This window comes from Rhodococcus huquni (assembly GCF_055231055.1).
In genome coordinates, this window is the sequence record NZ_JBUYWE010000001.1 from 458,767 (window position 1) to 574,109 (window position 115,343).

The 115,343-nt window shown below is 64.3% G+C and carries 96 protein-coding genes and 1 pseudogene (2 of these 97 only partly in view); 50 read left to right on the forward strand and 47 right to left on the reverse strand.

The window, feature by feature from the left end:
* The 3 genes in view from ACZI8R_RS02195 to ACZI8R_RS02205 are tightly spaced (each overlapping or abutting the next) and all read left to right on the forward strand, a layout consistent with a single transcriptional unit that may run on beyond the window.
* Positions 1-1,192 carry the 3' portion of a cysteine desulfurase gene (locus ACZI8R_RS02195; RefSeq protein WP_463377907.1) on the forward strand. Its footprint begins 98 nt before the window's first position, so only the last 1,192 of its 1,290 coding nucleotides appear in the window; the start codon falls outside the window, past its left edge; the stop codon is at positions 1,190-1,192.
* A complete protein-coding gene (gene sufU / locus ACZI8R_RS02200; protein ID WP_463377908.1) occupies positions 1,192-1,662 on the forward strand; it encodes a Fe-S cluster assembly sulfur transfer protein SufU in 471 nt (156 codons plus the stop codon). Before ACZI8R_RS02195 ends, sufU begins: the two co-directional genes overlap by 1 nt.
* Complete coding sequence (locus ACZI8R_RS02205; RefSeq protein WP_463377909.1) at positions 1,659-2,060, forward strand: metal-sulfur cluster assembly factor; 402 nt, start codon at positions 1,659-1,661, stop codon at positions 2,058-2,060. Before sufU ends, ACZI8R_RS02205 begins: the two co-directional genes overlap by 4 nt.
* Here ACZI8R_RS02205 and ku read toward each other — a convergent pair.
* Positions 2,057-2,941: a non-homologous end joining protein Ku gene (gene ku, locus ACZI8R_RS02210; protein WP_463377910.1), complete on the reverse strand. Its 885-nt coding sequence runs from the start codon at positions 2,939-2,941 to the stop codon at positions 2,057-2,059. The two genes, ACZI8R_RS02205 and ku, sit on opposite strands and share 4 nt — an antisense overlap.
* A 39-nt stretch (positions 2,942-2,980) precedes the next feature.
* Positions 2,981-4,105 carry a lycopene cyclase family protein gene (locus ACZI8R_RS02215; RefSeq protein ID WP_463377911.1) on the reverse strand — a complete coding sequence of 375 codons (1,125 nt, stop codon included), beginning with the start codon at positions 4,103-4,105 and terminating at the stop codon, positions 2,981-2,983.
* Positions 4,106-4,418: 313 nt separating this feature from the next.
* Between ACZI8R_RS02215 and ACZI8R_RS02220 the strand changes: the two genes are divergently transcribed.
* Together ACZI8R_RS02220 and ACZI8R_RS02225 are read left to right on the forward strand one after the other, a co-directional pair.
* A complete protein-coding gene (locus ACZI8R_RS02220; protein ID WP_463377912.1) occupies positions 4,419-6,050 on the forward strand; it encodes an ABC-F family ATP-binding cassette domain-containing protein in 1,632 nt (543 codons plus the stop codon).
* Between the two features lie 94 nt (positions 6,051-6,144).
* Positions 6,145-6,357 carry a helix-turn-helix domain-containing protein gene (locus tag ACZI8R_RS02225; RefSeq protein WP_463377913.1) on the forward strand — a complete coding sequence of 71 codons (213 nt, stop codon included), beginning with the start codon at positions 6,145-6,147 and terminating at the stop codon, positions 6,355-6,357.
* 4 nt (positions 6,358-6,361) lie between these two features.
* On the opposite strand, the gene ACZI8R_RS02230 is transcribed toward ACZI8R_RS02225, so the two are convergent.
* Positions 6,362-6,928 carry a TetR/AcrR family transcriptional regulator gene (locus tag ACZI8R_RS02230; RefSeq protein ID WP_463377914.1) on the reverse strand — a complete coding sequence of 189 codons (567 nt, stop codon included), beginning with the start codon at positions 6,926-6,928 and terminating at the stop codon, positions 6,362-6,364.
* An 88-nt stretch (positions 6,929-7,016) separates the two neighbouring features.
* Positions 7,017-9,821 (reverse strand): aconitate hydratase AcnA, encoded by a 2,805-nt coding sequence (acnA, locus tag ACZI8R_RS02235; protein ID WP_463377915.1) that lies wholly within the window; start codon positions 9,819-9,821, stop codon positions 7,017-7,019.
* 305 nt (positions 9,822-10,126) lie between these two features.
* Between acnA and ACZI8R_RS02240 the strand changes: the two genes are divergently transcribed.
* From ACZI8R_RS02240 to ACZI8R_RS02275, 8 genes are all read left to right on the forward strand, one after another.
* Positions 10,127-10,810 (forward strand): Rv1476 family membrane protein, encoded by a 684-nt coding sequence (locus tag ACZI8R_RS02240; protein WP_463377916.1) that lies wholly within the window; start codon positions 10,127-10,129, stop codon positions 10,808-10,810.
* A gap of 340 nt (positions 10,811-11,150) precedes the next feature.
* Complete coding sequence (locus ACZI8R_RS02245) at positions 11,151-12,683, forward strand: NlpC/P60 family protein (RefSeq protein ID WP_463377917.1); 1,533 nt, start codon at positions 11,151-11,153, stop codon at positions 12,681-12,683.
* Positions 12,684-12,864: 181 nt separating this feature from the next.
* A complete protein-coding gene (locus tag ACZI8R_RS02250) occupies positions 12,865-14,097 on the forward strand; it encodes an AAA family ATPase (protein WP_463377918.1) in 1,233 nt (410 codons plus the stop codon).
* Entirely contained in the window at positions 14,094-15,068 is a 975-nt protein-coding gene (locus tag ACZI8R_RS02255) for a DUF58 domain-containing protein (RefSeq protein ID WP_463377919.1), read from the forward strand. Before ACZI8R_RS02250 ends, ACZI8R_RS02255 begins: the two co-directional genes overlap by 4 nt.
* Entirely contained in the window at positions 15,065-16,045 is a 981-nt protein-coding gene (locus ACZI8R_RS02260; RefSeq protein ID WP_463377920.1) for a VWA domain-containing protein, read from the forward strand. Before ACZI8R_RS02255 ends, ACZI8R_RS02260 begins: the two co-directional genes overlap by 4 nt.
* A 79-nt stretch (positions 16,046-16,124) precedes the next feature.
* The gene (gene fabG1 / locus ACZI8R_RS02265) at positions 16,125-16,874 is read left to right on the forward strand and encodes a 3-oxoacyl-ACP reductase FabG1 (RefSeq protein ID WP_463377921.1); all 750 of its coding nucleotides are present in this window, start codon (positions 16,125-16,127) and stop codon (positions 16,872-16,874) included.
* Between the two features lie 59 nt (positions 16,875-16,933).
* Complete coding sequence (gene inhA, locus ACZI8R_RS02270; protein ID WP_463377922.1) at positions 16,934-17,731, forward strand: NADH-dependent enoyl-ACP reductase InhA; 798 nt, start codon at positions 16,934-16,936, stop codon at positions 17,729-17,731.
* 46 nt (positions 17,732-17,777) lie between these two features.
* A complete protein-coding gene (locus ACZI8R_RS02275) occupies positions 17,778-18,857 on the forward strand; it encodes a ferrochelatase (RefSeq protein WP_463377923.1) in 1,080 nt (359 codons plus the stop codon).
* Here the strand turns inward: ACZI8R_RS02275 and ACZI8R_RS02280 are convergent.
* On the reverse strand, positions 18,823-19,629 hold the full coding sequence (locus tag ACZI8R_RS02280; protein ID WP_463377924.1) for a hypothetical protein: 807 nt from the start codon (positions 19,627-19,629) through the stop codon (positions 18,823-18,825). The two genes, ACZI8R_RS02275 and ACZI8R_RS02280, sit on opposite strands and share 35 nt — an antisense overlap.
* Before the next feature lie 67 nt (positions 19,630-19,696).
* Between ACZI8R_RS02280 and ACZI8R_RS02285 the strand changes: the two genes are divergently transcribed.
* From ACZI8R_RS02285 to ACZI8R_RS02295, 3 genes are read left to right on the forward strand one after another with little or no spacing between them, the layout of a single operon-like run.
* The gene (locus tag ACZI8R_RS02285; RefSeq protein WP_463377925.1) at positions 19,697-20,536 is read left to right on the forward strand and encodes a DUF3097 domain-containing protein; all 840 of its coding nucleotides are present in this window, start codon (positions 19,697-19,699) and stop codon (positions 20,534-20,536) included.
* A gap of 8 nt (positions 20,537-20,544) precedes the next feature.
* Positions 20,545-20,976 (forward strand): NfeD family protein, encoded by a 432-nt coding sequence (locus ACZI8R_RS02290; protein WP_463377926.1) that lies wholly within the window; start codon positions 20,545-20,547, stop codon positions 20,974-20,976.
* Positions 20,977-22,236, forward strand: a complete 1,260-nt coding sequence (locus ACZI8R_RS02295; RefSeq protein WP_463377927.1) for an SPFH domain-containing protein — start codon at positions 20,977-20,979, stop codon at positions 22,234-22,236. It abuts the gene before it with no gap.
* Between the two features lie 36 nt (positions 22,237-22,272).
* Here ACZI8R_RS02295 and ACZI8R_RS02300 read toward each other — a convergent pair whose 3' ends face one another.
* From ACZI8R_RS02300 to ACZI8R_RS02310, 3 genes are all read right to left on the reverse strand, one after another.
* Positions 22,273-22,800, reverse strand: a complete 528-nt coding sequence (locus ACZI8R_RS02300; RefSeq protein ID WP_463377928.1) for a hypothetical protein — start codon at positions 22,798-22,800, stop codon at positions 22,273-22,275.
* Complete coding sequence (locus ACZI8R_RS02305) at positions 22,797-23,408, reverse strand: hypothetical protein (protein ID WP_463377929.1); 612 nt, start codon at positions 23,406-23,408, stop codon at positions 22,797-22,799. Before ACZI8R_RS02305 ends, ACZI8R_RS02300 begins: the two co-directional genes overlap by 4 nt.
* A 66-nt stretch (positions 23,409-23,474) precedes the next feature.
* Positions 23,475-24,167, reverse strand: a complete 693-nt coding sequence (locus ACZI8R_RS02310; protein WP_463377930.1) for a TVP38/TMEM64 family protein — start codon at positions 24,165-24,167, stop codon at positions 23,475-23,477.
* Positions 24,168-24,403: 236 nt separating this feature from the next.
* Here ACZI8R_RS02310 and mutA point away from each other — a divergent pair, with 236 nt between their 5' ends.
* Genes mutA through ACZI8R_RS02330 form a run of 4 tightly spaced genes read left to right on the forward strand, consistent with a single transcriptional unit; the run spans position 24,404 to position 30,547 of the window.
* Positions 24,404-26,293: a methylmalonyl-CoA mutase small subunit gene (gene mutA, locus ACZI8R_RS02315; RefSeq protein ID WP_463378201.1), complete on the forward strand. Its 1,890-nt coding sequence runs from the start codon at positions 24,404-24,406 to the stop codon at positions 26,291-26,293.
* Positions 26,290-28,554 (forward strand): methylmalonyl-CoA mutase, encoded by a 2,265-nt coding sequence (gene scpA, locus ACZI8R_RS02320; RefSeq protein WP_463377931.1) that lies wholly within the window; start codon positions 26,290-26,292, stop codon positions 28,552-28,554. The genes mutA and scpA overlap by 4 nt, the downstream gene beginning before the upstream one ends.
* 2 nt (positions 28,555-28,556) lie before the next feature.
* Positions 28,557-29,552 carry a methylmalonyl Co-A mutase-associated GTPase MeaB gene (gene meaB, locus ACZI8R_RS02325; RefSeq protein ID WP_463377932.1) on the forward strand — a complete coding sequence of 332 codons (996 nt, stop codon included), beginning with the start codon at positions 28,557-28,559 and terminating at the stop codon, positions 29,550-29,552.
* A gap of 53 nt (positions 29,553-29,605) precedes the next feature.
* Positions 29,606-30,547 carry a sterol desaturase family protein gene (locus tag ACZI8R_RS02330; protein WP_463377933.1) on the forward strand — a complete coding sequence of 314 codons (942 nt, stop codon included), beginning with the start codon at positions 29,606-29,608 and terminating at the stop codon, positions 30,545-30,547.
* Here the strand turns inward: ACZI8R_RS02330 and ACZI8R_RS02335 are convergent.
* Both ACZI8R_RS02335 and ACZI8R_RS02340 read right to left on the reverse strand, forming a co-directional pair.
* Complete coding sequence (locus ACZI8R_RS02335; protein ID WP_463377934.1) at positions 30,526-31,557, reverse strand: nucleoside hydrolase; 1,032 nt, start codon at positions 31,555-31,557, stop codon at positions 30,526-30,528. The two genes, ACZI8R_RS02330 and ACZI8R_RS02335, sit on opposite strands and share 22 nt — an antisense overlap.
* On the reverse strand, positions 31,554-32,021 hold the full coding sequence (locus ACZI8R_RS02340) for an OsmC family protein (protein WP_463377935.1): 468 nt from the start codon (positions 32,019-32,021) through the stop codon (positions 31,554-31,556). The genes ACZI8R_RS02335 and ACZI8R_RS02340 overlap by 4 nt, the downstream gene beginning before the upstream one ends.
* A 48-nt stretch (positions 32,022-32,069) precedes the next feature.
* On the opposite strand from ACZI8R_RS02340, the gene ACZI8R_RS02345 reads away from it, so the two are divergent.
* Positions 32,070-32,801 carry a hypothetical protein gene (locus tag ACZI8R_RS02345; protein ID WP_463377936.1) on the forward strand — a complete coding sequence of 244 codons (732 nt, stop codon included), beginning with the start codon at positions 32,070-32,072 and terminating at the stop codon, positions 32,799-32,801.
* Between the two features lie 28 nt (positions 32,802-32,829).
* On the opposite strand, the gene ACZI8R_RS02350 is transcribed toward ACZI8R_RS02345, so the two are convergent.
* The 10 genes from ACZI8R_RS02350 to ACZI8R_RS02395 all read right to left on the reverse strand — a co-directional run bounded on the left by ACZI8R_RS02350 (position 32,830) and on the right by ACZI8R_RS02395 (position 45,424).
* Positions 32,830-33,714 (reverse strand): 3-methyladenine DNA glycosylase, encoded by an 885-nt coding sequence (locus tag ACZI8R_RS02350; protein ID WP_463377937.1) that lies wholly within the window; start codon positions 33,712-33,714, stop codon positions 32,830-32,832.
* Positions 33,714-34,808: a hemolysin family protein gene (locus tag ACZI8R_RS02355; protein WP_463377938.1), complete on the reverse strand. Its 1,095-nt coding sequence runs from the start codon at positions 34,806-34,808 to the stop codon at positions 33,714-33,716. The genes ACZI8R_RS02350 and ACZI8R_RS02355 overlap by 1 nt, the downstream gene beginning before the upstream one ends.
* Positions 34,801-36,159 carry a hemolysin family protein gene (locus tag ACZI8R_RS02360; protein WP_463377939.1) on the reverse strand — a complete coding sequence of 453 codons (1,359 nt, stop codon included), beginning with the start codon at positions 36,157-36,159 and terminating at the stop codon, positions 34,801-34,803. The genes ACZI8R_RS02355 and ACZI8R_RS02360 overlap by 8 nt, the downstream gene beginning before the upstream one ends.
* A gap of 362 nt (positions 36,160-36,521) precedes the next feature.
* Positions 36,522-37,958, reverse strand: a complete 1,437-nt coding sequence (locus tag ACZI8R_RS02365; protein WP_463377940.1) for a GuaB1 family IMP dehydrogenase-related protein — start codon at positions 37,956-37,958, stop codon at positions 36,522-36,524.
* A 3-nt stretch (positions 37,959-37,961) separates the two neighbouring features.
* Positions 37,962-38,840 (reverse strand): DMT family transporter, encoded by an 879-nt coding sequence (locus ACZI8R_RS02370; RefSeq protein ID WP_463377941.1) that lies wholly within the window; start codon positions 38,838-38,840, stop codon positions 37,962-37,964.
* Positions 38,841-38,891: 51 nt separating this feature from the next.
* A complete protein-coding gene (locus ACZI8R_RS02375) occupies positions 38,892-40,229 on the reverse strand; it encodes a DEAD/DEAH box helicase (RefSeq protein WP_463377942.1) in 1,338 nt (445 codons plus the stop codon).
* Between the two features lie 76 nt (positions 40,230-40,305).
* Positions 40,306-41,757, reverse strand: coding sequence for an NADP-dependent phosphogluconate dehydrogenase (gndA, locus tag ACZI8R_RS02380; protein ID WP_463377943.1), 1,452 nt, complete (start codon positions 41,755-41,757; stop codon positions 40,306-40,308).
* A gap of 145 nt (positions 41,758-41,902) precedes the next feature.
* A complete protein-coding gene (locus ACZI8R_RS02385; protein WP_463377944.1) occupies positions 41,903-43,759 on the reverse strand; it encodes a DEAD/DEAH box helicase in 1,857 nt (618 codons plus the stop codon).
* Positions 43,760-44,027: 268 nt separating this feature from the next.
* On the reverse strand, positions 44,028-44,984 hold the full coding sequence (locus tag ACZI8R_RS02390) for a M56 family metallopeptidase (RefSeq protein WP_463377945.1): 957 nt from the start codon (positions 44,982-44,984) through the stop codon (positions 44,028-44,030).
* Positions 44,985-45,010: 26 nt separating this feature from the next.
* Positions 45,011-45,424, reverse strand: a complete 414-nt coding sequence (locus ACZI8R_RS02395) for a BlaI/MecI/CopY family transcriptional regulator (RefSeq protein ID WP_463377946.1) — start codon at positions 45,422-45,424, stop codon at positions 45,011-45,013.
* A 144-nt stretch (positions 45,425-45,568) separates the two neighbouring features.
* On the opposite strand from ACZI8R_RS02395, the gene ACZI8R_RS02400 reads away from it, so the two are divergent.
* The gene (locus ACZI8R_RS02400) at positions 45,569-48,145 is read left to right on the forward strand and encodes a rhomboid family intramembrane serine protease (RefSeq protein WP_463377947.1); all 2,577 of its coding nucleotides are present in this window, start codon (positions 45,569-45,571) and stop codon (positions 48,143-48,145) included.
* Here the strand turns inward: ACZI8R_RS02400 and ACZI8R_RS02405 are convergent.
* Genes ACZI8R_RS02405 through ACZI8R_RS02415 form a run of 3 tightly spaced genes read right to left on the reverse strand, consistent with a single transcriptional unit; the run spans position 48,116 to position 51,566 of the window.
* A complete protein-coding gene (locus ACZI8R_RS02405) occupies positions 48,116-48,994 on the reverse strand; it encodes an ABC transporter ATP-binding protein (protein ID WP_463377948.1) in 879 nt (292 codons plus the stop codon). The two genes, ACZI8R_RS02400 and ACZI8R_RS02405, sit on opposite strands and share 30 nt — an antisense overlap.
* Complete coding sequence (locus ACZI8R_RS02410) at positions 48,991-50,109, reverse strand: FecCD family ABC transporter permease (RefSeq protein ID WP_463377949.1); 1,119 nt, start codon at positions 50,107-50,109, stop codon at positions 48,991-48,993. The genes ACZI8R_RS02405 and ACZI8R_RS02410 overlap by 4 nt, the downstream gene beginning before the upstream one ends.
* Positions 50,106-51,566, reverse strand: coding sequence for a FecCD family ABC transporter permease (locus ACZI8R_RS02415; protein ID WP_463378202.1), 1,461 nt, complete (start codon positions 51,564-51,566; stop codon positions 50,106-50,108). Before ACZI8R_RS02415 ends, ACZI8R_RS02410 begins: the two co-directional genes overlap by 4 nt.
* Positions 51,567-51,762: 196 nt before the next feature.
* Here ACZI8R_RS02415 and ACZI8R_RS02420 point away from each other — a divergent pair, with 196 nt between their 5' ends.
* Both ACZI8R_RS02420 and ACZI8R_RS02425 read left to right on the forward strand, forming a co-directional pair.
* Positions 51,763-52,500, forward strand: coding sequence for a hypothetical protein (locus tag ACZI8R_RS02420; RefSeq protein ID WP_463377950.1), 738 nt, complete (start codon positions 51,763-51,765; stop codon positions 52,498-52,500).
* A 237-nt stretch (positions 52,501-52,737) separates the two neighbouring features.
* The gene (locus ACZI8R_RS02425) at positions 52,738-53,211 is read left to right on the forward strand and encodes a PaaI family thioesterase (protein ID WP_463377951.1); all 474 of its coding nucleotides are present in this window, start codon (positions 52,738-52,740) and stop codon (positions 53,209-53,211) included.
* A gap of 43 nt (positions 53,212-53,254) precedes the next feature.
* On the opposite strand, the gene ACZI8R_RS02430 is transcribed toward ACZI8R_RS02425, so the two are convergent.
* Positions 53,255-54,649: an FAD-binding oxidoreductase gene (locus ACZI8R_RS02430; protein WP_463377952.1), complete on the reverse strand. Its 1,395-nt coding sequence runs from the start codon at positions 54,647-54,649 to the stop codon at positions 53,255-53,257.
* 62 nt (positions 54,650-54,711) lie between these two features.
* Here ACZI8R_RS02430 and ACZI8R_RS02435 point away from each other — a divergent pair, with 62 nt between their 5' ends.
* Positions 54,712-55,689, forward strand: coding sequence for a helix-turn-helix transcriptional regulator (locus ACZI8R_RS02435; RefSeq protein ID WP_463377953.1), 978 nt, complete (start codon positions 54,712-54,714; stop codon positions 55,687-55,689).
* A gap of 150 nt (positions 55,690-55,839) precedes the next feature.
* Here the strand turns inward: ACZI8R_RS02435 and ACZI8R_RS02440 are convergent, their stop codons facing one another.
* Positions 55,840-57,234 carry an NAD(P)/FAD-dependent oxidoreductase gene (locus ACZI8R_RS02440; protein WP_463377954.1) on the reverse strand — a complete coding sequence of 465 codons (1,395 nt, stop codon included), beginning with the start codon at positions 57,232-57,234 and terminating at the stop codon, positions 55,840-55,842.
* A gap of 72 nt (positions 57,235-57,306) precedes the next feature.
* Complete coding sequence (locus tag ACZI8R_RS02445) at positions 57,307-57,474, reverse strand: adenylate cyclase (protein WP_463377955.1); 168 nt, start codon at positions 57,472-57,474, stop codon at positions 57,307-57,309.
* 223 nt (positions 57,475-57,697) lie between these two features.
* Here ACZI8R_RS02445 and ACZI8R_RS02450 point away from each other — a divergent pair, with 223 nt between their 5' ends.
* From ACZI8R_RS02450 to ACZI8R_RS02465, 4 genes are all read left to right on the forward strand, one after another.
* Positions 57,698-58,144 carry a L,D-transpeptidase gene (locus ACZI8R_RS02450; protein WP_463377956.1) on the forward strand — a complete coding sequence of 149 codons (447 nt, stop codon included), beginning with the start codon at positions 57,698-57,700 and terminating at the stop codon, positions 58,142-58,144.
* Between the two features lie 46 nt (positions 58,145-58,190).
* On the forward strand, positions 58,191-58,835 hold the full coding sequence (locus ACZI8R_RS02455; protein WP_463377957.1) for a CPBP family intramembrane glutamic endopeptidase: 645 nt from the start codon (positions 58,191-58,193) through the stop codon (positions 58,833-58,835).
* 72 nt (positions 58,836-58,907) lie between these two features.
* Positions 58,908-59,378 (forward strand): nuclear transport factor 2 family protein, encoded by a 471-nt coding sequence (locus ACZI8R_RS02460; RefSeq protein WP_463377958.1) that lies wholly within the window; start codon positions 58,908-58,910, stop codon positions 59,376-59,378.
* Entirely contained in the window at positions 59,375-60,142 is a 768-nt protein-coding gene (locus ACZI8R_RS02465) for an SDR family NAD(P)-dependent oxidoreductase (protein WP_463377959.1), read from the forward strand. Before ACZI8R_RS02460 ends, ACZI8R_RS02465 begins: the two co-directional genes overlap by 4 nt.
* Positions 60,143-60,152: 10 nt before the next feature.
* On the opposite strand, the gene ACZI8R_RS02470 is transcribed toward ACZI8R_RS02465, so the two are convergent.
* Positions 60,153-61,601, reverse strand: a complete 1,449-nt coding sequence (locus ACZI8R_RS02470) for an amidase (protein WP_463377960.1) — start codon at positions 61,599-61,601, stop codon at positions 60,153-60,155.
* Positions 61,602-61,748: 147 nt separating this feature from the next.
* Positions 61,749-62,633 (reverse strand): aldo/keto reductase family oxidoreductase, encoded by an 885-nt coding sequence (locus tag ACZI8R_RS02475; RefSeq protein ID WP_463377961.1) that lies wholly within the window; start codon positions 62,631-62,633, stop codon positions 61,749-61,751.
* A 93-nt stretch (positions 62,634-62,726) separates the two neighbouring features.
* Between ACZI8R_RS02475 and ACZI8R_RS02480 the strand changes: the two genes are divergently transcribed.
* Positions 62,727-63,590, forward strand: a complete 864-nt coding sequence (locus tag ACZI8R_RS02480; protein ID WP_463377962.1) for a LysR family transcriptional regulator — start codon at positions 62,727-62,729, stop codon at positions 63,588-63,590.
* 259 nt (positions 63,591-63,849) lie between these two features.
* Positions 63,850-65,166, forward strand: a complete 1,317-nt coding sequence (locus tag ACZI8R_RS02485; protein WP_463377963.1) for an MFS transporter — start codon at positions 63,850-63,852, stop codon at positions 65,164-65,166.
* Here ACZI8R_RS02485 and ACZI8R_RS02490 read toward each other — a convergent pair.
* Positions 65,160-65,495, reverse strand: coding sequence for an ArsR/SmtB family transcription factor (locus ACZI8R_RS02490; RefSeq protein WP_463377964.1), 336 nt, complete (start codon positions 65,493-65,495; stop codon positions 65,160-65,162). The two genes, ACZI8R_RS02485 and ACZI8R_RS02490, sit on opposite strands and share 7 nt — an antisense overlap.
* A gap of 52 nt (positions 65,496-65,547) precedes the next feature.
* On the opposite strand from ACZI8R_RS02490, the gene ACZI8R_RS02495 reads away from it, so the two are divergent.
* Positions 65,548-66,273, forward strand: a complete 726-nt coding sequence (locus tag ACZI8R_RS02495; RefSeq protein WP_463377965.1) for a pyridoxamine 5'-phosphate oxidase family protein — start codon at positions 65,548-65,550, stop codon at positions 66,271-66,273.
* A 21-nt stretch (positions 66,274-66,294) separates the two neighbouring features.
* On the forward strand, positions 66,295-66,543 hold the full coding sequence (locus ACZI8R_RS02500) for a GNAT family N-acetyltransferase (protein WP_463377966.1): 249 nt from the start codon (positions 66,295-66,297) through the stop codon (positions 66,541-66,543).
* 420 nt (positions 66,544-66,963) lie between these two features.
* On the opposite strand, the pseudogene ACZI8R_RS02505 reads toward ACZI8R_RS02500, so the two are convergent.
* Positions 66,964-67,906: pseudogene (locus ACZI8R_RS02505) on the reverse strand (GlxA family transcriptional regulator).
* A gap of 107 nt (positions 67,907-68,013) precedes the next feature.
* Between ACZI8R_RS02505 and ACZI8R_RS02510 the strand changes: the two are divergent.
* The 5 genes from ACZI8R_RS02510 to ACZI8R_RS02530 all read left to right on the forward strand — a co-directional run bounded on the left by ACZI8R_RS02510 (position 68,014) and on the right by ACZI8R_RS02530 (position 72,744).
* Positions 68,014-68,325, forward strand: coding sequence for a putative quinol monooxygenase (locus tag ACZI8R_RS02510; protein WP_003941073.1), 312 nt, complete (start codon positions 68,014-68,016; stop codon positions 68,323-68,325).
* Positions 68,326-68,445: 120 nt separating this feature from the next.
* Complete coding sequence (locus tag ACZI8R_RS02515; protein ID WP_135537774.1) at positions 68,446-68,856, forward strand: GlcG/HbpS family heme-binding protein; 411 nt, start codon at positions 68,446-68,448, stop codon at positions 68,854-68,856.
* Between the two features lie 605 nt (positions 68,857-69,461).
* Positions 69,462-70,787 (forward strand): ISL3-like element ISPfr2 family transposase, encoded by a 1,326-nt coding sequence (locus ACZI8R_RS02520; protein WP_463377967.1) that lies wholly within the window; start codon positions 69,462-69,464, stop codon positions 70,785-70,787.
* A 25-nt stretch (positions 70,788-70,812) separates the two neighbouring features.
* Positions 70,813-71,211 carry a PPOX class F420-dependent oxidoreductase gene (locus ACZI8R_RS02525; protein ID WP_463378203.1) on the forward strand — a complete coding sequence of 133 codons (399 nt, stop codon included), beginning with the start codon at positions 70,813-70,815 and terminating at the stop codon, positions 71,209-71,211.
* A gap of 105 nt (positions 71,212-71,316) precedes the next feature.
* A complete protein-coding gene (locus ACZI8R_RS02530; protein WP_463377968.1) occupies positions 71,317-72,744 on the forward strand; it encodes an alkaline phosphatase PhoX in 1,428 nt (475 codons plus the stop codon).
* Positions 72,745-72,747: 3 nt separating this feature from the next.
* On the opposite strand, the gene ACZI8R_RS02535 is transcribed toward ACZI8R_RS02530, so the two are convergent.
* Complete coding sequence (locus ACZI8R_RS02535) at positions 72,748-73,302, reverse strand: TetR/AcrR family transcriptional regulator (RefSeq protein ID WP_463377969.1); 555 nt, start codon at positions 73,300-73,302, stop codon at positions 72,748-72,750.
* Between the two features lie 105 nt (positions 73,303-73,407).
* Here ACZI8R_RS02535 and ACZI8R_RS02540 point away from each other — a divergent pair, with 105 nt between their 5' ends.
* Genes ACZI8R_RS02540 through ACZI8R_RS02550 form a run of 3 tightly spaced genes read left to right on the forward strand, consistent with a single transcriptional unit; the run spans position 73,408 to position 75,158 of the window.
* On the forward strand, positions 73,408-74,262 hold the full coding sequence (locus ACZI8R_RS02540; protein ID WP_463377970.1) for an SAM-dependent methyltransferase: 855 nt from the start codon (positions 73,408-73,410) through the stop codon (positions 74,260-74,262).
* Between the two features lie 54 nt (positions 74,263-74,316).
* Positions 74,317-74,655, forward strand: coding sequence for an ArsR/SmtB family transcription factor (locus ACZI8R_RS02545; protein WP_463377971.1), 339 nt, complete (start codon positions 74,317-74,319; stop codon positions 74,653-74,655).
* The gene (locus tag ACZI8R_RS02550) at positions 74,652-75,158 is read left to right on the forward strand and encodes an SRPBCC domain-containing protein (protein WP_463377972.1); all 507 of its coding nucleotides are present in this window, start codon (positions 74,652-74,654) and stop codon (positions 75,156-75,158) included. The genes ACZI8R_RS02545 and ACZI8R_RS02550 overlap by 4 nt, the downstream gene beginning before the upstream one ends.
* Here the strand turns inward: ACZI8R_RS02550 and helR are convergent.
* Positions 75,145-77,319 carry an RNA polymerase recycling motor ATPase HelR gene (helR, locus tag ACZI8R_RS02555; protein WP_463377973.1) on the reverse strand — a complete coding sequence of 725 codons (2,175 nt, stop codon included), beginning with the start codon at positions 77,317-77,319 and terminating at the stop codon, positions 75,145-75,147. The two genes, ACZI8R_RS02550 and helR, sit on opposite strands and share 14 nt — an antisense overlap.
* Positions 77,320-77,460: 141 nt before the next feature.
* Between helR and ACZI8R_RS02560 the strand changes: the two genes are divergently transcribed.
* On the forward strand, positions 77,461-77,664 hold the full coding sequence (locus ACZI8R_RS02560) for a zinc-ribbon domain-containing protein (RefSeq protein WP_463377974.1): 204 nt from the start codon (positions 77,461-77,463) through the stop codon (positions 77,662-77,664).
* Positions 77,665-77,744: 80 nt separating this feature from the next.
* Here ACZI8R_RS02560 and ACZI8R_RS02565 read toward each other — a convergent pair whose 3' ends face one another.
* The 5 genes from ACZI8R_RS02565 to ACZI8R_RS02585 all read right to left on the reverse strand — a co-directional run bounded on the left by ACZI8R_RS02565 (position 77,745) and on the right by ACZI8R_RS02585 (position 80,834).
* Positions 77,745-78,842 (reverse strand): lipid II:glycine glycyltransferase FemX, encoded by a 1,098-nt coding sequence (locus ACZI8R_RS02565; protein WP_463377975.1) that lies wholly within the window; start codon positions 78,840-78,842, stop codon positions 77,745-77,747.
* Between the two features lie 351 nt (positions 78,843-79,193).
* On the reverse strand, positions 79,194-79,403 hold the full coding sequence (locus tag ACZI8R_RS02570; RefSeq protein ID WP_463377976.1) for a hypothetical protein: 210 nt from the start codon (positions 79,401-79,403) through the stop codon (positions 79,194-79,196).
* 41 nt (positions 79,404-79,444) lie between these two features.
* The gene (locus ACZI8R_RS02575; RefSeq protein WP_463377977.1) at positions 79,445-79,987 is read right to left on the reverse strand and encodes a hypothetical protein; all 543 of its coding nucleotides are present in this window, start codon (positions 79,985-79,987) and stop codon (positions 79,445-79,447) included.
* A 65-nt stretch (positions 79,988-80,052) separates the two neighbouring features.
* Positions 80,053-80,196 carry a hypothetical protein gene (locus ACZI8R_RS02580; RefSeq protein WP_463377978.1) on the reverse strand — a complete coding sequence of 48 codons (144 nt, stop codon included), beginning with the start codon at positions 80,194-80,196 and terminating at the stop codon, positions 80,053-80,055.
* A gap of 107 nt (positions 80,197-80,303) precedes the next feature.
* Positions 80,304-80,834 carry a TetR/AcrR family transcriptional regulator gene (locus ACZI8R_RS02585; RefSeq protein WP_463377979.1) on the reverse strand — a complete coding sequence of 177 codons (531 nt, stop codon included), beginning with the start codon at positions 80,832-80,834 and terminating at the stop codon, positions 80,304-80,306.
* A gap of 152 nt (positions 80,835-80,986) precedes the next feature.
* Between ACZI8R_RS02585 and ACZI8R_RS02590 the strand changes: the two genes are divergently transcribed.
* Positions 80,987-81,442 (forward strand): SRPBCC family protein, encoded by a 456-nt coding sequence (locus tag ACZI8R_RS02590; protein WP_463377980.1) that lies wholly within the window; start codon positions 80,987-80,989, stop codon positions 81,440-81,442.
* 39 nt (positions 81,443-81,481) lie between these two features.
* Here the strand turns inward: ACZI8R_RS02590 and ACZI8R_RS02595 are convergent, their stop codons facing one another.
* Positions 81,482-82,483, reverse strand: a complete 1,002-nt coding sequence (locus ACZI8R_RS02595) for a GlxA family transcriptional regulator (RefSeq protein WP_463377981.1) — start codon at positions 82,481-82,483, stop codon at positions 81,482-81,484.
* 109 nt (positions 82,484-82,592) lie between these two features.
* Here ACZI8R_RS02595 and ACZI8R_RS02600 point away from each other — a divergent pair, with 109 nt between their 5' ends.
* Positions 82,593-83,231, forward strand: a complete 639-nt coding sequence (locus ACZI8R_RS02600; protein WP_463377982.1) for an HD domain-containing protein — start codon at positions 82,593-82,595, stop codon at positions 83,229-83,231.
* 526 nt (positions 83,232-83,757) lie between these two features.
* On the opposite strand, the gene ACZI8R_RS02605 is transcribed toward ACZI8R_RS02600, so the two are convergent.
* Positions 83,758-85,266 carry a long-chain-fatty-acid--CoA ligase gene (locus ACZI8R_RS02605; protein ID WP_463377983.1) on the reverse strand — a complete coding sequence of 503 codons (1,509 nt, stop codon included), beginning with the start codon at positions 85,264-85,266 and terminating at the stop codon, positions 83,758-83,760.
* Positions 85,267-85,803: 537 nt separating this feature from the next.
* Between ACZI8R_RS02605 and ACZI8R_RS02610 the strand changes: the two genes are divergently transcribed.
* Positions 85,804-86,481 carry a TetR/AcrR family transcriptional regulator gene (locus ACZI8R_RS02610; protein WP_463377984.1) on the forward strand — a complete coding sequence of 226 codons (678 nt, stop codon included), beginning with the start codon at positions 85,804-85,806 and terminating at the stop codon, positions 86,479-86,481.
* A 136-nt stretch (positions 86,482-86,617) separates the two neighbouring features.
* Here ACZI8R_RS02610 and ACZI8R_RS02615 read toward each other — a convergent pair whose 3' ends face one another.
* The 3 genes from ACZI8R_RS02615 to ACZI8R_RS02625 all read right to left on the reverse strand — a co-directional run bounded on the left by ACZI8R_RS02615 (position 86,618) and on the right by ACZI8R_RS02625 (position 90,218).
* On the reverse strand, positions 86,618-87,487 hold the full coding sequence (locus ACZI8R_RS02615) for a mycofactocin-coupled SDR family oxidoreductase (protein ID WP_463377985.1): 870 nt from the start codon (positions 87,485-87,487) through the stop codon (positions 86,618-86,620).
* Between the two features lie 559 nt (positions 87,488-88,046).
* The gene (locus ACZI8R_RS02620) at positions 88,047-89,552 is read right to left on the reverse strand and encodes a CoA-acylating methylmalonate-semialdehyde dehydrogenase (RefSeq protein ID WP_463378204.1); all 1,506 of its coding nucleotides are present in this window, start codon (positions 89,550-89,552) and stop codon (positions 88,047-88,049) included.
* A gap of 54 nt (positions 89,553-89,606) precedes the next feature.
* Positions 89,607-90,218, reverse strand: coding sequence for a cupin domain-containing protein (locus ACZI8R_RS02625; RefSeq protein ID WP_463377986.1), 612 nt, complete (start codon positions 90,216-90,218; stop codon positions 89,607-89,609).
* Between the two features lie 441 nt (positions 90,219-90,659).
* Between ACZI8R_RS02625 and ACZI8R_RS02630 the strand changes: the two genes are divergently transcribed.
* Entirely contained in the window at positions 90,660-91,439 is a 780-nt protein-coding gene (locus ACZI8R_RS02630) for an alpha/beta hydrolase (RefSeq protein WP_463377987.1), read from the forward strand.
* A gap of 106 nt (positions 91,440-91,545) precedes the next feature.
* On the opposite strand, the gene ACZI8R_RS02635 is transcribed toward ACZI8R_RS02630, so the two are convergent.
* Positions 91,546-92,007, reverse strand: coding sequence for a DUF3237 domain-containing protein (locus tag ACZI8R_RS02635; protein ID WP_463377988.1), 462 nt, complete (start codon positions 92,005-92,007; stop codon positions 91,546-91,548).
* Complete coding sequence (locus tag ACZI8R_RS02640) at positions 92,004-92,486, reverse strand: nuclear transport factor 2 family protein (RefSeq protein WP_463377989.1); 483 nt, start codon at positions 92,484-92,486, stop codon at positions 92,004-92,006. Before ACZI8R_RS02640 ends, ACZI8R_RS02635 begins: the two co-directional genes overlap by 4 nt.
* Before the next feature lie 260 nt (positions 92,487-92,746).
* Here ACZI8R_RS02640 and ACZI8R_RS02645 point away from each other — a divergent pair, with 260 nt between their 5' ends.
* The 4 genes from ACZI8R_RS02645 to ACZI8R_RS02660 all read left to right on the forward strand — a co-directional run bounded on the left by ACZI8R_RS02645 (position 92,747) and on the right by ACZI8R_RS02660 (position 97,512).
* Positions 92,747-93,781, forward strand: coding sequence for an NADP-dependent oxidoreductase (locus tag ACZI8R_RS02645; RefSeq protein WP_463377990.1), 1,035 nt, complete (start codon positions 92,747-92,749; stop codon positions 93,779-93,781).
* Positions 93,782-93,973: 192 nt separating this feature from the next.
* Positions 93,974-94,633, forward strand: a complete 660-nt coding sequence (locus ACZI8R_RS02650; RefSeq protein ID WP_463377991.1) for an endonuclease — start codon at positions 93,974-93,976, stop codon at positions 94,631-94,633.
* A gap of 72 nt (positions 94,634-94,705) precedes the next feature.
* Positions 94,706-96,139, forward strand: a complete 1,434-nt coding sequence (locus ACZI8R_RS02655; RefSeq protein WP_463377992.1) for an NAD-dependent succinate-semialdehyde dehydrogenase — start codon at positions 94,706-94,708, stop codon at positions 96,137-96,139.
* A gap of 164 nt (positions 96,140-96,303) precedes the next feature.
* Complete coding sequence (locus ACZI8R_RS02660) at positions 96,304-97,512, forward strand: TerC family protein (protein WP_463377993.1); 1,209 nt, start codon at positions 96,304-96,306, stop codon at positions 97,510-97,512.
* On the opposite strand, the gene ACZI8R_RS02665 is transcribed toward ACZI8R_RS02660, so the two are convergent.
* From ACZI8R_RS02665 to ACZI8R_RS02675, 3 genes are all read right to left on the reverse strand, one after another.
* Positions 97,500-98,123, reverse strand: a complete 624-nt coding sequence (locus ACZI8R_RS02665) for an SDR family oxidoreductase (protein ID WP_463377994.1) — start codon at positions 98,121-98,123, stop codon at positions 97,500-97,502. The two genes, ACZI8R_RS02660 and ACZI8R_RS02665, sit on opposite strands and share 13 nt — an antisense overlap.
* A gap of 84 nt (positions 98,124-98,207) precedes the next feature.
* A complete protein-coding gene (locus tag ACZI8R_RS02670) occupies positions 98,208-99,428 on the reverse strand; it encodes a lipase family protein (RefSeq protein WP_463377995.1) in 1,221 nt (406 codons plus the stop codon).
* 138 nt (positions 99,429-99,566) lie between these two features.
* Positions 99,567-115,343 carry the 3' portion of a non-ribosomal peptide synthase/polyketide synthase gene (locus ACZI8R_RS02675; RefSeq protein WP_463377996.1) on the reverse strand. The gene runs 10,881 nt beyond the window's last position, so 15,777 of the gene's 26,658 nt are visible here — the last part of the coding sequence; the start codon falls outside the window, past its right edge; its stop codon occupies positions 99,567-99,569.

Genomic DNA, 115,343 nt, shown 5'->3' on the forward strand with positions numbered 1-115,343 from the left:
CGATTCGGGAGCGACTTCGCAGCGCCCGAATCAGGTGCTCGATGCGGAACGCGAGTTTCTGACCACGTGTAATGCGGCGGTTCACCGAGGTGCGCATCAGCTGGCAGAAGAAGCGACGGACGCCTACGAGGGCGCCCGCGAACTGATCGCCGGGTTCGTCGGTGTGGACAGCGACGAGATCGTGTTCACCAAGAACGCGACCGAAGCGCTCAATGTGGTCACCTACGTACTCGGTGACGACCGATTCGACCGGAAAGTCGGACCGGGCGACGAAATCGTGATCACCGAACTGGAGCATCACGCCAACCTCGTGCCGTGGCAGGAACTCGCCCGTCGAACGGGGGCAACCCTGCGGTGGTACGGCGTCACCGACGACGGTCGTATCGATCTCGAGCAGTTGCATGGCGGCGAGTCGCAGGCTCCCGCCGGAGGCGAGCTCTCCGATGCGGTCAAGGTCGTCGCGTTCACGCACCAGTCGAACGTGACAGGTGCCGTGGCTCCGGTGGAGGAGTTGGTTCGCCGCGCGAAGGCCGTCGGTGCTCTGGTGGTCCTCGACGCGTGCCAGTCCGTACCGCACATGTCGGTGGACTTCCACGATCTCGGTGTCGACTACGCGGCCTTCTCCGGGCACAAGATGCTCGGGCCGTCGGGCGTCGGAGTGTTGTACGGCCGGCGTGAGCTGCTGAATGCGATGCCACCGTTCATCACCGGCGGCTCGATGATCGAGACGGTCACGATGGAGGCCACGACGTTCGCGGCGCCGCCGCAACGGTTCGAGGCCGGTGTACCCATGACGTCACAGGTGGTGGGTCTCGGCGCAGCTGTGACCTACCTGAACGACATCGGGATGGACGCTGTCGCCGCGCACGAGCACGCGCTCACGGCGGCCGCTCTGGAGGCACTCTCGTCGATTCCTGGGCTCCGCATCGTCGGACCGACTTCGCCGGAGGACAGAGGCGGCGCGGTGTCGTTCGTCGTCGACGGGATACACGCCCACGATCTCGGTCAGATTCTCGATGACGAGGGTGTGGCCGTCCGTGTCGGACACCACTGCGCCTGGCCGCTGCACAAGCGCTTCGGGGTGGCAGCGACCGCGCGGGCGTCGTTTGCCCTGTACAACACCCTCGACGAGGTGGACGCGCTCGCTGCGGCGATCCGTCGTGCCCGTGACTTCTTCGGGGTGGCCGACTGATGCGTATGGAACAGATGTACCAGGAAGTGATCCTGGACCACTACAAGCATCCGCACGCACGTGGCCTGCGCGAGCCTTACGGGGCCGAAGTTCATCACGTCAATCCGACGTGTGGCGACGAGGTGACGCTCCGTGTCCACATCGCCGACGACGGAACAGTGGGTGACGTCTCGTACGACGGGCAGGGCTGCTCGATCAGCCAGGCCGCCACCTCCGTGCTCACCGATCAGGTGATCGGGATGCCGGTGGACGAGGCTCTCGAGACGGTGGCCGCTTTCAACGAGATGGTGAGCAGCCGCGGCAAGGTGGAGGGCGACGAGGATGTCCTCGGCGACGGGATCGCCTTCGTCGGAGTATCGAAGTACCCGGCCCGCGTGAAATGCGCGTTGCTGGGATGGATGGCATTCAAGGATGCGGTTGTTCGAATAATGGAAGACGAACCCGCACGAATCGGAGGACACGCATCATGAGCGAGACTCAGGCTTCGGAAGCCGAGACGACCACCGAGTCGACGGCCACGTACGACGCGGCCCGTTCGACCGGCACTGTTCCGCCTGCGGAGCGACTGGACGACCTCGAAGAGGCGATGCGCGACGTCGTCGACCCCGAACTCGGCATCAACGTGGTCGATCTGGGACTGGTCTACGGAATCACCGAGGACGACAACACCGTCACCGTCGACATGACCCTGACGTCCGCGGCATGCCCACTCACGGATGTCATCGAGGATCAGGCACGTGGCGCCTTGGTCCGGAGCGGAATCTGCGAAGAACTGAAGATCAACTGGGTCTGGCTGCCGCCGTGGGGCCCGGACAAGATCACCGACGACGGCCGCGAGCAGCTTCGCGCCCTCGGATTCACCGTCTAGCCGGTCTTTCGCGTGGAGCTACGCCCGGTCGCAGCCTTCTTTGCCGACTTGGCGGGCTTCGCGTCGCCCGACTTCGACGACTTTCCTCCCTTGGCGGACTTTCCGGCAGCTTCCACGCTGCGTTGGAGAGCCGCAACGAGATCGACGACCTCGGCGTCCTCTCCGGACGTTTCGGCGGCTTCGACCGGCACGACCTTCTTGCCGCCGGAACTGATCATCTCGTCGAGTAGCTCACGCAGTTGCACCTGATATTCGTCGGTGAACGCGGTCGGATCGAAGTCCTCGGCCATGCTTTCGACGAGAGTGTCGGCCATGGCCAGTTCCTTGGGTTTCGGCTTCTCCGCGCCCTCCAGCGATGGGAACTCGGCCGCGCGTACCTCGTCCGGCCACAGCAGGGTTTGGATCACGAGTACGCCGTCGCGTGATCGCATTGCGGCGAGCCTCGTCCGTTGACGCAACGTGAAATGAACGAGTGCGGTCCGGTCGCTTTCGGCCAAGGTGGTGGACAGCAGCACGTACGCCTTCGGCGAAGTCGAGTCCGGCTCGAGGTAGTAACTCTTCTCGAAGAGAATCGGGTCGATCTGGTCGGTAGGAACGAACTGGAGCACGGGGATTTCGTGTTTTTCAGCGGCCGGAAGTTTGTTGAAATCGTCGTCGTCGAGAATCACGCGGACCCCGTCGTCAGAGTCGTAGGCCTTGTCGATGTCGGCGAACTGGATGACATTTCCGCATTCGGAGCACACGCGGTTGTATTTGATCCGACCGCCGTCCTTGGCGTGGACCTGGTGGAAGCGAATGTCGTGGTCTTCGGTGGCCGAATAGACCTTGACAGGCACATTGACCAATCCGAACGCTATCGAGCCTTTCCATATCGAACGCATGGGTTCCATCATGATCGCAATCGCGCACTTGCGCGAGGTTCATCGCCGAAATACTGCCCGCATGATCAGGTAGCGCAGTCCGCCGGGACACCGCCGAAACACGCTTCCCATGGCGAGGAGAATTCTCCTCGTATCCGTTCGAGACGACAGATATGCGCGTTGTAGTTCGGCTGGACTGGTGAAGAACGCCTCGAAGAAGTCACGTGTCGTGGAGGCATCGAGGTCGAGTAGGACCCGCAGGCCCGCCTGACGCAACGCAGCGACAACGCGAGCGGACGGCGACCACAACGTCGAGGGCGATGCGGTGGCGTCCGCGAGGGCAGCAGACACCTGATCCGCATGAGCGAGGGCAGCAGCGACGCTGTATCCCGTTCCCGGGTGGATCAGGCCACCGCGGGCGCCGTAGGCGAGGCCGGAGCGCCGGCGCCGCGGAGCTTCCACGACGAAGTTCACTACCTCGGTCTCCGGGCTGTCGGAGAGCGAGACGCCTCTCGACACGAGACGCGTGGTCAGCCGTCGCCGAAGCTCTTGGACGGGCAGGGGAGGGGAGCCGACGAGGCAGGTCTCCTCGAGAAGCATTCGACCGGAGGCCGTCGGGACTGCGTAGAGGAACGAGGGAGGCTCGTCGGCCGACGCGCCGTTGTCGGCTTTCCAATCCATGAACCAGGCCGATTGCCCTTCGAGGGCGGGGGCCGCATCACCGCGATCCAGGAAGATGCCGTAGGCACTCTGCCGTGCGAGGTCGCGGCTGTTTCCGGTACCTCGAACGTCGACGACATACCGTGCAGACAGCACCGAGCCATCTTCGAGAGTTACCGAGGTCCCTTCCACGGACACTGCTCTACCTGCGACGACACGTGCTTTGCTGGTGTCGAGTATTGATTGCAGTACAACAGTATCGAATACGCAATAGGTGCGTTCGAGTGTGTGGACACGGTTGGCACGCACGGTGGGGTAGGGGATACGGGAAGCGATCACCGACGCATCGAGCCACTGCGGAATCTCGTCTTCCCATGCGGCGTATGTCGGCGCCCACGCCCGATCAGGGGAGGGGTCGACTGCCACAACGTTCAGTCCTCGGGCAAGGCAACGATGTGCGAGGGCGCGCCCGGCCGGCCCGAGACCGACGATCACGACGTCGGGGAGGTGTGGGTCGTCAACCATCCACAGGACGGTAGTCGCGAGCTTCCTCCGGGCGCAGAAACGCTACTGTTCTTACCTCGGGACGTGACGGAATACCTGGATACCCGGAATAGCGTCGCGTCGCGAAGGTTCCGTTCCCTCCGCTCACCCGACTGTCGACGTTACGAACCACCCGCATCACCACCCGAAAATCATCGAAGTGGGGGTCTCGCGGTTAGCGGAGTCACTCTGTACGTGGTCGGGGAGAGCGCCGATGGGCGGTAAACTCGGTGGTTCTTGTCCTCGACAGGGGGCATTCTGACATCGACCGGTCGACCGACCACGAGGAGTTCTGTTGATTACCGCCACCGACCTGGAAGTTCGTGCAGGTGTGCGGACCTTGCTCACTGCGCCTGGGCCTGCCCTGCGCATTCAGCCAGGGGACCGAATCGGTCTGGTCGGCAGAAACGGTGCGGGAAAGACGACCACGCTGCGCATCCTGGCCGGCGAAGGTGAGCCGTACGCGGGTGCTGTCGTCCGTACCGGTGATCTGGGTTATCTCCCGCAGGACCCGAAAGAGGGCGACCTCGATGTCCTCGCGAAGGACCGAGTTCTGTCCGCGCGTGGGCTCGATGCACTCCTGCGCGACATGGAGAAGCAGCAGATCCTGATGTCCGAGGTCGTCGACGACGATGCACGCGACAAGGCCGTGAAGAAGTACGGCCAGCTCGAAGACCGGTTCTCCGCACTGGGCGGGTACGTTGCCGAGTCCGAGGCCGCCCGAATCTGCAACAGCCTCGGGCTGGCCGATCGCATCCTCGACCAGCAATTGCACACACTTTCCGGCGGTCAGCGTCGCCGTGTGGAGCTCGCTCGAATTCTGTTCGCTGCCTCGGACGGCAGCGGCGGGCGTTCGGACACGACATTGCTCCTCGACGAGCCCACCAACCACCTCGACGCCGACTCGATCACGTGGTTGCGTGGCTTCCTGCAGAGTCACGAGGGTGGCCTGGTGGTCATCAGTCACGACGTCGACCTCCTGAACGACGTCGTCAATCGCGTGTGGTTCCTCGACGCCGTGCGCGGCGAGGCCGACGTCTACAACATGGGCTGGAAGAAGTACCTGGACGCACGCGCAACGGACGAGCAGCGGCGTCGCCGTGAACGCGCCAACGCCGAGAAGAAGGCCGGCGTGCTGCGGGTTCAGGCGGCAAAGATGGGCGCAAAGGCCACGAAGGCCGTCGCTGCCAAGAACATGGCCAAACGTGCCGACAAATTGATGGAAGATCTCGATGCCGAACGGGTGTCGGACAAGGTCGCCCACATCCGGTTCCCGGAACCAGCCGCATGCGGCAAGACCCCGTTGATGGCGAAGAACCTGACGAAGGTCTACGGGTCTCTCGAGATCTTCACCGGCGTCGATCTCGCGATCGATCGCGGGTCGCGTGTGGTCGTGCTGGGACTCAACGGCGCCGGCAAGACCACCTTGCTTCGCCTGCTGGGCGGAACCGAAGAGCCGGACGCGGGCGGGCTGGAACCCGGCCACGGCCTGAAGATCGGTTACTTCGCGCAGGAACACGACACGTTGGACGACAACGCTTCCGTGTGGGAGAACATCCGGCACGCGGCTCCGGACACGGGGGAGCAGGAGCTTCGGTCGCTCCTCGGTGCCTTCATGTTCACCGGCCCGCAGCTCGAACAGCCCGCCGGGACCCTGTCCGGTGGCGAGAAGACTCGACTGGCGCTCGCGGGCCTCGTCTCGTCGGCAGCAAACGTCCTTCTGCTCGACGAGCCCACCAACAACCTTGATCCCATCTCGCGCGAGCAGGTGCTCGACGCACTGCGCAGCTATAAAGGTGCCGTCGTGCTCGTGACTCACGACCCGGGTGCGGCCGAGGCACTCGATCCAGAGCGGGTGATTCTGTTGCCGGACGGAACCGAAGATCATTGGTCGCAGGAGTACCTCGATCTCATCACGCTCGCCTGAGTTCCAGGGCCGGCCGACTGCTTCGCGTCCGTTGATCGGATACACACGCGCGCTCTAGGGTGGAACTACCGTCGCTCGTCGACTGGAGGATCCCATGTCCGACATCGGTGTGTTCGCAAAAAGTGCCCGCGTCACCGGAACATCGCGAATCGACCTTCGGGAGAAGCTGCGCGCAAGGTACGACAAAGGTGCCAGCATCCGGTCCCTGGCAGCGGAGATGGGGCGCTCGTACGGATTCGTCCGCAACGTCCTTGCAGAGGCCGGCGTCGAGTTGCGTGGTCGAGGCGGCGCACACCGATCGGCGTGATCGGTCAGCGGCTGCGCCGGACGGACTCCTCTACGAGGTCGAGCACGGACTGCAGATTGTCACCGGCATGCCCGGACGCGATCCGCGCCACGAGTCCGTCCATGACGAGATCGAGGTAGCCGATCAGCACCTCGGTGGGAACGTCGTCGCGCAGCCGTCCCGCCGACTTCTGACGGGTGAGTCGGGCTGCGGTGGCCTCGGTCAGTTCGGCCGAACGCAACGACCAACTCTTCCGGAACTCCGGGTCCGTACGAAGCCGTCGCGCAATCTCCAACCGGGTACCCAGCCAGTCGAAGTCTTCCGGCTTCGCCAGCATGTCCCGCATCACCTGCACGAGACCTTCTTCTGCAACGACGTCGGCCATCCGCGTCGCATCCTCGTGTGCAAGGGCGAGGAACAGTCCGTCCTTGTCCTTGAAATGGTGGAAGATCGCACCACGCGACATTCCGGTCACCTCTTCGAGACGACGCACCGTAGCGCCGTCGTAACCGAATTCGGCGAAACACCGGCGCGCGCCGGCCAAGATGTGGCTGCGCCGTGCTGCGAGCTGGTCTTCACTGACCTTGGGCACTTCTTCCCGTCCTCGTCTCGCGTTCCGAAAGCACGCGGCGGACTCAGCCCTCGAGCTGAGTCCGCCGCGTGTCGGTTCGGCTGGTGAACTAGCCCTTGATCATGTTGCGAAGCACGAACTGCAGGATGCCACCGTTGCGGTAGTAATCCGCCTCACCGGGGGTATCGATGCGGACCACGGCGTCGAACTCGACCTTGGTGCCGTCGGTCTTGGTTGCTGTCACAGCCATCGTCTTCGGCGTCACGCCTTCGTTCAGCTTCTCGACGCCGACGATGTCGAACGTCTCGGTGCCGTCGAGCTTGAGCGACGTCGCGCTCTCGCCCTCGGGGAACTGAAGGGGGACAACGCCCATGCCGATGAGGTTGGAGCGGTGAATACGCTCGAACGACTCGGTGATGACGGCCTTGACACCCAGGAGCGAAGTGCCCTTGGCTGCCCAGTCACGCGAAGAACCGGAGCCGTACTCCTTGCCGCCCAGCACGACCAGCGGGATGCCGGCCTTCTGGTAGTTCTGCGACGCGTCGTAGATGAAGGACTGCGGTCCACCCTCCTGGGTGAAGTCGCGGGTGTAACCACCCGAGACGTCGTCGAGGAGCTGGTTCCGGAGGCGGATGTTCGCGAACGTTCCGCGAATCATGACCTCGTGGTTACCGCGACGTGAGCCCAAGGAGTTGAAGTCCTTGCGCTCGACACCGTTGGCCTCGAGGTACTGCGCAGCGGGAGTACCCGCCTTGATCGGGCCTGCCGGGCTGATGTGGTCGGTGGTGACCGAGTCGCCGAGCAGAGCGAGGACGCGAGCGCCCTTGATGTCCTCGACCGGAGCCGGCTCCTTGGTCATGCCGTCGAAGTACGGTGGCTTCCGCACGTAGGTGGACTTCTCGTCCCAAGCGAACGTGTCGCCCTCGGGGGTGGAGAGGTTCTGCCAACGGCTGTCACCGGCGAAGATGGTGGCGTAGGACTTGCGGAACATGTCCTGGCTGATCGAGGACTGGATGGTCTCCTCGATCTCCTTCGCGGACGGCCAGATGTCCTTCAGGAACACCTCGTTGCCGTCGGCGTCCTTGCCGAGGGAATCGTGTTCGAAGTCGAAGTCCATGGTGCCGGCGATGCCGTATGCGATGACCAGCGGCGGCGAAGCCAGGTAGTTCATCTTCACGTCGGGGGAGATGCGACCCTCGAAGTTACGGTTACCGGACAGGACTGCAGTGGCGGTCAGGTCGTTGTCGTTGATCGCCTTCGAGATCTCTTCCGGCAGCGGTCCGGTGTTACCGATGCACGTGGTGCAGCCGTAACCACCGAGGTAGTAGCCGAGCTTCTCGAGGTAGGGCCACAGGCCGGCCTTCTCGTAGTAGTCGGTGACGACCTGCGAGCCGGGTGCCATGTTGGTCTTGACCCACGGCTTGGTGGACAGACCCTTCTCGACTGCGTTGCGAGCCAGGAGAGCCGCACCGAGCATGACGGACGGGTTCGAGGTGTTGGTGCAGGAGGTGATACCCGCGACGACCACGGCACCGTGATCCAGAACGAACTCGCCGTGGGTGTCCGAGAGGACCTTGACCGGCTTGGAGGGGCGTCCCTCGGAGCCGTTGGCCGCCGACTGCACGTTCACTGCGCCGTCGTCGGCGAAGGAGAGGGTGGCCGGATCGCTCGCCGGGAAGGACTCCTCGACAGCCTCGTCGAGCTGGGTGTGCTCGGCCGGGTGGTTCTCCTCCACGTAGTTGTGGATGTCCTTGCGGAATGCCGTCTTGGCATCGGAGAGCAGAATGCGGTCCTGCGGACGCTTCGGGCCGGCGATGGAGGGGACGACCGTGTTGAGATCGAGCTCGATGTACTCCGAGTACACGGGCTCGTTCTCGGGGTTGTGCCACATGCCCTGTTCCTTGGCGTACGCCTCGACGAGCGCGAGCTGCTCGTCGCTGCGGCCGGTGAGGCGCAGGTAGTTGATGGTCTCTTCGTCGATCGGGAAGATCGCGGCGGTGGAACCGAACTCGGGGCTCATGTTGCCGAGGGTGGCGCGGTTCGCGAGCGGAACCTGCGCGACGCCCTTGCCGTAGAACTCGACGAACTTGCCGACGACGCCGTGCTGGCGAAGCATCTCGGTGGCAGTCAGAACGACGTCCGTAGCCGTGACGCCGGGCTGGATCTCACCCGACAGCTTGAAGCCGACGACGCGGGGGATCAGCATCGACACGGGCTGGCCGAGCATGGCCGCCTCTGCCTCGATACCGCCGACGCCCCAACCGAGCACGCCGAGGCCGTTGACCATCGTGGTGTGCGAGTCGGTGCCGACGCAGGTGTCGGGGTACGCCTGACCGTTACGGGTCATGACGGTGGGAGCCAGGTACTCGATGTTCACCTGGTGGACGATGCCCATTCCCGGGGGGACGACCTTGAAGTCGTCGAATGCGCCCTGGCCCCAGCGCAGGAACTGGTAACGCTCGCCGTTGCGCTGGTACTCGAGGTCGACGTTGCGCTCGAGGGCGTCTTCGCTGCCGAACACGTCGAGGATGACGGAGTGGTCGATGACCATGTCGGCAGGGGACAGCGGGTTCACCTTGTCGGCGTCGCCGCCGAGGGTCGTGACCGCTTCACGCATGGTGGCGAGGTCGACGATGCACGGAACGCCGGTGAAGTCCTGCATGATCACGCGCGCCGGCGTGAACTGGATCTCGACGTTGGGTTGTGCCGAGGGATCCCATCCGGAAATGGCGCGGATGTGGTCGGCGGTGATGTTCGCACCGTCTTCGGTGCGGAGAAGGTTCTCGGCGAGGACCTTCAATGCGTAGGGCAATTTTTCGGTGCCGGGCACGGCCGAGAGGCGGAAGATCTCGTAAGAGTTCTCTCCGACCTCGAGGGTTCCCTTGGCGCCGAACGAATCAATACTGGTGCTCACGTCAGCTCCACTCGTGTATGAGGGGTGGCCGCCGACGGGGCTGTGTCGACGGCTGAACGAGACGGTGCGGGAGTCGTGTCGCCGCGGTGTCTCAGTACAAGTCTAACAGTACGCTTGTCCTGTGAGGATTCGGGCAGCGCGTACACACTCAATCTTCACGGAGACGTCGCCCCGCCGCAACGAAACGAGCAACGACACGAGAAGCAGGCGGACGACCCGTGACCTCGTACGGCAACCCTGCCTCACGTAGTGTTCACGGAAGTCTTCACGCGAGACCGACGTTCCTACAGCAATCCGGATGAGAGATGTCTGACCCAATTGCCACTGTGACTCTTACCAGTGCTGTGAACCATGCGCACGACGCATCGCCGTTGTTCGCGCTTCCTGTCGATTCGGTGGTCCGACCGATGGCTGCGGACGTTCCACCCAAGGTGGAGCTGTCGGAGATTCTCGAGGACGTGGCGGACGATTCCGTATCCGCGCCCGACAAGCTGGTCGGCGACCTTGTCGATGTCGTGCACCGGGCAAAGGAACACGACATCGACCTGCGCATCGTGGTTTTGGACAAGGATCCGGGTCGGGATTCTCAATTGCGCGATCTCGCAACCGAAGTGGGCACCGAGGACGGCGGCACGGTTTTGGTCCTGAGTCCGAGCTGGGTCGGCACGTTCAGTGATTCGATCAGCCGTGTTCAACTCGAGGGCGGGCAGGACCGCACGTATACCGACAGTTCGGTCGACGCAGCGAACAACTTCCTCGACGAGATCGTGGAGCCCGGTCCGCCCTGGGCACTCATGACACTCGTCGTGATCTTCGTTGTCGTTGTGGCAGGGGCACTTACGTTGCTTGCGAAGATTCGTAGTGCTCGCACTTCTTCGGCCGTTTCGAAAACGACGGATACGGGTGCAACGAATTCGAGCACTCCCGATTCGGGCGGGACCACGCAATCGGGCAACTCCGACAGTTCCGTACGGGACGTCGACGGGTAACCGCAGAAAACTCGAGTGAAAGTTCGGCCACCGATGCGAATCGGTGGCCGAACTTCTTTGTGTGCGCAGTTGTGCCCGGCCAGTTGGGAATTCACTTCGGATTCACTTTCGGCGAATTACCAGTGTGTTATTTGTGGCCAAAGTTTCCAAAGCGTCCGGAAGTGTCGTACGGTGCATCTGGCGCTTTTGGGGAAGAAGTGTCGCAGTTGGTGATTGTCGTCAGGTGTGGCGACAGTCGTGGTGCGGCGTATCCGTCCACAGGTGGAGCCGACTGCGGTGCGGACCTCCCCGCTCCGGACACGACTCGTCGCGTTCGGTGTCGGAACCGAGGGAGAGATTTGTGAAGCGACAATCGCCGAGCGGCCAGTACCGCTGGAGTCGCTCCCGCCCGAGAAGTCGCGGTGCGCGCCTCTTGATCGGTATCAGCATCGTCGGCGCTCTCGTCGGGAGTACCCCGGGATTGGCGGCAGCAGTGCCGCCCCCGCCACCGAACCCCAGCGACGAACAGATTCAGCACGCCGATACCCAGGTCCACTCCGGTGTCGCTCAGGTGAGCGATCTCATCAACAGGGTGGCCCAGGCAGACGCACAACTCGCGCAGCTCGACAACGCGGTCGCCATCAAGCGTGAGGACGTCAACCGCGCGCTCGTCGACCTGCAGAACGCACGAGGCGTCGTCGACGCGGCAGCACACGCGGTCGATCTGTCGCAGCAGGCACTTCGCGATGCCGGCGCGATGATCGAATTCGCACAGACCGATTTCGACAAGTTCGCCGTGTCGAGCTACACGCAGGGCTCCAACGTCTCGTCGATTTCGACTTACCTCGGCGCGAAGGGTCCGGGTGACGTCCTGGACCGTGCCCAGGTCCTCAAACTGCTCGCCGCAAACCAGAATGCTGTCCTGGACGGATTACAGCGGGCGCGGACCGAGCAGGCCAATCGCAATTCCGAGAACCGCGCGGCCAAGGAAGAGGCGGATGCCGCCGCTTCCGCAGCGGAGTCGAAGAAGGCCGAGGCGGAGGACTCGATTCAGGTAGCCAGGGATGCACTGGCCGAGCAGACGAACAAGAAGGCGGCCATCGAAGCCGACCGCACCGCCGCACAGACACAACTCGATGCAGCCCGCGGCCAGGCCTCCGGCCTACAGGGGCAGCGCGACGCATATGCGTCGTGGGACGAGCAGCGCAGGGTCGAAGAAGCCCAGAATGCAGCGCTTGCCGCAGCGGCCAAGGAAGCCGCTGCGCAGGCCACAGCGCGCCTCGCTGCGAATCAGGAGGCTCGCGACCGTGCCGCCGCGCTCGCTGCCGGACAACGACCGCACACGGCCCTCGAAGAGCCGGCGAGCGGCGAGGTGACCCCGGACGACGAGTACACCGATGACGAGTCTTCGGACGACGAGTGGACCGAGGAAGGATCCGAGACCGAGTCGCCGGGCTCGACGCTCACCGGCGAAGCCGCGATCGAGACCGTGATCGACCGCGGGATGTCACAGATGGGTGTCACCTACGCGTGGGGCGGCGGCGACGAGAACGGGCCGACCAAGGGCATTCGCGACGGCGGTGTCGCCGACAGCTACGGCGACTTCAACAAGGTCGGCTTCGACTGCTCCGGCCTGATGATCTACGCCTTCGCCGGAATCGGAATTTCCCTTCCGCACTACACCGGCTACCAGTACACAGCGGGGGAGCAGATCCCTTCGTCGCAGATGAAGCGTGGCGACATGCTGTTCTATGGGCCCAACGCGAGCCAGCACGTGGCTCTCTATCTCGGCGACGGTGAGATGCTCGAGGCCCCGCAGTCGGGATCGTCCGTGAAGGTCTCTCCGGTGCGATGGGATGGCATGACCCCGTACGCTGTCCGTATGGTGTCGTAGATCATGATGGACACGTCGTGGCGGCATCGTCGGGACGTGTCCGGAAACGACTTGTTCAAGGCGACCGAGGACTCCGTGAAGCGGATCGCGTGTGGTTACGGCGGGGGTTGCTTGCACCTGGAACAGTTGAGCAAGTACGTGACTCGGGCAGAACGATCTAGGTGAAAGCGGTGGATTCTTGGTGACCTCACGTGACGATGCGGGAGCGAACGGTTCGGCAGGGAAGGACTCCGGCTCACCGGATCGCGCCGCGACTGCAGGCCAGACCGGGTCGGGTTCGACAGGGTCGGTAGCGACCAACGGATCCGGTGCGAAGTCGACGCCCACACCGCCGTCGCAGAGCCTCGCGAACGACGTGCAGACCCTCGAGCGGGCGGTCTACGAGGTCAAGCGTGTCATCGTCGGTCAGGACCGTCTGGTCGAACGAATCCTCGTCGGTCTTCTGGCCAAGGGACACGTTCTTCTCGAAGGTGTCCCCGGCGTCGCCAAGACGCTCGCGGTCGAGACTTTCGCGAAGGTTGTCGGTGGCACCTTCTCCCGCGTTCAGTTCACACCGGACCTCGTGCCTACCGACCTGATCGGTACGCGCATCTACCGCCAGGGGCGTGAGGAGTTCGACACCGAGCTCGGCCCGGTGGTCGCCAACTTCGTCCTCGCCGACGAAATCAACCGTGCGCCCGCGAAGGTGCAGTCCGCGCTCCTCGAGGTCATGGCCGAGCGCCACGTCACGATCGGCGGCAAGCGCTACCACATGCCCGATCCCTTTCTCGTGATGGCGACTCAGAACCCCATCGAGAACGAGGGTGTCTACCCGCTGCCCGAGGCACAGCGAGATCGTTTCCTGTTCAAGGTGCTGGTCGACTACCCATCGGTCGAAGAGGAACGCGAGATCGTGTACCGAATGGGCGTGGCCGCTCCGGAACCCCACCAGATCCTGGGCCCGGAAGAATTGGTGCGGCTGCAAAAGGTCGCGAGCCAGGTGTTCGTTCACCACGCGCTCGTCGACTACGTGGTACGCGTCATCTCGGCGACCCGTACTCCGGAAGAATTCGGTCTGCCGGACGTCAAGGGATGGATCGCATACGGTGCGTCTCCGCGTGCCACGCTCGGCATCATCGCCTCCGCTCGTGCGTTGGCACTGCTCCGTGGCCGCGACTACGTCGTGCCCCAGGACGTCCTCGAGGTCGTTCCGGACGTACTGCGTCACCGACTGGTTCTGTCCTACGACGCGCTCGCCGACGAGGTTTCGCCCGACGACGTGATCCAACGGATCCTCCAGACCGTGGGCCTCCCACAGATCGCAGCACAACCGACGCAGACGCCTGCAGGTGCGCCGATTCCGCCCGGAGGACCGGGAGCACCAGGCCAACCGGCGCCCTCCACAGGATCTGCGGCGCTGAGCCAGCAACGGTGAGTGCACGCGCGGCCGGAACGCGAGCGGGTGCGCCGCCACCGTCGTTTCGTTCCGGAGACCTTCGTGACCCACAGTTGTCCGCGGCTCTGCGCACACTGGAACTGACCGTACGGCGGCGGCTCGACGGCGTTCTGCACGGTGATCACCTCGGCCTCATTCCGGGGCCTGGTTCGGAACCGGGCGACGCTCGCGAGTACCAGCCCGGCGACGACGTTCGTCAGATGGATTGGTCGGTGACTGCCCGCACCACGCATCCGCACGTCCGACAGTCCGTCGCGGACCGCGAGCTCGAAACCTGGCTGATCGTCGACTTGTCGGCAAGCCTCGATTTCGGTACCGCCGGATGTGAGAAGCGGGATCTCGCGATCGCCGCAGCGGCGGCGATCACCCACCTCACCAGCGCCGGCGGCAACCGCATCGGCGCAATAGTGTCCACCGGCGAGCGGACGGTACGCATTCCGGCGCGCGGCGGCCGCATGAACGCGCAGGCGATGCTTCGGCGAATCGCGACCACACCGCACGCCGCCGACGGGGTCCGCGGCGATCTGCACGGAGCCATCGAATCGTTGCGACGTCCGCAGCGCAGGCGTGGCCTTGCAGTGGTGATCAGCGACTTCCTCGGTCCGATCGACTGGGAGCGCTCGCTGCGGGCGATTTCCGGTCGACACGACGTCCTCGGGGTGGAGGTCCTCGATCCCCGTGATCTCGAGCTGCCGGACATCGGTGACGTGGTGCTGCACGATCCGGAGTCCGGTAGAACGCGTGAGTTCACGACGACACCGCAGCTGCGTGCCGACTTCGCACGTGCCGCAGCAGAGCACCGGTCGAATGTCGAGCTGGCTCTGCGCCGATGCGGCGCTCCATTGCTGTCGCTCGAAACCGATCGTGATTGGATCGCCGACGTCGTTCGATTCGTGTCCGCCCGTAAACACAGTTATGGCACCGCGATGAATCAGGGGTCGCACAGGTGAGTCTTTCGCAGTTCGCGTCACCGTGGTGGCTTCTCTTCCTCGTGGTGATCGCGGGGCTCGTCGTCGGCTATCTGTGGGTGCAGCGCCAACGTCACAAGCACACTCTCCGGTTCACCAATTTCGCACTGCTCGAGAAAGTTGCACCCGCCAGGCCCGGTAGGTGGCGCCACATTCCGGCGATCCTGATGGTCCTGTCATTGGTGTTCTTCACGGTGGCGCTCGCCGGTCCGACCGACGACAAGCGGGTGCCGAGGAATCGGGCAACGGTGATCCTCGCGATCGACGTGTCGTTGTCGATGCAGGCCACCGACGTCGATCCGAGCCGCCTCGCGGCAGCGCAGGACGCCGCGAAGTCGTTCGCAGAAGGTCTGACGCCGGGGATCAACCTCGGCCTCGTCGCCTTCGCAGGCACCGCGTCGGTTCTCGTATCGCCGACCACCAACCGGGACGCCACGACTGCGGCCATCGACAACCTGCAACTGAGTGAGCGAACGGCGACGGGCGAGGCGGTATTCACCTCGTTGCAGTCGATCGACACGCTTGCGGCCGTTCTCGGCGGTGGGGACCAGGCGCCGCCGGCCCGCATCGTTCTGTTGTCGGACGGCAAGCAGACGGTCCCGGAGAACTCCGACGACCCCCGTGGCGGCTTCACCGCGGCGCGGCAAGCCAAGGACAAGGGAGTGCCGGTGTCGACGATTTCGTTCGGCACCCGATCGGGGTATGTCGATATCGAAGGCCAGCGAATCGGTGTTCCGGTCGACGACCCTTCGTTGCGTGAGATCGCCGATCTGTCCGGTGGCAGCTTCTTCACGGCTTCGAGCCTCGAAGAACTCCGCGCGGTGTACGACACCCTCGAAGAGCAGATCGGATTCGAAACCACCCGCGGTGACGCCAGCCGTCCCTGGCTGATCCTCGGCGTTCTGTTCGCCACGTCGGGCCTCGTTCTCGGCCTGGTCCTTCGACAACGACTGCCCTGATCAGAACATCGATTCATACCGTGGTTCTCACAACCCGGTCCACAACACACTCCGAAAATCGACCAGATAGGTTGAACGCATGTCTCAAGCAGAAACGAACGGCGCGTCCGCACGGTCCGTGGAGAATCCACGCTCGGTCCTCGTCACCGGCGGCAACCGCGGTATCGGTCTGGCAGTGGCGCAACGGTTGGCGGCGGACGGCCACAAGGTAGCCGTCACGCACCGCGGTTCGGGCGCACCGGACGGCCTGTTCGGCGTCCAGTGCGACGTCACCGACGCCGACTCGGTCGACCGTGCCTTCAAAGAGGTCGAAGAACATCAGGGGCCGGTCGAGGTAGTGGTCGCCAACGCCGGGATCACCGACGACACGCTGATCATGCGCATGACCGAGGAACAGTTCACCAAGGTCGTCGACGCGAACCTGACCGGGGCCTTCCGGGTCGCGAAGCGCGCTACCCGGTCGATGTTGCGCGGCCGGTTCGGACGTTTCGTCTTCCTCGGCTCCGTCGTCGGTATGGCCGGCGGCCCCGGTCAGGTCAACTACGCCGCGTCCAAGGCCGGAATCGTGGGCGTCGCCCGCTCTCTGACCCGTGAGCTCGGATCCCGTTCGATCACTGCGAATGTGGTCGCCCCCGGCTTCATCGACACCGACATGACTGCGGCCATGGAGGACAAGTACCGCGATATGGCTGTCCAGGCAATCCCGCTGCAGCGGGTGGGTAAGCCCGAGGACGTCGCGGCGGTCGTCAGCTTCCTCGCTTCGGACGATTCCGCGTACGTGTCCGGCGCGGTCATTCCTGTCGACGGCGGCCTCGGAATGGGGCACTGACCACTCGTCGTACCCGCTTCACCTTCATCGACTTCACTTTCATCACAGGAGGAATCCTCATGGGCGGACTGCTCGAGGGAAAGACCATTCTGGTCACCGGCATCATCACCGACTCGTCGATCGCGTTTCACGTCGCCAAGACCGCTCAGGAGCAGGGCGCGAACGTGATCATCACGGGATTCGAACGTCTGCGACTCATCGACCGAATCGCACAGCGTCTTCCGAAGCCCGTGCAGCCGGCGATCTCGCTCGACGTACAGGACGAGGCAGACCTGGCCTCTCTCGCCGATCGCGTGCGTGAGGTTGCGCCGAACGGGATCGACGGCGTCGTTCACTCGATCGCGTTCGCGCCGCGCTCCTGCCTGGGTAACCCCTTTCTGGACGCACCCTGGTCGGACGTCGGCGTGTCCCTCGAGGTCTCGGCGTACTCGTATGCAGCGTTGGCCAAGGCGCTTCTGCCGGTGATGAACGACAACGCTTCGATCGTCGGAATGGACTTCGACCCGTCACGTGCCGTGCCGTTCTACAACTGGATGGGCGTCTCGAAGGCCACCCTCGAGGCGGTCAACAGGTTCGTCGCCAAGGAGGTCGGTGGGCGCGGCATCCGTTCCAACCTCGTGGCTGCCGGCCCGATCAAGACGCTTGCTGCCAAGGCCATCGCCGGAACGGCAACCGGTCCTGCCGCTGAGATGGACAAGCTCAACACGGCATGGGACGAGCGCGCTCCGATCGGCTGGAACGTCGACGACCCCGAGCCGGTCGCCAAGACCGTCTGCACGGTGCTGTCGGACTGGCTTCCCGGTACCACCGCCTCGATCGTCTACGTCGACGGCGGCGCACACGCGATGGGCGGCTGACACAGCCGAAGCCCCGGACGTCAAGCCCCGAACGACAACACGCAGGATGGACGACATGAACGATGTCGACGCACTTCTGGTGCTGTCGTTCGGGGGTCCGGAGAAGCCCGACGACGTACGCCCGTTCCTCGAGAACGTCACGGCGGGCAGGGGAGTACCACCCGAACGCCTCGATGCCGTCGTCGAGCACTACATGCATTTCGGTGGCGTCTCACCGATCAACGCATTGAACCGCGACATCATTTCGCGCATCGAGGTGGAGTTCTCCTGCGCCCCAAAAGGTTTGCCGGTCTATTTCGGTAATCGCAACTGGCACCCGATGATCGAGGACACCGTCGACCGAATGCGGTCGGACGGCGTGAAGTCGGCGTTGGTGTTTCCGACGTCCGCCTGGGGCGGATATTCCGGTTGTCGGCAGTACCACGAGGACATCCTGCGCGCGCGTGGCGCGGTCGGTAGCGGCGCGCCCCAATTGCAGAAGCTACGTCAGTACTACGACCATCCATTGTTGATCGAGTCGTTCGCCGACGCGGTGCAGGCTGCTCGTTTGAGTCTGCCACCGAACCTCCGCGAGAAGGCGCGTCTCGTGTTCACCGCGCATTCGGTGCCGATCTCGGCCGATGCCGCGGCCGGGCCTCCCGGCGCCGGCGGCCGGCTCTACAGCCGACAGGTGGCCGAGGCCGCCCGGCTCACCGCAGCGGCAGTGGGAGTCGCAGACTACGACCTGGTCTGGCAGTCACGCTCGGGGCCACCACACATCCCGTGGTTGGAGCCGGACATCTGCGACCACCTGGATCGGCTCGCCGAGACACATACAGGGGCCGTCATCGTGTGCCCCGTCGGATTCGTGTCCGATCATCTCGAAGTCGTGTGGGACCTCGACACCGAGGCCGAGGAAAAGGCCCGTGAACTCGGCATCGCATTCACACGAGTTGCCACACCGGGAACGGACGAACGCTTCGCCAGAATGGTTCTGGAACTGGTGGACGAGCAGATTTCGGGTGGTCCGGTTCGTCGACTCGGCACGGAGCCGTTGCTGGGGGCATCGACGAACGGACTTCCGTGCGCCGGTGGGTGCTGCGAGCCGCCGGTCAGGACGTCCGGGCGGCCCTCGTCGTCGAATTGATCGCTGCGGCGCGGGCAAGGCGCACGGATCTCTTCAACGGCCGCAGGGTCTCCGTCAGGGTGCCGGAGCCGACCGCGCTGAGTGGATCGACGGGCGACAGCCGGTCCGCGGTGGCGAGAATGGCGTCGACCCTGTCTGCGGAGTCGAGTACGCGCAGCACCCGCGGTGGTGTGGAACCGGGATAGCGGTGGCGGCCTGCATGTGCGAGATCTTCGGCTATCTGCTTCCGTGGATCGACCGCCGTGCCGTTGCCCACGGTCTGTAACCCCGAAATTGCCGACGCAGCCTCCCTGGTCGTCTCACGCATCAGGTACTCGGCTTCCCCGAGCGGAATTTCGTCGGTGTCGAGGGGAACCTCGGGGATGGTGAACGCGGTCCATCGGAGTACGTCCGGGCCCTCCACTGTGGGAACGAGACCGGTCCCGGTATGTCCAGTCCGGCCGATCAGCACACCTTGACCCGCGGACATGGCTGCCTTCGCGAAAGGCGTGTCGACCGGTAGGCCGCGTACGTCACCCGGCTCCGGGAGAACGAGCCGCACGTCGGATCCGCCGACCGTGTCCTGGCGCAACGTGCGCAGCAGTGCAGCGGCACCCGAGTCCTGCGGGTCGGGCCAGGGGAGCCCGGTACGGCCGGCCGTCACGGCGTTCTCTGCGCACATCAGATGCATCGGCGCCCATTCGTGCAGGGCGTCGACCACGTCGTCGGGTGCGCTCCGGCCGTGGAGCCACGCGGCGGCCCACACGGTCAGAGTTGCGCTCGGAGAAGTCACGATCAACCAGCATATGTCGGCGTGGCGCGATGTGGCGAACGGTGCGCCTGGCATAGCGTGGTCGGCCGTGAGTGGAGGCGACAGGTACAGCGACATCTTTGCAGGGCACCCGCGTAGGCGGAAGGCTCCGGCACCCACCGTTCCGGCGGAACGCGGTGTCGTGGCGGAGGACGCGGCTACGGGGTTCTGTGGTGCGGTAGTGGGGTTCGAGAAGACCTACGACGGTGACTTCGTCCGTCTCGAGGACGGCACGGGACGGACTCGGTTGTTCGCGATGCGCGAGGCGGCATTCCTGATCGACGGTCGTCCCGTGACCTTGACCAAGCCGACTTCGCGTCCGCAGAAGTCTGCCCCCACGCGTTCGGCCTCCGGGTCCACGAAGGTGGAGGGACTACGTGCCCGCACGGCCCGAGCGAGCCGTATCTGGGTCGAGGGCGTGCACGATGCCGCCCTCGTCGAACGGGTATGGGGACACGACCTGCGGGTCGAAGGTGTGGTCGTCGAGCATCTCGAGGGTCTGGACAATCTCGCCGAACGGCTGGCCGAGTTCGCGCCGGGTCCCGGCCGGCGGGTGGGCGTGCTCGTGGATCACCTCGTGACCGGCTCCAAGGAATCGGGTCTCACCACGGGGCTCGGCCCGAACGTGCTCGTGACCGGTCATCCGTACATCGACGTGTGGGAGGCGGTTCGCCCGTCTGCGGTGGGTATCGATGCGTGGCCGAAGATTCCGCGCGGCACGGACTGGAAGACCGGGGTGTGCGAAGAGTTGGGATGGGGCTCACCGCGGGACGGCTGGCGACGCGTGTATTCGGCCGTGAGTTCGTTCCGAGACCTCGAGGCACCACTCATCGGTGCTGTGGAGCAGCTCGTGGACTTCGTCACCGTCGATTCGTCCGTTTCTGGTTAGATGGTGTTGTGGCTGCATTGATTTGGCTGGTAGCGGGGGTGTTGCTCGCCGCAGCGGAAGCGTTGACGGGAGACTTCTTTCTCCTGATGCTTGCGGGCGGTGCGCTCTCTGCGGCCGGGGTCAGCGCCGTCACCGACTTCCCGTTGTGGCTGGATGCAATCGTCTTCGGAGTGATGTCGATCGGACTGCTCGTCGTGGTCCGCCCGATGCTGTTGCGGCGCTACTCACAACAGCCCGCGATTGCCACCGGTATCGACGCGTTGCCGGGCAAGCCCGCTCTGGTTCTCGAAGAGGTGGGCTCCGACACCGGTCAGGTGAAGCTCAACGGTGAAGTCTGGACTGCGCGGCCGATGGATCCCACCGAGGTGTATCCGCCCGGCACAACCGTGACCGTAATGGAAATTGACGGTGCAACCGCCGTCGTATGGAGGGGAATCTAGATGGAAGCACTCATAGTGCTTGTCGTACTCGTACTACTTGTTGCCGTGGTGGTGGCGAAGTCGGTGGCGCTCGTGCCGCAGGCAGAAGCGGCAGTGATCGAACGTCTCGGCCGCTACTCGCGGACCGTGTCCGGCCAGTTGACCTTTCTGATTCCCTTCGCGGACCGCATCCGCGCCAAGGTGGATCTGCGTGAACGCGTGGTGTCGTTCCCGCCTCAGCCGGTGATCACCCAGGACAACCTCACGCTGTCCATCGACACCGTGGTGTATTTCCAGGTCACCAACCCGCAGGCCGCCGTGTACGAGATCAGCAACTACATCGCCGCGGTCGAGCAGTTGACCACGACGACACTGCGTAACGTCGTCGGCGGGATGACACTCGAAGAGACCCTCACCTCGCGTGATTCCATCAACGGTCAACTCCGTGTCGTTCTGGACGAGGCCACCGGGCGTTGGGGGTTGCGTGTCGCGCGCGTCGAGCTGAAGAGCATCGATCCGCCGCCGTCGATTCAGGAGTCGATGGAGAAGCAGATGAAGGCGGACCGTGAGAAGCGGGCAACGATTCTCACGGCCGAGGGCCACCGCGAGTCGTCGATCAAGACTGCCGAAGGTGACAAGCAGAGCCGCATTCTCGCCGCGGAAGGCGCCAAGCAGGCCTCGATCCTGACCGCCGAGGGTGAACGTCAGTCGCAGATCCTGCGTGCACAGGGTGACCGGGCCGCCAAGTACCTGCAGGCGCAGGGTGAAGCGAAGGCGATCGAAAAGGTCTTCGCTGCAATCAAATCGGGTAAGCCGACGCCCGAACTGCTGGCGTACCAGTATCTTCAGACTCTTCCCGAGATGGCGCAGGGCGACGCGAACAAGGTCTGGATGGTGCCCAGCGACTTCGGCGACGCACTGAAGGGATTCGCCAAGACGCTCGGTGCGCCGGGGCAGGACGGTGTGTTCCGCTACGAGCCGTCGACGACGGACGACGACCTCCCGAAGCCGGAGGACGATTCGGAGGAAGTTGCCGAGTGGTTCGAGACCAAATCCGATCCGACCATCGCGGAAGCGGTGCGGGCGGCAGAAGATGTTGCGCGCCAGCCGGTCAACGATCCGGTGAAGTCCGGCGGTTCCAGTCCGGCGACAGCCAAGCCTGCGGAGGACGCCGGTCAGGGCCAGTTGCCGCCTCGCACGGACCAGCCGCAAGGTGGCTGGCAGGGAGTGCCGCAGCAGCAGTACCAGCAGAACCCGCCGCAGCAAGACCCTCAGCAGTAGAGCAGTAGAAGTTCCTCGGGTCGGGCCCTGATCGCGCTACGTGATCAGGGCCCGACCCGTTCCGCATACGGCGAGCGCCCACAGGACGCTCGTGAACGTCCCGATGATGAACTGCTCGGAAGCATTGGGTTCACGCAGTTCCGGGTACCGGGCGAGTCCTTTCACTGCGAGAACCACGGCAATACCCTCCGGCCACGCGGCGAGGATGGCGACAGCGACAGCGGTTCGTTCGAGCAACCCGATGATGCGACCACCGCGGAGCGGTCCGGTGCCGGGGGAGACTTCGCCTTCGCCGTCGGGTTCACCTGCATCGGACTGGTGGCGGGCGATGCGAAACGCAGCCAGCACCAGTGGTGCTCCGCCGGTCGCCGCGGCCGCCACGCACAGGACGAGGGTGGCGGCGAGAGCGAATCCCGTAACCGGGGCAACTCTGGTGGTGGCAAGCGCCGCCACGGCGAGGGAAACCACTGCGACCAGAGGTGACACCCATGCGGGCACCCGTGCGGTGAGTACGAGCGGCGACACGGCTGCGACACCGAGCGCCAGGAGCGCGAGAATAGTCATGAGTCCGCCTCGGCCGCAGCTCGCGATGCACGATCTGCGGCATGTAGGAGTCGTTCGGCAAGTCTTCGACCAGAGGTCTCTGCTTGCCAGGCCGCTGTGGAAAGGCGTTGTGATACTGCCTGCTTGCTGATGCCGAGGGCGCGCGCCGTCTCGGTTTGGGTCATCCCGTCGCGCATGCGAGCAATCGCTTCCCGGCCCTCTTCCGACCGGCGGGCGATCAAGACGGCGACGAGTGTCAGTGCTGCCTCCGCGTCCGCTGCGGTGTCTTCGTCGTGCCCTTCCACCGCGATCCTGCCCGGCATGTTCTTCGCCCTGTCCACTGCGGTGCGGGCGGTCTCGAAGGCGCGGCCTCGGCCGGCCCGAGTTTCTGTGGGTAGTGGATGTTCGACCGGACCGATACCGATGCCGATGCTCCAGTGTCCGCGTTCGACGAGGTCGAGGGCGGTGTTCACGACTGCATGTGGGTCGTCGGCAACGGCTTGCATCTCGTCGCCGGCCGTACGTTGAAAGGGCCGTACGAGCTTGTCGGCCAGCGATGATTCGACGAGGTCCTGTACGCGATCGATGTCGCTACGGCTGCCGCGTTGGTCGACCGTGAGAACGAACATGAGTAAAGGCTAGAAACTGGATATCAACAAGTCAAGGTTTTAGGCTTGATTGTGGTAAATCAACCTTCAGGGCTTGACCTCTACTGATCCCGATTCCGCCGACTCGACAGTCTCCCCGTCGGGTACCGGACGCTTGGAATCGATCACCAGACCGATGATCCCCACCGCGATGCATGCCGCCGACACCATGAGCATCCGAGGATCGGTCTCACCCGTCAGCGCATCGCCGAGCACGACGATTCCGACGGTCCCTGGCAGCGTGCCTATCAGAGTCGCGGCGACGTACGGCACGATCCGTATGGACGACACTCCGCAGCAATAGTTCAGTACCGAGAACGGCACGAAGGCGATGAGTCTCAGCGAGCCGACGGCCAGCCATCCGCGCCGCGCGATGCGCTCGTCCACCCGGCGGACGGCCGGACTCGAGATGTACTGCCACACGACATCGCGGCCTACTGCGCGAACAAGATAGAAGGCCAGGACCGCACTGACCACGGACGCCGACACGGCGATCGTAATTCCCCACACCGCCCCGAACAGCAGCCCAGCACTGAGGGTGAACACCGTTCGCGGGAACGGGAGAACTGTGACCAACGCATGCACCAGGAAGAAGACCAGCGGGAACATCGGCCCCACGGAGTCCGCCCACTCGCGAAACTGCATGACAGACGGAAGTGGTACGAACACGACCACCAGAACGAAGGCGATCGCCAGCACCACGCCGCCGACCACCCTACGGTCGCGGAGGCGTCTGGTCACAGCACCCGAGATTACCTTCTCGAGGCGTCCGCGGCCTCTCGGGGAAACAGTCGACCGCTCCGCCGCGAAAGCCCGCCCTACCTGACCGAATGCAACGTGAGGGGATCCTCATGATGCGGTCATCTGTGATGCAGCTAGCATCACAGAAATAGAACGAGTAGCAGCTCTACGGCCGTGATTCGCCACCGCCGACCCATGACGGAGAGGAAGCCGACACTGTGTCACCCACGCAGAACGTGTCACCAGCTTCGACAACAGCCGACGACACCGCAGCCTACGAACGGTGGCAGCAGGGCGTCGCGGGCGTACTGGCGAAATCGCGACGGGTCGAGCCGTCCGAGCTCGGCCCCGAACCACAGAAGCTTCTGGACACGCTCACCTATGACGGGGTGACGGTCTCACCGCTCTACAGTCCCCGCGACGAACTGCCGGAGTCGCCGCTGCCGGGCTCGTACCCCTATGTACGCGGTGGCAGCAAGACACGAGACGTCAACGCCGGTTGGCAGATCGCAACCGTTTTCGGTGGCGGACGGGTGGCGCCGGCCGACATCAACAATGCTCTTCTCGATTCGCTCGCGAACGGTGTCAGCGCGATTTGGCTGCGCCTCTCCGAGGGCACCGACGACGAGTCTTCTCTCGCCGCGATTCTCGACGGTGTGTACCTCGATCTGGCGCCGATCACCCTCGACGCCGGCACCAGAGCCCCCGAGGCCGCCGCGGCGCTATATTCGGTCCTCGACTCGCGAGCCGCTGCGGGGGATGGGGTGACGAATCGGTCGGCCATCCGAGTCCAGCTCGGGGCCGCGCCGCTGACGAGCAATTTCTCGTCGCGTCCCGACGTAGATCTCGATATCGCAGTCTCGCTCGCGGCCGCCGCTTCGAAGCGCGCCGAGGAGATCCGAGCAATCACGGTCGACGGAACCGTCTTCCACGATCAGGGTGCTTCCGATGCGGAGGAACTCGGCGCGACGATCGCCGCCGGCCTCGCATACCTTCGTTCCCTCACCTCTCGCGGTCTGACCATTTCGGATGCACTGAACCAGGTGGCGTTTCGGTTCTCGGCCACCGACGAGCAGTTCCAGACCATCGCCAAGTTCCGCGCCGCACGAATCGTCTGGGCGCGTATCGCGCAGGCCTGCGGTGCACCCGAGGCGGGCAATGCGCCGCAGCACGCAGTCACCTCGGCGGCGATGATGGCGCAGCGAGACCCCTGGGTGAACATGCTGCGCACGACCCTCGCCGCGTTCGGCGCAGGGGTAGGCGGCGCGGACGTCGTGACCGTGTTGCCCTTCGACTCCGCTCTTCCGGACGGGACGTTGGCGGTGTCCAAATCGTTCGCCGCGCGCATCGCCCGCAACACTCAACTCCTGCTTCTCGAAGAGTCGCACCTCGGCCGAGTGATGGACCCTGCCGCGGGTTCCTGGTACGTCGAGGACCTCACCGCGAAGCTCGCCGAGAAGGCCTGGGAATTCTTCCAGGAGATCGAGGCGGCGGGTGGGTTCGTCGACGCCACGGAGACGATCACAGATCGCATCGCGGCCACTCGCTCCGCGCGCGAACACGACATCGCACACCGAAAGACGACCGTCACGGGGGTGAACGAATTCCCCAATCTGGGCGAGGCACCGCTCCCGTCGGGGGCCGCGGACCACAATTCTTCCGTCCACCGCTACGCCGCCGCGTACGAGCGCCTGCGCGATCGTTCCGATGCGTACCTGTCCGCGCGGGGCTCCCGTCCGAAGGTCGTCCTGATTCCGCTCGGGCCGGTCGCGGAACACAATGTCCGCACCACCTTCAGCGCCAACCTGCTGGCGGCCGGCGGTATCGAAGCGGTCGATCCCGGTCCGGTGCAGATCGGTACGGGTGCGATCGCGACCACCGTGGAGAAGAGCGATGCGCCGATCGCCTTGCTGTGCGGTACCGACAAGCGGTACGCCGAAGAGGCAGCCGCTGCAGTGGAGGAGTTGCGCGCCACCGGGATCGACAGGATCCTTCTCGCCGGACCGGAGAAGATATTCACCGACGTCGAACAGAGCAGGCGCCCCGATGGGTTCGTAACGGCGAAGATCGACGCCGTGTCCGTGCTCTCGGAACTTCTGGACATCATCGCAGGGAGTGAGAAGTGACTACACGAGACGTCTCGCACGTGATCGGCAGCTTTGCCGACGTGCCGCTGGTCGACCCGGACTTTCCGACTCCAGCAGCACCCACGCCCGAGAATGCGGAGTCGTTCGTCGCGGAATCTGCAGCGGCGAACAACTACTCGCCCGAGCAGACGGTCTGGTCCACTCCGGAGGGCATCGACGTCAAGCCGGTCTACACCAAGGCCGACCGCGACTCGGTGGCTGCCGAGGGCTACCCCCTCGGAAGCTTCCCGGGTGCGTCCCCGTATCTGCGCGGGCCGTACCCGACGATGTACGTGAACCAGCCGTGGACGATTCGTCAGTACGCAGGCTTCTCCACCGCCGCCGAATCCAATGCCTTCTACCGCCGCAACCTCGCCGCCGGCCAGAAGGGTCTGTCCGTGGCGTTCGACCTGGCGACCCACCGTGGCTACGACTCCGACCATCCGCGCGTACAGGGCGACGTCGGTATGGCCGGTGTCGCGATCGACTCCATCCTCGACATGCGGCAGCTGTTCGACCACATCCCGCTCGACAAGGTCAGCGTGTCGATGACCATGAACGGTGCGGTGCTGCCGATTCTGGCCCTCTATGTCGTGGCCGCGGAAGAACAGGGTGTTGCACCGGAACAGTTGGCCGGAACCATTCAGAACGACATTCTGAAGGAGTTCATGGTCCGCAACACCTACATCTATCCGCCCAAGCCTTCGATGCGGATCATCTCGGACATTTTCGCCTACACCAGCGCGAAGATGCCGAAGTTCAACTCGATCTCCATCTCGGGATACCACATCCAAGAAGCCGGTGCCACAGCCGATCTCGAGCTGGCATACACCCTCGCCGACGGTGTGGAGTACATCCGGGCGGGCCTCGATGCAGGTATGGAGATCGACAAGTTCGCGCCGCGCCTGTCGTTCTTCTGGGCCATCGGAATGAACTTCTTCATGGAGGTGGCCAAGCTCCGCGCCGGGCGCCTCCTCTGGAGCGAGTTGGTCGCGAAGTTCGAGCCCAAGACCGCCAAGTCGCTGTCACTGCGTACGCATTCGCAGACGTCGGGGTGGTCGTTGACCGCGCAAGATGTCTACAACAACGTCTCGCGCACGTGTGTCGAGGCGATGGCGGCGACCCAGGGACACACGCAGTCGCTCCACACCAACGCTCTCGACGAGGCACTGGCGTTGCCGACCGACTTCTCGGCTCGTATCGCCCGCAACACGCAGCTTCTGCTGCAGCAGGAATCGGGCACGGTCCGACCGATCGACCCGTGGGGTGGATCGCACTACGTCGAGTGGCTCACTCACCAGTTGGCGAACAAGGCCCGCGCGCACATCGCCGAGGTCGAAGAGGCCGGCGGCATGGCGCAGGCGATCAGTGAAGGAATTCCCAAGCTCCGGATCGAGGAGGCCGCCGCACGCACGCAGGCCCGAATCGATTCGGGACGTCAGCCTTTGGTGGGCGTGAACAAGTACGTTCCCGACGAGCCCGACGAGATCGAGGTGCTGAAGGTCGAGAACTCGCGGGTGCGCAAGGAACAGCTCGAGAAACTCGAGCGCCTGCGCGCGGAACGCGACGAGGATGCCACGCAAGCGGCACTTTCCGAGCTGACCCGTGCTGCCGCGTCGACCGAGGGGGGCATGGAGAACAATCTCCTCGCCCTGGCGATCGACGCAGCCCGTGCGAAGGCGACCGGCGGCGAGATCTCCGACGCGCTCGAGAAGGTGTACGGCCGTCACCAGGCCGAGATTCGCACGATCAGCGGTGTGTACCGCGACGAGGCCGGAAAGGTCGACAACATCACGAAGGCAACGGAACTCGTCGAGAAGTTCGCAGAAGAAGAGGGTCGTCGCCCGCGTGTGCTCATCGCGAAGATGGGCCAGGACGGACACGACCGTGGCCAGAAGGTGATCGCCACGGCGTTCGCGGACATCGGATTCGACGTGGACGTCGGACCGCTGTTCCAGACGCCGGAAGAGGTCGCCGCGCAGGCCGCCGACAACGACGTGCACGTGGTCGGTGTGTCGTCGCTGGCTGCCGGCCACCTCACGCTGGTGCCTGCGCTGCGGGAAGCGTTGGCCGGCGTGGGAAGACCCGACATCATGATCGTGGTCGGCGGCGTGATCCCGCCCGGCGACTTCGACGAGCTGTACCGCGCCGGCGCCGCCGCGATCTTCCCGCCGGGAACGGTCATCGCGGACGCGGCCAGCGGCCTGCTCGAGAAGCTGTCCGCACAGCTGGGGCACGACTCGAACGGATCCTCGGACTAGGCATGGGGCGTCCTCCAGTCGACATCGGTGCGCTGGCAGAAGCCGTTCGCGGCAACCAGCGCGCGGGCCTGGCGAAGGCCATCACCCTGCTCGAGTCCACGAGAACCGACCATCGTGATGCGGCACAACAGCTCCTGTTGGAGCTGTTGCCCGAGGCCGGTAACGCCCACCGGATCGGGATCACGGGTGTCCCCGGAGTCGGCAAGTCGACGTTCATCGACGCGCTGGGGATGCACCTGATCGAGAAGGGGCATCGGGTTGCCGTTCTCGCGGTCGATCCGTCGTCCACCCGCACCGGTGGTTCGATACTCGGCGACAAGACGCGCATGGCCCGGCTGACCGTCGAGAAGGACGCGTACATCAGGCCGTCGCCCACCTCGGGGACGTTGGGCGGCGTCGCGAAGGCGACCCGCGAAACCATCGTGCTACTCGAAGCCGCCGGCTTCGACGTGATCCTCGTCGAAACGGTGGGGGTCGGTCAGTCCGAGGTGACAGTCGCCAACATGGTCGACTGCTTCTGCTTCCTCACGTTGGCCCGCACCGGCGACCAACTGCAGGGCATCAAGAAGGGTGTTCTCGAGCTCGCCGACCTCGTCGCGGTCAACAAGGCCGACGGAAAGCACGAGAGGGAGGCGAAGGGTGCGGCCCGCGAGCTGGCAGGCGCACTTCGTCTGATTCACCCACACGACGCTGTCTGGACGCCACCGGTCATCACCATGAGCGGGTTGGAAGGCATCGGCCTCGAGGAGTTCTGGGACACCGTCTGCCGACACCGCGAAGTTCTGTCGGAAGCGGGACAGTTCGAAGAGAACCGCCGACGTCAACAGGTCGACTGGACCTGGACCATGGTGAACGACCAACTGCTACGCCGGCTGTCGTCGAACCCTCGGGTCCGAGAGATCAAAGCCGATGTGGAGCAGCAGGTTCGGGATGGTTCACTCACGGCAGCGCTTGCTGCGGCGGCGATCCTCGACGCATTCGACGGTGCAAAGCACTGAACGATCGGCTGACTACTCGGTAAGTTGCGCATCAGTCGATTGGAGGAGGCCGCATGCTGTCGACGGTATGGGATCAGATCAACACCCCGATTCTCTACGCTCTGCCGGTCTTCATCCTGTCGATGGCAGTCGAAGTGGCAACGCTGCGCGATCGAGGCCACGACGAGGCGACCGGCTATCTGGCCAGGGACGCCCGGACCAGCGTGAGTATGGGACTCGGGTCGTTGGTGTTTTCGCTGATCTTGAAGACGGCGACGCTCGTGGTCTTCGTATTCTTGTGGGAGTACGTTGCGCTCTGGCACATACCCACCGATAACTGGTGGAGTTGGGTACTGCTCACTGTCGTCGTCGATTTCGCCTGGTATTGCAACCACCGCTTCTCCCATCGAGTACGAATCGGATGGGCCGCGCACCAAGCGCATCACTCCAGCGAATACTTCAACCTGGGCACTGCGCTCCGACAGAAGTGGAACCCTTGGTTCGAAGCCGTATTCTGGGCGCCCCTACCGTTGTTGGGCTTTGCGCCTTGGACGATCTACGTCGTGTTCGCGGTCAACTTGATCTACCAGTTCTTCACTCATACGGAGACTGTCGGCAAGTTCCCGCGGCCGATCGAGTTCGTGTTCAACACTCCGTCCCACCACCGCGTCCATCACGGAAGTGACCCGGAATACCTGGACAAGAACTACGGCGGAATCTTCATCGTCTGGGACCGCATGTTCGGCACGTTCCAGCAGGAACTGCATCGACCGAAGTACGGACTGACTACCCCGGTCGGTACGTACAACGTGCTGAAGTTGCAGTACGGCGAGTTCGCCAACATCATTCGCGACGTCCGCGTCACCCCGCGGTTCCGCGACAAGCTCAGCTACATCTTCGCCCCGCCGGGATGGCTGCCACGGCAGGCTCGTGAAGCCGACTCGCCCGGCCCAGGCGCTGTGAAGACGTCGACGGGTGACTCTGTCGCGCAGACTCAGCCGACTGATCGGGCGTAGCGGCCGACTCGGTCGATCAGGTCCGCAAAGAAGGCCGCCGGATCGGTCCGGATCGCGACGTCCACGTTGGCGGGGCGGCCCCAGTGGCCCGTCCAGTCCGCGATGGTCGTGCCACGGGTGAGCCGGCCATCGAGTTCCACGTCGACGGTGGCGGGCCGGGTGGTCACGATCGACGGGTTCAACGCCACGGCTGCGGCGAACGGGTCGTGCATGTGCGCGAGGAACCCTTGGTCATTGGCCCGATGAAAGTCCATGTAGAAGCGGATCGCATCCGACAGATGACGAACGACGGTGTTGCTCGCGGTCGAGCGCACGTCGTGGTCGTCGTCCGGTGAAATGACCTCGTCCGGTGCGCTCCCTGCTGTTTCGGCAAGGCGACGAACGTGGGCGGGGGTCATCTCGATCGTTTCCGTCACGTCGAGACCGCACACGATCGGCCGCCGCTCCTCGGGCAGCCCGGTGAACGCGTCGAACACCTCCTTCGCGGCCTCGGGATCGACCGCCACGTTCCATTCGGACGTCGGGGTCGTATTGCCCGGATGGTTGAAAGCGCCGCCCATCACCACGAGCCGCTTCAACAGGTGGGGGAGACGGGGCTCTTCACGCACTGCGAGTGCAAGATTCGTCAGCGGACCGGTGACCAGTCCGACGAGTTCTCCGGGGTGGCGACGTACCAGGTCGACCCACATCTCGGTGGCGTTCCGATCGGACCGTCGACGACCTGATTCGGGGAGTACCGCATGCCCGATGCCTTGCGGGCCGTGCGTCTCCTCCGTCGTCTGCAACGGGCACGCCAGCGGTACTCGCGCTCCTACTGCGACCTCGACCTCCGGCGCGCTGCACACCCCGAGCCAGTTGAGGTTGTTCGCGACCACCTGTTCCACCGGGACATTGCCTGCGGTGCAGGCAATTCCCACGATCTCCGCTTCGGGGCTGGCCAGAAGGTAGAGCAAGGCCAACGAGTCGTCGATACCGGTGTCGACATCGAGAATCAGACGGGTGCCGCTCACTGCACCTCCACCGTCGCGCGATGATGCACCGGGAACTTCACCGAGCGAGCAATGAAGCACTTGGCGTGAGCTTTCGCGTGCAACGTCTCCGCAGCAGCCACCATCGACTCGTCCGCGACGGTGACGACAGGCTGCAGGACCGCTTCGGTGAATTCGCCCGAACCATCCGGGTTCTCGGACATCGCGGCGGTCGGATTGTCGGTGTACGCCACGACCACTACACCCGAGGCAGCGGCGATCCCGAGGTACCACAGCATGTGGCACTGCGAGAGGGCAGCGAGGAGTAGCTCCTCGGGATTCCACCGTTCCAGGTCACCGAGGAACGAGGGATCCGCACTACCTGCAAGATCGGGCTTCCCGGCGGCGTAGACGACGTGATCACGGCCGTAGCTGCGATATCCGTCGGTTCCGGTACCGCGATCGCCGGTCCAGGCAACGTCGACCGAATAGGTATGTGACTTCACGCGTCCATACTGCCCGACGCGGGGCACCTTCCGTGGAATCGTGTTCGTATGTGGACTGCTGCGGATCTTTCGACCCAGGTGTCGGCTGGCGAGTGGATCGGTCCACTCCTCGAGGCTCATGGTGACCACGGGGTGGGGTCGATTCTTCCCGACACCTTCGACGCCTATGCACGGATCCTTCACCCTGCGTATCGCCGCCGAGATGGTTCCGGCCCGTCTCGTGAACGTGTCCGGTGGGCCGAGGTCGCTGGGGCGAACGCCCGCACCATGCACCCGTTGGTCGAATGGGGTTTCCTGATCCCGAACGAATCCGATGTTCGTGGACAACCAGGCATCTGGGACAGGGAGCCATCCATCGGGGATATCGACGCGGTCGACGAGGCAACCACGAGTTCCATACTCGCCCGGCACACCAGCACACCGCAGTCGTGCTGGTACGCCCTCTGGGAGGGGCACACAGCGCTCGACGATCTACGCGAGGCCGGTGGACGTCTGCACGCCCGCAACCGCGAGTACTTCGTTGTGGTCGACGAGGTCACGGCCACCGACAAGGAGCTCAACGACATCTCACCCTCGATGTGGTGGCCGGAGGACCGTGCATGGTGTGTCTCGAGCGACGAGGACCTGATGGCCACGTACGTGGGCGGGGCCGAAGAGTGCATAGCTGCGATCGTCGACAACCCGGATCTGGAAGCCTTCCGAGTCCACGCCGACGATGGAATCGCCTGGGACAGCGACAAGGTCAACCCGAAACCGCCCAATTATCTTCGGAGATTCTGATCGACTCCCACATAAGGAATCGGCGCGACTAGTCTCCGATGATCGATCGGCACCGCTGTAGGAGCGATTCGCGCAGACCGGCGGACATGCCGGCGAGTTCGGTTTGCCGACGCACGTATTCGGCACGACCGGCGGGCGTCTCGATCGCAATCGGTTCGTACCCGTAGGCCAGCAGGTCGTAAGGACTCGCCCGCATGTCCAGTTCACGGGCACGCAGCGCATGTTCGAAGCAATCCATGATCAACTCCGAGCCGACGAGCGGTGCCAGCTTGTACGCCCATTTGTAGAGGTCCATGCCGGCGTGCAAGCACCCAGGCTGTTCCCGCTCGATCTGATCGGCACGCTCGAGGGGTAGGGCGTTGCGCGGCGCCGCCTCGTCTGTGAAGAAGCGAAATGCGTCGTAGTGGGTGCAACGAAGGTTCATCGACTCTACTACCGCGTCAGTGCCCTCGTGACCGAGGCGGAGGGGCACTCGTTCGTGCCGAATCTCCTCGTCCGCCCGGTACACCATGGCCCATTCGTGCAGTCCGAAGCAGCCGAGATTCGGCGAGCGCTGCGCCGTCGCAGTCAGCAGATCACGCACGAATCGCACCGTCGAGAGCCGCCGGTCACGCATCTCGGATCCGACCGTGACTGTATCGCCGTCCGCGACGTAGCCGCCGTAGCGCAGATAGTCCTGCGCGCTGTCGCCGGCGAGGGCGTAGCCGTAACCCGGATGCCATCGCCGGAGCTGGTTGGGGCGGTAGCTGTAGTAGGTGAAGAGGAAGTCGTGCACCGGGTGAGTTGCCCCGGCGGCGCGCCGTTCGAGGAACGGCCCGATGACCGAGGCCACCCTGGCGCGGTGACGATCTCGACGAGCCATCCACTCGTCGTCACCGAGCACCAAGGTGGCCTCGCGGGAACTACTGGTCATCAGTTCGGTGTGCTGTTCCCCGGATTCACACCCTTGACGCGGTGCGTTCCGTCGCGGACGGTTCCGACGTACTCCTCGACCAGGTCCTCCAACGCGATGATGCCGACGACCGCCTTTGTCGAAGCGTCGGTCACCGCACCCAGGTGCGCACTGGCGCGCCGAAGCCCGGCCAACGCATCCGACATCGGCAATGCAGACGACAACCGGGGGAGAGGTCGGATATCGGATGTGGGTATCACCGTGTCCGGACCCGCCGACTCGTCGAGGATGTCGTCGAGCACGTCCTTGAGGTGCAGATAGCCCACCGGCAGGTCGTTCTCGTCCCGCACCGGGTACCTCGAGTAGCCGGTTTCGATGACGGCCTGTTCGATGTCACCGAGCCTCGTTCCGCCGCCCACGAGGGGCACGGTCCGAACCTCCGAGAGCGGAATCATCACCTCGCCGACCGTGCGGTCGGTCGTGTCCAGCGCCTGCGTCAGCCGCCGATGCTCCTCCGCGTCTATCAGGCCCTCGGACCGGGATTCACCGATCATCTCGGACAGTTCGACGGTCGAGACAGTCACGTCCAGCTCGTCCTTGGGCTCCACCCGGAACATGCGCAGGGTGAGGTTCGCGGCGAGGTTGTAGAACGCGATGATCGGACGCGCGATCTTGATGAACATAAGGTGCACCGGCACCAGCAGCATCGCTGCCTTCTCCGGCCCTGCCAACGCGATGTTCTTGGGAACCATCTCGCCGAGCAGAATGTGCAACACCACGACCAACGAGATCGCGACGGTGAACGACACCGGATGCAGGAAGCTGTCGGGCAACCCGATCGCATGCAAGGGCACTTCGAGCAGGTGCGCGATCGCCGGTTCGGCGACCTTGCCGAGCAGAATCGAGCAGATCGTGATGCCGAGCTGCGCTGCCGCCAGCATCAGCGACAGGTTCTCGCCTGCCTTGATGACCGCGACGGCTCGCTTCTTGCCCTGCGCGACGAGGGCTTCGAGTCGGTCACGCCGAGCAGAGATCAGAGCGAACTCGGCCCCCACGAAGAAGGCGTTTCCGGCGAGCAACACGAAGGTGAGGAGAACTCCGAACAGGTTATTCATCGGAGTCTCCCGATTCGTCGGACGACGGCGGTAGCGGGATCAGAATCACCCGGTCGATACGGCGGCCGTCCATGTGGGTGACGGTCGCGACCCAGCGGCCCGCCCGTGAACCCTGGTCGACGGTGGGCAGCTCGACGCTGTCCCCTTCGTCCGGGATCCGGCCCAGGTGCGTCAGCACCAGGCCGCCCAAGGTGTCGTACTCGCCTTCGGGTGCGGTGTACCCGGTGGTGTCGGACACCTCGTCGATGCGAAGCAGCCCGGAGCAGGACCAGCCGTCGCCGGCGCGCTGCACGTCGACTTCCGGTTCGTCGTGCTCGTCGCGGACGTCACCGAGGATCTCCTCGATCAGGTCCTCCATGGTGACCATGCCGGCGGTGCCGCCGTACTCGTCGACGACGAGCGCCACCTGCATGCCGTCCGCTCGCACTCGTTCCATGACGGAATCGCCGTCGAGACTCGAGGGCACGATCGGGACCTTCTGCGCCAGCGTGTTCAGCCGGGCGGTGCGTCGACGCTCTGCGGACACCGTGAACGCGTGCTTGATGTGCACCACGCCGACCGTGTCGTCCAGATCCCCGTCCACGACGGGGAATCGGGAGAAGCCCGTCTGTGAGGCGAGATCGATGAGGTCGGCAACGGTATCCGTTGTTGCGAGCGTTTCGATCTTCACGCGGGGGGTCATCAGTTCCTCCGCCGACCTGTCACCGAATCGGAGTGAGCGATTGACCAGAAGAGCCGTCTCTTCGTCGATCGCCCCGCGTTCGGCGGACGTGTCGACGAGCGAGCCCAGTTCCTGTGGCGACCGAGCCGAACGCAATTCGTCGGCCGGCTCGATCCCGAACTTGCGCACCATCCAGTTGGCGGCGCCGTTCAATCCGTTGATCGCCCATTTGAAGACGGCGGAGAACCCCGAATGCAGTCCTGCAGTGGACCGTGCCACCGGCAATGGATGCGCGATGGCCAGGTTCTTGGGCACGAGCTCGCCGTAGATCATCGAGATCGACGTGGCGAGCACCAGTGCGAGGATCAGGGACGCCGTCGAGGCTGCCGATTCGCCCACACCGACTGCTTCGAGGACAGGTGTGATGAAACGAGCGAGAACGGGCTCGGCGAGATAGCCGGTGATCAGGGTGGTGATGGTGATACCCAGCTGCGCGCCCGACAGCTGAAAGGACAGTGTGCGGTGCGCGTGCTGGACCTGCCGTGACCGGCGGTCTCCGTCGCGAGCGGCTGCATCCACCGTGCTGCGTTCGAGAGCCGTGAGTGAGAATTCGGCGGCCACGAACAGTGCGGTGCCTGCCGTGAGGGCGATGAACCCGACAAGACTCAGGATGGTGAAGAAGATGTTCATCGGTGGTCACCGACCGGACCGAGAACGTGAGGTGAGACGGATGAGGGGAGGGCGCCGGGTTTGTCTCCCGGCTCGGTAGAGGGCCCCTCCGATCCGGCCGAATCGGAATCGGCGTCGGCCGAAACGGATCCGTCGGAAACGACGACATCAGGGGAGGTACCGACCTCGAGGGAGGTCGTACTGGCTGTGATAGTGGGTGCCGCGGGCACCTGGTTCCTTCCTGTCATGCTCGAAAGCGCGACCGCCCCGTGAACGGGGATCGGACCTCGCGACGAGACCGAACGTGGAACCGCCGCCGGGTTCGGCAGCGGTTTCACCAAGTCATGTTACCGACGGCCACCGGATTCCGTGGCTGCGGGATCTCACCAACCCGACGGCAGCGGGCGTCCTTCCGCGAACCCGGCCGCGGACTGAATGCCGAGGACTGCCTTCTCGTGCAGTTCCTCGAGATCTCGCGCGCCCGCGTAAGTGCAGGTGCTGCGGACTCCGGAGCAGATGTGATCGATCAGATCTTCGACGCCGGGCCGCTCGGGGTCCAGGCGCATGCGAGAGCTGGAGATGCCTTCCTCGAACAGCGCTTTGCGGGCGCGATCGAATGCGCTGTCGGTAGCCGTGCGTGCGGCCACTGCCCGCTTCGACGCCATGCCGAAGCTTTCCTTGTAGGCGTTGCCGGCCTGATCGACGTGGAGGTCGCCGGGCGATTCGAAGGTGCCGGCGAACCACGAACCGATCATGACGTTCGACGCACCGGCGGCGAGAGCGAGCGCTACGTCACGCGGGTGGCGGACGCCGCCGTCCGCCCACACGTGGGCACCGAGTTCACGGGCTGCGGCGGCGCACTCACGCACAGCGGACAACTGCGGACGGCCTACTCCCGTCATCATGCGCGTCGTGCACATCGCGCCCGGTCCGACACCGACCTTCACGATGTCGGCACCGGCTTCCACGAGATCACGGGTTCCCGCTGCCGACACCACGTTGCCCGCGACGATGGGCACGCCGAGGTCGAGCGATTTGAGGTTGCGAAGCGCGTCGATCATCTTCTGCTGGTGGCCGTGCGCCGTATCGAGGACCAGGAGGTCGGCCCCGGCGTCGACGAGGGTCTTCGCCTTGGCCGCGACGTCCCCGTTCACTCCGACTGCCGCGGCCACGCGCAGCGCACCGTTCGCATCGACGGCAGGGTCGTAGATCCCGGCGCGCACAGCACCGGTCCGGGTGAGCACACCGGCGAGGGTGCCGTCGTCGTGGACCAGAACGGCGAGTGGATCGTGGCGGGACTCGAGAAGCGCGAACACCTCACGCGAGGATGCCGTGACGGGAGCGGTGGCGAAGTCGCGGATCGCGACCGCATCGAGCCTGGTGAAGCGGTCGACGTCGGCGCACGCGGCTTCCGTCACGACACCCACCGGACGGTCGTTCTCCACGACCACGACGGCGCGGTGCGCTCGCTTCGAGATCAGTGCGAGGGCGTCGGACACCGCTGCATCGGGGCCCAACGTCACCGGAGTGTCGGCAACGAGGTTGCGGCTCTTGACGAAGGACACCGTCTCGGCCACGGCGTGCGCCGGAAGATCCTGGGGGAGGACTACCAGCCCGCCGCGCCGCGCGACAGTTTCCGCCATTCGTTTACCGGCAACCGCGGTCATGTTGGCAACGACGAGGGGAATCGTCGTGCCCGATCCGTCGACGGTCGCGAGATCCACGTCGAAACGCGACGTGACCTCGGTGTGGTTGGGGACGAGAAACACGTCGTCGTACGTGAGGTCGTACTGCGGGGCATGGCCTTCGAGGAAGTTCACGATTCACGAGGCTACAGACGTGTGGGCGGCCTCGCTCGGACCCGTGTCCGATTCCGAGCGTGACAGTCCGATCGTCGTCACCAACATGACGACGACGGCGATCACTACGAGTAGGAGACCGAATCCGTCGGTGCGAAGGCGTTCGTCCAGAACGGTGATACCGAGGAACACGGCCGCGATCGGTTCACCGATCGTCAGGGCGGGGAGGGACGCCGAGAGCGGACCCACCTGAAAGGCTCGTTGCTGCAGGTAGACGCCCACAATCCCGGAGGTCACGAGGACCCACACCTGCCAACTCGTGACCACTTCCCACAACCCGTGGGAGAGGAGCTCCACCACGTATTTGGTGAGTGCGACTGCCACGCCGTAACAGACTCCGGCGGCCGCTCCCAGCGCCAAGGCCCGCCAACCGGCGCCGATCGGTGCGAGTCCGGCGGCGACCGCTATGACGATCACCACGAGGACCGCCGCGAGAGGCAGCAACCACTCGCGAGTGGGCGCGTCGATATTGCCTTCGGTCGGATCGCCGACGATCAGGAACACTGCGAGGGAGAGGGTGAGACCCACTGCGAGTATCCAGGTGTTGCGGGTCATCCGGTGCGTACCGAAGCGGGCCGACAGTGGCAGCGCGAACAACAGCGCCGACACGAGCAGCGGCTGCACCAACATCACGGACCCGAGAGACAGCGCGACGACCTGCATCAGGTAGCCGCCACCGTCACCGATCACCCCGGCCCACCAACGCGGATTACGGATCAGGGTGGACACGAGGGCGTCGCCCTCCGGTACCTGTGCTGCCGCGGACTGCTGCGCCACCGAAGCGCACGCGAACAAGAGCGCGGCGACCAGTCCGCACGCGACCGCTGCCAGGGGAAGCGTCATCGAACAAGTGTGGCACTTTCGGTCACCGTCACACGGGCGAACACGGAAGTGTCAGCGAGGGCCTCTGCCCTTGCGTCGCGGCGAGGAGCGACGTGTGGCCTCCCGGCCGTTCCGCGGCGATCCGCCGCGGAAGTCGGGTCGCCGCCCGCGTTGCGCGCTGCGCCTCGGTGTCGTCGCAGCCGGCTCGGAGGTGACAGGAGCCGCCGGTACCGGGATCCCACTCGGGCGCCTCGCGCCCGTGATCGAGCGCGTCCGTTGGTCGCCGGGTGTCACATCGAAGCCGGCGATATCGATACCCGCGCGTCGCAGCATCTGTGACACGAGTGGGAGTTCGTCTTCGGTGACCAGAGTGATCACCGTGCCCGATTCACCGGCGCGTGCCGTACGGCCTGCCCGGTGTACGTAGTCCTTGGACTCGAGTGGCGGGTCGACGTGGAGCACCAGCGAGACGTCGTCGACGTGGATCCCGCGTGCGGCGACATCGGTGCAGACGAGGACCCCCGACGGATCGTCCGCGAACGACGCCAACATGTGGTTCCGGTGGTTCTGGCTCTTCTCTCCGTGCAGGGCGCCCGCCGGTACCCCGACGGAGTGGAGATGGGCTGCCAGTTCGTCGACCCCCTCGCGGGTACGCACGAACAACAGTGTTCGACCCTCGCGGGACGCGATGTGGGCGACCACGGCGAACTTGTCCGCCGTGGAGACGTGAAACAGGTAGTGGTCCATGGTCGGCACATTCGCCTGCACCGTGGTCGTCGTATGCGATACGGGGTCGCGAAGGTAGCTGTCGACGAGTGCGTCGACGTCACCGTCGAGTGTCGCGGAGTACAGCAGGCGCTGGCTGCCGGTTGGGGTGGCGTCCAGGATGGTTCGGATCTGCGGGACGAACCCCAACTCGGCCAGGTGGTCGGCCTCGTCCACCGTCGTGATGACGATGTCGTCGAGCGAGATCGAGCCCTTGCCCAGATGATCGACGAGCCGACCCGGTGTGGCGACGACGAGGTCGATGCCGCGAGTGAGGCGGTCGACCTGCCGTTTCATGGGTACGCCGCCGACCAATGCGGCGATGCGAACTCCCACCGACAGCGCCGGGCCGTCGAGTTCGCGTTCGATCTGGAGGGCCAGTTCTCGCGTCGGCGCGAGAATCAAACCCTTCGGCGAGGCGGGACGGCTCGCCGACCCGCGCAACCGAACCAGCATCGGAAGCCCGAATGCGAGTGTCTTCCCCGAACCGGTGGGTCCTCGGCCGAGAACATCGCGCCCGGCGAGAACATCGGGAATGGTGGCGGCCTGGATGGGGAAGGAGGAGCGGATTCCGGCTTCCCGCAGCGCATGCACCATCACGGGCGGCACGCCGAGAGAAGCGAATGACACCTCCGAGCCGGTCACGCCGGCAGGTCTCGCGCGCAGACGCGCCGGCCGGGCACCCGTACTGGTGTCCGGCCGGCGCGTAGGAGTTCCTGGATCAAGCCTGGACCTCGGAGCGGTCGCCGCTCCACAGCGTGTGGAACTTGCCTTCTGCGTCGGTGCGCTCGTAGGTGTGCGCGCCGAAGAAGTCCCGCTGCCCCTGAGTGAGCGCGGCAGGCAGCCGTTCTGCGCGCAGCGCGTCGTAGTAGGACAGCGACGACGCGAACGCCGGCACCGGGATGCCGAGCAGCGTCGCGGTGGACACCACCCGACGCCAGCTGTCGATCGCGGTCTCGATGGCCTCGCGGAAGTACGGGGCCAGAATCAGGCTGGGCAGTTGTGGGTTCTCGTCGTACGCATCCTTGATGCGGTTGAGGAAACGCGCACGAATGATGCAGCCGCCGCGCCAGATGGTCGCCAGGTCCGCCGGGTGCACGTTCCAGTTGTACTCCGCGCTACCCGCGGCGATCTGGTCGAATCCCTGCGCGTACGCCACCACCTTCGACGCGTACAGCGCCTGACGAATGTCCTCGGTGAATTGTGCTGCGTCGGCAGGCTTGTCGGCGAGCGTGCCCGACGCCAGGCCCACTGCGGCCTTACGCTGGTCACGGGCACCGGACAGCGCACGCGCGAAGACAGCCTCGCCGATGCCCGTGACCGGAACACCGAGATCGAGAGCCGACTTCACCGTCCAGCGGCCAGTGCCCTTCTGCTCCGCCGCATCGACGATGACGTCGACGAGCGCCTTGCCGGTCTTCGCGTCCTTCTGACGCAGCACCTCGGCGGTGATCTCGACCAGGTAGCTCTCGAGTTCCCCCGAATTCCATTCGGTGAACACGTCCGCGACCGCGTCGGCGTCGTAGCCGAGCGCGTCGCGGAACAAGTTGTACGCCTCACCGATGAGCTGCATGTCGGCGTACTCGATGCCGTTGTGCACCATCTTGACGAAGTGTCCGGAGCCGTCCGGGCCGATGTGCGTGCAGCACGGCGTCCCGTCGACCTGCGCGGCGACGGACTCGAGGAGAGGTCCGAGCGCCTCGTACGACTCCTTGGGGCCACCGGGCATGATGGCCGGCCCGTTCAGTGCGCCTTCCTCACCGCCCGAGATGCCGGCACCGACGAAGAGCAGACCGCGCTCACGCAACGATGCCTCGCGCCGGATCGTGTCCGTGTACAGCGCATTTCCGCCGTCGATGATGATGTCGCCGGTTTCCATTGCGCCGGCAAGCTCCTCGATCACCGCATCGGTGGCGTCACCGGCCTTGACCATGATGAGGACACGACGTGGCTTCTCGAGCGCGGCCACGAATTCCTCGATCGACTCGGTACGCACGAAGTCTCCGTCGGAGCCGTGTTCCGCGAGCAGTGCATCGGTCTTGGTGACACTCCGGTTGTGCAGTGCGACGGTGTGCCCGTTGCGTGCGAAGTTGCGCGCGATGTTGGAACCCATGACGGCCAGACCCGTGACGCCGATCTGGGCGCGGGCAGCCTCCGTGTTGTTGTTCGTCATACCTACAGCTTTCCCCTTCGTTCCTGGGATTCGAAATCCGGGGGGACTTCGAAATCGGGTCGGGAAATTACGCGATCAATTGTCGTGACCCAGCCAAACACACCCGGGAGCGAAGGGGAACGGCGCTGAAGAACCTGACGTGCGGTCAGCTACGACGCGAGCGGGCGGGCCCGTCGAATCCGTCGTAGTTGCGACGCTCGGTGCGGCTGCGGAATCCACCGCCACTCGTGTTGCCCGACCGGCGGTCGTCACGGCGGCCCGCATCGTCACGGCGGCCCTCCGGACGAGGACCGCGGGAATCGCGATCGCGGTCACCGAACTCGCGGCGCGGCGGACGGTTGTCGAACTCGCGCGGACCGCTCGAACGCTGGTCGTCACGCCGGAATCCACCGCGGTCGGCAGATCCGAACTCGCGACGGGGCGCACGATCGTCACGGCGGGGACGGTCGTCCCGGAACGGCCGATCGTCGCGACGCGGGCGGTCGTCACGGCGGGGGCGGTCGTCACGGAAGGGGCGGTTGTTCTGAGCGGGACGGTCGTCGCGAGCGGGACGGTCCCCGAAGCCGCGAGCCGGCCGGTCGCCGAAGCTCCGGTTGGGGCGGTCGCCGGAGTCACGACGCGGTCCGCGGTCGTCGAATCGACGTCCACCACCCTCGCCTCGACCCTGATATCCGCCACGGTTGCCACCGAAATCTCGGCGCGGTCCCCGATTGCCGAACGACCGCTCGCCGCGGTCGGCGCGTTCGCGAATCGGCTCACCGCTGGGCGCCTTGGCACCGGTGATCGTGGCGAGCTTCTCGTCGCCCGGGCGCACGGGAACGGCAGTGGCGTCGACACCGGCCATGCCGGTGAGGCGCCGGAAAGTGCGCTTCTGATTGGGCAGCACGATGGCGACCACGGTGCCCTTCTCGCCGGCGCGAGCGGTACGCCCGGCGCGGTGGAGGTAATCCTTGTGATCAGCCGGCGGATCGACGTGAACTACCAGGTCGATTCCGTCGACGTGGATGCCGCGGGCAGCGACGTCCGTCGCCACCAGAACCGGGGTGCGCCCGGTCTTGAAACGCTCGAGCACGCGGGTGCGCTGGTTCTGCGCCTTGCCGCCGTGCAGCGCCTCGGCCGCGATACCGACGGCGCGCAGCCGGTCGGTGATGCCCTCACAGCCGAGCTTGGTGCGCGCGAACATGATCGTGCGTCCGTCACGTGCGCCGATCTCGGCGAGCACGTCGTCCTTCTGTCCACGGTCGACGAGGAGCACGTAGTGATCCATCGTGTTGACGCTCGCGCGGCCGTCCGCGGTCGAGTGCTGCACGTGGTCGGGCAGGAACTGACGAACGAGGGACTGGACCTCCCGGTCGAGGGTGGCGGAGAACAGCATCCGCTGTCCGTCTGCGGGTGTCTCACCGAGGACCGCGCGAACCTCGGGCAGGAAGCCCATGTCCGCCATCTGATCGGCTTCGTCGAGCGCGGTGATCTCGATCGAGTCCAGGACACAGGTGCCCTGACGCAGGTGATCTCCGAGACGGCCGGGGGTGGCGACGAGAACGTCGACGCCACGTCGGAGCTGTTCGACCTGCTTGGTGAACGGGGTTCCGCCCACGGCGGGGCGGACGGTCAGTCCGAGTGCACCCGCATAGGAGTTGAGGGAATCGACCACCTGGAAGGCGAGCTCACGGGTAGGGACGAGCACCAGCGCGCGGGGGCGCTTTGCGGCGGGCCGGTCCTCGTGGCGGGCGAGCCGAGTCAACATCGGCAACCCGAACGCCAGCGTCTTTCCCGAGCCGGTCTGGGCCCTGCCGAGCACGTTCTTCCCGTTCAGCGCGTCAGGTACAGCCAGTGCCTGAATCGGGGAGGGCTCGGTGATGGAGTTCTTGGCGAGCGCTTGCACAAGCGCGGCCGGCAGGCCGATATCGGCGAAGGTGACGCCGGCATCGGATGCGGTGGGATCGTTCTCTGCCTCATCAGGGGTGTGTTGGGCAGCATTGATTTGAACAGCGTTGGTCACGCGGAAGGTACCTCTCCGGGCATAGGGCGCGTCGCGGAGCGGGGCTGAACAATGCAGCCGGCACAAAGGGACGAGCCAGGGCACATGTCACCTGGTCAATCCGTTCACGCAATCACAGTTGGAGTGAATGCGAGGAATTGGGCTGTGTGCCGTTTGATTTCGATGGGTCGCTCTGGCGACCGTATTCCAGTGTACGGGACGCGGGACCGCCGCCGCGAACGATCGAGTTGTGACCTGAGCTACTTCTCAGTGACCGCCGTCGAGATTCTCAGCGATCGCTACCGAACAATCGGCTCAGTTCGACGAGCCACGGCACCGCGACGGCAACTGTGGGGATGACGAGGATTGCCGCCGATGCCACGTATGCGCCGGCGGCAATGCGCCGATCGGGTCCGTCGGCCGCGAGCCGCTGCACACGAATCAGGGTGCTGGGACCACCGACCGCCATCGCACCCCGCGGCGCAGTCGATCCCGAACAGGCCACGAGGGCACGCGCAAGGGCGGTCGGGCTCGAGGCGCGCACCGCCGAGTCGTCCGCCAGCATCTCCACGAGCAACTGGACGGAACCGAGGGCGGACTTGCTGCGCACAATCGTCGGGAACGCCGCGTTCACGGCCGTGAACGCTTCGAGAACGAGGTCGTGTCGAGCCCGGAGATGAGATCTCTCGTGACTGAGGATCGCCTTGATCTCCGAATCCCCGAGGTTCGTGAACGTTCCCTGACTGAGCACGACACGTTGACGAAGACCGGGCAGGCAGTACGCGATCGGCTCGGTCACGTCGATGACGCGAAGGTCGGGAGTGCGCGCGTGGGGAGACTGGGTGTCGCAGTGGTCGAGCAGATCGACCAGCATTCGGTGGCGGGCGCGTCGCCGTCTCGTACGCACACCCACCTGGACGATCGAGAAGATCAACTTCGCACCGACCAACAGCGTGAGCGCGAACACCACGACGTACAGAATCCACAGGGGGAGACCGAGCGCTTCGATCTCGGCGGTGGGCGCAGTGGTGGGACGCCCGTCCGGGCCGGGGACCAGCAATTGGCTCGCGATCGCGAGACCCGAACTGAAAGCCGACAAGACGGCTGCCAGTGCTACGGCCTGCCAGAGGACGAGCGCGGCGCGGGGGGCGCGGTATGGCCACTTCGCGCGACTGAGCAGCGCCGGAACGGGCCCGGCGAGCAGCAGCGCAAGTACCCCGAATACCAGTGCGGTGGTGGCGTTCATGTACTACACATCATGCATGAACGTGGTCAGCTCGCGCGAACGCTTCCGGCGGAATCTCCACCCACGGCGCGTTCCTTCGCCTCGAGCGCAGCCAGTGCGCCGCGGAGGGCGTCGGCTTCGTCTGCACCGACCTGCTCGACGAAATGCACGAGTGCGGCCGCGCGACTTCCGGACTGATCCGCCTGCTGCAGCGCGTCGACCATCAGGCTGGCGACGAGTTCTTCGCGCTGGTGCACGGGGAGGTAACGGTGCGCGCGGTCGTCGCGCTGCTGAATGACGAGATGCTTCTTGGCGAGACGCTGCAGAACCGTCATGACGGTCGTGTAGGCGAGTTCACGGTGCGCCGCGAGAGCTTCGTGTACCTGTCGCACCGTCTGCGATTCAGGAGACGACCACAAATGCTCCATCACTGCGCGTTCGAGTTCACCGAGTCCAGCCATGATTCGATTCTACGGAACCAACGACACAAATTCGTACTACTGGTGGTAGTAACCTCCGATTCGTGGGTGTGGTAATGGTCATAGTGGTCGGTTGCACCGAGAAGGCCGTGATGGGAAGCATGATGCTTCCGAAAGGTGGGCGGGATGAGCAACCGACGCGAGCCGTACGACGGCTCCCGTGGAACGGCCGTGTTCGAGCGGATCGGTAGGCGGATTCGCCGATGGTCTTCGGTCGGGTGGTCCGCCGCTCGGCGCGCACCTGTCAGCATCACTGCTCTGGCGGCACTCTGGATCCTGGCCGTGGCGACCTCGAGCGTGGCTCGTGGCCCTTCCCACGCGCTGAATCGCGACATCGGCCTCGGGGTGGTCGGCCTCGAGCATTTCAGATTTTGGGGGATCGTCACCTCGGCGTTCTGGGCGTCCGGCGCGGCGTCGTATCTGGGCCTCACCGTGCTGATCCTCGCGGTTGCCGTACCGGTCGAACGCCGGATGGGGTCCGCCCGATTCCTCGTCGCCGCGCTGGCTACTCAGATCGTCGGGGCCCTGATCGCGGTCGGGCTCGCCGCGGCCGCGAAGACCGTGGACTCCGACTGGGGATTCGAACTTCACATCGGTTACGCCGTCGGTGCCGGCGGTTGGGTCGTCGGCACGCTGATGGTCGCGACCGCGAACATGGACACGTTGTGGCGTCGCCGAATCCGTGTCGGTGTCCTCGCACTCACCATCGTCTCTGCGCTCTTCGGCGGGCATCTCATCGACCTGATCCGCTTGGCTGCCGCCGTGGTCGGGCTCGTCGTCGGGCCCTGGATCGTCGGACGTTCGCAGCGCGGCCCACGGATAGCCGGCACCCGGCGCGAAGGACGGATGCTCGTCGCCATCGTGGTGGCGGCAAGCGCGATCGGCCCGGTCCTGGCAGCCCTGTCCAGCGACGCCATCGGGCCACTCGCGGTGCTTCGGGACCTGATTCGCGGTGTCCCGTGGACGGCTCCCGAGGTTCGGGAGTTGTGTGCGCAGTCCGCCGCCGATCCGGATTGCCGTAGGGGTCTCCTCGAACTTCGCCTGTCCGGTGTCGGGCCGACTCTGCTCAGCCTCGTGCCTTCGCTGTTCGTACTCGTTCTCAGCGACGGGTTGCGGCGCGGACGACGGTTCGCCTGGTGGGGGGCGGTGGCGTCCCAGTGCATCCTGTTGGTGCTGTGCGCAGCGAATTTCGTTTTCCGGTATGTGGATTCGGTCGACGAGGACACGCTGTTCTACGGGCTCGCCGATCCGACCGTCTACCGCACGCTGATGCCCTTCCTGACGCCGGTCGCCGTCCTCGTCGTGTTGCTGGCGACCCGTCGCCTGTTCGGGGTGGCCGCACCGCGACACACCTACCGAAACCTCGCGGGATCGGTTACGGCCGTGGCGGTCGGGCTGTGGGTCGTTTACGTCTTGGGGGGAATGCTGGCCCGATCGGGTTTCGACCCACGACCGTCGTTCCTGACATTGGTGGCGGACTATCCGGAACGCCTCGTGCCACCGGTCTACCTGCAGTGGCTGGATCCGCGTCTGCTCCCGGTCGATGTCTCGGCCACGCTGCTCTACGAGTGGATCGGCGTCGTGTTCTGGCTCGCCGTCAGTGCTCTGGTGGCAGCCACATTCCTGAGGCCGGCGGTGGAAGGTGGCGACCCCGAGGACCGCGACCGAGCGCGCGACCTGTTGCGCAGCGGCACCGGCAGTCCGTTGTCCTGGATGACCACCTGGTCGGGGAACAGCTACTGGTTCGCACCGGGCGGGACCGGCTACATCGCCTACCGGGTGATCGCAGGCGTGGCACTGACGACCGGAGATCCGGTCGGGCCGCCGGCCCGCACCACCGAGATGGTCGAGGGATTCGCCGAGTTCGCTGCCGAGAACGGATGGACGCCGTGCTTCTACTCGGTGACGGATGCGGTGCGCGACGCGAGTGACACGCTCGGCTGGGGTTCGATTCAAGTAGCCGAGGAGACAGTTCTCGATCTCGGCTCGGTTGCGTTCACGGGTAAGAAGTTCCAGGACGTGCGCACCGCGCTGAACAAGGCCAAGAAGTCCGGAATCACCGCGGAATGGGTCCGGCTCCCGGATGCCTCGATGGGGATCACCGACCAGATCACCGCGATATCGGAGGAATGGGTCGCTGACAAAGGCATGCCCGAAATGGGTTTCACACTCGGCGGCCTCGACGAGGTCGACGACCCGCAGGTTCGCTGCCTGATCGCGATCGACGAGGATCGAACGGTGCACGGCGTGACGTCGTGGCTACCGGTTCACCGGGATGGACAGATCGTGGGATGGACATTGGACTTCATGCGCCGCCGATCGAACGGGTTCCGGCCGGCCATGGAATTCCTCATCGCCTCGGCCGCATCGACCCTCGAGGACGAGGGCTTCGAATTTCTGAGCCTGTCGGGGGCACCGCTCGCGAAGATGGATCCGCCGACCGCCGACAACAGCGCGTTCGGGACCATGATGGACAACCTTCTGGACGTACTGGGGCGCACTCTCGAACCGGTCTACGGGTTCCGCTCGCTTCTGGCCTTCAAGTCCAAGTTCCAGCCGCGCTACGTGCCCATCTACATGACCTTCCCGGACCCGGCCGCGCTACCGAGTATCGGAAGCGCGGTGGGACGCGCCTACCTGCCCGAGGTGTCCATGAGTCAGAGCATGAAGCTGTTACGCACCGTCGTTGCCCGCGGAAACTGACTCCGAGGGCGCCTCTGCCGGTCGATCCGGCCCACCGACCCGCCCGTACACGTGACGGGTGCCGATGGGCACGACCAGCGGACGGTCCGAGACCGGATCGGGAATGACGGACGCCTCGAGCCCGAACACCTCGAGGAGAAGCTCGCTGGTGATGATCTCCTGCGGCGGGCCCGACGCCACGATCGCTCCCTCGCGCATGACGATCAGTTGATCGCTGTAGCGAATCGCGAGATTCAGATCGTGCAGGACCATGACGACCGTGCGGCCGAGTTCGGCGTGCATCCGATCGACGAGATCGAGGACCTCCATCGAATGCGCAAGGTCCAGGTAGGTGGTGGGTTCGTCGAGCAGCAGTATGTCTGTGCCCTGCGCCAGTGCCATCGAGATCCACGCACGTTGTCGCTGCCCACCGGAGAGCTGGTCCACCGGCCGATCCGCGAGGTCCGCGACACCGGTGAGCGACAATGCCTCGGCGACCTCGGATTCGTCGTCCGAGGACCATTGCCTGATCCAGGATTGATGCGGGTGGCGGCCACGCGCGACCAAGTCGCCGACGGTCAGGCCTTCGGGGGCGACCGGAGACTGCGGCAGCATGCCGAGGGTGCGAGCCACGTCCTTGGTGCGCATCCGGCCGATGGTCTTGCCGTCGAGAGCGACGGTCCCGGCCTTGGGCTTCAGTAGCCGGCCCAACGCACGCAACAGGGTCGACTTTCCGCAACCGTTGGGCCCGATCACGGTGGTGATGACGCCGGTGTGCACCGCGAGATCGAGGCCGTCGACGACGGTTCGGTCCCCGTACCCCAGGGTCAGGCCGTCGGCTACGAGGCGAGGCGGGATGTGCGCGGTCATGCGGACACCTTCCGATTGTTGCGAACGAGCAGGTAGAGCAGGAACGGGCCGCCGATTGCGGAGGTCACGATGCCGACGGGCAGTTCCACCGGCAACAGGGTGCGCGCGACGACGTCGCTGCCCACGACCAGAACGGCGCCCGTGAGGGCGGATGCGATCATCGGGGGGCCGGGGGACCGCACCAATCGCAGCGCCAGTTGGGGCGCTGCGAGGGCGACGAACCCGACCGGTCCGGCCGCCGCCGTGGCGACAGCGGCGAGGGCGACGGATGCCAACAGCAGCCGGGTCTGGGCGCGAGTGACACCGACACCGAGCGATGCGGCATTGTCGTCGCCCAATCGAAGGGCTCCGACGGTGAAGGTGGACACCACGACCAGCACGCCGATGATCACCACCGCGATCGCCACGGGCCACATCTGGTCCCAGCTCGCCCCGTTGAGCGAACCGTTCAGCCAGACCTGGGCGCGGGACACGTCGTCGATGTCGGCGGAGATGAGTAGCCAGCCGACCGTGGCGACGAGCATCGCGTTGATTCCGATGCCGACCAGGATGAGGCGGAAGCCTTCGATGCCGCCCTTCCACGCGAGAAGATAGATCACGATCGCGGTCAGGAAGCCGCCACACAGCGCCGCGAGCGGAACGCCGAGAAGCGCGAGGAGTCCGACGAAGCTGCCGCCACCGCCGAGCACGATGAGCGCGACGGCGCCGGCGCTGGCACCGGCTGTGATTCCGAGGATGTCCGGACTCGCGAGGGAGTTGCGGGCAATCGACTGCGTCAGAGCGCCTGCCAACCCGAGAGCGACGCCGATCAGCAGCCCGGTGAGTGACCGGGGGAGACGTAGGTCCATGACGATGAAGTTCTCGGCCTTGGTTCCACCGCCCACCAGTACGGATGCGACCTCGGGAATCGACAGGTCGTAGTCGCCGCGCCCGATGTTGATGCACAGGAGGAGCAGCAGCGCCACCAGCAGCGCCAGGTTGACGGCGATCATGAAGGGCCGGAAGACCAGCGAGACGGGCCCCAGGCGGAACGGCGGCCTGGAGGGAACCCCCCGAGGTGCTGCCGGTGCGATCGTGGATACGGGCTTGGATACGGGCTTGGATACGAGGGTCACAGGCCGGCCAACTTTCGACGGCGAACGAGTGCGATGAAGAAGGGGGCGCCGAACACGGCCAGGACGATCCCCACCTGGAGTTCACCCGGGCGGACGACGACTCGCCCGATCACGTCCGCGGTGACCAGCATGACGCCGCCGAGAAGCCCCGCGTACGGCACCAACCAGCGGTAGTCGGGACCGGTGATCGCGCGAGCCACGTGCGGGACGACCAGGCCGATGAAGGCAATCGGACCGCATGCCGCGGTGGCGGCTCCGGTCAGCAATGTGATGGCGATGATGCCGAGGGTTCGGCTGACGGCGATGTTGGTACCCAACCCCCGCGCCACGTCCTCGCCGAGGCTGAGCACGTTCAGGCTGGGCGTACTGGCAACGGCGATCACCAGGCCGATGGCGAGGAAAGGCAGTACCTGCCACAGGATGTCGTAGCCGCGTCCACTGACGGAGCCGACTACCCAGAACCGGTACCCGTCGAGACTCTGCTGATCCATGATCAAGATCGCGTTGGTCATCGCCTGTAGGAAGAAGGCGACCGCGGCACCCGCCAGTGCGAGGCTCAGGGGACTGGCGCCGCCGTTGCCGATCGACGACATCCCGAACACGACCACGCTCGCGATGAACGATCCGGCGAACGCGAACCACAGGTACTGACTGGGGGCGCTGAACCCGAGAATGTACATCGACATGACGACCATGAACGCTGCGCCGGCATTGAGACCGAGGAGGCCTGCGTCCGCGAGCGGGTTACGGGTATGCCCCTGAATCAGCGCGCCTGCAACACCGAGTGCGATTCCGACCACGAGTCCGAGAATCGTTCGGGGACCGCGCAGTGTGCGGATGATGATGTCCGCTTGACTGTCGTCCGAATGAATCAACGACTGGAAGATCTCCGCGAACGTCAACGGGCGTGCGCCGATGGCAATGCTCGCGAGGAGAACGAAGGCAAGGACTGCTACGAGAACGGCGAGACCGATCAGTCGGCGGCGCCTGGTCGCCGACAGCGATATGTCCTTCTCGATCGGCGTGAATCCCTCCGCGAAGGCCGTCTTCTCGCGGACCACCTCGAGGCCGCGGTCGCGAACCACGAGTGACCTCAGCGCTCTGCGGAGCCCGAGAGGGTGCGCGGTGGTGACGTCCCGGGACACGAGTCCGACCCATCCCTTTGCCGCACTCTGTCCCGTGCGCCCCTCACGGAAGCCGCGATTCCAGACGAGGAGTCCGAGCGCGACCAGCACTGCGGCGCCTCCGAACACAGCTCGATCTGCCGAGCCTCCGCCGTTCTCGTCGGACAGTGAGTCGACGATCAGCCACCCCAACACCAGCGGCAGCGCGACGATTCCGAGGTCGAGGGCTGCCGCGGCGAATCGCAGACGCGTCGGCGCAGGACCACGGGGAACGTCCTGGTGCGCAAAGTCTTCGCTCGTGGTGGCCGTGTCTACGGCGCCGAGCTTTCGCATGGTTGTCACGGGTGGGGTGGTTCCTCCTACGTCGACCGGCATCCGGTGCCGTCCTTGTTAGGTTACGGAACCCTTGCTGAAGAGATCGAAGAGGTGTCGAAAAATGTCGACGTAACGAGTGTCACCCTCTTGCGTGACGCGACCGTGGTTAGGCTAACCTATCTTCCGACAGGTTCCCGCGACATTGGAGCACACCGTGACTTCGACCCTCACCGCCGACGCAACAGCGCTGGATCTTTCGTGCACCCGCTTGCGTGCGCTGAATCCGGACTATCCGCGCATGTACGCCGTGGCAACGATGGCGGACGAGGGAAAGCGGAGATGGTGGCAGCTGGCGAAGGGCCTCGACGGCGATCGCATTCCGCAGATGTGGGCACGCGCGCTCGACGATCTCGAAGATCCGCACGCGGCGGCGATCCAGGTTGCCACTTCACTCGTTCACGCAGTGGTGGGGCGCGTGGCCGCGTCCGTGGTACTCGACGGTCGGGCATGGGACCCAGGCTTCGAGAACCTCTGGCTTCATATGGACAACGACTGTGGAATCGACTGGGCGGGAGTCCTGGACGAAACCATGCGCACGCTGCCCGATGACGACACCTCCGGCTTGCGCGGCACCCTGAGCGTTCCGTGCGAGCAGGCACTCCTGGTCTGGACGGCCCACCGGTGCATCACGTCGTTGAAGCCGATCCACCGCGCCGTCTCGCGCTGCGCACAGATCGACTGGATTCGATTCTCGGGCCTCGTCGGCGAGTCCGTCCTGGGGGCGGCCGCCCTGGTGCCCGTCCTGGCCGGGGGAGGTGAAGCGGTCGCGCAGCGCCGTGGACAGGGGATGTTGGATGCGTTCGTCGCAGCGGGGATGCCGGTTCGGGTACGTACTCGCCCGATGCGAACCCGAACGGGGTCGACACTCTCGTTCGAGAAGGCTCTTGTGTAATTAGGCCAGCCTTGCCTATAGTTTACCCATCGGTGATGCACCATCACCGACCACGATCCGAATTGCCGGACCGCGCCGGAGTCCTGAGGGCTGCAGTGACTCCCGGTCCTTGCCGCGGCGGGCCCGCACCGAAAGGTGTGGGCCCGCCGATTCTTCGTTCTGGGCACTGGTGTAGGCCATTGTGTGGCGCCTATTCCGGCGAACGCACAACGCGAACACAGCATCGAGGAGAACCGCATGGTCGACGGCCAGAGCAACCCCACCGCCGGTAACGGACAGTCCGACGGCCCCCAGCTTGATGTTTCGGCTCTCGTCGGGCAGCCCGCGGTGGGCTTCGACAGGCTGGTGGGGCTCGAGTACACCGAGATCACGCCGGACCGGGTTCGTGCTCAGTGGACGGTGGCCCCCACGCTGCATCAGCCGGCGGGCATCCAGCACGGCGGCGTCTACTGCACCGTCGTGGAATCCGTAGCGAGCATCGCGGGCACAGCCTGGATCGGGGCGCGCGGGCACGTCGTGGGCGTGAACAACAACACCGACTTCCTCCGCGCCACCCGTGAAGGCACCTTGAAGGCAGAGGGTCTGCCCATTCATCGCGGGCGGACGCAGCAGCTGTGGGAGGTCCGGATCCACGACGAACGGGAACGACTGGTCGCGAAGGGCCAGGTCCGGCTCGCGAACATCACGGACACCGCAGCAATCGGCAACTAGTTCGCGGTCAGTGCCCACCACAAGGATGGGTTCCTCTTTCGGTTCAGTTGTGGGCACCCTGCGGCGGGATGGGGTGGTTGGAACGCAGAAGGACGTCCGGGTCGTGCTGTGCCTTGATCCCAGTCAGGCGTTCGTAGTCGGCTGGTTCGAACGCGGTGCGCACCTGCTCCGGATCGAGGGGACCGAAGGTGAAGTTGAGTGAGCGTCCCAGAGTGCGTGCGGAGAAATTCGTAAGGACGTCTTCGTGCATCGCGGTGACGGTGTCGATCTCGTTGACCTCGGTTAGAGAGAGAACTCCCAGGGAGTAGCCGGCATTGCGACGGCCGACGGCGTTCGGGGCCTGCGGGGGGCGGGCCAGCGCGCCACCGAGATGGCGGATCCCCACGATGCAGGAGCTGGGCCCCGACGGCCCGACGTGCTCGACCAACTCGGTCAACTCTTGTGGTTCGAGGTCGTCGAGCAGAATGCTGGATCCCCGGTAGCCACTGGGTCGGTCGGGTTCGTCGAAGACGGCACCGGACTCGGAGTACGAGACCTCACGCAGCGTCTCCCGTAGCGGTGATCCCAGTGCCCGGAGTGGCTCGACCAGTCGGTTGCCGTGCTCGGCGGCGCCGGCGTAGCTGACCTGAAGCTGTGCGACGGGCCGGCCCCGGAACAGGTCGGGGACCGCGGGCACGTCCGGGAAGGGAATCACGCAGACAGCTGACGTCATTTCCTCGGGGACCGTTCTGGTCCATTCGAGCCAACCGCCCAGCACATCGGGGGCTTCCGCGAGGTCGTAGAACAGGCAACCGCCATAAAGCCGGGAGACCGGCACGAGGGAGATCTCCATGCCGGTGACCACGCCGAAGTTCCCACCGCCTCCACGTAGCGCCCAGAACAGGTCCGGCTCGTTCGTTGCGTTCACGTGATGGGCGCGCCCGTCGGTGGTCACGACGTCCAGCCCGTTCACGTGGTCTGCCGAATAGCCGTAGCGCCGAGCGAGAAGTCCGATGCCGCCGCCCAACGTGTAGGACACTGCGCCCACGCCCGGCAGACTGCCGGACAGGGGCGCGAGGCCGTGTGGGGCCGCGGCATCGATGACGTGCTGCCAGCTGGCACCGGCCTCTACCCAGGCGGTCCGTGCCTGTGCATCCACTTCGACGCGACACATGCGGCGGGTATTTATCAGGACACCCCCGTGCATGGCACCACTACGTCCGTGGCCGGTCGCCTGGACAGCCACCGTCATGCCGCGAGTTGCCGCGAACTCGACGGCGGCCCGAATGTCCAGGACCCTGGCCGACTCCACCACCAGGTCCGGCTGGTGCGGCTGGAGCAGCTGGTGTCCCGTGCGGTCCCGGTCGTATCCCGGGCCGCCCGGTAGGTACACGACACCATCGATGCGATCGTTCAGCGATGCGGCCGCGGAGCGCAGTTCATGTTGTGTCTCAATCATGCCCTCGACGGTATAAGCCGTTGCGGACATCAGACGTCCGCAATGCGTGGCACTCTGACTGAGTGAATGAAGGACGGTCTCGCAGGGATCTGCCGCAGCGGATACTGCGGCTGCTGACGCTGCTGCAAAGTCGGCGCAGCTGGTCGGGAGCGGAACTGGCCGCGCGGCTGGCCGTGACCGAGCGCACCGTGCGCCGCGACATCGACCGTTTGCGCGCACTTGACTATCCCGTCGTGGGCACTACCGGCACAGCCGGCGGGTACCAACTCACCGCTGGGCGCGCCCTTCCACCGTTGATGCTCACCGACGACGAGGCGATGGCCGTCGCGATTGGACTGGCCGGCGCCGCCGTCGCCAGCATCACCGGGATCGAGGACAGCGCGCTGCAGGCACTTGTGAAGTTGGAGCAGGTGCTCCCCGCTCGGCTACGACCCCAACTGGCCGCCTTGACCACCGCGACCGCCGCCGTGCCCAGTAGCGACACCCCGCTGGTCGACCCCAGCACGTTGGCCGTGCTCGCGGCGTGCAGCCGTGACCAGGATGGCGTCTCCTTCGACTACCGCGACCGTGCGGGCGAGAGCAGCAGTCGCCGGGTCGAACCCCACAGCCTGGTTACCGTTCACGGGCACTGGTACCTGATTGCCTACGACCCAGAGCGCGACGACTGGCGCACCTTCCGCGTCGACCGAATCGATCACCCCGACCGCACACACCGTCCCAGCACCCCCCGAGAGCTGCCGGCGCCAAGCGCGACCCGCTACCTCACCCACTCCTTCGCTACCGCTACGTACCGCTACACGGCGGTCATGACCGTGTCGTGCCCCGCCGAGGTGCTGCGCGCCGGAGTGTTCGGCCCCATCCCCGGCACCGTGATCGACGACGGTCCCGACAGATGCACCGTCCGGCTCAGCGGCGACTCCCCAGAGCTGGTAACCCAGTACATCGCTGTCATCGCGGCCCTCGGCGCTCAGTTCAGTCTCGACGCGCCCGACGAGATCACCGCTCGACTACACCAGCTGGGAGACCGTCTGAAGCAATAACTCAACGCGACCACCGAGATTGTCCCGGCGGCGGCACTCGGTCATGGGAAACGCTCGTCGAAATGACGCTTGGAATGCGGGTCGCCATCACGAAAGCGGGGGTTCCCACCAACAATTCGGTGGGAACCCCCGCTTCACGTCGAGACCGGCTCAGCCGGCCGCCTTCTTGTCTCCAGGCGGGGGAGCGGCAGCGGCCGATCCTGATTCGGACCGATGCTTCTCGAACTTCCCGATGACATTTCGAGCGAATACCTGCTGCTCGGTCGATGCCATCTGTGCGCGTCCGCGGCCGAGGAACGTCACCGTCCAGGACAACAGCGTCGAAAGCCGACTGCGGAATCCCACCAGGTACATGAGGTGGATCGCCAGCCATGCCACCCAACCGATGAACCCGCTGATCTCCAGCTTGCCGACCTGCGCGACAGCGCTGAATCGGGAGATCGTGGCCATGCTGCCCTTGTCGAAGTACTTGAAGGGCTGCCGGTCCTCCGGCCGCGTGCCGTCCAGACCCGACTTGATCTGTTTCGCGGCGTACTTCCCGCCCTGCATCGCCACCTGTGCGAGTCCGGGCAGCTTGTCGAGAGACATCATGTCGCCGACCACAAACACGTTCGGGTGGCCCGGAAGACTCAGATCAGGATTGACCTGGACTCGGCCGGCGCGATCGACTTCCGCCTCGGACTGGTCTGCGAGCTGCTTGCCCAGCGGGCTGGCCTGCACGCCGGCCGACCACACCTTGCACTGGGATTCGATCCGTCGGTGCGTGCCGTCCTTGTCCTTCACGGACAGTCCGTCCACGTCGACGTTGTCGACCATTGCCCCGAGCTGGATTTCGATTCCCAGCTCTTCGAGACGTTCCGCTGCCTTGCGACTGAGCTTTCCGCCGTACACGGGCAGAACGTTGTCCGCACCGTCGAGAAGTATCACGCGCGCTTCCCTCGGATCGATGTTCCGGAAAGCGCCGGACAGCGTGCGACGAGACAGCTCGGCGATCTGCCCGGCGAGCTCGACACCCGTCGGACCCGCACCCACCACGACGAAGGTGAGGAGCCGGACTCGTTCTTCCGGATCGTCCGACAGTTCGGCCTGCTCGAACGCGCCGAGGATTCGGCCACGCAGCTCGAGGGCATCGTCGATGGTCTTCATGCCGGGAGCGAACTCGGCGAAATGATCATTACCGAAGTAGGACTGTCCGGCGCCCGCGGCAACGATCAGACTGTCGAACGGTGTCACCGTGACACGTTCGAGCAACCGAGACGTGACGGTCTTGGCCTCGAGATCGATCTTCTCGACGTCGCCGAGGAGAACCTCGGTGTTCTTCTGCTTCCGCAAGACCAGTCGCGTCGCCGGAGCGATGTCGCCTACCGAGAGAATGCCGGTGGCCACCTGATACAGGAGAGGCTGGAAGAGGTGGTGAGTGGTGCGGGCGATCAACGTGACATCGACATCGGCCTTCTTCAGCGCTTGTGTGCCGAACAATCCGCCGAATCCCGATCCGACGACCACCACGCGGTGGCGACTCGGCTCGGCCGACTGCACAGTCATACGGGGCTCCTTGGCATTGAGAGACGTCGTGAAAAGTGAGACTTCGGGGCCGGCAGCAAACGCGACGAACGACTACGACCGCAAATCGATGTTCTTGCCGCCGGTCATCTTGGAACGGGTTTCCTCCTGGTAATCGCCCTTGATGGAAAAGACGAAAAGCGCCCCCACGAGCAGCACCACGACTGCCACCGTCAGGATCACGACGATATATCCGAATACGACACCGATATCGGCCAACATGAAAAAGCCTCCTGTTGAGTACTTGCATCACCGTACTGCGCGGACCGAAGCATGTCTTGGAGTGGACCCATACGTACCAGCGGTGCCGCGCCTCCACCACCGAGGGGGAGACGCTGATGACGATATCGGTAGGCCGGTGTCATCGAACGTCGGTGGGTACGCCGTTGACGTGCCGGAGCCTGCGGATCGATACTGAGTGAAGGCGAAATCAGGTGTGATCATCGTGCGTACCAGACATGCACTTGCAGCATTCTCGGTGACGGGCGTGTGTGTTCTCGGGTCGCTGACGTCTATTTCCTCGGTCGCAGTGGCGCAGCCGGCCGGTATGCCGTGCGATTCCACCGCGCGTGCGTGCCTGCAGCTGTCCACCAACGAGGCGTGGCTGGCAGATGGGGGAGTCGCCACCTACGGCCCCGTTCCCGTCACACACGGTCGCCCGGGCTGGGAGACGCCGCCAGGCACCTTCTCCGTGTCGTTCAAGGATGCCGACTTCTGGAGCACCGACTTCGACGCTCCGATGCCGTACTCGGTGTTCTTCAACGACGGGATCGCCTTCCACGAGGGGTCGTTGTCGGACTTGTCACATGGTTGTGTGCACCTGTCCCGCGACGCCGCGGTCGCATTCTTCGACACGCTGCAGCCCGGCGACGAGGTACAGGTGGTGCCGTAGTCGCTCGGCGCGCGAAAGTGCGGGTGGTGGGTCATGCTCTGACACTGTGACCGTTCCCGGTGTGTCGCGCAGACAATTCCTTGCGATCGAGTTCGGTGTCTTGTTCGTTGGGCTCACCACCGGATACGTGGTGGTACTGAATGACGTGAGCCCCGTTCCGTTTCTCGTCGTGGCTGCATCGGGCGCCGTGCTGTACCTGCGCCGAGACCGCAGTTTCGACAATCGCCGGTTGTGGAACGCCGGCGCCCTCCGTTCTCGATGGCGGGGGATGCTCGCGCTGTGGGCGATCCTCACGGTCGCGATGGCTGCTGCTGTCGCGGTGGCTCGCCCGACGCTCGCGTTCGACCTACCGCGAACCGAACCGCTCGTGTGGCTCGCTGTCGTCGTCTTCTACCCACTGTTGAGCGTGTATCCGCAGGAACTGCTGTTCCGCGCGTTCTTGTTTCACCGCTATGCGCCGGTGTTCGGAACTGGCACCGCGATGGTCGCGGCGAGCGCGGTCGTCTTCGGATACGTGCACATCGCTTTCGGTAGCTGGATTTCGGTGGCGATGACACTCGTCGGCGGCGCACTGTTCGCGTGGCGATACCGCGTCTCACAGTCCCTGTTCGTCCGCTCCGTCGAGCACGCTCTGTACGGGATCTCGGTGTTCACGATCGGCCTTGGCAGCTACTTCTATCACGGCAGCTGAGTCGAACCGACCCGCCCGAAAGTGAAACGTGTTCTCATTGACGGGTTCGGTGGACCGGCCAGGGAGGACGATGTGACGAAGGACGATGTCGCACAGATCGAGCAGCTCAAGTACCGCTATCTGCGGGCACTCGACTGTCGTCGGTGGGAGGAGTTCGCCGAGACGCTCACCGAGGACGTGGTCGCGGAGTACGGCGACCGACTGCACTTCACGTCCCGAGATCAGGTTCTCGCGTTCATGCGCAAGGCGATGGTGCCCGGCCTGATCACCGAACACCGTGTGACGCAGCCGGAGATCACGATCGACGGCGACGAAGCCACCGGAACCTGGTACCTCTCCGACATGGTGATGCATCCGGCGCACGGATCGATGCTGCGCGGCGCCGCCTTCTACGAGGACCGCTATGTGAAGGGCAGCGACGGGAGCTGGAGGATTTCCCGCACCGGGTACACCCGAACGTACGAGTACACGTTCGAGGTCGGGCAACTGCCCGGGTTTCGGATGACCGTCGATCCGTGGCAGCCAGGAAAGGACTTCTTGTGACCGAAGATCTCAGCGGAAAGGTCGCGCTGATCACCGGCGGAGGACAGGGGATCGGTCGGGGCGTCGCCTTGGAGTTCGCGCGCGCCGGAGCCCGCTGCTTCCTGGTGGGCCGAACACCGTCGAAACTGGAATCGGTCGCGGCGGAGATCGCCGACATCACCTCCTCCGACGATGTCGCGATCCATCAGGCCGACATCGCCGCCGACGATGCGTGCGAGTCCGCCGTCCGTGCCGCCACCGACACGTTCGGCGGGATCGACATCCTGGTCAACAATGCGAACGCCGCGTTCCCGGTTCCCTTGGACGAGTCCGGCGACGACTTCTTCGACTACGCCCTGCGAACCGGTCCTCGGGCCGCACTGCGCCTGATGCGTGCCGTGCATCCCTCGATGGTCGAACGTGGCGGGGGAGTCATCGTCACGATGATCACGTCTGCCGCGGTTCGTTGGGACACCTCCGGATTCGGTGTCTACGCCGCAACCAAGGAAGCAATGCGCGTACTGACACGGACTGCCGCGAGCGAGTGGGGGCATCAGGGCATTCGCGCCCACTGCATCGCACCCCACGCGCTGACACCGGCTCTCGAATGGTGGATCGACAAGAATCCGGAGGAAGCCGCGGAGTTCGTGCGCACCATCCCGCTCGGGCGCATCGGCGACCCCGAAACGGATATCGGCCGGGCCGTCACGTTCCTGGCTTCGGACTCGTCCCGATATCTCAGCGGTGCGGTCATTCCCCTGGACGGAGGCCAGTCTCGCTGGTGAAACGCCCCTGTCACGGGGCTTGAAAGCCGCCGATCTTCTGCTCGAGCAGTTCGGCCAATCGCAGCGGCGTGCGGTCCTCGAACATCGGACCGATGATCTGCACGCCCACCGGTAGACCCTCTGGGGACCGGCCCGCAGGTATGGCCGTGGCAGGCAGACCGGGCATGGTGGCGACACTGGCCCAGACGAGCTGATCGAAGTACGGGAATGCGGTGCCGTCGATGTCGATGTGCCGATTCTCCAGCCCTCCCTCGTGGTTGTGCGGGAAGGCGGGGGTGGGAGTGATGGGGCAGACCACAGCGTCGAACTCGGCGAACAGCTGCCTCCAGCCGTGACGGTGAAGTTCGCGACGGTTGTTCGCTTCGACCCAATCGCGGTGATTGAGCACCATGCCGCGCAGTCGCGCCCCGTCCAGACTCCGGTCGTCCGCATTCAGGGCCGCGGCCTGGACTTGCAGTTGTTCGTACACATCGGCGGGCAGACCTGCGGCGGCGTTCGACAGCATCAGAAGCATGTAGAGCTCGGCCGCTTCCGTTGGATCCGGCAGTAGCCGACTGTTCCGTTCGACCCGGGCGCCTTCGCCCACGAGCGCGTCGGCGACACGATTCACGCCCGCCCGTACCGCCGACCCGGTCGGAATGAGTGGATGGTTCTCGAGAACCAGAACACGGAAATCCGACAGTCGCTCGTGCCGCGCAGGCGGCAACGTGAGGTCGTACGCGACACCGTCGGTGAGGGCGTCCGGGCCGGCCATCACATCGAGTAGAAGCGTGAGGTCGCGGGCGGTGCGTGCCATCGGGCCGACGACAGCGAGATCGAGGTCGATCGGCAGGGCCGGGGCAGGCGGCACGACCATGCCGCGGGTCGGTGCCAGTCCGACCGTCGGCTTGTGCGCATAGACACCACAGAAGTGCGCGGGCGTGCGCAGTGAACCAGCGAGGTCGGAGCCGATGGACAGTGCACCGAATCCGGAGGCCAAGGCTGCCGCCGAACCCCCGGACGACCCACCCGACGTTCGGGTGTGATCCCACGGATTGTTGGTGGTGCCGTAGATCTCGTTGAAGCTCTGAATATCTCGTAGCATCACCGGCACATTGGTCTTACCGAGCAGCACAGCGCCAGCGGCCTTCAATCGCGACACCTGCACCGCGTCTTCGGCCGGAAGGTAGTTCGCGTACTGCGGCATTCCCCAGGTGGTGGGCAGCCCGGTCACGTTGTAGGACTCCTTGACCGTCACCGGAAGGCCGAGCAATGGCCGGTCGTCGCCGTCGGTGCGCGCCTCGTCCGCACGGCGTGCGGAGTCCCGGGCGCGGCCGAAGTCCCGCACACAGATTGAGTTGATCGCTCTGCCGTGGCGTTCGATACGCGCGATCGCCTCGTCGATCAGTTCCACCGAGGTCACTTCACCGGCTCGCAACGCAACCACGAGTTCTTCGGCAGATCGAAAGTTCCAGTCCATGAATACGACGCTAGCGACCTCCCGCACGGGGCATAAAACATCAATTCGCACAACGCAATCGGCAATGAATCCGCGTACCGGCGTCCTGCCGGGTCTCGCCCCCGGACGGGGGGAGACCCGAAGAGTGATCACGACATCACACAGGCCTTACCGGCCGATCTCGTCCAGCTCGGCGAGATCCTCGTCGGAGAGCGAGAGTTCCGCTCCCGCGACGTTCTCGCGCAGGTGCGCCACGGAGGAGGTGCCGGGAATGAGCAGGATGTTCGGCGACCGCCGCAGCAACCAGGCCAGGGCGACGGCCATCGGCGTCGCATCCAGCCGGGCGGCCACGGCAGAGAGCGCTGTCGACTGCAGCGGGGTGAAGCCTCCGAGCGGAAAGAACGGGACGTAGGCGATGCCCTGGTCGGCGAGCTCATCGATGAGCTCGTCGTCCTGGCGGTTGGCGATGTTGTACATGTTCTGCACACACACGATCGGCGCGATCGCGCGTGCCTCGGCGACCTGCTCCGTCGTGCCGTTACTCACTCCGAGGTGCCGAATCAGGCCCTGCTGCTGGAGTTCGACAAGGGTCTCGAAGGGCTCGGCGAGCGAGCCGGACTGGGGACCCAGCGCGCTGCCCAGCCGGAGATTGACCACGTCGAGAGAATCGAGGCCGAGATCGTCGAGGTTCTCGTGAACGGCGCGGCGCAGGTCCTCGGGCTGCCGGGCGGCGGGCCAGCCACCCTGCGGATCGCGGACCGCGCCGACCTTGGTCACAATGTGTAGCGATGCGGGATAGGGGTGAAGCGCTTCACGGATCAGCTGGTTGGTGAAGCGTGGTCCGTATGCGCCGGCGGTGTCGATGTGGGTGATCCCGAGGCTGACGGCCTCGTGCAGGACGGCAAGTGCGCCGTCGTGGTCGGCGGGCGGGCCCATGACCCCGGGGCCGGACAGCTGCATGGCGCCGTAGCCGAAGCGGTTGACGGTCAGATCGCCCAGGGGCCAGGTGCCCCCGAGCAGTGACGTGGAGGGGGTGTTCACGGTTTCGCTCATGCCGTCGATTCTTGCTCGCGGACAAGCGGCGTATCCAATACCGATGCGGTGCTCTGTCATACCCGGTCGGTATCACCGGAGTACGTTATGGCTATGGAGCTCTTGGAGACTCGCGAGCTGAGATACTTCGTGGCCGTAGCCGAGGAACTGCACTTCGGTCGCGCTGCCGAGCGGCTCGGCATGGCTCAGCCGCCGCTGTCTCGCGCGATCCAGCAACTCGAGCGCCGCCTCGACGTCCGTCTACTGACCCGCAATCGTCGCGGTGTCGGCCTGACCGGCGCCGGAGAGATGCTGCTGCACGAAGGGCGCGCGGCACTCGACGCCACCACCGCGGCCGCTCGCCGCACCCGTCGCGCCGGCGACTCCGGGGGTTCGGGCGGCCCCCGGAACCGCCTGATCCTGGCGGTGAAGGCCGGCGCGTCTCACGAGCTGCTGCACAAGCTCCTCGACGCCTACGCGGCCGAGCCCGACGCCACCGAGATCGAGGTGCTCCCGACCGGCACGTGTGAGCAGGAGGAGATGCTGCGCGATGGCCGCGCCGACGTGGCGCTCATGCACGCACCGTTCAACTCCCTCGCAGGATTCGACAGCGAGGAACTGATGACCGAAGGGCAGATCGCGATCCTGCCCGCCGGGCACCCTCTCGCCGCGCAGAAAACTTTGTCCCAAGCCGAGGTCAGCGACATTCCCGATCTTCCGCTCGCGCGCTGGGCTCGCCACGGCATGTACCCGCCGGGACCGGGCCCCGAGATCCACGACCAGACACAGCTGGCCCAGCTGATCGCCCTCGGACGTACCGCGGCAGTCTTCCCCGACTCCGCCCGCGCCTGGCTATGGGCAGAGCACACCGCAGTCCCACTGACCGACGCGCCCGCCGTCGTCACCCACATCGCCTGGCCCGCGCACAGCCGTTCTCTCGCCCTCGCCGGACTGATCCGCACGGCCACGCGGCTGTGACCCGCCCTCGACTTCCACTGCCGCGGCCCTCCGCCTGACGGCACCGTCGGCCACGCGGCTGAGCATCACTTGATCGGTTCGGCGGCACGAACACGAAACCCGCTGTACGCCAATGCAGTACGACGAAGCCGTACAAACTCGGCCGATGCTACGGCGACCCCACTGGACGGGCGACGAACAGATTCGGGTTGCTACTACCGATCTAGTAGCTACTACCTCTCTCGTATCTACCACCGTTGAGTGACCGCGAGGGGAATTCATGTCGACCGCCACCACCGAAACCGCAGAGCGGCACGCGCCACCGAGTCGTGCGACGCTTCCCGTCGTACTCGCGGCTCAATTCGTCACCCCGATGGCCATTGCGGGTACCGCAATTGCCCTTCCGCTGATCTCGCAAGACCTCGGATCGAATCCGACTGCGTTGCAATGGGTCGTCAACGGATTCAATATCGCTTTCGCACTCACCACCCTTCTGTGGGGTGCGGCGAGCGACCGAATCGGCCATCGGCGCACCTTCGGCATAGGTTCGGCGCTCGTCGTCGCGGGCAGTGTCGGAAGCGTCGTAGCCCCGAATCTTTTCGCTCTCGACTTCGCCCGTGTCACCGCAGGAGTCGGCGCTGCCGCGATCCTCACCGGGGCGACGGCCCTCCTCTCGAATGCGTACGAAGGAGCGCGCCGCACGAAGGCATTCGCGGTGTTCGGCACGGTCAACGGGTTGGGGCTCGCTCTCGGGCCGACCATCTCCGGCGTTCTGGTCTCGCTGATGGACTGGCGCGGAGTCTTCGTGGTGCACGCAGTGATCCTCGGGGCGGCTGGCATAGGGACGCGACTCCTACCCGCGGCGCAGCCGTCCGTCGGCGGCGGCGGTTCTCCGATCCTGGACCTGGGACTCTTGCGGAACCGTGAGTTTCTGGCGATGTGCCTGGTTCCGGTTGCAGGCTCGATCGGATTCGTCACTCTCTTGACCTACCTGCCGTCCGCGCTGAGTGGGATCTCGAATCTGTCGGCAGGTGCGTCCGGGCTTCTGATGCTCGCAATGACGATCCCGGTCTTCGTCGCCCCCGTCGCAATCGGGCACTTGGTCGGCCGCATCCGGTCATTGACGATCGGCAAAGTCGTCTACCTGAGCCTGGCTGCCCTGATCCTCGGTAATGCCGGGATGCTCGCGCTGTCCCAGGACGGTTCGGTGATCGCCATCATCGTGCCGATGGTTCTGCTCGGACTTGGCTTCGGACTACCCGTCGGGCTGGTCGACGGGCATGCCCTGTCTGTTGTGCCTGCCGAGCGCGGCGGCACCGCGGCGGGCTTGCTGAACTTCTTCCGCATCGGAAGTGAAGCGCTGTTCGTCGCCGGGTACGCGTTCGTCCTGTCGTCGTCTGTGGGCGCGCAACTCAGCGGCGGGGACGCGCGTGACACCGCTGCAGGCCAGTACGGGCACCCGGACGTCTACCAGTCGGCCTTCGCCACGACGGTGGGCGTGCTCATCGCACTCCTCGTCGTACTGACTGTCGTCATCGTCGCGGTCCGCAAGAGTTCGCGATCAGGCGTCGCCCGGTCGAACAACTCCGGTCATTGAGCGTTCGTGTCACTGTCCGTCGGATCGGCCAACACCGCCCCGAGGAGACCGGGGAAGGCTTGTTCCAGTTCCTCGCGCCGTAGCTTCGTCATTCGTCCGTTTCCGACGTCACGTTGCCAGATCAACCCCGCGTTTCGGAGTACCCGAAAGTGGTGCGTTCGAGTCGAGGGAGCCCAAGGCAGGTCGAACACGCTGCAGAACTGTTCGGTGTCCTGCGGATCGGAATACAGCTGGGCGACGACCTTGCGACGATTCGTGTCCGCCAAGGCCGCCAGAACGGCGGAAAGATCGTATTCCCCGAGATCGGGGTGTCCGTCGGCGTCAGCCATCGTCGCGTCCTTCGTTGATGCAGCCTCGTCGGCTGGCGTACCTATCACGCCCATGGTACCTACGCCGAACGGTGCGTCGAAGCAGTCGAGTTCGACCGATCCGACCGCAAGTGGCACCCTCGATCGGGTGAACAATCACTATCACCACCTGGTGTTCGGTGCGGCCAGCGCCGCACGCCAGCAGCGCGACGGCGGGTGGAACGCGTACGGCCGCCACGCCGAACGACCGGACGAGGGGGCCGAGCCACTCGACAACCGGGAGAAGGCCATCATCCGGGGTATCGACCAGTTCCAGATCGCGACGGTCACCGAGTCGGGGTGGCCGTATATCCAGTATCGGAGCGGCCCCAAAGGCTTCCTGCAGGTCCTGGACGACCACACGCTCGGGTTCGCCGACTTCAAGGGAAACAGTCAGTACGTCACCGCGTCCAATCTGGACAACGACGACCGCGTTGCTCTGTTCATCGTCGACTACCCGAACCGCCAGCGCATCAAGCTGTTCGGGCGGGCGCACACCGTCGAGGCGGCCGACGATCCGGAACTGCTGGACCGACTTCGGAAGATCGGTTCGATCGAGGTCGCGGCCAAGTGTGAACGAAGTGTCGTCATTTCGGTCGAAGCCTTCGACTGGAACTGCACGCGCAGCATCATTCCGCGATTCGACAAGCAATACCTCGACGACCTCTCATCGGTCTATCAACGCAAAGCAGAAGAGCGCGAAGAAAAATTACTCGCGGAAATCGACGATCTGAAAGCACAATTGCGGCAGCAGCAGTAAGCAGGCGACGGTCGGCGACTGATGGTCGCCCCGGACCTGGCAGGCCGCGGACTCGGCCGACGTCTTCTCGGCGAGATCGAGGACCGAGCGCCGGGGGAGTGCAGCACCTTTTCGCTCTTCACCGGCGCCGACAGCGAGCGAAACCTGCGGATGTACGACCGTGCCGGTTATCGTCGAGTTGTCGAGCGATCCAGCCGGACCGCACATATCCGAGGGGCCGTGAGTCTCGAGAAGTCACGGATGGAATGGCCCTGCAAAACAGACGGTTGAGGAATGCATGGCCAACGGAGATTTCGGGTTCTTCCCAGATGAGGGTGTAGGTCGGCCGGGCGCGTCGGTCCGCAGATAGGCGTCGAGATCTCCCGACGATGGCGGTTCCTACGCCATCCATCCGAAAGACCTCGACGTGTCCGACGCTACCCCGCCGGCCGGCTTCGGCCGCCCTGACCTGACCGCCTTCGCGTCTTATCCCAATCGACTCTGATCGGGTCTGCTGATCCTCTCGACGAGAACGCAGCGACATCACAGCCACCCAACCCCGACCGTCCGGGAAGCCGGGACACGCCACATGGCCTGTGCTGCGGGCGTGTCGAGTGGGTCGTCCAGGGGCGACGCAGGAGCGTCGACGCGGCGTGCTGAGAGGTGGTTCCAGTCGAGCACTAGCACACCGGCTACAGGCATGGCGATAGGTCAGGAACGGCGTCGCTCCCTACGCAGGAGGGAGCGCAGAGTCTCGGCGTTCGCGTAGCCGACCCGTAGCGCGATCTCGGCGGAGGTGAGGTCCGTGGTTGCTGAGAGGTGCCGAGCTCGTTCGATGCGAAGCCGTTGGACGAAGCCGAGCGGAGTGAGGTTGAGCGCCGCACGGACTCGTCGTTCGAGGGTGCGCCGGCTGGTGCCGAGCGACTGCGCGACGAAGGCGACGTTGAACGGTTCGTCCAGGCGGGCGCGCACGAAGCGTTCGAACTCGACGACGATCGGGTCCTCGTGCCGGAGATGTTCGTAGGCGACGAAGGCCGCCTGCGACGGGCGCTCGTCGATGATGAGGAGCTTGGCGACATGTTGGGCCAGGTCGGGGCTGATCGATCGCACGAGTGAGAGCGCGAGGTCGATGTGGGGCGAACGCGGCGCCGGCGGTGACGAGGTTCCCGTCGACCACGACCATGGTGTCGAGATCGAGGGCGACGGTCGGATAGCGCTTCAGGAACTCCGGCCCCAGGAACCAGCTGGTCGTCGCCCGCCGATGATGCATCCGTCCGGTCTCGGCGACAGCGAACACGCCGGTGCACGCCGCGGCGATCCGGGTGGTCGCCTCGTCGAGGCGCCCGAGCGAGGCGATGACCGAACGAGCATCTCGGCTCTGGAGGGCGTCGTTGGTAGTGGCGGCCGTAAGGGTTCCAAGCGCAGGGACGACGACGACGTCGAACTCTGCGGACTCCGACAGCGGGTGGTCCACCGACAGGGTCATCGATGCCGTCGTGGTCACTCGCCGTTTCGGTCCGAGGATGGCGAGTTTGATCGGGTCGATCCGCGGGTCGACATCGCGGCGGGCTCCGTCGGCCACCCGCACGATGTCGATGATCGACGCGATAGCCGAACCGAAGCAGCCGTCGATCGCGATCAGTCCGATACGCATGACGTAAACAATAGCAATACTGCCGTATACGCCACTTCCCACCGGCCCTCGCTCGTCATACGCTGAACTCGTCCCACGAAGAACCCCGATTTCAAGGAGAGTCCCTCATGTCCACACCCGCATCACTTCCGTATGCCTTCGTCGCCAAGATCGTCGCGGCCGATGGACAGCACGACGCGCTCGCCGATCTGCTCGCCGGCGCTGTCGCACTCGCCAACGAAGAAGTAGGAACGATTGTCTGGTTCGCGGTCAGGACCCACGCCGACACCTTCTGGATCTTCGATGCATTCCCCGACGAGGCCGCTCGCGACGCCCACGCCAACGGCGCCATCGTCGCAGCCCTGATGGCCAACCAGCACCTCCTCGGCGCAGCACCCGAGATCCTGGCGGCCGACGTCCTCGCGTCCAAGCTCCCGTAGTCCGCCCACGCACGTTCGCAACGCGAAGCACAACACGAGCGCTGTCGGTCACAAACTCAACAGGCAAACCAACGAGCGGCTCGAGCCACAAAGCGCACGCCACATTCGAAGGAGCAATTGATGCTATCTATTCCTACATTGTCGTTGGACGACGCCAAACGTGTCATCGCGGCAGCAGAAGCTGAATCCAGCACGCAGGGTCAGCCCAGTAACATCGCCGTCGTCGATGCCGGCGGCAATCTCGTCGCTCACGTACGGATGGACGGAGCGTGGCTGGGCAGCATCGACATCTCGATCAACAAAGCCTTCACGGCCCGCGCGTTCGACACAGCCACCAAAGACCTCGGCGACCTCGCCCAACCCGGTGAGCAGTTCTACGGCATCCACGCCTCCAACGACGGTCGGGTGATGATCTTCGCCGGTGGCATCCCGCTCGAGCGCGACGGCCAGGTCGTCGGCGCCGTCGGCGTCAGCGGAGGAACCGGTGACCAAGACCAGGCCGTCGCCGAAGCCGCCGCCAGCGCCTTCTGAGACCGACCCGCACCGAACCCGGCCCCCGGCCGGCAGCCCACCCACCGAAGGAGCCGCACCATGCGTGCTCTCGTGTACCACGGTTGTAAGAACGTCTCAGTCGACGAGGTCCCGGACGCCAAGATCGAGCGACGTCGGTGTCGGGCAGAGCCGTGAGGCCAGCGCATCGCGCGACCACCAGAACCGAACCGCCCCTGCCCTGCGTTTCCGCAGGTCAGGGGCTGTTCGCCGGAGCCGTCTGTCGGAATCGAACCGACGACCTAATCACGTCGGCTTTGTGTCTATCGCTTGATGCGCCCACTGGGCGAACTATCCGCTGACCTGCGCAAACGCCGAGCGTGGGGGACGCCGCCATCCGGTGGTGACCGACGACGACCGACCAATACCGACCGTTTCACCGGAGCTTGCGGCGGCGTCGAAGCCGAGCAAGCTCCATTCCTTTAGCTCACCGCGCCCTCCTCCTCGCCGGTCCCGTCGTCGTCGAAGACGTTTCAGGGGTCTTCTCAGATGACGGTGTAGGTCGGCCGGGCGCGTCGGTCCGCAGATAGACGTCGAGATCTCCCGACGACGGAGGTTCCTACGCCATCCATCCGAAAGGCCTCGACGTGTCCGACGCTACCCCGCCGGCCGGCTTCGGCCGCCCTGACCTGACCGCCTTCGCTCGACTCGACGGCCTCGGTCTGAGCGTGACCGGACAACGACTTGAACCGGATCGCGCGGTCCTCGCGTGCCGCGTGGTGGCACCAGATCAGTGGTGCCGACGGTGCGGCAGCGAAGGCGCTGCTCGTGACACCGTGATCCGGCGGTTGGCCCACGAGCCGCTGGGCTGGCGACCGACCGTGCTGGAAGTTGTAGTGCGCCGCTACCGCTGTGCCGACTGCGGACACGTGTGGCGCCAAGACACCAGCGCCGCGGCGGAGCCACGCGCGAAGCTCTCGCGCACCGGGCTGCGGTGGGCGCTGGAAGGGATCGTGGTCGCACACCTCACCGTCGCCCGTGTCGCCGAGGGACTCGGGGTCGCGTGGGACACCGCCAACAACGCGGTCCTGGCTGAAGGCAAGCGGCTGCTGATCAACGACCCCACGCGGTTTGAGGCCGTGAAGGTCATTGGCGTCGATGAGCACGTCTGGCGCCACACCAGGCGTGGCGACAAGTACGTCACCGTGATCATCGACCTCACCCCGGTCCGCGATGGCGCCGGCCCAGCAAGGCTGCTGGACATGGTCGAGGGCCGGTCGAAGGCGGCGTTCAAGACCTGGCTCGCCGACCGCGACGACGCCTTCCGTGACGCGGTCGAGGTGGTCGCGATGGACGGCTTCACCGGGTTCAAGACCGCCGCTGCAGAGGAGATCCCGGACGCGGTCACGGTGATGGATCCCTTCCACGTCGTGCGCCTGGCCGGTGACGCCCTCGACAGGTGCCGGCGCCGGGTCCAACTCGCGATCCACGGGCACCGTGGGTTCAGAGACGACCCGCTCTACAAGTCGCGGCGCACGCTGCACACCGGCGCGGACCTGCTCACCGACAAGCAGAGCGACAGGCTACGCGCGCTGTTCGTTGATGACGCTCACGTCGAGGTCGAGGCGGCCTGGGGTGTCTACCAGCGCATGATCGCCGCCTATCGCCACGAGGACCGGCAACGTGGCCGCGAGCTCATGGAGAAGCTGATCACCGACCTCAGCGCCGGCGTCCCCAAGGTGCTCACCGAGCTCACCACCCTGGGCCGGACCCTGAAGAAGCGAGCCGCCGACGTGCTCGCCTACTTCGAACGACCCGGCACCAGCAACGGGCCGACCGAGGCGCTCAACGGACGGCTCGAACACCTGCGCGGCTCCGCACTCGGGTTCCGCAACCTGACCAACTACATCGCCCGAAGCCTGCTCGAGACCGGCGGCTTCAGACCCCAACTCCTACACCCCCGATTGGGATGAGCCAGATTTCGACGCACACGCACTCATCGCCGACAGCTCGCTCGGCATTCTCGCGACGATCAAGTCGAACGGACTGCCGCAGCTGTCACCGGTGACGCCCGTGTACGACCGTGAGGCCGACCGCATCTACGTCTCCATGACCGAGGGCCGCGCCAAGACCGCCAACCTGAGGCGGGACCCCCGCGCGGCGATCGAATTCACCAGCGCGGACGGATTTTCCTGGGCCACAGCCGAGGGCGGGGTGACGCTCATCGGACCGGGTACCGACCCGAACGGACCGGAAGCCGACGCCTTGGTTGACTACTACCGGATCGGCGCCGGCGAGCACCCGGACTGGGACGAGTACCGCTCCGTCATGGTCGCGGATCGACGAGTTCTGATGACCCTCACCGTCGATCGCGTGTACGGCGCCAAGATTCGGTAGGGGACTTACCGCCCCATTCACCGGTTGGTCACGACAACCAGCCCTCCCGGTCATGTTGCATCCTTAGCGTTCGCGCATCCGTTAAATCAACCTGGAGGCGCAGACGTGACCGCTTCACCCCTCGATCGCCGCAAGTTCCTCGGACGTACCGCTCTGACCGGTCTCGGCCTGGCCTTGGCGGGAAGTGTGGACGCGCTGGTTCGTCCGGCGTTTGCCGCGGCGGCGCCGGGGAGCGCCGGTGGCTACGGGCCGCTCGTGCCGGATCCGGCACGGCTGCTGTCGCTGCCGGCCGGGTTCAGCTACACGGTTGTTTCCAAGTCCGGCGAGACCCAGCTGTCGGACGGAGTGCCTGTACCCAGTGACCCGGACGCCAACGGCGTGTTCGGAGCGGGCGACGGCAGCACGATCGTCACCAACCACGAGGTGGGCAGCGACGAGCCGTTCGGAGTTCCGATAGTGGAGGGCCTGACCTACGACCCGGGTGCCCGAGGCGGGACAAGCACGACTGCTGTCGATGCGCGTGGCGCATGGCAGAGCCAGTACGTGAGCGTCGCGGGCACGGTGAACAACTGTGCCGGTGGCATCACCCCGTGGGGCACGTGGCTCACCTGCGAAGAGACCGAAGATCGCGCGGGCAGCAAGGGATTCACACTCGATCACGGATACGTCTTCGAGGTCGACCCGGTGAGCCAGGACGCCAACAAGGGCAAAAGCCCTGTACCGCTGAAGTTTCTGGGTCGCTACGCCCACGAGGCCGTGGCGGTCGATCCGACGACCAGTGCCATCTACCTCACCGAGGACGCGTCCTCGCCCAACGGTCTGTACTACCGGTGGACCCCACCGGCGAACTTCCGCGCCGGCAAGAACGCGCTGCGTGAATTGGCGCAGTCCGAAGGCGGCGACACCGCAGGATCACTGCAGGCGATGAAGTGCCTCCGTGGTTCGGAGCACGTCCCCGATCTATCGGCCGTGACCAACCCGGGCGATCAGCTCACGGTGGAGTGGATCGACGTCCCCGACCGTGACGCACGGGATACGTCCACTCGCAAGCAGCTCGAAGACAGCCAGGTCACCCGCAGCCGAAAGCTGGAAGGTCAGTGGTGGGCAGACGGCGGTGCGTACTTCGTGGCCAGCTTTGCGCGCACGTCCGATGGCAGTGCCGCCGAACACGACGGTCAGGTCTGGTTCTACGACCCGGCAGGCCAGACGATCACGTTGAAGACGCTGTTCGGCGTGAACCCGGATCCGTCCGTGGACACCGGCAACTACGACGGCCCCGACAACATCACCGTTTCGCCCTACGGCGGCGTCATTCTCGCCGAGGACGGCGAGGGCATCAGCCACTTGGTGGGAGTGACCGCCGATGGCGAGCCGTATGCGATGGCCCGCAACGAACTGAACGATAGTGAGTTCTGCGGCCCCGCGTTCAGCGCGGACGGGAAGATTCTGTTCGCCAACATCCAGTCTCCGGGTATCACCGTGGCGATCACGGGTCCGTGGGAGCGCCCCACGAATTCCTCGTTCGGTTCCTGATCGTCACATCCGGCCGACGATGCCGAGAGCGATTTCGGTGGCCGCGGAACTGCTCTCGGCATCGTCCATGTCGAGGTCGCCCATCATGGTGAGACTCCAGCTGACAGCCAGCAGTGCTTGGCGCGCGTGGAAGATCTCGCGGGGCGTCCGTCCGGGGTCGGCTATGAGGTCTGCCAGCTCCCGAAACTGGTAGCGCATACCGGTACCGATACCCAGTTCGCGGAATGCGGACTGATTCTCGGCCCAGAACCGCATCATCTCCTTGCCGAGATCGTGCAGGAGTGCGCCGTACCGAACGACGATTTCCTGGGCGCGATCCGGCCCCGGAGGCGCTGAACTCGCCCATTCCAAGATCTCGTCGATACCTCGCCGCAAATCTTCGGACAGGCTCGCGACGATGTCCTCCTTCGTGCGGAAGTGGTAGTACAGCGCCGCTTTGGTCACCCCCAGTCGCTCGGCGATCTGGCGCAGCGATGTCTTGTCGTACCCACGTTCGCAAAACAATTCCATCGCCACTGCGCGAATGCGCTCGCGGGTGTCGCTACGTCGCCCGTCCAATTTGTGCACTCCTCAGGTCTTTGCTTGACGCCCGGCTAGCCCAAGCCTAGCCTCTTGAAGGTACCTTGCCGGTCGGCAAGCTACTGTCTTGACAGGGGCACTGCGATGGACTCGAACGAGGGGACGGCACCGATCTCCGGAATTGCCATGACCGCGATCGGCGTGGCCATTATTCGATCCAAGGAGAGCGCGCGCAAAGATCGACTGTATGACGACCCGTTCGCAGAGGAATTCGTCAGCGCCGCTCGCCAGGCGTTCGACACCGAGCGGTGGGAGCGGGTGGTGACACTGGCCGACGAGTTCTACCCGGGCCGCACCATCGGCGTTCGCTTGACCGACGATCGTGTCCGCACCGCTGCCCAGGACGGTGTCCGCCAGTTCGTACTCCTGGGTGCAGGTTTGGACGCTCGCGCATATCGCCTGGATTTACCGGCCGACGCAACTCTCCACGAGATCGACTTACCGGAATCGTTCGCCTTCAAGGAGTCCGTGCTCGCCCGCGCGGGGGCGTCCTCATCGTGCGACCGTCGAGTTGTCGCAGCGGACCTGAAAGGGGACTGGTCGTCCAGGTTGCAGGAGTTCGGATTCCGAGCGGAAGTCCCGACGTGCTGGGTGGAGGAGGGCACCCTCGGGCACCTGACGCAGACATGGACGCAGCGCGTGGTTTCGACGCTGACCGGAGTGTCGGCACCGGGAAGCCGGTTCGCCGTCTCGAGATATGTGAGCGACGGTGGGAGTTCCGCCTACCGGGAGTATCAGCGACTGGTTGCCGGTGACGACACAGTGTCGCCGCAGGCGGCATTACGCCCCGAGTCACCGACGCTCGATGTCGCACATTGGCTTGATTCGCTGGGTTGGCGCACCGAATTTTGCAGTTGGAACGATCTGGTCTCCGGACTGGGTCGAGCTGCAACCGTCGAGGATCCCCAGCTAGGAACCGTCACGGCCGTACGTAGATGACCGTGACTTACTTAGCCCTTGCGCTAAGTATTGATTCCATGGATACTTAGCCACATGGAACAGTATTCGGCCACGCTGAACGGGGTGTTCGCCGCATTGTCGGACCCCACGAGGCGCTCCGTGGTGCAGCGACTCGGGGCAGGTCCGGCAACCGTCGGCGAGCTCGCGCGGCCTTATGGAATTGCGCTGCCCTCGTTCATGAAGCACGTCCACACGCTCGAGAAGAGCGGGTTGATCCGGACGACGAAGACCGGCCGAGTACGTACCTGCGCCCTGGAAGCCGAACGGCTTTCGCTCGTCTCCGACTGGCTCGAACGTCAGCGGGGTATCTGGGAAGGGCGGACCGACCGACTCGAAGACTTCGTTACTGACCCCGAGGAGAACCGACCATGAACGACCGAACATACTCGCGGATGAATCCCGAACTCGACCTCACTGTGCAACGCGTGATCCGTGCCCCACGAGCCGTGGTGTGGGACGCCTGGACCGACCCTTCCAAGCTCGAGCGCTGGTGGACGCCCGCACCCACCACGTCGAAGGTCGACCTTCTGGAGGTTCGTCCAGGTGGGGGATTCGTGACCCAGATGAGCGAGGACGGGATTACGTACTTCCCACACACCGACGGAATCTTCCTGGTTGTCGAGGAGGGAGACCGACTGGTCTTCACCAACGCGATCAACAGCAGCTGGCGCCCGGCAGCGCCCGCACCGATCTCGATGACCGCCGAGATCACCCTCCTCGACCATCCCGAAGGCACCGACTACACGGCGACCGTCCGCCACGCAGACCCGGACGCCCGCGCTCTGCACGAGGAACTGGGGTTTTTCGACGGATGGGGCGCCGTCACGGCAGCACTCGCGGCCCTTGCCGAGTCGGAGGCCGTCACGCGCTCGTGAGAATCACGAGCCGCTGAGTTGCCCGGGTCATGGACACATAGCGGTCGACGGCACCTTCGACCCCGGATCCGAAGGACTCCGGATCGACGAGTACGACCAGGTCGAACTCCAGCCCTTTGGAAAGCTCGGGCGTCAGTGAGCGCACGCGCTCCGTGGCCGCGAAGCTCGGATCACCGATCACGCAGGCGATCCCGTCATCGTTCTCGGCAAGCCAGGAGTCGAGGATCGTAGTCAGCTCCCGGGTCGATCCATGTCCGACGGGGATGCCGCTGCTGCGAATCGAAGTCGGCACGTTGGCATCCGGCAACGCTGCGCGAATGACGGGCTCGGCCTCGACCATGACCTCTTCCGGGGTTCGGTAATTGACGCTCAAAGACGCGACGTCGACTCGGTCGAGGCCGACGCGCCCCAGGCGTTCCTGCCACGTCTCGGTGAATCCGTGTCGTGCCTGCGCACGGTCGCCGACGATGGTGAAACTCTTGGAGGGGCAGCGCTGCAACAGCATCTGCCACTGCGCGTCCGACAGTTCCTGAGCCTCGTCCACGACGATGTGCGCGAACGGACCGGCCAGCAGACCGGACTTCGTGTCCGTCGACGTCTCCTCGTCCAGTGCGTTGCGGAGATCGTCGCCCCGGAGCATGGACATGACGGCCATCTCCGAGTCGTCCGTGGCAATGAGATCGTCGACGACTCGAGACATGCGTTCTCGTTCCGCGGCAGCGGCAGCCGCGCCGGCCCGTCGACGCAGGGATGCCTTCGGATCGCCGAGTCGCTGGCGGGCGGCGTCGAGAATGGGAAGGTCCGACTCCGTCCACGCGTGCGTATCCGCCCGTTGCAGCTTTCGAACATCCTCTGCCTTCAGCCACGGTGCGGCCATGCGGAGATACGCCGGCACGGACCACAGGTCGCCGACCAGATCAGCAGCTTCGATCAAGGTCCACGAGTTGTCGAGTACCTCCCGAAGTTCGTCGTTGCGACTCAACGACGCTCGAATCTGATCGTCCGCCTGGTCGCCGTGGTGTTTGTCCACCAGAATCGCAACGAGTGCATCCCAGACATGCTCGCGCGCTTCGTTGTGCGGAGTACCGGGCTCGGGCGACCGAAATGCTTCCGCCCAGTCGTCGGCACTCAGCCGGATGTCGGACCAGTCGGTTGCCACCGTCATTCCCTCGCGCGGCGGCCGCTCGTAGAACTTGATCGCCTTGTCGATCGCACGACCCCAGTCCGATGACGACTTCAGTTGCGCGACGTACGGATCCGACTCGGGTTGTGCGGTAGCGCCTTCCTTTACGAGGTCCCGGAGCGTGCACAGATGAACGGTCTCCTCGCCGAGATTGGGGAGAACGTCCGCGACGTACGCGAGGTAGGGCTCGTGCGGCCCGACGAACAGGACCCCGTGACGCAGCCTCGGGTCGGAGTAGATCAGATAGGCCGCCCGGTGCAGAGCCACCACGGTCTTACCGGTACCCGGCCCGCCGTCGACGACGAGCGACCCCTTGGAGTCGGCGCGCACGATTGCGTCCTGGTCCGAGGCGATCGTTCCCAGGACATCACGCATTCGCGGCGAGCGATTGGTGCCGAGGCTCGCGATGAAGGCGGACTGGTCGTCCAGCGCGGCGCTGTCCACGACATCGGGGGAGAACACCTCGTCCCAGTAGTCGCTCACTCGGCCGCCCGTCCACCGATAGCGTCGGCGGCTCGCCAGGCCCATCGGATTGGCGTGGGTTGCTCCGAAGAACGGTTCGGCCACAGGAGAGCGCCAATCGACCAGCAGTTGCTCACCAGCGCTGTCCATCAGGCCGAGACGGCCGACGTACACCGCCTCGGACGTGTCGGCATCGACCATGCGGCCCAGACACAGGTCCAGGCCGAATCGCCGCAGCGCGCGTAATTCGGCGCTCAGGCGGTGGACCAACATGTCCCGCTCGAGCGCCTCCTGGCCCAATTGCCGCGGAGCCTTGCGTGCCTGGTCGATACGGTTCGTCAGATCAGTGACCGACTTGTCCAGGCTCACCGCGATGGCCGCAAAGTGTCGCTCGTCGGAAGCGATGAGCGTGGGGTCGGCCTTGGGGGAGAGATGGTTGGGGAGGTCGAATGCACTGGCGTTCGGAGAGGTCACGAATCCTCGCGTTTTCAGTCGGGTCCGGCTTGGACCAGCCATTCTGCGCGCACCCCTGGGCCTTGCGGCAAGCCCCGGGGTGCGATATAAATTGAAGGTGGAAGGGAGCGGAAACGCTCCCTTTCTGGTTCCACCTCACTCGTCGTTCCCTGAGATGACTGACAAACACCATATGCTGGTGTGGTGTTCTTTCTATTCGGCTACGGCGCCAAGCGGAAAAATCTCGGCAAGGGCCAGACTCGAACGTGCCCGAACTGCCACAACACCACGCAGTGGACGCGGATACGCGAGTTCAAACAGTTCACCGTGTTCTTCATTCCGATCGCACGCTGGAACCGCCGACAACTCGAGACATGTGACATTTGTGGCGCAGCCGTCGAAATCTGACGCGATGACGACCCGATGGGGTGCGCCGGCCGATCGGACTGTTGGCGACGTGCGGGTGTGATGACCGGGCCCGCTTGCGCTTATTTCGACGTTTTCCGGTGCAACCACACGTGGTCCGGGTTCGGCTTCACCTGGCGGCCGCGCACACGATTGAACAGGCGTGACTGGTTGATCCGCTGCGCGCCGATCTCGAGTTGCCGGATCAGCCATGCCCGACGGGGGAGCACCGCAATCTGATAGGCCCCGAGGTAGTCGGTGATCTCGTCGCTGAATGCAGTCTTGAACAACCCGACACCGTGGCGCGGATGCGACACGTCTCCGATAGTCGCCGACGACGGTGTTCCGTCCAAGTCGTAACGCTCACAACCTTGTTCGCGAGCCCAGCGAATGGCCTCCCACTGCAACCCGTATGCCGCCCCGGTGTCACCCAGCCCGCACTGGCTGGAGTCTCCTGGACGTTGCCGCACCGAACCCGCTCCCACCAACAAAGCAGTCTTCCCGAATGTCGCGACGAAGGCGCCAACTTGGACCTCGCCGTTGTGCCGAGCCAGGAGCAGCTGGCCCTGCCCGGACACCTCGTATCGTTGGAAAACGGCGATGGAGTTGCTGAGGGTGGGGATTGTGAAGCGGCCTCCGCTGGTCGCGTCGAGCAGCTCATACAGCACGCGACAATTCTCAGGCGTGGCCGGGACGCGGTCGACGACGACGCCCTCCCGCGCAGATCGCCGAACCAAGTATCGGCCACGCTTTTTGAGGCGGGACAGCACGTCCTGCTCGGTACCTGTCAGATCCACGATGACCGTACTGTCGTCCAGCCACGTCGGCACCCGCACGAGACCCTGTTCGCGGAGCAGTTTCTCGTGTTCCGGATGTGCTTTCAGCTGAGTACGGAGCCGCACTGCCGCGACACCGTGCTGCGCTGCGAACGCGGCGATTGCGTGGGCAGCGTCGATCATCTCGTGAACGTTTGTGGCCGGGGGGCCGAGGAGCACCCACAGTGCGCCGGCCAGCGGCACGTTCACACGGAAGGCGGTAACGGCGTTGCCTCCGACGATCAGGTATACCGGCGTTGCTCCCTGAAGGGCCATTCCATCGATATTGGCGCTACAGCGGTAGACGGTGCCCTCGTCGGGGCTCTGCAGAAGAATCTCGTCCCACCGTTGCACCTCGTCGGCCACGGCGAATCGTACCTGTATGACTTCCGTTTTCGGAGTACTCGGCGCACCGTCGCGAGACTCGAGATCTCGATCGAGTGTGTGGGGAAGTCCGTGGGGAGAACTCGTCGCGCCCCGCGTAGAACCAACACCCACCACGCCAGCATCCGTCATGCCTCGCCCCTCGATATATCCATTGTGAATCGCTTCGGTCGATTCGGAGATTCCCACGTTCTGGGTGCACTGACTGTATTTCGATTTGTCCGGATTTTCGTTACAACCGCTGTGCATGTGACCAACTCGACCGTTGGGACACACTCGCGTCAGTCCGGCTTCGGACTGGTACGCGAAGGGACACGCGACGAAGCAGGCCGCTCACAAGGAACGATGAACGGTGTCCGTCTCGCGTTCGTCTTTCCCTGCTGCCGGGTTCCGGTCCAGCATCGAATAGAAGAAGTAGAAGATCGCCCCTATTGCCAGCGGGCCTGTGATGGTGACCCACAGCGAGCTCGTGCCCACCATCGTCATCACGGCGAATGCAACCAATGCGGCAGGTGGTAGCGCATACCGAACTGTGTCTTTCAACTTTCCCCCTCGTTTTCACGAATGGCGACCGACGAGACCGGTCACCACGCAAGCGCCTCCCCATCGACTCGGACTCTTCCGAAGAAGCGCTTGGCTATGTCCGAGCCGTCGTGATTGTAGCCGTTCATGAGCACTGCGAGATCGTCGGCGAGAGCTTGAAGCGCGGGGGAGACGGTTGCGATTCTGCCCTCGCGGAGCCAACCCCAGTCTTCGGGCACGGAACTCAAGGTAATCACGATTTCGCTGTCGAACGGCGTCTCGACGTCGTAGTGGATCGCTGCCGGCGCATCACCTATCGGGTCGAAGGTCGCGATGTCGCCTGGCCCGTCGACGGCCGAGAACGCGGTCCGCGCGAGGTGGATGTCTTCGCGGATCATCTCTGCGATGCGAGTAAGTCCTGCATGTCGCCCGACGCGATCGTGCCTGTCACCGTAATTGCGTCCCGGCTTCGGGATAGATGACCGGGATTTGATCAGAATGCGATCCAACATGCGTTGCGCGGCTGCACGCTCGCTGGTTTCCGTACGGGGGTGATCGATCAGCGTGCGAAGGCGCGAGATTCTCAGTGCTGGAGTGCTGGCCATCGGGCGAGCCTAACGTTGGTGTCCCTTACCGGTGCCACTGCAGCAGTGTTCGAAACGTGCACGGATCACGAACGCGAGTGGTCCCGCGGTGACCAGCGGGGCGTGCGGCGCACAAGTTCTCGGATCACCACGAGCAGGGCGACGACTACCAGTACGAGAACAATCATCGAACCACCGGAACGCACGATCTCGACGGCAGACACGCTCATCGCGCAGATGAGGACAACTGAGGGCCAGGTAACTCCCGGAACGGTGCGCACCACAGCAACACTAATGGCAGCGACTTTCGGCGAGGTTCAGCGGCGGCCGAAGGGCCTCACGGTCCCTTGCTCCCTGGCACAGTGACACCGTCCAGCAGCACGGATGCGATAGCTGCGCTCGCGCGTTCGCCACCGATACTGGCGGCCAAGGTAGTGCCGGCCTGCAGTAGCCCGCCCGAGATGGTCAACATCTCATCCGCTGAAACATCCTGTCTCAGAACGCCGTCGTCGATTCCTCGCTGAAACAATTCCCGTATCGGATTCGAAATCCGGAGATCGATCTCGGCGGAACTCAAGCATGCGCCACGCTGGCCTCGAAGCAACGCGGCGTACTGACCATTACCGACGAACGCTCGCGTTATCCGAGCGATCGCTTCTGTAAGCGGGACCGTATCCAGGCCCGCTTCGGCTACTCGTTCTCCAAGTTCTTCAAGAGCTGAGGCCGCCATCGCAGTGATCAAAGCGTCGCGGGTAGGGAAGTACCGATAAATCGTCGCCCGACCGACGTCGGCCGCCTTCGCAATCTCAGCCATGCTGACGCCGTCGCCGCGCTCGGCAAGGACGGTCGCCGCGCGTTCCATGATCATCGCCGCTACATGATCACGCAGTGCCGGGCGCATTGTCATTCTGCGAGCGTATCGGTGATCGCCACGAGCTGATAGCATCCGGTTATGAGACATACATGTCTTATAACCGGATCGGCAACGCTCGACATCGAAGGTTAGGCGTGTGAACTCCCATGACTCCTGAACCGGACCTCGAGTCTGATCCCTCGCGCGTCGAGGCAGGTAGGTTTTACGACTGTCCACCCGAGGACGTGTGGCGGGCCATTACCGAACCTGCTCTGATCGAGCAGTGGCTCATGCCATCGACAGGGTTCGTGGGGGCTGTGGTCGGCACGCCGTTTCTTCTGTCGGTCCCGTCGAGTACATCGGCCGAGATCGCATGCGAGGTCACGGACGTCGCTCTGCCCGGCTCCATGACCTGGAGTTGGATGGATCTGCGGGCGTCGCCACCCGCAAAGTGGTTCGTGACCTGGGATGTCCACGCACACGGGCGGGGGAGTCGACTGCTCATCACGCATGCCGGGTTCGATATCAACGACAAACGCCAGATGATGGCGCGCAATGCATTCGCCCGAGGCTGGAATCAATTACTATCCGGGAAATTGCTGAATATCCTCGAGCGCCCCTGATTGCGACCATCGATGCGGAGACGGCAACGCCGGAGAAGGCTAGCTCGCCGATCTGGGCGAGACACCTTGCGTGGTGTCGGTAGGTCGTGAAGAGCGTGCGGTCGAGAATCGCTCCCGGAACGCCGTGGGCGTGGTGCCCATGTTCCGTGCAAAGGCTCGACGCAAGGTCTCGTCACTGCCGAATCCGCTGAGTTCGGCCGCTCGCGTGATCGGATGCCCGTCAAGGATAAAGTTGCGGGCCGCATCGAGCCGGACCTCCTCCAGCCACCGTGCCGGCGTCACACCCATGTCCGTTCGAAACATCCTGGTGAGATGCCGTGTGCTGACTCCAATTTCAGCTGCCATCGAGTCGACGCAGTGGTCTCTGGTCGGATCGCTGATCACCGACTCCACAAGGTCCCGCAGTGAGTCGCTCCGGGCAATAGGGCCGCGGAGCGCGGTCGAGAACTGCGCCTGCCCTCCAGGACGCTGCATGAACACCACCAGTTCGCGTGCTACCTCGCGGGCGACACGGGCGCCGAGATCCTCTTCGATGATCGCCAAGGCCAGGTCGATGCCGGCGGTGATGCCGGCGGAGGTCATATAGCGGCCGTCACGGATATGGATGACGTCGGGCTCGACCACAATCGAAGGGTATCGACGCGCCAGCAACCGAGCGTGTCTCCAGTGCGTCGTTGCGCGTCGGCCTTCGAGGTATCCAAGTTCCGCCAACACGAAAGCCCCTGTGCACACGGAGGCGACGCGCGCAGCTCCGTCAGCTAGGTTCGCGACCGCAGATATCAGCTCCTGGTCGGGCGCGGGGTCGGTCAGGCGCTGCCCTCCGGCGACCAGCACGGAGTCGACTGGGCCGGCTTGCTCTGGGCGCACGGAGCCACCGAGTTCGATGCCGGAGGAGGACCGAACCGAACCACCGCACGGTGAGACCAGGATGAGCTCGTACTTTTCGTGCCGAGGATCTGCCAGGCGGAATGCGTCCGCGGGGCCGCCGGCGTCCAACAGGGTCACGCCCTCGAACACAACGATGCCGATCCGGTGTGTCATGTCCGAAATCGAGGGAAAGTGGGCTGTTTTGACATGACGTCACTGTAGTCGAGCGCCTTATGCTGGATGTCAGACATTGAAAAACGACTCCACCAGGGAAAGGACGATCATGACCGAGACGATCGGCGGGTTGATCATCCCGGATAGTCAAATGGCCAAAGATGCAACCGAGTTGGTCCGCGACGCCGCGACGGATGTGGTGTTCCACCATTCACGACGGGTGTACTTCTTCGGTGCGCTCCGTGGCCGGGACCAGGGAGTCGACTTCGATCCTGAGCTGCTCTACGTCGGAGCAATGTTCCACGACCTCGGGCTGACGGAGAAGTACCGGCGCAATGACCAGCGTTTCGAGATCGACGCCGCTGATGAGGCTCGCCGATTCCTTCTTTCGTACGGGCTCGGCGAAGGCGCGGCTGACAAGGTCTGGACCGCGATCGCGTTGCACACCACGCCAGAGGTCCCGCTGCACATGGCCGCGGAGATCGCGCTGGTGACCCGAGGTGTCGAGTTGGACGTGCTGGGTATCGGTTATGACGCCATCACCGATGAAGAACGTAACGCGATCGTTCAGCTGCATCCCAGGCCTGACTTCAAGAACCAGATTCTCGCGGCGTTCACCGAGGGCATCAAGGACCGTCCAAAGACGACGTTCGGCAATGTCAAGGCCGACGTACTAGAGCATTTTCTCCCAGGCTTCGAACGCGGGGACTTCGTAGAGGTCATCAGGGAATCCGCCTGGCCGGAGTAAGTGATTCCGCGGATAGGGAGGGGGGCGTTGGTGACGTGACTCAGGTACAAGCCGATTCATCCAGTGCATCGGCAGACTGCTAGTTGACATAATGTAGATTATCGGCACTTTATCCACCTGGGTGGTTACCGTAGTTTCGCGCCATTCCGCGCATCCCTACCTACACAGACCACATTCGCTCTACACGTGCTCCGGTCGCCGGGTTCGACTGCCGTCCCGCTCTGTTTTCACCGGGAACCTGCCGTCGTGGACACGTGGCGACGCGGGTGTGACGAATTGATGTTTCCGCGAATTCGGACGATCGGCCGCCCGCTGACCAAACGCCGAATAATATGCAGCATCATGCATGACTGGGTGCGATGAAGCCCAGTGGATCGATCTATAGGTCCACCCTCCTCCACCCAGCCACTCTCACCCATTACGTCACAGTGACGTAATGGGTGAGGCAGACCGGCTTGAACATTGTGCGTACCGATGCAACCGACCCGGGCACAGTGTCCATCTGGGGATCTTCGCAGTCGATAGCTCACGAAACTCGGTGCCGCTCTGGCGGCACGACTTGCCTTCGGAGAATCTTGCCGGTCGGCCCCTTGGGAAGGCTCGGGACAAACCAAACCTGCCGTGGGTACTTGTACGCGGCGAGCCGTTCCCGAACAAATTCGACGATCTCATCTGGGTCGGCATGCATTCCGTGTTTGAGTGAAACAGCCGCGCCAACCTGCTCTCCGAGATGCACGTGCTGAATGCCTACGACGGCAGCCTCGGCAACAGCTGGATGTTCGTAGAGAACCTCTTCGACTTCACGTGGGTATACGTTATATCCACCCCTGATGATGATGTCCTTCTTACGGTCAACGATCGTGTAGTAGCCGTCGCCGTCGCGCGTCGCGATGTCCCCTGTGCGGAACCAGCCATCATGGATGGCTTCATTCGTGGCCGCCGGCCTCCCCCAGTAACCTTTCATCACGTTTTCGCCGCGGATTTCAATTTCTCCAGCCTGATCAGTCGCGACGATCTCATCGTCTCCGTCCACCAGACGCAACTCACATCCGCGCACAGGCAGGCCAATAGTGCCTGGTTTGCGGAGGTGGCCAGGTCGATTGAAACATGCTATTGGTGCGGTCTCCGAAAGGCCATATCCTTCATATATCTCGCATTGAAACTTATCTTCGAATGCGTTCAGGACCTCGACGGGCATCGGCGCCCCACCGACTATGCAGCACCGAAGCTGGGACATATCCACCGAGTCCGAACCGGGTGAGTTTAGAATGGCCGAGTACATGGTCGGGACACCCTCGAGGACCGTAACTCCATCTCGCACCAGCACGTGCAAAGCGACGTCCGGATCAAATTTCGGAATCAACGTCAGCAGCGCACCTGATTTCACGGCAGCATTCAGACCGCAGGTCAAGCCGAACACATGGAAGAGCGGTAAGCATCCGAGAATGACGTCTCGGGAGTCTGTTTGGATAAGCGTATCGACAGTTGTCGAAGCGTTGCTCGAAATATTCGCGTGTGTGAGCTCTGCTCCCTTCGGGCTTCCTGTCGTTCCAGAGGTATAGAGCAGAACCGCGGTATCGTCACCACTGCGCGCCACGGGCTCTTCAATTGCATTGCCGAGTAGATCTGCGGAATTCGGGCCACGGTCGTCGACCAGGAGCGCTGGAATTTTCTTTGCCAACGCGGCCTCCGCAACCAGCTCACTTCGGGATTGCGATCCATAAACAAGAGCCATCCCGGAGTCTTCCAGGTAGTACTCAATTTCACGAGCCTTGAGCTGGGGATTGATAGGGACAGCCACCGCGCCAGCCATCACGATTCCGTAGAACACGACCGGGAAAGCAAGGACGTTCGGAATTACGATGCCGACTCGATCGCCGGGTCGAATACCTCGTGATTGGAGATCGCCGCCCACTGCCGCCGCGGATCGATGAAACTCTGAATAATCTAATGTCGTCCCGTCGTGCCGAATCGCCGGCCGGGCGCCTAGATGCCGAGCAGTCTCGACGAGACCCATTGCAAGATTTGATGACATCGAATCGACTCTTCCTGGTTTGGCGCAACGCCGGGAGGCAGAAGCGCCATCGCTTGGAGATGTGACCAGGCCCCTCGCATACGACTCGAGAGTGCCCCACGCGCAGGTGCAGCTTCATGTACCTGCATGCCAGTTACGCAACTCTACAATAGACACACTGTCGAGACACGTCAACGGTTAGTGCGTTTCGTGTAGTGGGCCGAGCCACTTCGTGGCGGCCAGTCGTTTCATGGCGCCGACATCGGTTGCGTTCGCACGTTTCAAGAGTCGCGCGTGAGCGCCACGGGTCATAACGGCGTTGCGGTGGAAATCGGATTCCGAATACCGATTTCCCCACAGTTTACGGTTGATAGTTCTATACATCCGAAATATCGGACGTCGTGATCACAGGCGCCACTCGGACATTGCGGGTTATTGTCTTGCTGAATTAATCACAATTCGCCAGGACATTAATCAATACGGGCCGTTGATGCGTTTCGCCTCCGCGAGTATGCCCTCTAGCTATACCTGCAGGTCGAACTAGACTAGTCTGTAGGCATGGCAACTTCGTTCACCAACGGCCTCAACAAGTCTGAGCCCCGCGCTGGTAGGCGCAACCTCAAGGGAGACATGCGCGAGCAAGCAATCCTCGAGGGGGCCTATGAAATTCTACGCACCGAGCCTTTGAGAAACGTTTCGATTGACGACCTTGCCAAGAGGGCAGGACTGTCGCGTTCTTCGTTCTACTTCTATTTTGAATCCAAATGGCAGGTCCTTTCGGCACTTCTCTCGAGCGTGACAGCAGATGTTTTCACTGCGTCTGCAATGATTTTCGAGCGCCCTCCGGGGATTCCACCAGAGGCTGCAATCGAGCACGCAGTTTCCGAGGTGATCGTGGTCTGGGAGCGGCATGGACACATCCTGCGGGAGGTCGGTGATGCGGCAGCAGCGGAACCGTCTTTGCAGGCGCAGTGGGACAAGATATTGGGTCGTTTCATCGATGCCGCGGCTGCTGCAATCGAGCGTGACAGGGCTGCGGGTCTCGCGCTGAATGGGCCCCCGGCTCGTTCCCTGGCGGCAGCGCTCATGTGGATGGGTGAACGAAACTTGGGACTGATGAGCATGCGAAGCGAAAACGCAATTCGTACCGAAGATATGGTTGAGACAGTCACGACCGTGTGGCTCAGAACGGTATTCGGCTTAGAATGGAGTGGCAGCCGTTCCACGAACAGCTAGTTCGGAGGTATATCGAGAGATAGGCGAACGGGATTCAAAGGAAACCCGCCCGCCTATCCCCTTTCGACCATCGAATACTGTTGTCGGTGAAGCCACGGTTCGGGACGGCCCAGCTTCCTCTGTTGCTACCTATCGGCTACTGTGACTGATCCGCTGCCATCTTCGCCATGTTCAGTCCCGGAATCAACCTGTGGCCACCGTCGACGTGCATCTCGAGTCCGGTCGTCCAACGAGACTCGTCGGAAGCCAGCCACAGTACCGCTTCGCTCATAGCTCGCGGTGGCAACAATCCGACATCGCGAAGGGCGGACCAGTACTTGGCACCTTCCAGGTCTTCTTTGACACCTTGCCCGGGTCCCTTACCTGAACAGAGATCATATCCGCCTTGCCAGTCGAGGGCTGGAGTGTCAGTCGGTCCTGGAAGCAAAATATTGACGCGGATTCCGTCACCACCGAACTCGAGCGCGGCACTCTTTGCCAACCCGATAACGCCATGCTTGGACGCGACGTAATGGGCGTAGTGGGGCGACCCCTCCACTCCGTTCCCGGAAGAGGTAACGACAATCGAGCCGCCACCCCGTTCCTGCATGGCCGGTGTCACTGCCTTCAGGGTGCGCCACACCCCGGTGATATTGACGTCCAGAACGGCGGTGAACTCTTCTTCAGGGATCTCGTGGAAGGAGTGCACTGTCCAGATTCCCGCGTTGGCGACGGCAACATCGAGGCCGCCAAACGCCTTGACCCCCTCGGCGACCAGATTATCGAGCGACGACTGCTTCCGGACGTCTCCCTCGTGTGCAATGATTCGCCGCCCGAGCGCTTCGACCTCTTTGACCGTGATCTGGAGATCATCAGACGAGCCAGTGGCGTATGGGAGGCCGCTGTCCGGCGGGCAGTCGATTGCCAGGATGTCAGCGCCCTCCTCAGCGAGCCGGATGGCGTGAGCCCTGCCCATTCCACGTGCCGCTCCCGTTACCAGGGCGACCTTTCCGTCCATTCGTTTCATTGTTTTCCCTTTCTGAGGTCGGTAGATCGAAAGTTGTAGCCCCGCGAACTTGCTTGGGCCTACGTCTTACGCCGCGTTTCAGCAGCTGAATTGTGTGCGCATGCTGGCGTGATGAGCTGTAGGAGGACGTCGATTCCAGGGGGCTCGACCCATATGTGGTCAGAGTCGCCGATGGGAATCGGAGCTTCGATCGGCTCTGGTCGGCCGGGCCCGCGAATGGTGCATCCAGCCAGATCGACCTCGCCTCCGCCATTGGTGAAGCGCAGTGCGATGTGGTCGAGCCGTGCTGAGGTAGACCCCAACTCGCGATCGAGAACGGCTGGGTCGTCGATCGTGTACAGCTCGATCTTGGCGGAGGCTATTGCCAGGAATGTCGCACGGATTGCGAGTGACTGCGCCTCGAAAGTGTGCGAAACATGTACGTGGAGTCTGCGTTGCCACTGCGTGGTGGCGAGCTCCAGGTCACGTACGAGTATCCCGACATGATCCAACTGCGGCGCTGTTCCCAGGGGCGTGGATTCGGGAGGCAAGGAAATGGAAGGTGAGTGACTATTCATCGCTACTGATGCCCCGCGGCGACGAAATGTGGAGACACACCAGTCTTCGGCTCGGTCCAACGCTGGGTGACTACTTTGGCTTTGGTGTAGAAGCGATATGCGTCGTAGTTGAGCCCGTCGTCACCGAACCGGGAGTCACCCCAACCCCCGAATCCGAACCACGATATCGGTACCGGAATGGGAACGTTGATTCCGACGCTACCTGCCTGGACACTGTGGGCGAATCGTCGACCAGCAGCTCCACTTGCGGTAAAGATCGTCGCACCGTTGCCATATGGGCTGGCGTTCACTATCCGTAGCGCTTCGTCGAGATCATCGACGCGGACTACGCTCAGGATCGGACCAAACACTTCCTGCTTGTAGAGGTCGCTATCGGCTGTCACGTTGTCGACGAGGCTCGGACCGATGAAGTAGCCAGCCTCCGAGGTGACGCTGACACGACCATCCACAACGATGTTTGCACCTTGGCCAGGCGCCTTCTCCAGCGCACCTTTGATTCGGTCGATGGCGACTTCAGAGATGAGCGGGCCCATGTCGGAGCCTTCCAAATTTCCCGGCCCTGTGGTGAAGGCACTGGCGCGTTGTGCAGTCCTGGATACCAACTCATCCGCGATCTCTCCGACCGCTACTGCGACGGGCACGGCCATGCATCGTTGGCCGGCTGCGCCGTACGCCGCCGATGCCAGTGCATCCGCCGCGGCATCCAGATCGGCATCGGGCATGACGACCATGTGGTTGTTCGCTCCACCTAACGCCTGGACCTTTTTGCCGGCATCAGCCGATCGGCGGTAGATCTCGCGCGCAACTGGAGTAGAGCCGACGAAGGATACCGCCGACACGTCAGGATGGTCGATCAGCGCGTTCACCGCCTCGGCGCCACCATGCACGACGTTGAAAACGCCCTCGGGAAGCCCAGCTTCAGCAAGCAATTCTGCCAGCCGTACCGAGGCGGACGGCACCCTCTCGCTGGGCTTCAGCACGAACGAATTGCCGCAGGCGATCGCGGCCGCGAACATGGACACTGGGACCATGACCGGGAAGTTGAACGGGGTGATTCCGGCACACACCCCAAGGGCCTGACGGAACGAGTAAGTATCGACTCCTCGGGAGATCTGTTCTGAGTACTCACCTTTGAGGTGCTGCACTACCGAAACTGCAACCTCGACAGCTTCGACAGATCGGGCGACCTCGCCTCTCGCGTCGACAAGAGTCTTCCCCTGCTCCGAGGTGATGATCGACGCAAGCTCCTCACTGTGGTCGAGCATCAATGCGCGGAAGCGGTGAAGAGTCGTCGCACGGGCGGGGGCCGGGGTCGAAGCCCAAGCCCCCGCAGCGCTTCGGGCGCTCAGCACAGCCGTGTCGACTGTCTCAGCGCCCCCCAACTCGACAGAATGCAGTACGTGACCCGTGGCTGGATCAACGACCTCCGACCTCCGCCCGCTAGCCGAGCTGTAGGGGGCACCAGCGATCCAGTGCGGAACAGTTGCAAGATGGACATCGTTTGTAATCACAGAGACTCCATGGGTGGTCACGAAGAAGCGAGTTGAATATTCATTGGCCGGTCAAGCTTTGGCATCCCGGGGGTGGGGCAACTCCGGAAACATCTCCAATCCGTAGTTCGTCTTGAGATTTTCGACTTCTGCAGCAAGCTGCTCCGGAGTGCGCAGTTCGCGATCGCGTGCCTCGTAGAAGTACTTGTCGATGCCGCCGCCGGGCTCGAATCCCCCGCTGTCCACTCCCGGTACGAAAACTACGAGAATCCTCGCCTCTTCTCCGACCACCTCGTAGGTATGCCGCTGGTCCTTGCGGCCCCAGACAAATTGCCCGGCGCCGGCGTTGTAGGAGCCGGATTCGGTGTGGATCTTGATCTCACCGTCCATCACGAAGAAACCTTCCTCTTCGCGGTGATGAATGTGCCAGACCGGCTCGGTTCCGCGGACCCAGTTGGTTTCGATGATGATCAGCCGGCCATCGGTCGTTTCGCCGGTCGCATGAATCCAGAAATCAACACCAGTCATGAAGTCGCCGGTCATGTTGAAGTGCACATCGCTTCGGTGGGAGACGTAACTCTCGCCGTCTCGGTTCGTCGATGGCTGAATCTGATCGACAGCAGATTTCGTGGCCATGAGGGCCCCTTTCGTTGTTGCCGCTTGGATGATGAACGGCTTGGACATTTATGAGACTAGACTCACAGTCGATGGTCGTCAACAGTGCGTCGAGTTTATGAAACCAGCAGGACAGCAGCTTTCGACGTTCCGGCCGAGGCGTATGCCACGCCGCCGGGTCCCTCAGACCCAACTGCCCGTTGACTATGGTCGACACCGAGTGCACTGTTGGGATTCCGGCGTACGACCCGTCTCGAACAGGGATTGCACGCACCTATCAGCACTGCGAAGGAGACAACCGATGAGTCAGCTACGCGTGGTTGCCGCAACAACAAGTCATCTCGGTCGGTCATGAGTAATCTGCATCCTCAAGTACTCGAGTTGTTGGCGTCCCTCTCAGGGAATCCCCCGGCTCAGCCCTGGGAGGTCCCCATCGGGGAGTACAGGTCAGCCAGCGAAAAGCTGATCCGATTGGCGGGTGAACCCAACCCGCATTGCGAGGTCACCGACATGGAGATTCCGCTTTCAGGGCGGGTTCTGAGGGCCCGCAGCTATTACCCCAAAGGCGGCACCGGGGCGGTGCCGTGTGTCGTGTACTTCCACGGCGGTGGATTTGTCAGGGGCGGACTGGAGTCTCATGACCGCCTGTGCCGCGAATTGAGCGCTCGGGGCACCCTCTGTGTGATCTCCGTGGCGTATCGCCTCGCTCCCGAGAACCTATATCCCAGCGCTCACGACGATGCGGCCGACGCATTTTGCTGGGTGGCCGATCACGTCGATGAGCTGAGAATTGACGGCGAGGCGCTGGCAGTAGCTGGGGACTCGTCAGGGGGGATGCTGGCGGCGGCGACGGCAGCGAAGTTGGGTGCGCGACCGGATGGCGCATCAGTAAAGGCGCAGGGGCTCTTGTGCCCAGTCCTGGATCCGACACTGAGTGGCGACTCCGCGAGCCGCTACGAGTTCGCACCGCTACTGTCACGCGCGGGGCTCGAATGGTGTATCGATCAGTATGTGCCCGACCTCCACATGCGGGCGTCGTCAGAAGTCTCGCCGTTTTTCGGCACGAATCTGAATGGCGTCCCGCCCGCGGTGATGGTCAGCGCAGAGATTGACCCAGCATCGGATGACGCGAGCCGCTATTCATCCAGATTGGACACCTCGGGTGTGGTGTCGGTCTACCGGCAGTATGCGGGCATGCCCCACAGCTTCTTTCTTCTCGCCGGCGTTGTGGATGATGGCAGACGGGCGATTACTGGATTCGCGGAAGAATTGGCTAGCTTGCTGCGCTAGCTCGAGCCTGGCTGAGCGAAAACGGGCCAGGGCGTTGCCACGTCAACTGAGCAAACGGGCCGCACATCAACGTGATGTGCGGCCCGCAGGTTCGAATCCGATCCTGTCAATTCTGGGCGACGCGAAAGACCTGGAACTCGATGGTAGGTCCCGGTGTAATTCGTCCTTGTCCCACAAAGATCGTCTGGTTGACCCAGGCGTATCTATCGTCCCCACACTCGAGGCGAGGAGTGGTGACAAAGTAATGGTCGCCAAAATTCGTGCTCGAGTCCCCGCCTGTCAGGGCAGCTGCAGCAGCTTCGGTTACCTCAACCAGTCCCTGGTAGCTCATGTAGATGACTGCACCGTCGTTGGTGTTGAACTGAGCGCGCACATCGAGTCGCCCGAATCCATCATCACCAGCCAGAAGCCAGTCACCGCCACCGAGGGCCGCGCTACCGCTCAATCGATCGCCCGTCACCGTGCCGCCAGTGACAGGAAGGACCTGCCGGACGCCGTACGGACCGGCGCCGACAATCTGTGGCTCGGCAAGTTCTGCGGTGTACGAGAATTCCGAGATCAGCTTCATTTGTTTGCCCCTATGCCTGCAGCTGCCATCACCTGGGACATGCCCTCAGCAATGACGTCGACCCCGAACGCGTCCACGACGATATTCGGATCGAAATACTCACGAATCAGAGTCACCTTGCCGTCGCTGATTCTCATGTGCGTGCAGTACGTGTTCGCATACACGTTTCCGTTCTGCTCCACAGTCGCTTCGCCGTGCAACTCCAGCACGAACAGCTCGGGGTCGGTCGTATCATGCACAACCAGCGAGTCGATCTTCAGATCTGGCACGGACTTGAAGAACCAGTCGACGAAGTGACCGATGAGGTCGCGACCGGGGACCGACTTCGCGAGCGGCTCAGGAGCGAATGGCATCTCCCAAACAGCGTCCGCGGCGAACCAACCTTTCCATGCCTCCAACTCGGCCCCGGTAGGTGGACCCGCATCGAGGTCGCTCCAAAAGCTCTCCACTACTTTGCGATTCTTCGCTTGTGTACTCACAGTCGCCTCCTTGGCGGGCTCTGACGACTGAGATGACAGCCGCCATAGTTTCAGAGAATGCCCGCTCCGTTGGCAATAGTCAACAGTGTGTCGACAGCGTCTGGCTACGGGCAGCAGAGGAAGAAACGTGTAATCGACAGACCGTTGACTATGTTCGACTGTGAGTCTAGTCTCAGCATCACCAAGCCGGTGAGCGGCTGGACAGCGTGCCCCGCGAAGGCCGCAATCGGACGGTTTCGCGCACCCCTTAAGGAGATGCTATGAGTACCTTGACAAACCGGGTCTACCGATTGCGGAGTCGCCCGAAAGGGGAAGTGACTGCCGACAACCTGGAATGGATGGAAGAACCAGTCCCCGATATCCGCGAAGGACAGGCCCTGATTCGGACTCACTACCTGTCGGTCGATCCCACGAATCGTGTGTGGATGAGCGCGATGCGCTCCTATATCCCTCCGGTCGAACTGGACGCGGTAATGCGCGGAGCAGGGGTGGGGCAGGTAGTGGCCAGTCGTCGTGACGATCTGGCCGTCGGGTCGTTCGTTGTGGGGCTGACCGGTTGGCAGGACTACTGCATAGCCGATACGGCGCGTGACGACATGTCGTTCACCGTCTTGCCTGATCCGCTGCCGGCCCCTCTTCCCGCCTTCGTCGGCGTCCTGGGCCACACGGGAATATCGGCGTACCTGGGCATAGAATTTGCCGACCCTGGGCCGGGAGAGACTGTCTTCGTATCCGCCGCGGCCGGAGCAGTGGGATCAATTGCCGGTCAGCTTGCAAAGCAGCGAGGTGCGCGCGTAGTCGGTATCGCTGGTGGCACCGAAAAATGTCTCTACCTTGTAGAAGAGCTGGGTTTCGACGCGTGCATCGATCGACACGCCGAAGACTGGAAAGAGCAACTCGACGACGCCACTCCTGACGGTATTGACGTGGACTTCGAGAATGTCGGCGGCGAGATCATGGACCATGTTCTCGGCCGCTTGAACATCGGTGCACGAATCACGCTCTGTGGGTTGATTTCCGAGTACAACGAATACAATGGAGACAACGCCCAGCGCGGACTACGCAATATCAGTCAGATACTCATGCAACGAGCAATATTGCGAGGGTTTATCGTTTTCGACCATGTGGACCGGTACGGAGAGATCATTGGTCAGCTGTCAGAGAATTTGACGGCCGGCGCTCTTCGCTCCGAAGAGACGGTAGTCGACGGGCTCGAAAATGCGCGACATACCCTCAATAGCAGTCTTGCCGGCGAAAACAGAGGCAAAGTCGTAGTCAAGGTGATCACCGACTAGCCGGCACCAACCGTTATTGGCCGAAAGTTCAGTCGATTCCGCCATCTTCGACTCGCCGAGGCCACGCTTGCGCGCAGTGGGGCGTCAGGATGAAACTATCCTCCCCTACTGCCGGTGCGCGCACCCCTGGTCGTTTCGTCACGGTGACGTGCCGGCTCGGCGAAGGCAAGGACTCACCACCCGAGGAGCTACATGAATGTCGCCTCCACAAAGAGCAAGAAGGTCATCGACGCCCTCCTGGCGCATGGCGGCGGTACGTACGCGAACGAAGCCGGTGTGGCATTGACGAACAAACCGGCGCCGCTGTTTCGCCTGCTGATGCTGAGCCTTCTTTTCAGCAATCCGATCTCCGCAGACATCGCAGTCGACGCTGCTCGAGAACTTCGCCACTCAGGTATGTCGAGCGCACCGACCATGGAACGCGCAGACCGCGCAAATGTCATTGCAGCGCTCGGCCGTGCGCACTACGTACGTTATGACGAGAGTACCGCCACTCGCCTACGCGAACTCGCCGAACGAGTCGAACATGTGTACGCAGGCGATCTGCGCCGGTTGGCCGACTGCACACACCACTCCGTCCCCGAAGCGAAACGTCTGCTCGAGGAATTCAACGGAATCGGCCCCACCGGAGCGGACATCTTCTTACGGGAAGTACAGGCCGTATGGCCTTGGGTGCGGCCGTTTTTCGACAGCCGCGCTTTGAAGTCGGCACGCAGTCTCGGTCTGCCGGACGAGGTGAACGAACTCGCCGGGCAGGTGTCTCCCGACCGCCTTGCCGAACTGTCCGCGGCACTGGTGCGGACATCTCTGGACAAGCAGCTCCGCGCCGCCGTGGAGAGCGAACTGAGCTGATCGACGGGCCAGATTGGCGCGAGCGCCACCTGGGTACACGAGGCTGCCTGACCCCTGGAGAAGGAGGACCTCATGACGTCGACCAGCATCCAACCGATGAGCGGAACCGGACCGGATTCGGAACCCTTCGAGTCCATCAACCCGTATACCGGTGAGGCTGTGGCCGAATTCCCCTACTTGGACCTCGAGCAACTCTCCGGCGTCGTGGATCGAGCACACGAGGCGTTCGACGAGTGGCGGCAGGTCGAGGTGGCGGAGCGGGCTCGCGCCGTATCCCGTGCGGCAGAAGTACTGCGTGAGCGTAAGGACGAATTCGCCTCCCTCATCACCCGAGAGATGGGCAAACTCGTTGCCGAGAGCGAATTCGAGGTCGACCTTGCCGCGAGCATTCTCGAGTACTACGGACAGAACGGTCCGAACTTCCTGAAGCCCACCGACATCGATGTCGACAGTGGCGCCGCCCAGATCGTCAACGAGCCACTCGGGGTGTTGTTGGGTGTCGAGCCGTGGAACTTTCCGCTGTATCAGGTGGTGCGTTTGGCCGCACCCAACCTGATCGTCGGCAACACCATTCTGCTGAAACATGCCAAGTTGTGTGCCGCAACGGCCGCACAGTTGGAGACGGTTTTCCACGAAGCCGGTGTGCCCGAAGGTGTCTACACCAACATCTTCTTGCGCACGAGCGATGTCGAGCGGGTGATCGAGCACCGTGCGGTGCAGGGTGTCGCGCTGACCGGAAGCGAGAAGGCAGGATCCTCCGTGGCGTCGCTCGCCGGCAAGCACCTCAAGAAGTGCATTCTCGAACTCGGTGGAAGTGATCCGTTCGTGGTCTTGGCAGATGCCGACGTCGACAAAGCCGTGGACGCTGCGGTATCCGGACGAATGGGCAACACCGGCCAGAGCTGCGTCGCGTCCAAGCGATTCATAGTGCCGGACAATCTTTTCGACGAGTTCGTGTCCAAGATGGGCGATCGCTTGAGCGCACTCCAGCACGGCGATCCCCTGGACCGGGAGACGACGCTCGGTCCCTTGTCGTCCGAGCAGGCAGCACAGGACCTGCAGGAACAGATCGACGACGCGGTCCAAAAGGGAGCGAACGTGGTCACCGGCGGCGGTCGCCCTCAGGAACGTGGACCGAACGGTAAGGGCGCCTTCGTCGACGCCACCGTCCTCACCGGTATCACGCCGGAGATGCGCGCATACTCGGAAGAACTGTTCGGTCCTGTCGCGGCGGTGTATCGCGTGGCCGATGTCGACGAGGCGGTCGCGCTGGCGAACGCCACCATCTACGGTCTGGGCGGCACCGTGTTCGGCGCTGACGAGACGCGAGCGCGTGAAGTCGCCGATCGAATCGACAGCGGCATGGTGTGGATCAACGAACCTACGGGTACACGCCCGGACCTCCCCTTCGGTGGCGTGAAGAATTCCGGCTTCGGGCGTGAGCTCTCCCATCTGGGCATGTTCGAGTTCGTCAATCGGAAGCTGGTCCGATCGGTCACCGCCTGACGTCGTCGACGCGGTTGCCGGGATCGATCGGTTCTTCGGTCGATTCCGGCGGGTGTCGAACCGGGCAGTGCTGCGTCGCGGTCGTCTAGGCTGATCGAACGGGTCGACCGAACGTCGCACCTAGACCTGCCCGTCGCGTACCCGATAGCGGAAAGCAGACGCCGATGAATGTTTCACCAATCGCATGGGGCGTCACGATCGTCGTGATCCTCGCCCTGTTGGCCTTCGACTACTTCTTTCACGTACGCAAGGCACACGTACCCACACTTCGGGAAGCGACGATCTGGTCGTCGTTCTACGTCGGTCTCGCTGTGGTGTTCGGGCTGGTGGTTCTGATATTCGGCGGCAGCGATATGGGATCGGAGTACTTCGCCGGATATGTCACGGAGAAGGCGCTGTCGGTCGACAATCTGTTCGTATTTCTGATCATCATGTCGAGCTTCAAGGTCCCCCGCGAGGACCAGCAGAAGGTCTTGCTGTTCGGCATCGTGTTCGCGTTGATTGCGCGTACCGGATTCATCTTCATGGGCGCCGCTCTGATCAACAGCTTTGCGTGGGTCTTCTACCTCTTCGGTCTGGTTCTGCTGGTGACAGCCGGGAACATGCTGCGTCCGGAGAAGGAGGACTCGCACTCCGCCGACAACTTCATCATCCGAATCGCAAAGAAGTTCTTCCACACCACGGACTACTTCGACGGCGACAAGCTGTTCACCGTCGAGAACGGCAAGCGCGCACTCACACCCATGCTTCTGGTCATGGTCGCGATCGGCGGAACGGATCTCCTTTTCGCGCTCGATTCCATTCCGGCAATCTTCGGACTGACCCAGAACGTGTTCATCGTGTTCACCGCGACGGCGTTCTCACTGATGGGTCTCCGCCAGCTGTACTTCCTACTCGATGGACTCCTCGACCGGCTCATCTACCTGTCGTTCGGCTTGGCAGCCATCCTCGGCTTCATCGGCGTGAAGCTGATTCTCCACGCCCTTCACGAGAACAACCTTCCGTTCGTGAACGATGGCGAGCCCATCCACGTCGTCGAAGTCAGCACCGCTCTCTCCCTCATCGTGATCATCGGCATCCTGATCGTCACCGTGATCGCCTCGCTGGTCAGCCCGGCTGGCAAGGCCCAGTCCGCGATCTCGGGTGCGCGGCGCCACGCGACCAATTACGTCGACCTCGGCTACACGGCCGACACCGCCGAACGTGAACGCATCTACGGGGCGCTACGCAAGGAAGAAGAGCAGATCAAGGCCCTCGGCCCGAAATACCGTCAGAAGGCTCGCGAACAGGAGGAGCTGATGGATCTCGTCAGGAAGGCTCACGCCCAGCACGATTCGTACATGAACGGTGGGACCGCTTCTCAACAGTCGTGATGGGCGTGCAGCGCCCGCAGCCGCGAACGAAGGGATCTCGAGAGCTGCCTCTCCCCTCGCTTGGAGGAAAGTCGACCCGGGCCGTGTACCGCCATCGAATGCCCGGTGAGGACGTACGAGGCTCCGCTCGTCTGACCGGCAGCGGGCGAGCCTGCAAGGAACGCAATGGTTTCGCATGCCGCCGCATCCGAGACACCGGGGCCGAGCACGACCGAATTCACGGCAATACCCGCCTCACCCAGTTCGACGGCCAGGATGCCGGTCAGGGCACTGATCTCCAGACTGCCGGGGACGACGTGTACCACTCGGCCCCCGAGCCCGCTGTCTGCCATGTGCCGAATCGCCGGCTGTAGGCATCGCAGAACGTGGTCGATCTCGGAAGAGAGCCCTGCGAAACCCGTGGCCCGTAGCCTGAGATTCTCACCGGCCCCGGGATTTCGCGGCAGGGTGATCAGCACGTCGAACGTTGCGACCGTGGCCGCGATCGCGTGTACTTCTGCGGATCGTGCGGCCCGCCGCACGTCCATCCCCGATCTTCCGAGTGCGTTGACCGTCTCGTGACAGATCCCTGATTCGGGGCCGGTCACGATCGCAGTTTCCGAGCGGCGCATGCAAAGGGGAATACCCGTGGGCCCGAAATACCAAACCGGCGGCCGAACCTGAGTGGTTCGGCCGCCGGTCAGTCGATCAGAAGATCAGCAGTTCGACGGTGCCGGCACTCCCCTGAACCGCGCATCGAGGTAGTTCAGCGCATCCGGAAGCCCGAGCACTGCGGAAGACAGGTGATCCGGGCTGGGGAACAACTCCTGCTGCACGGTCACTCCCGCATCGCAGTAACGCTGGATGGTGTTGTCGATGGAGTCCACGGGAATGAGAACGTCGGTAGGACTGTGCCATTCGAAGATCGGCGCCTTGGGGACCCCGGGGTAGAGCTCGACGCTGTTCTCGTCGAGAACCGACCAGGCTTCCTTCGACGTCATCATGTCCGTGGTCGTGGAAATCTGCTGGGCACTCTTACCCGCACCGGCTGCGAGCAGACCGTTGGTGCATTCGTTGGCAACCTTGTTGCGCAACTGCATGCCTTCTTCGTTCAACTGCTCACTGATCGGAAGACGCTCGGGGTACTCGCGCTCGAGTCCGATCGCAGCCGCCAACGCGAGACCGAAAGCGGGATGGGGCTGCAGGCCGAGACCGTTCGCCATCTTGCCGATGTTCATGGGGACGCCGCCCTCGGCGACACCGACGATGTTCAGTTCGGGTGCATATTCCGGGGCCAGAGCGGCTGCCCACGCAGACGCCATTCCGCCACCCGAGTATCCGGCCATCGCGACCGGGCTCTTCGCCAGAGCGAGCTCCGGAACCCGCTGCGCGGCACGGATGCCGTCGAGGGTGATCACTCCGCCGAGCTTGGCGGCGCCGTACGCACTGTTCGGTCCCAGGTGGTCCGGAAGTGCAACGGTCCATCCACGCTGCAGAGCGACATTCAGTGCCGGTGCCTCGCGGATCACCAGGTCCGGGTCGCTGGAGTACAAGGTCCGTGACGGTGCGCATCGCGGCCCGAGCGCATTGATGATGTGCTGGTACGACAACAACGGTCCGTCGACCGGCCGGTTACGCGGAACGAGCACCGTAGTGGTCGCTGCGATGGGCTCGTTCTGTGAGTTGTTCGAACGGAACTTCACCTGCCACACGGCGGTGTCCGGGAACGCCGGGATCGGGGGCATCGGCCGAACCCCGATGGGATCGCCCGGCGCGCGGTCTGCTGCAGCCGGAGTCTGTGCGTAGAACGGGTCCGAATCCGCTACCGGGTAGATCGGTGCTGCGCCGGCGGTGCCGCCTCCCAGCGCGACCGAGCCTGCCACCAAGGCCGTACAAAGTGCGGCCATGGTGAACCGCCGGGATACAGAGCGAATCATTCGCCCCCCTCATTTCTCAAGTCGATGTCCTGTCGAACCGAAAGTTGGTGCACCGACGGCGCACTCACCCGTAGGCGGCGCGAGCCGCCTACATCCCCGAGTTGCGAAGTCTATCCCCAACCGGCGACAAAGCGGTACTCACCGCTCGGAAAGATACGCCTCCAGAGCAGGTCCGACGGTTGCCAACACGGCCGGTTCGATCATTTGGTTGTGTTCACAATGAATGGGCACCTCGCGTACCCCTCCTGTCACAGCGGCATCCCACTTTCGAATGTCGTGGTCGTTCGCGTCAGGAGACTCGGTGGCGCGGAAGAACAGCATCTCGCCGTCGAACACCTGGGGCCGGAACTCGTGCATGATCTGAGACGAGGTGGTGAATCCGGTGCTGATCCGTTCGAGATGAGCGGCGGTCAGTCCGGTTTTCTGTCCGAACGCCTCGTCGAGCAGTTCCACCGCTCGTTCGAAGGTGAGTTCGCCGTCCGATCCGTCCTCGGCGATGTCCAGACCGAGCCCATGCAGCAATTCGCCCACCGTGAGTGTGTCCGGCGCGGCGTCGTCGTCCGACGCGATGTAACTGTCCATGACCGCCAATGTGTCCACCGCATCGCCGTCACGTCGCAGTTCGACCGCCATGGCGTGGGCAATGATTCCGCCGAGCGACCATCCGAGCAGGTGGTAGGGGCCGTGTGCCTGTACTCGGCGCATCTCCACGACATATCGGTGAGCAAGCTGTTCGATCGACTCGAAGCTCGGTCCACCGCTGATGATCGGCAGCTGCAGGCCGAACGCCGGTCGATCCTTGGACAGATGTCCCAGGATGCCCGCGTAACCCCATGCCAACCCGATGCCGGGGTGAACACAGAAGATCGGCGGCTTGTCGCCCTTGGCCCGTAGCGGGATGACCACGCCGAGAGCCTCGTCGACCGGGGAGACTGCATTGGACGCCGAACCGTCCGCCCCTTCCGAATCCAGCCGATAGGCGAGCCCGGCAGGCGTCGGCTCCAGGAACATGGTCTGGAGCGGAATGGTCTTACCGAGGCGGGCCTGAAGTTCGGACACGAGCCGGGTGGCGACGATCGAGTTGCCGCCGAGATCGAAGAAGCTGTCGGAGGTGCTGACTCGTTCGACTCCGAGTATCTCGACGAAGATGTCGACCACGGCGCGTTCCGTCTCGGTGACCGGAAGTTGGAACGCGTCGGAGCGAGACCCGAACTCCGGCGCCGGTAGGGCTTTCCTGTCCAGTTTGCCCACCGGGGTCATCGGCAGCTGATCGAGGACGACGACGGCGGCTGGAACCATGTGGGCCGGTAGTCGCTCGGCTGCGTATGCGCGTAGGTCACTGGAATCGACGTCGTGGCCGTCGGTGGCGCGGACGTACGCAGCAAGGAGTGTGTCGCCCGCGGGGCCCACGTGCCCGATCGTCGCGGCGAACGCGATGGCCGGGTGATGAACGAGCACGGCGTCGATCTCGCCGAGTTCGATCCGGAATCCCCGCACCTTGACCTGGAAGTCACTGCGTCCGATGTACTCGATCGTGTCGTCGCTGCGCCATCGCACCACGTCACCGGTGCGGTACATCCGTTCACCCGGTTCACCGAAGCGGTTGGCCACGAATCTGTCCGAGGTGAGACCGAACCGTTCGTGGTAGCCGCGGGCCAACCCGGGCCCGGTGATGTACAGCTCCCCCGGTACTCCCCTCGGCACGGGCTGCAGCCGCGAGTCCAGGACCAGGGCGCCGAATCCGCGAGCGGGCTTGCCGATGTTCACGCCCGTCTCCACGTCCATCGGGTCACTGACGCTGGCTTGAATCGTGGTCTCGGTGGGCCCGTAGCCGTTGAACATCCGACGTCCTGGCGCCCACAGTTCGACAAGATCCGGCGGGCAGGCCTCGCCCGCCACCACGATTGCTTCGAGAGAGTCCAGCCCTACGTCGTCGATGGACGCGAGCGCGGTCGGGGTGATGAACGAATGGGTGACACCGCCTCGGCTGAGCAGATCGGACAACTCGGTTCCGCCGTAGACCGTGGGCGGCACGATCACGACCCGCGCGCCGGCCCCGAAGGCCATCATCAGTTCGAACACGGAGGCATCGAAGCTCGGCGACGCCAGGTGCGACACCCGCGAATCCGCTGTGACGCCGAACCTCTCGTGTTCCTCGGCCGTGAGGTTGGCCATGCCGCGCTGCGTCACGATCACGCCCTTGGGCTGCCCCGTGGAGCCCGAGGTGTAGATGAGATACGCCGGATGTGCGAGATGCAGTCGGCCCGTGCGGTCTTCGTCCGTCAGTGGAGCACTCGACACCCCGTCGACCGATTTCTCGAAGTCGGCGTCGTCGACCACGAGCCACGGCACGGTGTCCGGTAGGTTCTCACGCCTCGCCGTCACGGTCAGGCCCACTGCGGCGTGGCAGTCCGAAAGCATGTATTCGATGCGGTCGGCGGGGTATGTGGGGTCCACGGGGACGAATGCGGCCCCTGCTTTCGCGATGGCCCAGATCGACACCACTTCCTCGATCGCGCGGGGAATTCCCAGCGCGACGAAGGTTTCGGGGCCCACTCCCCTGTCGACGAGGACACGAGCGAGCCGGTTCGACCAGGCATCCAGTTCGCCGTAGTCGACGACTCGATCCTCGTATACGACTGCGACGGCGTGCGGATCGCGCCTGGCGGCCCGCGACAGCAGATCGGGCCAGAGCTCGGACGGTACGGATTGCTTGCCCACTGCGGGTACGAGATCGGCCACCTCGTCCGGGTCGAGAACGTCGAAGTCGCCGATCGCCACTGTCGGATGTTCGACCGCCGCGGCGAGCACCCGCACGAACCGGTCGGCCAGCTTCCGGATCGTGTCTCGCTCGAACAGTGCCGTGGCGAAGTCGAATCCAGCGGTCACACCGGATGGTGTTCCGTCCTCTTCGAACTGCTCGATGAGGATGAGTTCGAGGTCCTCCTTCGCGATGTGCGTGTCGAGGTCGATACCTTCGATCCGCAGATCGGGCAGCTCGAGCACCGGATTCTCGTTGTTCTGGAACTCCAGGGCAACCTGGAACAGCGGCGAGTAGGAAGTCGAACGGGTGGGATTGAGTTCTTCGACGAGCCTTTCGAACGGCAGGTCTGCATGTCCGAACGCCGAGAGATCCGTTTCTCGAATCTGCTCCATGATCTCGACGAACGTTGCCGACGAATCGATGTGGTTGCGCAGTACCAGCGTGTTGACGAACATCCCGACCATGTCGTCGAGCGCAGGGTCACCACGACCCGCGATCGGTGTACCGATCACGACGTCGTCGGTCGTACCGAGGCGGGCGAGCAATACGGCAAGTGCGGCATGGGTGACCATGAACATGCTGGCACCGACGGATCGCGACAGGTCCGTCAACTGCCGGTGGAGTTCGCTTTCGATTCGGAACTCGACCCGGTCCCCGGCGAACGACTGTTGGATCGGCCGTGGATGATCGGTCGGCATCTGAATGACGTCCGGAAGCCCGGTCAACGTGTCCGTCCAGTACCGAAGTTGATGCGAGAGCACCGAATCCTCGTCGTCCTCGCTCCCCAGCACCTCGTGCTGCCAGAGCGTGAAGTCCGCATACTGCACCGGCAACGGCTTCCACTGTGGGACGGCTCCGGCGATTCGTGACGTGTAGGCGTTCATGACATCCCGGGCCATCGGCGCGAGCGAGTAGCCGTCGGCCGCGATGTGATGAACGACGAGGGTCAGGATGTGCTCTTCGCTTCCGGTACGGAAGATTCTGGCGCGCACCGGCAATTCCACTGTGACGTCGAACCCGCGCGAGACGAACGAGGTCAGCACGTCGACCAGATTGTCGGCAGCGACCGGGACGACCTCGGTGTCACCCGACCCCATCCCCGGCTCGAGTACTTGCTGTACGGGCTCGCCGTCGACCCGTGGGAAGAGCGTCCGAAGCGTCTCGTGGCGTGCCAGTACGTCGGCGAGCGCCCCTCTCAGTGCAGGGACGTCCAGAGTGCCGGTCAGACGCACGGCGAGCGGAATGTTGTATGCGGCAGAACTCGTATCGAACTGGTTGAGGAACCACATCCGCTTCTGCGCGAGTGACAACGGAACCCGATCCGGTCTGGCGGCTGCCACCAGCGCCGGCCGCTTACGGGCCGCGCCGTTGCGGTGTTCGAGGTGGGCGGCAAGCGTGCGAACGGTCGGCCCTTCGAACAGGGCACGGACACCGACATCGGTTCCGAGTACTGCGGCCAGCCTGGAGGTGACTCTCGTTGCGACGAGGGAGTTGCCGCCGAGCGCGAAGAAGTCGTCGTCGACACCGATCGAAGCGAGGCCCAGCACGTCCCGGAACACCTCGGCCACCGTCTGCTCCATGGGCGTCGCGGGTTCCCGGTATTCGGTTCGGTTCGTCCGGAACTCCGGTTCGGGGAGTGCGGAGCGATCCAGCTTTCCGACCTTGTTGATGGGGATCTCGTCGAGAACCATGATGGCCGTGGGAATCATGTGGCTGGGGAGCCTCGAGGACAGACGAGCGGTGATCTCCGCGACGTCGACCTCCTCGCCCGCGACGGGCACGACGTAGGAAGCCAGAACCGTGTTCCCCGCGGGGCCCTGGACACCGACGGTGACCGAGAAGGACACTCCGGGCTGCGCCATCATCTCGGCGTCCACCTCGCCGAGTTCGATCCGGAATCCGCGAATCTTGACCTGGAAGTCGGCGCGGCCCACGTACTCGATGGTGCGATCGGCGCGCCAGCGGACGATGTCACCGGTTCGATACATCCGCTCCCCCGGCTCACCGTGCGGATTGGCCACGAAGCGTTCGGAACTCAACTCCGGTCGACGGTGGTAGCCGCGTGCGAGGCCGGCCCCGGCGATGTACAGCTCGCCCGGCATGCCGACACCGACCGGTTGGAGGCGCGAATCGAGAACCAGTTCCGCCACGCCTCTGATGGGGCCACCGATGGTGATCGGCTCTCCCACCGTCATCGGTTCGCTGATGTTCGCCATCACCGTCGTCTCGGTCGGGCCGTACGCGTTGGACAGGCTCCGCCCCGGCGCCCAACGGGTGACGAGTTCGGGCGGGCAGACCTCGCCACCGAATGCGACGTGCTGGAACTCGTCCAGTCCGGTGGGATCCACCGTGGACAGCGCGGCGGTCGTGACGAAAGCGTGCGTGACGTGCTCTCGCCGAATCAGATTCGCGAGCTCGCTGCCGCCGTAGACGTCGGGTGGGGCGATCACCATGGTTGCTCCCACGCCGAAGGCCTGCAGGTACTCGAAGACGGCCCCGTCGAAGCTGGGGGTCGAGAAGTGCAAGGTCCGTGACGCCGCGTTCGCACCGAATCGCTGCCGTTGGTCCTCCGCGAAGTTGTCGAGGCCCTCGTGGGTCACCACGACACCCTTCGGCTTGCCGGTGGAGCCGGACGTGTAGACCACGTAGGCGGCGTTGTCGAGGCTGATCGGCGACCGCCGGTCGGCGTCGGCGACCGGGAGCGCCGGTTGACTCTGCCAGGTCTTCGCGAACCTTCGCGAGTCGCAGGTGAGCCACTGCAGCGAGGACGGCAGTGCATCCACGTGGGCCGACAACGTCAGGCCGATGGCGGCACCCGAATCCGTCAGCATGTGTTCGATCCGCTCGCTCGGGTAATTCGGGTCGACGGGCACGAATGCGGCACCCGTCTTCACGACCGCCCACATCGCCAGGACGGACTCGATCGACCGCGGAATACCCAAGGCGACGAAGGATTCCGGTCCCGCTCCCCGAGCTATGAGGACCCGCGCCAGTTGATTCGAGCGTTCGTCGAGTTCGCGGTACGACACGTTTCGACCGCTGAACGTCAACGCGGTGCGGTTGGGATCGAGCGCGGCCGCATCCTCGAGAATCTGCGGCAGCGTTCGAACGGAACGACCCGGGTGGCCGTTCACCGGAGCCAGCTCCCCGAGTTCGGATTCGGACAGCAGGTTCAGGTGCGCCAGCGGGAGATCCGGGTTGTCCGCAAACGCGGTGAGTGCACGAACGATTCGGCTTCCGACGAGGGCTATTCTTTCGTCGTCGAACAGGTCGGGTGAGTATTCGAGTTTGAGGTTCAGTTCGTCCTCACCGGATGTGACGATCGCCAGCGGGTAGTGCGCGGAGTCGTGCCCCTCGACCGCATCGACTCGCATGCCGGCGATGTCCGTCGCCTTGCTGAGCCCGGCACGATCGACGGGGTACGACTCGAACACCGTCAGAGTGTCGAAGGCTGCGGCAGCTCCCACCGCGTTCTGGATGTCGGAGAGTCCGACGTGGTGATGGTCGAGCAGATCCGCCTGTTCCGTCTGGAGGCGATCGAGCAGTCTTCCCAGCGTCTCCCTGGGGTCGAGAACGACGCGTACGGGCAGCGTGTTGATGAACAGACCGACCATCGATTCGATTCCGGGAATCTCGGGAGGACGACCGGAAACGGTCCCGCCGAACACCACGTCGTCACGCCCCACCATTTCGCCGAGCACGATCGCCCACGCCGCCTGCACCACCGTGTTGAGGGTCAGTCCGCGTGAACGGGTGAGCGCGCGAAGGCGTTCGGTGATCGGTGCCGATACGACTTGGGATGTCTCCTCGGTCACCGCCGCCGCGGTCCGTTCGGTGTCGACGGCCAGGATGGTGGGTTCGTCCACACCGTGCAGTGCGTGACGCCAGGCGTCCAGAGAAGCGTCGGTGCTCTGGTTCGCCATCCACGCCAGGTAGTTGCGATAGGGCGGAACGGGCGGCAGTACGGCCGCGTCGCCGTTCGTTGCGTACAGGGTCAGGAGGTCACGCAGCACCAAAGGCGTCGACCATCCGTCGAGCAGGATGTGGTGATTGGTGACGAGAAGCTTGCAGTCGGTTCTCGACATGCGCACGAGGGTCATTCGGAACAGCGGTGCGGTGGCCATGTCGAACTTTTCCGCGCGATCCTGTGCTGTCACTTCTTCGAGCTTCGCCGCACGCTCTTCGGGCCCGAGAGCACTGAAGTCGAACTCGGTCCACGGCAGGGTCACCCGACTCTGCACGATCTGGGCCGACGTACCAGTGCTGTCGTGCACGAAGGCAGTTCGTAGGTTCGGATGCCGGTCGAGCAGCGCCTGACCAGCGGTCCGTAGCCGCTCGGAATCGACGGTCCCGCCCAGTACGAGGGTCAACTGCACCATGTACGGGTCGATCGATTCGTCCGCCAACTGCGCGTGGAACAGCAGGCCCGACTGCAACGGGGACAGCGACCAGATGTCGGACAGGCCCGGGAATTTGCTTTCGAAGCGATCGATCGCCTGCTGGTCGATGTCGACGAGATCGAGGTCCGATGGGGTCAGCCCGCCGGACGAGGGACGCGCGACGTGCTCGGCCAGCGCGGTGAGTGCATCGACCCAGAGGCCCGCGAGTTGTTCGACCTCGTCGGCCTCGAACACGCCGGCCGGGAAGGCCCACGTCGCGCGCAGTTCTGTCCGGCCGTCCACGGACGTGGTCATCGCGTTCACGTCCAGGACCGTGGCAACCGGAATATCCGGCGCAGGCTCGTCTTTCAGCTCGGTATCGGTGACGGGAAGCCATCCGTATTCCGAGGATTGTGCCTCCGTCGTGCCGGCGATGCGACCGAGGTAGTTGAAGCTGATCTGCGGGGTACCCGAAGCACCGAGATCCGTACCGGCCTGCGTGAGGTAGCGCAGAAGTCCGTAACCGATGCCGTGATCGGGTACGGCGAGCAACTGTTCCTTTACTGCCTTCACGGCCGCACCCGCGGAATGGCCGCCGTCGAAAGCGTCTTCGAGATCCACGCCGCCGAGGTCGAGACCTACGGGGAACATGGAGGTGAACCAGCCCATGGTGCGACTCAGATCGGCGCCGGGAACCACGTGCTCTTCGCGGCCGTGACCTTCCAGCGTGATGAGGGTCCGAGCGCTCGGATCACCGCGGCGCGATCGCCAACGTGCCACCGCCAACGCAAGTCCGGTGAGCAATCCGTCGTTCACGCCGCCGTGGAAAGCTTCGGGAAGGGTCGTCAGGAGTGCGTCCGTGACGTTTTCCGGTACGGTCACCGTCACCCTGTCGACGGTCCCACTGACGTCCACCGTGGGATCGAGTGGGCGGGACCCGATCACCGGGTCTTCCCCATCGAGCACCGCACGCCACATAGGCAGCTCGTGGAGCCGTTGGCCGGCCACTTCGACCAGTGCATGCGTCCAGCGACGCATCGACGTGCCGACCGGAGCCAGATCCACGGGAATGTCCGCTGCGACCTGCGCCCACGCAGTTGCCATGTCCGGCACGAGGACACGCCAGGACACGCCGTCGATGACGGCGTGGTGCGCCACCACCAGCAGGCGTCCGCCCAGTGGTCCGGCATCGAACCACACGAACCTGATGACGATCCCGTCCGACGGATCGAGTTCGGCGGCGGCGATCTCGAGTTGGGCCGCGGCGTTCTCGGCGAATGCCGTCCCGGTCACCGAAGCCACGGAGACTCTGGTCAGCACGCTCTCCGCCGGTACCGATCCGGGTGGCTGGACCCGGACTGCAGTCGTGGTTCCGCCCGAGATCAGACGACTTCTCAGCACGTCGTGATGATCGAGCACCGCCTGCAGCGCCGCTTCCAGACGCTCACGATCCGCGCCCATCGGCAGTGTCAGCAATGCCGTCTGCGTGTATCGGCGATAGTCCCCGCCGCGTTCGAGGAGCCATTCGAGGATCGGCGTGGTGGGCATGGCACCCACGCCACCACCCTCGAGTTCCTCCAGGACCTCGGTGTCGGATGTACTCGCCACCGAGGCCACTGCCGCGAGGCCGGCGACGGTCTTGTGTTCGAACACTTCTCGCGGGGTGAGCGCGAGGCCCAGCGCCTTTGCCCGGGACACCAGCTGGATCGACATGATGCTGTCGCCGCCGAGACCGAAGAAGGAGTCGTCGACACCCACCGAATCCATTCCGAGCACTTCGGCGAACAGTCCTGCGAGGATGCTTTCCGTCTCGGTACTCGGAGCCCGGTTCGACGTGGCGAGGATCCCGAAGTCGGGCGCCGGTAGAGCGCGGCGGTCCAGCTTTCCGTTGGACGTCAACGGCAACTCGTCCAGGATCATCAGAGTCGCGGGCACCATGTACGAGGTCAGCTGGGTGCCGACGAACTCGAGCGCCGCGTTCGGATCCACCGTGCTCCCGTTCTCCGGGACCACGTAGCCGACCAGCCGACTCGGCCCCGAGCTGCCATCGTGGACGGTGACCACGGCGTGTGCGATTCCGTCGTAGCGCAACAGGGCCGCTTCGATCTCGCCGAGCTCGATGCGGAATCCACGGACCTTCACCTGGAAGTCGCTGCGGCCGAGGTATTCGAGATGACCGTCCGCGTTCCAACGCGCGACGTCGCCGGTCCGGTACATCCGTTCGCCGGGCCAGCCGTGCGGGTCGGCGACCATGCGCGTCGAGGTGAGCGCTTCTCGTCCGAGATAGCCTCTCGTCACCTGATCGCCCGCAACGTACAGTTCGCCGCTCACACCTACCGGCGCCGGATGGAGTCGATCGTTCAGAACGTAGACGCGAAGCCCGGGAATCGCCCGCCCGATCACGCTCGCGGAGGCTTCTGCGGCCCGGCGCTGATCGAGTGGCAAGTGGCTGACGTGCACGGTGGTCTCGGTGATGCCGTACATGTTGACGAGGGTCGGCGACGAATCGCCGTGCCGCCCGTACCACCGCGACAGCTGCCCGAAGTCGAGGGCCTCACCGCCGAACACGACGTATCGCAGTGCCAATCGCTGTGCATCGACACCACTTTCGGACACGATACGGTCCGTCTCCGACAGCTGATAGAACGCGGTCGGCGTCTGATTGAGGACGGTCACCTGCTCGTTGCGAAGGAGTTCGTGGAACATCTCCGGGGATCGCGCCGTGTAGTAGTCGACGACGACGAGCCGCCCGCCGTGCAGCAGCGGGCCCCACAACTCCCACACCGAGAAGTCGAACGCGTACGAATGGAACATCGTCCAGACGTCGGTGTGGTCGAACTCGAACTTGGCCTGCGTGTTCGCGAACAGAGTCAGCACGTTGCGATGGGACACGACCACGCCCTTGGGCCTGCCCGTCGATCCCGACGTGTATATGACGTACGCCACCGACTCCGGTGTCAACGCAGTGGTCCTGTCTGCGTCCGTGATCGGTGCACCGGACGTGGCAGCGAGTCGTTCCATCACGGACACGTCGTCGATCGCTACGAGACTCGCAGCGTCGGCGTCCATGCTGCCGGCCAGTTCCGTCGTGGTGACGATGCACTGCGGCACGGCGTCCTCGAGCACGAACGCCAGTCGGTCGGCCGGATAGTTGACGTCCAACGGCAGATAGCCGGCCCCCGACTTGATGACGGCGAGCAGCGCAACCACCAGCTCCGCATTTCGCGGAAGCGCAACCGCAACCAACGCTTCGGGCCCCACACCGCGCTCGACGAGAAGTCGCGCGAGCTGGTTCGATCGCTCGTCGAGTTCGCCGTACGTCAGTGTCAGGTCTTCGTAGGAGACGGCCACGGCGTCGCGGTGCTCGGACACGCTCAGCGCGAAACGGTCCACCAGCGTGTCGGGAGCCTCGGTGATACCGGGCGTGTTCCATTCGTCGAGCATCGTGTGGCGCTCGGCCGGGCTGGTGCATGCGATGTCGCCTACCGGCATGTGTGGGTCGGCCGCCAGGGCGCGGAGAACTCGTAGGAATCGTTCACCGAAGATCTCGACGGTGTCCGCATCGAACAGGTCCGTCGCATACACGAACTCTGCGGTCATGCCGGCGGGAACGCCGTTGTCGTCGTGGTGTTCCTGGATGCCGAGTTGGAGGTCGAACTTGGCCACCTCGAGGTCGAAGGCGACACCCTCGACGGCCAGGTCGGGCAGTTCGAGCGCGGGCGCTTCGTTGTTGCGGAACTCGAGCATCACTTGGAACAAGGGGGAACGATCGGTGGCGCGTTCCGGAGCGAGCACGTCCACCAGTCGTTCGAAGGGCAGGTCGGAGTGCTGGAAGGCGGCCAGGTCGGTGGCCCGCACATCCGCAAGGAGATCGACGAAGGCAGCGGCCGGATCCGCGGTCGCCCGTAGGACGAGGGTGTTGACGAACATGCCGACGAGATCGTCGAGTGCCGCATCACCGCGTCCGGCGATGGGTGTCCCGATCGCCACGTCTCGGGTAGCTGCCAGTTGGGACAGCAGCACCGCGAAAGCAGCGTGCACCGTCATGAACATCGTCGCACCGTGTCGACGCGACAGTGCCGTCAGTTCGCGGTGCAGCTCCGCGTCCACCGAGAAGCCCGAGGTGGCGCCGTGGAAGGAAGGTTGGGTCGGCCGCGGTCGATCGGCCGGAAGCGCCAGCAGTTCGGGCAGATCGGCCAGCCGGTCGGTCCAATAACGCAGTTGACCCGCAATCAGTGAATCCGGATCACTCTCCGAGCCGAGTACCCGCTCCTGCCACAGCGAGTAGTCCGCGTACTGCACCGGTAACGGCTCCCACTGCGGGTCCGCGCCCACCATCCGGGCGGCATACGCCACCAGTACATCGCGCGCCAGAGGCGCCATGGAGAAACCGTCGGCGCTGATGTGGTGCACGACGATGACGAGCACATGATCGGTCGGGCTCAATTCGAACAGTGTGCTTCGAATCGGGACTGCCGTGGTCACATCGAATCCGGCGGAGGCCAGTTCCTCGATGCGCGTGGGCAGTGCTCGCTCACGGATGGGCACGACGTGCAGCGCAGGTACGGCGCGGCCGGCCGGCAGCACCACCTGGGTCGGCTCGCCGTCGAACGACGGGAAGACCGTGCGTAGCGCCTCGTGCCGACCGAGTACGTCCTTCATGGCGGCTCGAAGGGCCTCGACATCGAGGCGGCCGGACATTCGCACCGCCAGCGGCACGTTGTACGCAGCCGAGGTCGTGTCGAACTGGTTGAGGAACCACATCCGCTTCTGCGCCAACGACACGGGGACGTGCAGTGGCCGTTCGACCGCCTCGAGAGGTTGTCGCGCCGCCGCGGTGTCCGAGGTTTCGAGGACACGGGCGAGACGATGGACGGTGGGTGATTCGAACAGACTTCGGACGCTGACGTCGACTCCGAGCTCGGCACTCAATCTCGCGACCACACGAGTAGCGATCAGCGAGTTGCCTCCGATGTCGAAGAAGTTCTCGTCCACTCCCAGACGCTCGACGCCCAGCACGGTGGCGAACACGTCGGCCACGGCCCGCTCAGTTGCGGTGGCGGGTGCACGGTACGAGTCGGCCGCGGGCAGGAAACGCGGTTCCGGGAGTGCGCCGCGATCCAGTTTGCCGACCGGAGTCAGCGGAATCTCTTCCAGCACCATGATGCTGGCGGGCATCATGTGCCCGGGGAGCTGCCGAGCGATGAACACCCGCAGGTCCGGCACGTCCAAACGGCTGTGGTCCTCGGCCAGGACATACGAGACGAGAACAGTGTCGCCGACCGGCCCCGGACGACCGACGGTGACGGCAAAGGACACGTCGGGCGAACTCGTGAGCGCTCCGTCGATGTCGCCCAACTCGATTCGGAAGCCACGTACCTTGACCTGGAAGTCGCTACGACCGAGATATTCGACCGTGTGGTCGGGACGCCAGCAAGCGACGTCCCCCGTCCGGTACATCCGCTCGCCGGGCGCACCGTAGGGGTTCGCGACGAACCGGGAGCCGGTGAGTCCGGGACGGCGATGATAGCCGCGGGCCAATCCCTCACCCGCGATGTACAACTCGCCGGGCACGCCCGTGGACACCGGCTGCATGCGCGCGTCGAGGATCACTTCGTGCACGCCGCGGACCGGGCCGCCGATGGTGACCCTCTCCCCTGGCGTCAGCGGCTCGCTGATGTTCGCCATGATGGTCGCCTCGGTGGGCCCGTACCCGTTGTACAGACTGCGGCCGGGGCCCCACCTGCCGACCAGTTCGGCCGGCACGGCCTCACCGCCGGCCACCACATGTTCGAACACCTCGAGCCCGTCCGGATCGACCGAGGCGAGTGCGGCCGGGGTCACGAAACCGTGGGTGACGCGTTCGCGCCGAATCAGCTCTGCCAGTTCGGTGCCGCCGTACACGGTCGGCGGGACGATCACCATCGTCGCCCCCACCGCGAACGGCAGCAGGTAGTCGAGAACGGAAGCGTCGAAGCTCGGCGACGAGAAGTGCAGAGTCCGCGAACGAGGTGTGGTGCCGTACCGGATTCGCTGCTCTTCGGCGAAGTTGTCCACGCCGCGGTGACTGACCACCACTCCCTTGGGGGTGCCCGTCGACCCCGAGGTGTAGATGACGTAGGCCGGATGGTCGTAGCGCAGCGGCCGGGTGCGGTGCGCGTCGCCGAGGGGCTCGTCGACTCCGACGTCCAGGATTCGCGCGATCACCGGATCGTCGAGCACCACCCACGGCACGGTGTCCGGCAAGGTTGCGTGGTCGGCAAGGACCGTGACACCGAGTCGGGCCGCCGAATCGGTCAGCATGTGCTCGACACGATCGAGCGGATAGCGCGGGTCGACCGGTACGAATGCCGCTCCCGTTTTGGCGATCGACCACACCGTCAGAACCGATTCGATCGACCGCGCGATACCGAGAGCAACGGTGTCCTCCGGTCCGACTCCACGCTCGACGAGCAGCCGCGCCAGTCTGTTCGAGCGCCGGTCCAGCTCTCCGTACGTCATCTCGCGGCCCGCATACGTGAGCGCCACCGCGTGTGGGTCGATCGCTGCCGCTGCTACGAGGAGCTCCGGAAGGGTCTGTTCGGATCGGCCCGGCTTGCCCCGCGCGGGTACGAGAGAGTCCTCTTCGTCGGCGGACAGCAGACGCAGTTTCGCCAACGGCAGATCGGGCTCGTGGGCGAGTGCGCCCAGTACACGCTGCACGCGCTCGCCGATGCGCTCCATGGATTCGCGTTCGAACAGGTCCGGGAAGTACTCGAGTTTCAGCGCGAGTGTCTCGTGTGCCGATGCGATGAGGGCGAGCGGATAGTGGGCCGCGTTCGCGCTGTCGTGGACGTCGACGACGTGCATGCCCGCGATGTCGGTGGTCTCGGTCAGCCCGGCACGGTCCACCGGGTACGACTCGAACACGGTGAGAGTGTCGAACACCGCTGCGCCGCCTACCTTCTCCTGCACGGAGGTCAGCCCGAGATAGTGATGGTCGAGGAGATCGGCCTGTTCGTTCTGTATCCGCCCCGCGAGTTCGGCGAGCGTCTCGTGTGGATCCAGCGTCACCCGAACCGGGAGGGTGTTGATGAAGAGGCCGACCATCGATTCGATTCCGGGAATCTCCGGTGGCCGGCCGGACACGGTGCCGCCGAACACCACGTCGTCTCGGCCCAGCAACTCGGCGAGCACGATTCCCCAGGCGACCCGGATCAGGGTGCTCAACGTCAGGCCCCGTTGCCGGGCGAGACTCCGCAGTTCCTCGGTGGACTCGGTCGACATCTCGACCAACAGTTCGTCCGACGTACCGTCCTGGGTGACGGACTGCTCGGCTGCCGACAACAGGGTCGGTTCCTCGGCCCCCGCCATTGCCCGTGACCAATGTTCGAGCGACTCCTCGATGTTTCGGTCCGCCATCCACGACAGGTACGACCGATAGGGATGGACGGTGGGCAGTGCCTCGGCCGCACCGTCGGTCGCGTACAACGTCAGCAGGTCGCGCAGCACCAGCGGCATCGACCACCCGTCGAGCAGGATGTGGTGGTTGGTGATGACGAGTTGCTGTCGGTCGTCGCCGAGTTGCAGGAACAGGAACCGCAGCAGCGGCGGCGTGTCCATGTCGAAACCCCGCGCGCGGTCGGCCTCGAGGATGGCATCGATTGCCGATTCCTGTCGGTCTGCATCGAGGTGCGAGAGGTCTCGTTCTTCCCACGGCACGTGAATCCGTCCGCTCACTATCTGTACGGCTGTCCCCTCCGCGTCGTGGACGAACGCGGCGCGCAGGTTCGGGTGCCGCTCGAGCAGTTCGTCCCCCGCCAGCCGCATGCGATCACCGTCGGCACCCACGAGTTCCAAGGTGAGCTGAACCGTGTACGAGTCGATCGACTGCTCGGCAAGGAGCGCATGAAACAGAAGACCGGATTGCAACGGTGACAACGACCAGATGTCCTCCAACGACGGGTACTTCTCGTCGAAGTGGTCGATGGCCGTCTGATCGATCGTGACCAATGGCAGATCGGAGGGGGTCATGCCCCGGGCATCGGGCCTCCCGGCATGCTCGGCGATCGCGGTCAGTGCCCGAACCCACAGCCCCGCCAGTTCGCTCACGTCTTCGGCGTCGAGCACACCGCTGGCGTACGACCAGGTCGCCCGCAGATGGGACCGGCCACCGACATCCGTCGTGACGGCGTTGATCCCGAGGGCGGTGGCCACGGGCGTGCCCCGGTCCTGAGTTCGATCCATGTCGACCTCGGCGGTCGGTGTCCAGTCCACCCGCCCCGACGCGTCGGCCACGTCGGTCGAGAAGCGGCCGAGGTAGTTGAAGCTGATCTGCGGAGACCGAGCGCCGTCGAACGCTGCCGACGACTGTGCGTCCAGATAGCGCAGCATCCCGTACCCGATGCCGTGGTCCGCGATCGCGAGAAGCTGCTCCTTGACTGCCTTCACTGCGGCTGCGGCTGCTCGTCCGCCCGCGAAGGCATCGTCGAGATCGATTCCGTCCAAGTCCAGACGGACGGGGAACATCGAGGTGAACCAGCCCACGGTGCGACCGAGGTCGGCCCCCGCCAGGACTTGTTCCTCGCGGCCGTGACCCTCGAGTTCGACCAGTGCGTCCGTCGCGTCGACGCCACGAGTCCGCCGCCACTGTGCGAGTGCGAGGGCCAGGGCTGCGAGCAGGCCGTCGTTCACGTTCCCACGGAATACTTCGGGCACCGTGGTGAGCAGGGCGTCGCTGACCGAAGGCGGCAGTTCCACCGATACGCGGCCCAGCGTCGAATTGACGTCGAC

What these genes read in the sequence shown, in the direction of transcription:
- sufU (WP_463377908.1), top strand. Translation starts at nt 1,192, where the DNA reads ATGCGTATGGAACAGATGTACCAGGAAGTGATCCTGGACCACTACAAG.
- ACZI8R_RS02205 (WP_463377909.1), top strand. Translation starts at nt 1,659, where the DNA reads ATGAGCGAGACTCAGGCTTCGGAAGCCGAGACGACCACCGAGTCGACG.
- ku (WP_463377910.1), bottom strand. Translation starts at nt 2,941, where the DNA reads ATGCGTTCGATATGGAAAGGCTCGATAGCGTTCGGATTGGTCAATGTG.
- ACZI8R_RS02215 (WP_463377911.1), bottom strand. Translation starts at nt 4,105, where the DNA reads ATGGTTGACGACCCACACCTCCCCGACGTCGTGATCGTCGGTCTCGGG.
- ACZI8R_RS02225 (WP_463377913.1), top strand. Translation starts at nt 6,145, where the DNA reads ATGTCCGACATCGGTGTGTTCGCAAAAAGTGCCCGCGTCACCGGAACA.
- ACZI8R_RS02240 (WP_463377916.1), top strand. Translation starts at nt 10,127, where the DNA reads ATGTCTGACCCAATTGCCACTGTGACTCTTACCAGTGCTGTGAACCAT.
- fabG1 (WP_463377921.1), top strand. Translation starts at nt 16,125, where the DNA reads ATGTCTCAAGCAGAAACGAACGGCGCGTCCGCACGGTCCGTGGAGAAT.
- inhA (WP_463377922.1), top strand. Translation starts at nt 16,934, where the DNA reads ATGGGCGGACTGCTCGAGGGAAAGACCATTCTGGTCACCGGCATCATC.
- ACZI8R_RS02275 (WP_463377923.1), top strand. Translation starts at nt 17,778, where the DNA reads ATGGACGACATGAACGATGTCGACGCACTTCTGGTGCTGTCGTTCGGG.
- ACZI8R_RS02295 (WP_463377927.1), top strand. Translation starts at nt 20,977, where the DNA reads ATGGAAGCACTCATAGTGCTTGTCGTACTCGTACTACTTGTTGCCGTG.
- ACZI8R_RS02300 (WP_463377928.1), bottom strand. Translation starts at nt 22,800, where the DNA reads ATGACTATTCTCGCGCTCCTGGCGCTCGGTGTCGCAGCCGTGTCGCCG.
- ACZI8R_RS02305 (WP_463377929.1), bottom strand. Translation starts at nt 23,408, where the DNA reads ATGTTCGTTCTCACGGTCGACCAACGCGGCAGCCGTAGCGACATCGAT.
- meaB (WP_463377932.1), top strand. Translation starts at nt 28,557, where the DNA reads ATGGGGCGTCCTCCAGTCGACATCGGTGCGCTGGCAGAAGCCGTTCGC.
- ACZI8R_RS02330 (WP_463377933.1), top strand. Translation starts at nt 29,606, where the DNA reads ATGCTGTCGACGGTATGGGATCAGATCAACACCCCGATTCTCTACGCT.
- ACZI8R_RS02345 (WP_463377936.1), top strand. Translation starts at nt 32,070, where the DNA reads ATGTGGACTGCTGCGGATCTTTCGACCCAGGTGTCGGCTGGCGAGTGG.
- ACZI8R_RS02350 (WP_463377937.1), bottom strand. Translation starts at nt 33,714, where the DNA reads ATGACCAGTAGTTCCCGCGAGGCCACCTTGGTGCTCGGTGACGACGAG.
- ACZI8R_RS02355 (WP_463377938.1), bottom strand. Translation starts at nt 34,808, where the DNA reads ATGAATAACCTGTTCGGAGTTCTCCTCACCTTCGTGTTGCTCGCCGGA.
- ACZI8R_RS02360 (WP_463377939.1), bottom strand. Translation starts at nt 36,159, where the DNA reads ATGAACATCTTCTTCACCATCCTGAGTCTTGTCGGGTTCATCGCCCTC.
- ACZI8R_RS02370 (WP_463377941.1), bottom strand. Translation starts at nt 38,840, where the DNA reads ATGACGCTTCCCCTGGCAGCGGTCGCGTGCGGACTGGTCGCCGCGCTC.
- gndA (WP_463377943.1), bottom strand. Translation starts at nt 41,757, where the DNA reads ATGACGAACAACAACACGGAGGCTGCCCGCGCCCAGATCGGCGTCACG.
- ACZI8R_RS02390 (WP_463377945.1), bottom strand. Translation starts at nt 44,984, where the DNA reads ATGAACGCCACCACCGCACTGGTATTCGGGGTACTTGCGCTGCTGCTC.
- ACZI8R_RS02395 (WP_463377946.1), bottom strand. Translation starts at nt 45,424, where the DNA reads ATGGCTGGACTCGGTGAACTCGAACGCGCAGTGATGGAGCATTTGTGG.
- ACZI8R_RS02400 (WP_463377947.1), top strand. Translation starts at nt 45,569, where the DNA reads ATGAGCAACCGACGCGAGCCGTACGACGGCTCCCGTGGAACGGCCGTG.
- ACZI8R_RS02405 (WP_463377948.1), bottom strand. Translation starts at nt 48,994, where the DNA reads ATGACCGCGCACATCCCGCCTCGCCTCGTAGCCGACGGCCTGACCCTG.
- ACZI8R_RS02415 (WP_463378202.1), bottom strand. Translation starts at nt 51,566, where the DNA reads ATGCGAAAGCTCGGCGCCGTAGACACGGCCACCACGAGCGAAGACTTT.
- ACZI8R_RS02425 (WP_463377951.1), top strand. Translation starts at nt 52,738, where the DNA reads ATGGTCGACGGCCAGAGCAACCCCACCGCCGGTAACGGACAGTCCGAC.
- ACZI8R_RS02430 (WP_463377952.1), bottom strand. Translation starts at nt 54,649, where the DNA reads ATGATTGAGACACAACATGAACTGCGCTCCGCGGCCGCATCGCTGAAC.
- ACZI8R_RS02440 (WP_463377954.1), bottom strand. Translation starts at nt 57,234, where the DNA reads ATGACTGTGCAGTCGGCCGAGCCGAGTCGCCACCGCGTGGTGGTCGTC.
- ACZI8R_RS02445 (WP_463377955.1), bottom strand. Translation starts at nt 57,474, where the DNA reads ATGTTGGCCGATATCGGTGTCGTATTCGGATATATCGTCGTGATCCTG.
- ACZI8R_RS02470 (WP_463377960.1), bottom strand. Translation starts at nt 61,601, where the DNA reads ATGGACTGGAACTTTCGATCTGCCGAAGAACTCGTGGTTGCGTTGCGA.
- ACZI8R_RS02475 (WP_463377961.1), bottom strand. Translation starts at nt 62,633, where the DNA reads ATGAGCGAAACCGTGAACACCCCCTCCACGTCACTGCTCGGGGGCACC.
- ACZI8R_RS02480 (WP_463377962.1), top strand. Translation starts at nt 62,727, where the DNA reads ATGGAGCTCTTGGAGACTCGCGAGCTGAGATACTTCGTGGCCGTAGCC.
- ACZI8R_RS02485 (WP_463377963.1), top strand. Translation starts at nt 63,850, where the DNA reads ATGTCGACCGCCACCACCGAAACCGCAGAGCGGCACGCGCCACCGAGT.
- ACZI8R_RS02490 (WP_463377964.1), bottom strand. Translation starts at nt 65,495, where the DNA reads ATGGCTGACGCCGACGGACACCCCGATCTCGGGGAATACGATCTTTCC.
- ACZI8R_RS02495 (WP_463377965.1), top strand. Translation starts at nt 65,548, where the DNA reads ATGGTACCTACGCCGAACGGTGCGTCGAAGCAGTCGAGTTCGACCGAT.
- ACZI8R_RS02500 (WP_463377966.1), top strand. Translation starts at nt 66,295, where the DNA reads ATGGTCGCCCCGGACCTGGCAGGCCGCGGACTCGGCCGACGTCTTCTC.
- ACZI8R_RS02510 (WP_003941073.1), top strand. Translation starts at nt 68,014, where the DNA reads ATGTCCACACCCGCATCACTTCCGTATGCCTTCGTCGCCAAGATCGTC.
- ACZI8R_RS02515 (WP_135537774.1), top strand. Translation starts at nt 68,446, where the DNA reads ATGCTATCTATTCCTACATTGTCGTTGGACGACGCCAAACGTGTCATC.
- ACZI8R_RS02540 (WP_463377970.1), top strand. Translation starts at nt 73,408, where the DNA reads ATGGACTCGAACGAGGGGACGGCACCGATCTCCGGAATTGCCATGACC.
- ACZI8R_RS02545 (WP_463377971.1), top strand. Translation starts at nt 74,317, where the DNA reads ATGGAACAGTATTCGGCCACGCTGAACGGGGTGTTCGCCGCATTGTCG.
- ACZI8R_RS02550 (WP_463377972.1), top strand. Translation starts at nt 74,652, where the DNA reads ATGAACGACCGAACATACTCGCGGATGAATCCCGAACTCGACCTCACT.
- helR (WP_463377973.1), bottom strand. Translation starts at nt 77,319, where the DNA reads ATGGCTGGTCCAAGCCGGACCCGACTGAAAACGCGAGGATTCGTGACC.
- ACZI8R_RS02575 (WP_463377977.1), bottom strand. Translation starts at nt 79,987, where the DNA reads ATGGCCAGCACTCCAGCACTGAGAATCTCGCGCCTTCGCACGCTGATC.
- ACZI8R_RS02580 (WP_463377978.1), bottom strand. Translation starts at nt 80,196, where the DNA reads ATGAGCGTGTCTGCCGTCGAGATCGTGCGTTCCGGTGGTTCGATGATT.
- ACZI8R_RS02585 (WP_463377979.1), bottom strand. Translation starts at nt 80,834, where the DNA reads ATGATCATGGAACGCGCGGCGACCGTCCTTGCCGAGCGCGGCGACGGC.
- ACZI8R_RS02590 (WP_463377980.1), top strand. Translation starts at nt 80,987, where the DNA reads ATGACTCCTGAACCGGACCTCGAGTCTGATCCCTCGCGCGTCGAGGCA.
- ACZI8R_RS02595 (WP_463377981.1), bottom strand. Translation starts at nt 82,483, where the DNA reads ATGACACACCGGATCGGCATCGTTGTGTTCGAGGGCGTGACCCTGTTG.
- ACZI8R_RS02600 (WP_463377982.1), top strand. Translation starts at nt 82,593, where the DNA reads ATGACCGAGACGATCGGCGGGTTGATCATCCCGGATAGTCAAATGGCC.
- ACZI8R_RS02605 (WP_463377983.1), bottom strand. Translation starts at nt 85,266, where the DNA reads ATGTCATCAAATCTTGCAATGGGTCTCGTCGAGACTGCTCGGCATCTA.
- ACZI8R_RS02610 (WP_463377984.1), top strand. Translation starts at nt 85,804, where the DNA reads ATGGCAACTTCGTTCACCAACGGCCTCAACAAGTCTGAGCCCCGCGCT.
- ACZI8R_RS02615 (WP_463377985.1), bottom strand. Translation starts at nt 87,487, where the DNA reads ATGAAACGAATGGACGGAAAGGTCGCCCTGGTAACGGGAGCGGCACGT.
- ACZI8R_RS02625 (WP_463377986.1), bottom strand. Translation starts at nt 90,218, where the DNA reads ATGTCCAAGCCGTTCATCATCCAAGCGGCAACAACGAAAGGGGCCCTC.
- ACZI8R_RS02630 (WP_463377987.1), top strand. Translation starts at nt 90,660, where the DNA reads ATGGAGATTCCGCTTTCAGGGCGGGTTCTGAGGGCCCGCAGCTATTAC.
- ACZI8R_RS02635 (WP_463377988.1), bottom strand. Translation starts at nt 92,007, where the DNA reads ATGAAGCTGATCTCGGAATTCTCGTACACCGCAGAACTTGCCGAGCCA.
- ACZI8R_RS02645 (WP_463377990.1), top strand. Translation starts at nt 92,747, where the DNA reads ATGAGTACCTTGACAAACCGGGTCTACCGATTGCGGAGTCGCCCGAAA.
- ACZI8R_RS02650 (WP_463377991.1), top strand. Translation starts at nt 93,974, where the DNA reads ATGAATGTCGCCTCCACAAAGAGCAAGAAGGTCATCGACGCCCTCCTG.
- ACZI8R_RS02655 (WP_463377992.1), top strand. Translation starts at nt 94,706, where the DNA reads ATGACGTCGACCAGCATCCAACCGATGAGCGGAACCGGACCGGATTCG.
- ACZI8R_RS02660 (WP_463377993.1), top strand. Translation starts at nt 96,304, where the DNA reads ATGAATGTTTCACCAATCGCATGGGGCGTCACGATCGTCGTGATCCTC.
- ACZI8R_RS02665 (WP_463377994.1), bottom strand. Translation starts at nt 98,123, where the DNA reads ATGCGCCGCTCGGAAACTGCGATCGTGACCGGCCCCGAATCAGGGATC.
- ACZI8R_RS02670 (WP_463377995.1), bottom strand. Translation starts at nt 99,428, where the DNA reads ATGATTCGCTCTGTATCCCGGCGGTTCACCATGGCCGCACTTTGTACG.